At 53.1% G+C, this 115,343-nt stretch carries 97 protein-coding genes, 4 tRNA genes and 11 pseudogenes (1 of these 112 running past the window's edge); 44 read left to right on the forward strand and 68 right to left on the reverse strand.

Translation table 11 applies throughout. The features are described from left to right. From AU509_RS04305 to AU509_RS04330, 8 genes are all read left to right on the forward strand, one after another. Positions 1 to 306: hypothetical protein (locus AU509_RS04305; protein WP_139824015.1), on the forward strand; the 306-nt coding region annotated here is incomplete at its 5' end. An 83-nt stretch (positions 307 to 389) separates the two neighbouring features. Then, positions 390 to 575, forward strand: a complete 186-nt coding sequence (locus AU509_RS18480) for a hypothetical protein (protein WP_254901512.1) — start codon at positions 390 to 392, stop codon at positions 573 to 575. Positions 576 to 676: 101 nt separating this feature from the next. After that, positions 677 to 1,144 (forward strand): multiubiquitin domain-containing protein, encoded by a 468-nt coding sequence (locus tag AU509_RS18485; protein ID WP_254901513.1) that lies wholly within the window; start codon positions 677 to 679, stop codon positions 1,142 to 1,144. After that, positions 1,119 to 1,547 carry a DUF6791 domain-containing protein gene (locus AU509_RS18490; RefSeq protein ID WP_254901514.1) on the forward strand — a complete coding sequence of 143 codons (429 nt, stop codon included), beginning with the start codon at positions 1,119 to 1,121 and terminating at the stop codon, positions 1,545 to 1,547. The genes AU509_RS18485 and AU509_RS18490 overlap by 26 nt, the downstream gene beginning before the upstream one ends. Further along, positions 1,486 to 2,292, forward strand: coding sequence for a ThiF family adenylyltransferase (locus tag AU509_RS04315; protein ID WP_254901515.1), 807 nt, complete (start codon positions 1,486 to 1,488; stop codon positions 2,290 to 2,292). Before AU509_RS18490 ends, AU509_RS04315 begins: the two co-directional genes overlap by 62 nt. A gap of 77 nt (positions 2,293 to 2,369) precedes the next feature. Beyond that, positions 2,370 to 2,747 carry a DUF6527 family protein gene (locus tag AU509_RS18495; RefSeq protein ID WP_244201044.1) on the forward strand — a complete coding sequence of 126 codons (378 nt, stop codon included), beginning with the start codon at positions 2,370 to 2,372 and terminating at the stop codon, positions 2,745 to 2,747. Positions 2,748 to 3,535: 788 nt separating this feature from the next. Then, positions 3,536 to 4,318, forward strand: coding sequence for a hypothetical protein (locus tag AU509_RS18500; RefSeq protein ID WP_244200936.1), 783 nt, complete (start codon positions 3,536 to 3,538; stop codon positions 4,316 to 4,318). An 81-nt stretch (positions 4,319 to 4,399) separates the two neighbouring features. Then, positions 4,400 to 5,542 carry a hypothetical protein gene (locus AU509_RS04330; RefSeq protein ID WP_094117741.1) on the forward strand — a complete coding sequence of 381 codons (1,143 nt, stop codon included), beginning with the start codon at positions 4,400 to 4,402 and terminating at the stop codon, positions 5,540 to 5,542. Positions 5,543 to 5,887: 345 nt separating this feature from the next. On the opposite strand, the gene AU509_RS04335 is transcribed toward AU509_RS04330, so the two are convergent. From AU509_RS04335 to AU509_RS04345, 3 genes are all read right to left on the reverse strand, one after another. Next, positions 5,888 to 7,360 (reverse strand): hypothetical protein, encoded by a 1,473-nt coding sequence (locus AU509_RS04335; RefSeq protein WP_094117742.1) that lies wholly within the window; start codon positions 7,358 to 7,360, stop codon positions 5,888 to 5,890. Positions 7,361 to 7,994: 634 nt separating this feature from the next. Continuing rightward, positions 7,995 to 9,107 carry a hypothetical protein gene (locus AU509_RS04340; RefSeq protein ID WP_094117743.1) on the reverse strand — a complete coding sequence of 371 codons (1,113 nt, stop codon included), beginning with the start codon at positions 9,105 to 9,107 and terminating at the stop codon, positions 7,995 to 7,997. A 128-nt stretch (positions 9,108 to 9,235) separates the two neighbouring features. After that, a complete protein-coding gene (locus tag AU509_RS04345) occupies positions 9,236 to 9,436 on the reverse strand; it encodes a helix-turn-helix transcriptional regulator (protein ID WP_094117744.1) in 201 nt (66 codons plus the stop codon). 223 nt (positions 9,437 to 9,659) lie between these two features. Here AU509_RS04345 and AU509_RS04350 point away from each other — a divergent pair, with 223 nt between their 5' ends. After that, entirely contained in the window at positions 9,660 to 10,274 is a 615-nt protein-coding gene (locus AU509_RS04350; RefSeq protein WP_094117745.1) for a hypothetical protein, read from the forward strand. On the opposite strand, the gene AU509_RS04355 is transcribed toward AU509_RS04350, so the two are convergent. The 5 genes from AU509_RS04355 to AU509_RS04375 all read right to left on the reverse strand — a co-directional run bounded on the left by AU509_RS04355 (position 10,261) and on the right by AU509_RS04375 (position 13,440). Further along, complete coding sequence (locus tag AU509_RS04355; RefSeq protein ID WP_094117746.1) at positions 10,261 to 11,190, reverse strand: tyrosine-type recombinase/integrase; 930 nt, start codon at positions 11,188 to 11,190, stop codon at positions 10,261 to 10,263. The genes AU509_RS04350 and AU509_RS04355 overlap by 14 nt on opposite strands. 46 nt (positions 11,191 to 11,236) lie before the next feature. Beyond that, positions 11,237 to 11,689 carry a RadC family protein gene (gene radC / locus AU509_RS04360; protein WP_094117747.1) on the reverse strand — a complete coding sequence of 151 codons (453 nt, stop codon included), beginning with the start codon at positions 11,687 to 11,689 and terminating at the stop codon, positions 11,237 to 11,239. Between the two features lies 1 nt (position 11,690). Beyond that, positions 11,691 to 12,152, reverse strand: coding sequence for a hypothetical protein (locus tag AU509_RS04365; RefSeq protein ID WP_094117748.1), 462 nt, complete (start codon positions 12,150 to 12,152; stop codon positions 11,691 to 11,693). A gap of 119 nt (positions 12,153 to 12,271) precedes the next feature. Next, complete coding sequence (locus AU509_RS04370) at positions 12,272 to 12,664, reverse strand: DUF2787 family protein (protein WP_094117848.1); 393 nt, start codon at positions 12,662 to 12,664, stop codon at positions 12,272 to 12,274. 347 nt (positions 12,665 to 13,011) lie between these two features. Then, complete coding sequence (locus tag AU509_RS04375) at positions 13,012 to 13,440, reverse strand: hypothetical protein (RefSeq protein ID WP_254901516.1); 429 nt, start codon at positions 13,438 to 13,440, stop codon at positions 13,012 to 13,014. Between the two features lie 189 nt (positions 13,441 to 13,629). Between AU509_RS04375 and AU509_RS04380 the strand changes: the two genes are divergently transcribed. Genes AU509_RS04380 through AU509_RS04400 form a run of 6 tightly spaced genes read left to right on the forward strand, consistent with a single transcriptional unit; the run spans position 13,630 to position 15,596 of the window. Continuing rightward, positions 13,630 to 13,908, forward strand: a complete 279-nt coding sequence (locus AU509_RS04380; RefSeq protein ID WP_094117749.1) for a helix-turn-helix domain-containing protein — start codon at positions 13,630 to 13,632, stop codon at positions 13,906 to 13,908. 2 nt (positions 13,909 to 13,910) lie between these two features. Beyond that, positions 13,911 to 14,438, forward strand: a complete 528-nt coding sequence (locus AU509_RS04385; RefSeq protein WP_094117750.1) for a hypothetical protein — start codon at positions 13,911 to 13,913, stop codon at positions 14,436 to 14,438. A gap of 12 nt (positions 14,439 to 14,450) precedes the next feature. After that, positions 14,451 to 14,810, forward strand: coding sequence for an acyl-CoA dehydrogenase (locus tag AU509_RS04390; RefSeq protein ID WP_094117751.1), 360 nt, complete (start codon positions 14,451 to 14,453; stop codon positions 14,808 to 14,810). A gap of 25 nt (positions 14,811 to 14,835) precedes the next feature. Continuing rightward, positions 14,836 to 14,958, forward strand: a complete 123-nt coding sequence (locus AU509_RS18505; RefSeq protein ID WP_254901517.1) for a hypothetical protein — start codon at positions 14,836 to 14,838, stop codon at positions 14,956 to 14,958. A gap of 28 nt (positions 14,959 to 14,986) precedes the next feature. Further along, positions 14,987 to 15,199, forward strand: coding sequence for a hypothetical protein (locus AU509_RS04395; protein WP_139824016.1), 213 nt, complete (start codon positions 14,987 to 14,989; stop codon positions 15,197 to 15,199). A 4-nt stretch (positions 15,200 to 15,203) separates the two neighbouring features. Beyond that, entirely contained in the window at positions 15,204 to 15,596 is a 393-nt protein-coding gene (locus tag AU509_RS04400) for a hypothetical protein (RefSeq protein ID WP_094117753.1), read from the forward strand. A gap of 146 nt (positions 15,597 to 15,742) precedes the next feature. Here the strand turns inward: AU509_RS04400 and AU509_RS17920 are convergent, their stop codons facing one another. The 3 genes and pseudogenes from AU509_RS17920 to AU509_RS04410 form a co-directional block, all read right to left on the reverse strand. After that, positions 15,743 to 16,579: a hypothetical protein gene (locus AU509_RS17920; protein ID WP_139824017.1), complete on the reverse strand. Its 837-nt coding sequence runs from the start codon at positions 16,577 to 16,579 to the stop codon at positions 15,743 to 15,745. 10 nt (positions 16,580 to 16,589) lie between these two features. Next, on the reverse strand, positions 16,590 to 18,074 hold the full coding sequence (locus tag AU509_RS04405; RefSeq protein WP_094117754.1) for an AAA family ATPase: 1,485 nt from the start codon (positions 18,072 to 18,074) through the stop codon (positions 16,590 to 16,592). 68 nt (positions 18,075 to 18,142) lie between these two features. Next, positions 18,143 to 19,443, reverse strand: a pseudogene (locus tag AU509_RS04410) (tyrosine-type recombinase/integrase). Positions 19,444 to 19,660: 217 nt separating this feature from the next. On the opposite strand from AU509_RS04410, the pseudogene mutS reads away from it, so the two are divergent. Continuing rightward, positions 19,661 to 22,217: pseudogene (gene mutS / locus AU509_RS04415) on the forward strand (DNA mismatch repair protein MutS). Positions 22,218 to 22,704: 487 nt separating this feature from the next. On the opposite strand, the gene AU509_RS04420 reads toward mutS, so the two are convergent. Together AU509_RS04420 and AU509_RS04425 are read right to left on the reverse strand one after the other, a co-directional pair. Next, complete coding sequence (locus AU509_RS04420; RefSeq protein WP_176223449.1) at positions 22,705 to 23,097, reverse strand: copper resistance protein NlpE N-terminal domain-containing protein; 393 nt, start codon at positions 23,095 to 23,097, stop codon at positions 22,705 to 22,707. Positions 23,098 to 23,241: 144 nt separating this feature from the next. Continuing rightward, entirely contained in the window at positions 23,242 to 23,790 is a 549-nt protein-coding gene (locus AU509_RS04425) for a YaeQ family protein (RefSeq protein ID WP_085653099.1), read from the reverse strand. 211 nt (positions 23,791 to 24,001) lie between these two features. On the opposite strand from AU509_RS04425, the gene AU509_RS04430 reads away from it, so the two are divergent. Both AU509_RS04430 and rof read left to right on the forward strand, forming a co-directional pair. After that, entirely contained in the window at positions 24,002 to 24,202 is a 201-nt protein-coding gene (locus AU509_RS04430) for a YaeP family protein (protein ID WP_085653100.1), read from the forward strand. Then, positions 24,189 to 24,449, forward strand: a complete 261-nt coding sequence (gene rof / locus AU509_RS04435) for a Rho-binding antiterminator (protein WP_085653101.1) — start codon at positions 24,189 to 24,191, stop codon at positions 24,447 to 24,449. Before AU509_RS04430 ends, rof begins: the two co-directional genes overlap by 14 nt. A gap of 51 nt (positions 24,450 to 24,500) precedes the next feature. On the opposite strand, the gene tilS is transcribed toward rof, so the two are convergent. The 19 genes and pseudogenes from tilS to rpsB all read right to left on the reverse strand — a co-directional run bounded on the left by tilS (position 24,501) and on the right by rpsB (position 45,991). Then, positions 24,501 to 25,856, reverse strand: coding sequence for a tRNA lysidine(34) synthetase TilS (gene tilS, locus AU509_RS04440; protein WP_100053505.1), 1,356 nt, complete (start codon positions 25,854 to 25,856; stop codon positions 24,501 to 24,503). Next, complete coding sequence (locus tag AU509_RS04445; protein ID WP_094117757.1) at positions 25,846 to 26,235, reverse strand: VOC family protein; 390 nt, start codon at positions 26,233 to 26,235, stop codon at positions 25,846 to 25,848. Before AU509_RS04445 ends, tilS begins: the two co-directional genes overlap by 11 nt. Positions 26,236 to 26,338: 103 nt before the next feature. Beyond that, positions 26,339 to 27,298, reverse strand: coding sequence for an acetyl-CoA carboxylase carboxyl transferase subunit alpha (accA, locus tag AU509_RS04450; protein WP_085653104.1), 960 nt, complete (start codon positions 27,296 to 27,298; stop codon positions 26,339 to 26,341). 12 nt (positions 27,299 to 27,310) lie between these two features. Further along, complete coding sequence (gene dnaE, locus AU509_RS04455; RefSeq protein ID WP_085653105.1) at positions 27,311 to 30,793, reverse strand: DNA polymerase III subunit alpha; 3,483 nt, start codon at positions 30,791 to 30,793, stop codon at positions 27,311 to 27,313. A gap of 79 nt (positions 30,794 to 30,872) precedes the next feature. Next, positions 30,873 to 31,469: a ribonuclease HII gene (rnhB, locus tag AU509_RS04460; RefSeq protein ID WP_085653106.1), complete on the reverse strand. Its 597-nt coding sequence runs from the start codon at positions 31,467 to 31,469 to the stop codon at positions 30,873 to 30,875. Further along, positions 31,466 to 32,611, reverse strand: a complete 1,146-nt coding sequence (gene lpxB, locus AU509_RS04465) for a lipid-A-disaccharide synthase (RefSeq protein WP_094117758.1) — start codon at positions 32,609 to 32,611, stop codon at positions 31,466 to 31,468. The genes rnhB and lpxB overlap by 4 nt, the downstream gene beginning before the upstream one ends. Positions 32,612 to 32,616: 5 nt before the next feature. After that, positions 32,617 to 33,404, reverse strand: a pseudogene (lpxA, locus tag AU509_RS04470) (acyl-ACP--UDP-N-acetylglucosamine O-acyltransferase). A gap of 4 nt (positions 33,405 to 33,408) precedes the next feature. Beyond that, positions 33,409 to 33,864: a 3-hydroxyacyl-ACP dehydratase FabZ gene (fabZ, locus tag AU509_RS04475; protein WP_026738770.1), complete on the reverse strand. Its 456-nt coding sequence runs from the start codon at positions 33,862 to 33,864 to the stop codon at positions 33,409 to 33,411. Between the two features lie 148 nt (positions 33,865 to 34,012). Next, positions 34,013 to 35,035, reverse strand: a complete 1,023-nt coding sequence (gene lpxD / locus AU509_RS04480) for a UDP-3-O-(3-hydroxymyristoyl)glucosamine N-acyltransferase (protein WP_094117759.1) — start codon at positions 35,033 to 35,035, stop codon at positions 34,013 to 34,015. 4 nt (positions 35,036 to 35,039) lie between these two features. Further along, the gene (gene skp / locus AU509_RS04485) at positions 35,040 to 35,537 is read right to left on the reverse strand and encodes a molecular chaperone Skp (protein WP_094117760.1); all 498 of its coding nucleotides are present in this window, start codon (positions 35,535 to 35,537) and stop codon (positions 35,040 to 35,042) included. 142 nt (positions 35,538 to 35,679) lie between these two features. Then, on the reverse strand, positions 35,680 to 38,106 hold the full coding sequence (gene bamA / locus AU509_RS04490; protein WP_085653111.1) for an outer membrane protein assembly factor BamA: 2,427 nt from the start codon (positions 38,104 to 38,106) through the stop codon (positions 35,680 to 35,682). Positions 38,107 to 38,141: 35 nt separating this feature from the next. Then, positions 38,142 to 39,497 (reverse strand): sigma E protease regulator RseP, encoded by a 1,356-nt coding sequence (gene rseP, locus AU509_RS04495; RefSeq protein ID WP_094117761.1) that lies wholly within the window; start codon positions 39,495 to 39,497, stop codon positions 38,142 to 38,144. Positions 39,498 to 39,518: 21 nt separating this feature from the next. Further along, positions 39,519 to 40,376, reverse strand: a complete 858-nt coding sequence (gene cdsA, locus AU509_RS04500) for a phosphatidate cytidylyltransferase (protein WP_085653113.1) — start codon at positions 40,374 to 40,376, stop codon at positions 39,519 to 39,521. Between the two features lie 9 nt (positions 40,377 to 40,385). Beyond that, a complete protein-coding gene (ispU, locus tag AU509_RS04505) occupies positions 40,386 to 41,147 on the reverse strand; it encodes a (2E,6E)-farnesyl-diphosphate-specific ditrans,polycis-undecaprenyl-diphosphate synthase (protein ID WP_085653114.1) in 762 nt (253 codons plus the stop codon). 189 nt (positions 41,148 to 41,336) lie between these two features. Next, a complete protein-coding gene (gene ispC, locus AU509_RS04510) occupies positions 41,337 to 42,530 on the reverse strand; it encodes a 1-deoxy-D-xylulose-5-phosphate reductoisomerase (RefSeq protein ID WP_094117762.1) in 1,194 nt (397 codons plus the stop codon). Positions 42,531 to 42,729: 199 nt separating this feature from the next. Then, entirely contained in the window at positions 42,730 to 43,287 is a 558-nt protein-coding gene (frr, locus tag AU509_RS04515; protein ID WP_085653116.1) for a ribosome recycling factor, read from the reverse strand. Positions 43,288 to 43,422: 135 nt separating this feature from the next. Beyond that, on the reverse strand, positions 43,423 to 44,154 hold the full coding sequence (gene pyrH / locus AU509_RS04520; RefSeq protein ID WP_026738761.1) for a UMP kinase: 732 nt from the start codon (positions 44,152 to 44,154) through the stop codon (positions 43,423 to 43,425). A gap of 143 nt (positions 44,155 to 44,297) precedes the next feature. Further along, positions 44,298 to 45,098, reverse strand: coding sequence for a translation elongation factor Ts (gene tsf / locus AU509_RS04525; RefSeq protein ID WP_409359745.1), 801 nt, complete (start codon positions 45,096 to 45,098; stop codon positions 44,298 to 44,300). Positions 45,099 to 45,266: 168 nt separating this feature from the next. After that, positions 45,267 to 45,991, reverse strand: a pseudogene (gene rpsB / locus AU509_RS04530) (30S ribosomal protein S2). Positions 45,992 to 46,333: 342 nt separating this feature from the next. Between rpsB and map the strand changes: the two are divergent. From map to AU509_RS04550, 4 genes are all read left to right on the forward strand, one after another. Next, positions 46,334 to 47,128 (forward strand): type I methionyl aminopeptidase, encoded by a 795-nt coding sequence (map, locus tag AU509_RS04535; protein WP_085651471.1) that lies wholly within the window; start codon positions 46,334 to 46,336, stop codon positions 47,126 to 47,128. A 41-nt stretch (positions 47,129 to 47,169) separates the two neighbouring features. After that, positions 47,170 to 49,863, forward strand: a complete 2,694-nt coding sequence (gene glnD / locus AU509_RS04540) for a bifunctional uridylyltransferase/uridylyl-removing protein GlnD (protein ID WP_094117763.1) — start codon at positions 47,170 to 47,172, stop codon at positions 49,861 to 49,863. 39 nt (positions 49,864 to 49,902) lie between these two features. Next, positions 49,903 to 50,727 carry a 2,3,4,5-tetrahydropyridine-2,6-dicarboxylate N-succinyltransferase gene (gene dapD, locus AU509_RS04545; protein WP_026738756.1) on the forward strand — a complete coding sequence of 275 codons (825 nt, stop codon included), beginning with the start codon at positions 49,903 to 49,905 and terminating at the stop codon, positions 50,725 to 50,727. Between the two features lie 121 nt (positions 50,728 to 50,848). Next, a complete protein-coding gene (locus AU509_RS04550; RefSeq protein ID WP_094117764.1) occupies positions 50,849 to 51,238 on the forward strand; it encodes a DUF3461 family protein in 390 nt (129 codons plus the stop codon). A 104-nt stretch (positions 51,239 to 51,342) separates the two neighbouring features. Here AU509_RS04550 and AU509_RS04555 read toward each other — a convergent pair whose 3' ends face one another. The 4 genes and pseudogenes from AU509_RS04555 to syd all read right to left on the reverse strand — a co-directional run bounded on the left by AU509_RS04555 (position 51,343) and on the right by syd (position 54,146). Continuing rightward, the gene (locus tag AU509_RS04555) at positions 51,343 to 51,801 is read right to left on the reverse strand and encodes a flavodoxin (protein WP_085651473.1); all 459 of its coding nucleotides are present in this window, start codon (positions 51,799 to 51,801) and stop codon (positions 51,343 to 51,345) included. Positions 51,802 to 51,847: 46 nt separating this feature from the next. Continuing rightward, positions 51,848 to 52,603 carry a tRNA pseudouridine(65) synthase TruC gene (gene truC, locus AU509_RS04560; RefSeq protein WP_085651517.1) on the reverse strand — a complete coding sequence of 252 codons (756 nt, stop codon included), beginning with the start codon at positions 52,601 to 52,603 and terminating at the stop codon, positions 51,848 to 51,850. A gap of 4 nt (positions 52,604 to 52,607) precedes the next feature. Continuing rightward, positions 52,608 to 52,926, reverse strand: a pseudogene (locus tag AU509_RS04565) (YqcC family protein). Between the two features lie 665 nt (positions 52,927 to 53,591). Beyond that, on the reverse strand, positions 53,592 to 54,146 hold the full coding sequence (syd, locus tag AU509_RS04570) for a SecY-interacting protein (protein WP_085651475.1): 555 nt from the start codon (positions 54,144 to 54,146) through the stop codon (positions 53,592 to 53,594). Between the two features lie 227 nt (positions 54,147 to 54,373). Here syd and ppnN point away from each other — a divergent pair, with 227 nt between their 5' ends. Then, entirely contained in the window at positions 54,374 to 55,738 is a 1,365-nt protein-coding gene (ppnN, locus tag AU509_RS04575; RefSeq protein ID WP_085651476.1) for a nucleotide 5'-monophosphate nucleosidase PpnN, read from the forward strand. Positions 55,739 to 55,810: 72 nt separating this feature from the next. After that, complete coding sequence (gene xni / locus AU509_RS04580) at positions 55,811 to 56,575, forward strand: flap endonuclease Xni (RefSeq protein WP_085651477.1); 765 nt, start codon at positions 55,811 to 55,813, stop codon at positions 56,573 to 56,575. A 19-nt stretch (positions 56,576 to 56,594) separates the two neighbouring features. On the opposite strand, the gene rlmM is transcribed toward xni, so the two are convergent. The 4 genes from rlmM to AU509_RS04600 form a co-directional block, all read right to left on the reverse strand. After that, positions 56,595 to 57,695: a 23S rRNA (cytidine(2498)-2'-O)-methyltransferase RlmM gene (gene rlmM / locus AU509_RS04585; RefSeq protein WP_085651478.1), complete on the reverse strand. Its 1,101-nt coding sequence runs from the start codon at positions 57,693 to 57,695 to the stop codon at positions 56,595 to 56,597. Beyond that, the gene (locus tag AU509_RS04590) at positions 57,688 to 58,083 is read right to left on the reverse strand and encodes a DUF423 domain-containing protein (protein ID WP_085651518.1); all 396 of its coding nucleotides are present in this window, start codon (positions 58,081 to 58,083) and stop codon (positions 57,688 to 57,690) included. Before AU509_RS04590 ends, rlmM begins: the two co-directional genes overlap by 8 nt. Positions 58,084 to 58,135: 52 nt before the next feature. Continuing rightward, entirely contained in the window at positions 58,136 to 59,065 is a 930-nt protein-coding gene (locus AU509_RS04595; RefSeq protein WP_094117765.1) for a transcriptional regulator GcvA, read from the reverse strand. A gap of 350 nt (positions 59,066 to 59,415) precedes the next feature. Continuing rightward, positions 59,416 to 59,637, reverse strand: coding sequence for a YgdI/YgdR family lipoprotein (locus AU509_RS04600; protein WP_094100895.1), 222 nt, complete (start codon positions 59,635 to 59,637; stop codon positions 59,416 to 59,418). A 184-nt stretch (positions 59,638 to 59,821) separates the two neighbouring features. Between AU509_RS04600 and csdA the strand changes: the two genes are divergently transcribed. Further along, entirely contained in the window at positions 59,822 to 61,027 is a 1,206-nt protein-coding gene (gene csdA, locus AU509_RS04605; RefSeq protein WP_094117766.1) for a cysteine desulfurase CsdA, read from the forward strand. Positions 61,028 to 61,032: 5 nt separating this feature from the next. Further along, positions 61,033 to 61,476: a cysteine desulfurase sulfur acceptor subunit CsdE gene (gene csdE, locus AU509_RS04610; protein ID WP_094117767.1), complete on the forward strand. Its 444-nt coding sequence runs from the start codon at positions 61,033 to 61,035 to the stop codon at positions 61,474 to 61,476. On the opposite strand, the gene tcdA is transcribed toward csdE, so the two are convergent. Together tcdA and mltA are read right to left on the reverse strand one after the other, a co-directional pair. Beyond that, complete coding sequence (gene tcdA, locus AU509_RS04615) at positions 61,477 to 62,289, reverse strand: tRNA cyclic N6-threonylcarbamoyladenosine(37) synthase TcdA (RefSeq protein WP_094117768.1); 813 nt, start codon at positions 62,287 to 62,289, stop codon at positions 61,477 to 61,479. A gap of 170 nt (positions 62,290 to 62,459) precedes the next feature. After that, the gene (gene mltA, locus AU509_RS04620; protein ID WP_094117769.1) at positions 62,460 to 63,635 is read right to left on the reverse strand and encodes a murein transglycosylase A; all 1,176 of its coding nucleotides are present in this window, start codon (positions 63,633 to 63,635) and stop codon (positions 62,460 to 62,462) included. A gap of 226 nt (positions 63,636 to 63,861) precedes the next feature. On the opposite strand from mltA, the gene AU509_RS04625 reads away from it, so the two are divergent. From AU509_RS04625 to AU509_RS04635, 3 genes are all read left to right on the forward strand, one after another. Next, a tRNA-Met gene (locus AU509_RS04625) sits at positions 63,862 to 63,938 on the forward strand. A gap of 50 nt (positions 63,939 to 63,988) precedes the next feature. Beyond that, positions 63,989 to 64,065: transfer RNA gene (locus tag AU509_RS04630), tRNA-Met, on the forward strand. A 51-nt stretch (positions 64,066 to 64,116) separates the two neighbouring features. Then, a tRNA-Met gene (locus tag AU509_RS04635) sits at positions 64,117 to 64,193 on the forward strand. Between the two features lie 113 nt (positions 64,194 to 64,306). On the opposite strand, the gene amiC is transcribed toward AU509_RS04635, so the two are convergent. Further along, positions 64,307 to 65,545 (reverse strand): N-acetylmuramoyl-L-alanine amidase AmiC, encoded by a 1,239-nt coding sequence (amiC, locus tag AU509_RS04640; protein WP_085651485.1) that lies wholly within the window; start codon positions 65,543 to 65,545, stop codon positions 64,307 to 64,309. A gap of 232 nt (positions 65,546 to 65,777) precedes the next feature. Between amiC and argA the strand changes: the two are divergent. Continuing rightward, positions 65,778 to 67,102 (forward strand): annotated as a pseudogene (gene argA, locus AU509_RS04645) (amino-acid N-acetyltransferase). 74 nt (positions 67,103 to 67,176) lie between these two features. Here the strand turns inward: argA and recD are convergent. The 12 genes and pseudogenes from recD to rppH form a co-directional block, all read right to left on the reverse strand. Beyond that, positions 67,177 to 69,039, reverse strand: coding sequence for an exodeoxyribonuclease V subunit alpha (gene recD, locus AU509_RS04650; protein WP_094117849.1), 1,863 nt, complete (start codon positions 69,037 to 69,039; stop codon positions 67,177 to 67,179). Then, positions 69,032 to 72,595 (reverse strand): exodeoxyribonuclease V subunit beta, encoded by a 3,564-nt coding sequence (gene recB, locus AU509_RS04655; protein ID WP_094117770.1) that lies wholly within the window; start codon positions 72,593 to 72,595, stop codon positions 69,032 to 69,034. Before recB ends, recD begins: the two co-directional genes overlap by 8 nt. Then, positions 72,592 to 73,005, reverse strand: a complete 414-nt coding sequence (locus tag AU509_RS04660; RefSeq protein WP_094117771.1) for a hypothetical protein — start codon at positions 73,003 to 73,005, stop codon at positions 72,592 to 72,594. The genes recB and AU509_RS04660 overlap by 4 nt, the downstream gene beginning before the upstream one ends. 23 nt (positions 73,006 to 73,028) lie before the next feature. Further along, a pseudogene (recC, locus tag AU509_RS04665) lies at positions 73,029 to 76,443 on the reverse strand (exodeoxyribonuclease V subunit gamma). Positions 76,444 to 76,475: 32 nt separating this feature from the next. Beyond that, positions 76,476 to 76,874 carry a prepilin-type N-terminal cleavage/methylation domain-containing protein gene (locus AU509_RS04670; RefSeq protein ID WP_085651490.1) on the reverse strand — a complete coding sequence of 133 codons (399 nt, stop codon included), beginning with the start codon at positions 76,872 to 76,874 and terminating at the stop codon, positions 76,476 to 76,478. Further along, positions 76,861 to 77,313, reverse strand: coding sequence for a YgdB family protein (locus AU509_RS04675; protein WP_085651491.1), 453 nt, complete (start codon positions 77,311 to 77,313; stop codon positions 76,861 to 76,863). The genes AU509_RS04670 and AU509_RS04675 overlap by 14 nt, the downstream gene beginning before the upstream one ends. Continuing rightward, entirely contained in the window at positions 77,300 to 77,899 is a 600-nt protein-coding gene (locus AU509_RS04680; RefSeq protein WP_094117772.1) for a prepilin peptidase-dependent protein, read from the reverse strand. Before AU509_RS04680 ends, AU509_RS04675 begins: the two co-directional genes overlap by 14 nt. Beyond that, complete coding sequence (locus tag AU509_RS04685) at positions 77,893 to 78,384, reverse strand: prepilin peptidase-dependent protein (protein WP_244201029.1); 492 nt, start codon at positions 78,382 to 78,384, stop codon at positions 77,893 to 77,895. The genes AU509_RS04680 and AU509_RS04685 overlap by 7 nt, the downstream gene beginning before the upstream one ends. A gap of 272 nt (positions 78,385 to 78,656) precedes the next feature. Continuing rightward, the gene (thyA, locus tag AU509_RS04690; RefSeq protein ID WP_085651493.1) at positions 78,657 to 79,451 is read right to left on the reverse strand and encodes a thymidylate synthase; all 795 of its coding nucleotides are present in this window, start codon (positions 79,449 to 79,451) and stop codon (positions 78,657 to 78,659) included. Positions 79,452 to 79,482: 31 nt separating this feature from the next. Further along, positions 79,483 to 80,348: pseudogene (gene lgt, locus AU509_RS04695) on the reverse strand (prolipoprotein diacylglyceryl transferase). Between the two features lie 179 nt (positions 80,349 to 80,527). Further along, a complete protein-coding gene (ptsP, locus tag AU509_RS04700; protein ID WP_094117773.1) occupies positions 80,528 to 82,774 on the reverse strand; it encodes a phosphoenolpyruvate--protein phosphotransferase in 2,247 nt (748 codons plus the stop codon). Positions 82,775 to 82,785: 11 nt separating this feature from the next. Beyond that, positions 82,786 to 83,310 (reverse strand): RNA pyrophosphohydrolase, encoded by a 525-nt coding sequence (gene rppH, locus AU509_RS04705; RefSeq protein WP_085651496.1) that lies wholly within the window; start codon positions 83,308 to 83,310, stop codon positions 82,786 to 82,788. Positions 83,311 to 83,999: 689 nt separating this feature from the next. Here rppH and mutH point away from each other — a divergent pair. The 4 genes and pseudogenes from mutH (at position 84,000) to AU509_RS04725 (ending at position 87,155) form a co-directional block, all read left to right on the forward strand. After that, positions 84,000 to 84,686 (forward strand): DNA mismatch repair endonuclease MutH, encoded by a 687-nt coding sequence (gene mutH, locus AU509_RS04710; protein ID WP_085651497.1) that lies wholly within the window; start codon positions 84,000 to 84,002, stop codon positions 84,684 to 84,686. Positions 84,687 to 84,766: 80 nt separating this feature from the next. Next, the gene (locus AU509_RS04715; protein ID WP_094117774.1) at positions 84,767 to 85,483 is read left to right on the forward strand and encodes a TerC family protein; all 717 of its coding nucleotides are present in this window, start codon (positions 84,767 to 84,769) and stop codon (positions 85,481 to 85,483) included. 295 nt (positions 85,484 to 85,778) lie between these two features. After that, complete coding sequence (locus AU509_RS04720; protein WP_094117775.1) at positions 85,779 to 85,997, forward strand: YgdI/YgdR family lipoprotein; 219 nt, start codon at positions 85,779 to 85,781, stop codon at positions 85,995 to 85,997. A 118-nt stretch (positions 85,998 to 86,115) separates the two neighbouring features. Beyond that, positions 86,116 to 87,155: pseudogene (locus AU509_RS04725) on the forward strand (NADP(H)-dependent aldo-keto reductase). Positions 87,156 to 87,309: 154 nt separating this feature from the next. Here AU509_RS04725 and AU509_RS04735 read toward each other — a convergent pair. From AU509_RS04735 to AU509_RS18510, 11 genes and pseudogenes are all read right to left on the reverse strand, one after another. Next, positions 87,310 to 90,303, reverse strand: a pseudogene (locus AU509_RS04735) (autotransporter outer membrane beta-barrel domain-containing protein); the annotation flags it as partial. A gap of 530 nt (positions 90,304 to 90,833) precedes the next feature. After that, complete coding sequence (locus AU509_RS04740) at positions 90,834 to 91,556, reverse strand: YggN family protein (protein WP_100053506.1); 723 nt, start codon at positions 91,554 to 91,556, stop codon at positions 90,834 to 90,836. A 104-nt stretch (positions 91,557 to 91,660) separates the two neighbouring features. Continuing rightward, positions 91,661 to 92,005, reverse strand: coding sequence for a YggL family protein (locus AU509_RS04745; protein WP_085651502.1), 345 nt, complete (start codon positions 92,003 to 92,005; stop codon positions 91,661 to 91,663). Beyond that, the gene (trmB, locus tag AU509_RS04750) at positions 92,005 to 92,724 is read right to left on the reverse strand and encodes a tRNA (guanosine(46)-N7)-methyltransferase TrmB (protein WP_085651503.1); all 720 of its coding nucleotides are present in this window, start codon (positions 92,722 to 92,724) and stop codon (positions 92,005 to 92,007) included. Before trmB ends, AU509_RS04745 begins: the two co-directional genes overlap by 1 nt. Positions 92,725 to 92,883: 159 nt before the next feature. Then, positions 92,884 to 93,477, reverse strand: coding sequence for a hypothetical protein (locus tag AU509_RS04755; RefSeq protein ID WP_085651504.1), 594 nt, complete (start codon positions 93,475 to 93,477; stop codon positions 92,884 to 92,886). A gap of 87 nt (positions 93,478 to 93,564) precedes the next feature. Further along, on the reverse strand, positions 93,565 to 94,128 hold the full coding sequence (locus AU509_RS04760; protein WP_162896342.1) for a fimbrial protein: 564 nt from the start codon (positions 94,126 to 94,128) through the stop codon (positions 93,565 to 93,567). A gap of 10 nt (positions 94,129 to 94,138) precedes the next feature. Further along, a complete protein-coding gene (locus AU509_RS04765; protein WP_085651522.1) occupies positions 94,139 to 95,176 on the reverse strand; it encodes a type 1 fimbrial protein in 1,038 nt (345 codons plus the stop codon). 171 nt (positions 95,177 to 95,347) lie between these two features. Next, entirely contained in the window at positions 95,348 to 96,100 is a 753-nt protein-coding gene (locus AU509_RS04770) for a fimbrial biogenesis chaperone (protein WP_085651506.1), read from the reverse strand. Further along, a complete protein-coding gene (locus AU509_RS04775; RefSeq protein WP_244201026.1) occupies positions 96,101 to 98,566 on the reverse strand; it encodes a fimbria/pilus outer membrane usher protein in 2,466 nt (821 codons plus the stop codon). Positions 98,567 to 99,183: 617 nt separating this feature from the next. Then, entirely contained in the window at positions 99,184 to 99,723 is a 540-nt protein-coding gene (locus tag AU509_RS04780) for a fimbrial protein (protein ID WP_085651508.1), read from the reverse strand. Positions 99,724 to 99,736: 13 nt separating this feature from the next. Next, the gene (locus tag AU509_RS18510; protein ID WP_254901518.1) at positions 99,737 to 99,859 is read right to left on the reverse strand and encodes a hypothetical protein; all 123 of its coding nucleotides are present in this window, start codon (positions 99,857 to 99,859) and stop codon (positions 99,737 to 99,739) included. Positions 99,860 to 100,377: 518 nt separating this feature from the next. Here AU509_RS18510 and AU509_RS04785 point away from each other — a divergent pair. The 6 genes from AU509_RS04785 to ansP all read left to right on the forward strand — a co-directional run bounded on the left by AU509_RS04785 (position 100,378) and on the right by ansP (position 106,266). After that, positions 100,378 to 101,004 (forward strand): winged helix-turn-helix domain-containing protein, encoded by a 627-nt coding sequence (locus AU509_RS04785; RefSeq protein WP_094117780.1) that lies wholly within the window; start codon positions 100,378 to 100,380, stop codon positions 101,002 to 101,004. 75 nt (positions 101,005 to 101,079) lie between these two features. Next, positions 101,080 to 101,550 (forward strand): hypothetical protein, encoded by a 471-nt coding sequence (locus AU509_RS17925; RefSeq protein ID WP_139824020.1) that lies wholly within the window; start codon positions 101,080 to 101,082, stop codon positions 101,548 to 101,550. Positions 101,551 to 101,815: 265 nt separating this feature from the next. Then, positions 101,816 to 102,904, forward strand: a complete 1,089-nt coding sequence (gene mutY, locus AU509_RS04795; RefSeq protein ID WP_094117781.1) for an A/G-specific adenine glycosylase — start codon at positions 101,816 to 101,818, stop codon at positions 102,902 to 102,904. A 2-nt stretch (positions 102,905 to 102,906) separates the two neighbouring features. Next, positions 102,907 to 103,179: an oxidative damage protection protein gene (locus tag AU509_RS04800; RefSeq protein WP_085651512.1), complete on the forward strand. Its 273-nt coding sequence runs from the start codon at positions 102,907 to 102,909 to the stop codon at positions 103,177 to 103,179. Between the two features lie 54 nt (positions 103,180 to 103,233). After that, the gene (gene mltC / locus AU509_RS04805) at positions 103,234 to 104,307 is read left to right on the forward strand and encodes a membrane-bound lytic murein transglycosylase MltC (protein ID WP_094117852.1); all 1,074 of its coding nucleotides are present in this window, start codon (positions 103,234 to 103,236) and stop codon (positions 104,305 to 104,307) included. Between the two features lie 480 nt (positions 104,308 to 104,787). Next, the gene (gene ansP / locus AU509_RS04810) at positions 104,788 to 106,266 is read left to right on the forward strand and encodes an L-asparagine permease (RefSeq protein ID WP_094117782.1); all 1,479 of its coding nucleotides are present in this window, start codon (positions 104,788 to 104,790) and stop codon (positions 106,264 to 106,266) included. 49 nt (positions 106,267 to 106,315) lie between these two features. Here the strand turns inward: ansP and AU509_RS04815 are convergent. Then, a pseudogene (locus AU509_RS04815) lies at positions 106,316 to 108,468 on the reverse strand (ornithine decarboxylase). A gap of 608 nt (positions 108,469 to 109,076) precedes the next feature. Here AU509_RS04815 and AU509_RS04820 point away from each other — a divergent pair. Both AU509_RS04820 and AU509_RS04825 read left to right on the forward strand, forming a co-directional pair. Continuing rightward, positions 109,077 to 109,152: transfer RNA gene (locus AU509_RS04820), tRNA-Phe, on the forward strand. Positions 109,153 to 109,313: 161 nt separating this feature from the next. After that, entirely contained in the window at positions 109,314 to 110,576 is a 1,263-nt protein-coding gene (locus tag AU509_RS04825) for a tyrosine-type recombinase/integrase (RefSeq protein ID WP_094117783.1), read from the forward strand. A 248-nt stretch (positions 110,577 to 110,824) separates the two neighbouring features. Here AU509_RS04825 and AU509_RS04830 read toward each other — a convergent pair whose 3' ends face one another. After that, entirely contained in the window at positions 110,825 to 111,748 is a 924-nt protein-coding gene (locus tag AU509_RS04830; RefSeq protein ID WP_094117784.1) for an IS5 family transposase, read from the reverse strand. 617 nt (positions 111,749 to 112,365) lie between these two features. Between AU509_RS04830 and AU509_RS04835 the strand changes: the two genes are divergently transcribed. Further along, on the forward strand, positions 112,366 to 113,931 hold the full coding sequence (locus AU509_RS04835) for a class I adenylate-forming enzyme family protein (RefSeq protein ID WP_094117785.1): 1,566 nt from the start codon (positions 112,366 to 112,368) through the stop codon (positions 113,929 to 113,931). A 661-nt stretch (positions 113,932 to 114,592) separates the two neighbouring features. After that, positions 114,593 to 115,343, forward strand: partial view of a type I polyketide synthase gene (locus tag AU509_RS04840; RefSeq protein ID WP_254901519.1) — the beginning only. The gene runs 4,346 nt beyond the window's last position; the window shows 751 of its 5,097 coding nt (coding positions 1-751); it begins with the start codon at positions 114,593 to 114,595; the stop codon falls past the right edge of the window.

A 115,343-nucleotide genomic window follows, 5' to 3' on the forward strand; every position in this document is an offset into this window, starting at 1 on the left:
GTCAGAACCGGACATAAAAGAGATAAAGAAGAATCGGACCTTAGCGCTGCCGCTTTTGTACTTGCAGCAAGGAGAGCCTTTCCTGACGCGATAGTTGAGTTAGTTCATCTTTCTGATAAGACTGTAACGCCGGTTGAACTGACCACTAAGGTGCTGCATAACCGGCAGGAAAAGCTTCTTGATGCCCTGAACTCTATAGGTCAGGGGGTATTTCCCGCCGAATCATCATCCCGTGTTTGTCCTTCCTGCCCGGCATTTTTCGTCTGCGGATTGACACCGCCAGGCGAACTTCAAAAAAAATTCTAAAATAATTTACCGCTTTGGTAGCGCTGCATCGATTGAGTATTAGAGCCAGACACCGTCTGGCCAAACTCAAGGACATGCACAAGATGAACAGCCAAAATATTAACAATATCGACGATGTCGGAGAAGCGATTCGCGAAGGCCGCGAACTGCGTCCGGCAAATGCCTACCGCATCCTGTTTGCGCAGGAAAATCTGGATTTTCACGCAATTGAGATCAATGACCCAGTTCCACTGGGGCGTCAGATTCTGATTGCCGCAGGCTGCGTGTAAATGATGGTTACAGCCTCTTCGCTATTCTTCAAACGGGCGACTTTGAAGATCTGCGACTTGATGAACCTTTCGATTTACGCGGTCGTGGCGCTGAACGGTTCGTGGCCTTCCAGACCGATCGTGATTTCAAACTTACCGTAAACGACAGCCAGGTATCGTGGGGAAAACCTGCAATTTCGGGAGCAGCACTTTATGAGCTGGCAAAACCAGCCGATGGCGATGCTGTATTTATGGTTATCCGTGGCGGTGATGATCGCCAGATTGAACCGAATGAGGCGGTGGATCTTACGACTCCGGGCATTGAACACTTTGTAACGGCGCCAAAGCGTAAACCAAAGATTGATATCGTCGTTAACGGGCGTGAAGTTCAGGTCAGCGATAGTCATCAAACTTTCGAGCAATTTGTGGCTATCGCATATCCAGGCGAAGCCCCAACTGCAGAGATCGTTTATTCAATCACATATCGTGGAGCGGGCTCAAAACCACACAGTGGTGAGTTAGCTGCGGGTGCCTATATCAACGTGAAAAACGGGAGCGTGATCAATGTCGGTCGCACTATTCAATCTTAATAGCGATCTGAAGCGCTTGCGCGAAGAAGGTTATCACGTACAAATTGTGGGTGGCTTTCTGGTCATGCGTGACGTTCCGTACGTTAACGCGCAACGGGAAGTAAAAACCGGCACGCTCATATCGAGTCTTTGCCTGTCTGGAGACGCTACTCAAAAACCGGAACCACACACTATTCACTTTGATGGAGAATTTCCATGCACTTCCCAGGGGGGGCGCATCCAGGCTATTTTTCATCAGAGTGAAGCGGTAAATCTTGGGCATGGACTGTCTGCTCAGCACTTATTCTCCAGTAAGCCTGGGCCTGAAGGTTACAGTGACTACCATCAGAAGATGTCCACCTATGCGACGATCATCTCTGGCCACGCCGCAACCCTCAAACCTGGCGTTAGCACGTGTTTTTAAAACCCCTGATGAGGAGGAAGGGGGCGTCTTTAACTATCTTGAAACTGCATCTGATCGGGTCGGGATCGGGGCATTAACTGCACGGCTTGAAGGTCAGCACATTGCCATCATCGGTGTCGGTGGTACAGGTTCCTATATACTGGACCAGATAGCTAAAACACCAGTCAGTGAGATACGTCTCATCGATGGTGATGATTTACTTCAGCACAACGCTTTTCGCGCCCCCGGCGCCCCGTCGATTAACACTCTCAGGGAAGTGCCGAAGAAAGTGGATTACCTGGCGGGAATTTACGGTCAGATGCACCGTCGTATCGTGACGTATGCAGTACAGATAAGCCAGGATAGTCTTACTCTCTTGGACGGAATTACCTTTGCCTTCCTTTGTATGGACGCAGGAGAGCCAAAACTCTTAGCGATGCAGAAGCTGGAAGACATGGGCGTGTCATTCATAGACGTGGGAATGGGGCTCGAGCTGGTGGACGGATCGCTGGGTGGCATCCTGAGGGTGACGACCAGTACTCCAGAGAAACGAGATCATATTCGCACACGTGTGTCTTTTAAGGAGAGTGGCGCAGAAAACGTTTACGCTTCAAATATTCAAGTCGCCGAGTTAAACATGTTGAATGCGGCACTTGCCGTCATCAAATGGAAGAAACTACTCGGGTTTTATCGTGATCTTGAAAATGAACATAACTGTTCATATACGACTGACGGGAATATGTTACTGAATGGTGACTTACTATGATACGACATAACCAACTGACCCCGTGTTTCGTGAAAGGGATTCCGCGAGAAATTGAACCAAGTATCCTGTATGTTTCCATGGAGTATGGCACAGTGATTCACAATTGCTGTTGTGGTTGCGGGCATGAGGTTGTAACGCCTCTGACCCCAACTGACTGGAAGCTGACTTACGATGGCGAGACCGTGTCGCTGTGGCCATCAGTGGGAAACTGGAATTTACCCTGTCGATCTCACTATGTAATCCAGTGTAACCGCGTACTGAAAGCACCTCCTTGGGATAAAGCCAGAATCGATGCAGAGATGCGTCGAGATAAAGCGGCTAAGAAGCGTTATTACGCGCAGACTAATGCGACGGTAGCATCTGAAGAGCTGAAACAGGAGCCAACTGAGGAGCCGTCTGGGATGAGAACCGAGCCATTATCTCTTTGGAATAGGATAAGGAAGTGGCTGAGTTAGGGCAATGACTTTAACAGTGCTCAAAACTATCAGACCTGAAAAGCATGACTCTGGGCAGTTACATTCAACTTGTTCTACAGGCGAGTTCATCGGTCTGGCTATGGGCCGGTATGCTGGAATGTCATAAAAGCATACCGGTACAAACCGCAGATAATGTTTTTAACGTGATCTGCTCTCAACTGCTTAATACCCCAAGATATGAGTTATCCAGTCATTAGATTTGGGAACAAAAGCAGCTACGGCCATAATGACAAGCAATTTTAGCGCATTTAACAATGGCAGCTTAGTGCCAAGAGCAGACATTGATAACATTGAGATATGTTAATTTATGGGGAGCAGGTCAATTGACTGCAGCCTCCAGTTTTGGCGGATAGGTGGCCACTGTAGTTCTTACCAATCATTGAACTCTCCATGGACTGAGTGACCGCTGCCCTGCCAAGGTCGGAGATTCAGCAGAGCTGATCGCAATGGTAAGCAAGTTTCGTTGTGCCCATACTGCTAAAAGACCGCTACTCCAGGTTGCGTGCGAACAGGATTGTTCCGAGTCTTCAAAGCCGCGTTATAGCAGAACCAGCCAGGATAGATAACGTGGTTTGGAACTACTGTTGGGCTGGCTCATGCAAAAAACCTACTGGCTTGAGCACACAGATTTATGCAGCAGCGTCTATTGAGAATCGAACACTAAAGGCTCCGGCGCGATCGAGTTTTAGTGGATTGGTCAGTGCTTTCGCTCCTACGACGCGATAATATTTAGGGAAAATAATTCATATCAAACAGAGAGGTTGGGAGTGACCAAGAGGGATGACTTCAAAGCAGCCACGAAATTAGCGCTTGCCCGTCGGGCTGCACATTTTTGCTCCAATCCGCGTTGTCTCAAGCTCACGATCGGGCCGCACTCCGACCCAAACAAAGCTTTGACTTCGGGTCACGCTGCACATATTCATGCGGCCTCCGAACTGGGGCCACGCTACAAGACCTCGCAGACCGTCGCAGAACGAACATCCATAGATAACGGTCTGTGGCTTTGTCGGGAGTGCGGAGTCATTGTCGATGGTGACGACTGCGCTTACGACGCGGACTTGCTTCGCAAGTGGAAACGAGACCACGAGAATATGGTATCAGAGGTCCGCACCGAAGGATATTCACGCAGCCTTGCCTTGCTTCAATCTGGGCGCATGGAACCACAGATAGCGAAGGAAATCGTCTCTGCAATGACGGACCGTCGTTCGTTATGGGCCACATTCGATGCCGAATGTCCCGACCACGTACGACAGTCGCTTGATGAACTTCGTCGACGATTCACCACTATTCGGGGGAATCTCCTCGACGGAACAGCACTTGATGAAATACTGCTGTCGCTAACCAAGACGATTCTGATTTTCTTCGACGCGATGAAGTCAGTCGACCTTAGAACATTACGATGTAGTTCAGGTAATCCTGAGTGGCTCAATTTCAATGACGCACTGTCAGCACTTCGGAAATCCATAGGAATGCAGATTGCCAACCTTGCAAATGCCTACGGCATTGCCTTGTGCAAAGATCTTCAGAGTATTGCGCCGAACAGAATCTAGCCATCCTTTCACACAGGGGGCCCATGAAGGCCCAAATAATGCAAGCCCGGGGCTTGCCAGCCTTGTTTGAGGAAAATCTTAGTGAATCCAGAGCAGATCGAGTTCAACAAACTTTTGAGCCAAAACCAGAAAGAAGCCAGCATAAAAGCATGCTTGCGAGCCGGCGACGATAAACTTAAGTGTTCTGGGAAAATTATCCACGCCCACTCTATCCAACGGGGAAAAATACTCGAATCTATCGCAGATGTAAGCGGAGAAAACGAGGGGAAAATATACCACCTTGGCTTAGCGCCGGCAGAGGACATGCAATCTATGCAGCCGGAATTTAAGCTACAAGGAATCAAAAAATTCAGCACCTTCACCGGATTCTGCGGCGGCCACGACAAAGCCATATTCCAACCGATTGAAGATGTAGCGTTCAGTGCAACGAACAAGCAGCTGAACATCTACGCCTATCGGGCTGCAGCCAAGGAATTACACTCCATCCTTGAGTCAAAGGCTTTTTGCGAAGTTCTGCTGGGTGACAAGTTAAACGTTAATGACTTTCCAGCGCACTTCCAGATGACGCTACCGCAGATCAAGTCAGGCGAAATCAAGGTCCCTGACTTCATTCTCGAAGCCATGTTGCAAGGGGAGAAGAACCATCAAATTCGGGTACTGCACATGCAGTGCGAACACAGCATTTCTGAACTGCAGCAAATCTGCGAAGAGTTGACAGACACTATCGAACGCGAGGAGTCGTTGGGATTCGAGCACGTCTACCATGTCCTCGACGGTGCTTTCCTTGTAGCATGCTGCGCGTCGTTTATCCCATACTTCGACCATGATGGCAATCGGATCATATCCAAACAGGAGGAGCAGCGAATGGCTCGATCAAGCGCAGCGAGCAATGCTGAAATAAAGAACGTGATGCTCAACGTTTTTCCGGAAGGCGATAAAACCCATGTCATCTTCACCTTCTCTAAGGGTAACCAGAGTTTCAAGGCGTCGATAGAACGACTGCTCAAGCTAGAGGATGAAGCGCTGAAGATTGGCCTTTCAAACATCGCGCTCAACTACGTTGAGAACTCCGCCTACGGTCCGAAGTACATTAACGATAACTTCAGCCCTGAACAGATCAAACACATTGCGGAGGTGTTCGCGGTCTCCGTATTCGACAGAAGTAAGTTTCGAAGGAGCGGTATCAATCTATTTGTTGGAAGACCAACCGCTGCGACCAAGTAACTTACCCCTAGAGGTTTTTTTCTGCGCTTGGCATATCCGCCTAGGATTTATTGCACACCTTGCGCAAAGGGCTGGCCACATTGTCGCTATTGGCCAGTAGTTTTCCCTTGTGATCCGTCAACTCGGCCGTCGCCCCCCACAGTGTTAGGCAATCCTGACCTGCTCCCAGTTGATTATTACACGTCAATGTTAGTCCTACATCCCTGCGGTTATGGCAAATGCCAACTTCCGCTGTTCGCTCAAGGCTGACATGGATCACCTGCTGGCTATGCACATCCTGAAAGAACCAAATGTCCCGTCGAGTTTATTCAACCGGATATGCTTTAATTGACTAAGTGGCTTCACTTAATGCTTTTTCTCAATCAAAAGGTATGGATGGGACCAATCAGTTACTTCTTCGTATGAAACAAACCCATCGTGCTCCAGCGCACAAACGCCCTTATGGCTGGCTACGTAATCGTATACAGCCTTGCTTTCCAGCCCCTGTAACATGTGTGACAGCAGCTTTCGGCGCATCACATCTGACTTCCTGCGTTTACCCGCTGCCACATCTTTCCAGGTAATGTTGAATGGCTGCCCTACTGCATTCGTAACACATTTACCGTAACGATTGGTTTTGGCTGTACCTTCATAGTGATCCAGCAGCAAGCCTAAATCGTCCCTTAGAGGCTTCAGAAGGCGTTTCCAGCGTTTCAGTACTCGCTTCGCTTCTGTCTTACCTAGCTCACGATTCAACAAGCGTCGGGTACTGGATTTTAGCGATAATGAGACGAACCCGGCATTGAATACGCTGGAAAACCTGAATTGCTTCACCAGCTCCTCCGCAACACGCAATACCCGGCAGATATATTGAGTTTCCAGAACTTCCAGCGACTCGGCCGAAATGCCGAAATCCTGCAATTCATGTCGTAGTATCTCAAGCTGGCATCCCTTGATATCATAATTATGCCCTCGTGCCAGACACGCCCACTTCATGCCAGAAGGCAGACTTTGAAAGCCAGTGCCAATCTCAAAGGATCGCCCACCAATGTACGCAGTCTTATAAGATTGACTGTAAGAAACCGTCAACGGTGACTCTTTCACCAGATCCACGCCTGTTTCAGCCAGTCGCGACAGGAAGTTGAAAATGAAAATTTTGTTCTTCTTGGTAGGGTTCTCGTTATAGTAATCCAGCAGTGCATCCAGATTGATTTCCAGCGGTTCAAGGCTGTTCCAGACCCCCACTACCCGTTCCCTGAAGGCAACGTTTGGGATATCGCGTTTCGACTGTTTATGTTTGGCACGCTGCCCACGATCAATGGCAATCCCAATTAGTTCATCAAATGAGTAGCTTTTACGCTTGTTGAAAATGTCAGTCAGATAATGGTAACGATCCTGACGGCTAAGGTATGCCCCGCGGTCGTTGCCAAACAACTTACGCAGAAAACGTTGAGAAACAGCATATTCCCGGCAAGAGTTTTGAGCATTGGAATACCCGGTTAGTTTGATAATCCCCGCGCTTGCCAGCGCCTCCATTGCACGATCATTGGTCGGCCCACTTTTCTTAAATACGCCGGGAAGTTTCTCCCGTCCTAGCTCAAATGGTACTGGCACAGAATAAGACCATTTTTTATTCGCCTTAATTTTTGCCTTTCTCCTGTTCTTACGACTACAGGTAGCGACACAAATAATATGCTGAAGAAATACTGCTATGTTATGATAATAAGGACGACGCAAACTCTTCACACCATTATAAGGAATACTGAAAACAACTTCTTTGAAATAATCCAACGTTGAATCCGTGACAAGAATATTATTTTTCGTGATATATGGCTTCATAATTCACCTGTATATAGAGATCAGAGCCCCATGCTCTGACCCCATTTATTTACAACTGAATTACTCAAAAAACCTTACGTGAACCCAACAAGGTTCAGATGATTATTATTAGATGATAACATTGGAGGCTGGAGCCTCATGATAGCTGATGCTGGATAATGGCTATAGTATGTAATGACATATATACAATAATATAGAGATAGAGTGTATACAGTGCATAATAGACACAGCTATATACCTTGTAGAAGAAAATAGCGAATAAATATCAGCTCAGCCAGAATGGGATTAGCGGATACGTAAAACGCTACCGGTTATTAAGCGGTGCAACTCCATCCCGGTAATATTCAATAGCGGTTGTAGATACATGTTATTTTCTGAATTTTGATCTTTTGATACCTCGACTTTGCTCAAAATGCCGAACCTTGCAATTGTCAGAGTCAGGGAAAGCCATCGCCGGTTTACCCCTACCATTGTACGAGGCACGAATCTGACACAAAATGACACCGGTAGTTAGCCGGTCTGTCACACCAAAGTCTGGTAACGATAGGCGGTTTAAAACCTTCATTTTTCAGGTTTCTGATTTAACATGTCCGCAATTGCTATACCAACAAACGGCATCCCTGCCCTGCCAACATTATCCCTTCTTCAGACGCGATTGAAGCCACTTCTGCCGGTGCTCAAATTGCCAGTATTGCGGTTGCGCCAGAATTCCAAGCTTCTCCACCACTAGCGGTAACAGAGTCCATATACTCTCTGAATCAAACAACTCTATACGGTACTGCTTCATGAGTTTATCAACGCGCTTGTCAGCAGCATCTTTCGTTGGGCTGACGCGCTTACCATTCAGCATCTCAGATGGCTTGTAATCAGCTCGGGCAACTGGATAAGGAACATACTCACCGAGTAATCGGGCAAAGTCAGGTTCAAGTCCAGGATCTACCAACGCGTTGCGGTCATAAAATGCGAGTTTAGATACCAAGTTATCCACCTTTAGTAGATTGCTTAACATGAGCTTTTGCTTGCCAGGGGACAAACGTAGCTCAAGACGCAGGAAACGGCGGAACTGGTGCTCATTAAGCAAAAGGAAAGCTTGCTCAAACAGTTTATCAATACTTATATCTGGAGCATCGGCCTTTTCATATATGGATGCCACGATACGCCTAGAGCCAAGTCTCAGTCCTTCCTGCCCACCGTGTAAGTCATGAAACTCCCCTCTCCAGACAGAAGCTAACCCAATCAAATAGTCATGAAGCTTCATTCCCACTACATCCAGTGCGTAATGGACAGTTGTTATCCAAGCGTTGCGTAACCCTATATACAGATACTGGCCGATACGCCCTCTTTTCCCCAGCCACACAAACAAATCCGTTATCTGTTTCGGAGAGTAATGCTGAGGACTGAGTTCCATTCGCTGAAATCCACGTTGACTACTGGTTGGGTCAAAATGGATTACCAGCATTATAGGGTGTTTGCGCGTTTTACCTTTCAGGCGAATTTCTACCACACTGCGATAAAGTCCATCACACTCATCCTTGCCAGCAGGACGCACTTTTATCAGGTAGTCACCTCCCGAGACAAGGCCAAGCAACCGCTGTTTGAGTTCAAGATTTTTCTTCCAGCCATGCATGTCCGTGACCCAAGCTAGTTTATCTAACCCTCCGTATACAGACTGACCTGCACTATTCACGCCCAGAGGAACTTTGCCACGTAAAGATGTCACCCGTTCACGATTAAATTGTTGCATCATATTCTGCTCCGATAGCTCATAGCAGTAACAGTGATCCCCCCTTCATATGCAGGTATCATCACTGTAACTGGTTATATGGTTATATGGTTATATGGTTGGTATGTCAGGGGTTGTACGAGGCTTACAGATCACTGCGTATCGCTAATTCCGCGTAACAGAATCCAATTTTGAATTTCATTTGATCCCCAGCCCACAGCCCGACCGCTATCACCAGTCAGTTTCATAGATTTTGGAAAGTCTCCTTTAGCTATGAGTCGGTACAACGTCGCAGACGAGATCCCTACTAGGTGAAGAACTTCTTTTTTGCGGAGAATACGGTTGGTGTTCATGCTTTTGCTCCTTTGAGCTGTTTCAGGAGCGGGGTTATTTACAACCACCAAAAAACGCAAGGATTCACCTAACGCTGCCTTCGTTGAGCACGTTAAGGGCATCGTTCATGTTTATGTCATTCGGAAGTACCTTTTTCTGTTTCCGAAACGGCCACATAAATGAGTCATTTCCGCTGAGGCTCAATGATGACATTTTGTACAGATAACTTTCATGGAGGTGACTATGATTGGTAACCAAAGCAACAAGGCTGATGCTAAATGCCACCGGGAACGTAAAAGCAGTAACGAGGTCTTTGGATTTCTGGAGAAGAAGCTTTATCTGGGAGGGGATACCCGGCAAAAACTGGCACTGATTGTCAGGAAACTGACGGGAGCGGGTTTTAGCCCGTATAAATTCGATGCAGAGAAAGCGGCGGATGTGCTGAGTGCCTGCGTGAATCACATGTTTAATGACCTGCTCAATGAGGGAAAGCTAAACGGTTTCTATGGGCTGGAGGAACACCCCATGATGGTCCCGGCCAGGTCCCCTAAGGCACTGGAAATCTACACTGTATACCAGCTCGTTAAAGGTCGTTTTGACAAGCTACATACGGGGGAAGTAGATCGTGAGAAATATGCTTCGGTAGCAGAAAAACTTAATGAGTATGGAATATCGAAACCCCGGTTAAAACGACTCTCTGACGGTAAAGAATGGACGCGTGAAGATGTTGCGTGGATGCTTCAGCCTGAAAATATCAATGCACTGATTAATATCCAGAATCAAAAGTATGCGCGGTTGAGTGCCGAAGATAAAACTGCAATCGCTACCGGAGACGTCTCAACAGCTAAAAACACCTGATGTGTTTGCTGGCACTGATTTTCATCCCCTCACCACGACAGTCATAGCGCGTCGTCGTGGATATGTCGCTGTGGCCTGCCAGCTGGCGTACGGTGTTGATATCCACGCCCTGCTCTAGCAAATGGGTGATGAAGGTGCGCCGCATGTCATGTGGGGTGAAACGTGCAATACCTGACGTCTGCTGTAAATCAGCCAGGATACCCGTTAACCCGGTCGTAGTCAGCGGCCGGCTTGCGACCTTACCGTTGCGCTGAATTCGGCTGAACAACGCACTGTCAGCCTCGTCTGCGCCAACTTTCAGCCACGCGCGGATAGCACTATCCACCGCATCCGCCATGTGAATTTCACGGTATTTACGCCCCTTTCCCCGTCTGACCGTGAGAACACCATTGTCATAGTCCCGGCGCTCAAGTTTGACCAGTTCCCCGGCCCGCAGGCCTGTTCCGCAAAGTGTCAGCACAATGGCGGTATCACGACAGCGCCGTACCGGTTGCGGATGCTGTTTTGCGGCCTGAATCAGCGCCCGAATCTCCGACTTGTCTAACGCCCTTCCCTTACGCTGGATATCGCCGCTCACACGCTTAACAGACCGGATACGGGCCAGCGTTTCGGCATTCATGCAGTTCAGGTTAAAAGCTGTCTGCGCTACGCCCCGTAGCGCGGATAACGCCATGTTCACCGACGACACGGCGTAACCGTCATCCAGCAGTGCCGCCCGCACTTTAGCGACGGCGGCGAAGTTAAGTTGTTCCCACGGATAGTCTGCTGCATCCGCACCGCGTTTAAGTATGCTGGCGCTGCGGTTTAACAAGCTGGTGATACCTCTCCGCCCCGAGGGAGCCAGACCGCCAATATACGCATCAAACACGGTTGTTTGCACCATAGGCACAACCTGACGTAACGCTGTCCTGCTCATGCGCCTAACCCGCAATAACGTACATTAAACCAAGTAACTTTCAGCATCACACCAGCCCCCGTTCAGCCATTGATACCGTTTCAGTTCCTGCCACGATAAAGTGATCAAGTAATCGCACATCCAGCATTTCCAGCAACTCCTGAAGCTTTTTGGTCAACTGGATATCACAACGGCTGGGTTCAGGCTCGCCGCTGGGGTGGTTGTGGACAAGGATGGCTGCGGCGGCGTTATGTTTCAGCACACGCTTGATAACTTCACGGGGGTGAACGCTGACCGAGTTTAGCGTACCCCTGAACAGGATTTCGCGGTGCAGCAGCTGATTCTGATTATCGAGCAGGATGATGCCAAACTCTTCATGTTCAAGCGGTGCCAGCTCAACCATCACGTACCGTCGTACATCATCAGGAGAACAGAGCTGAACGCCACGCTGGTAATAACGGCTGATAATGTCACGCGCCTGGTCGAGGATACGGGTTTCACGTTGGGTAAACATGGTCATATCAGAACTCCCGTTCAATGAAGTAAATGGCGTCGGGAAACAACTGGCGGCGGGTTACGCCAGTACGCAGGGAGAAAGCTTTACGGGGCATAGTGGTTCGCCCGTTGCTGTCGAAGAAGCAGAGCGTTTCTTCATCTATTTTGACCAGAAGGGACCAGTGAAACTGGTCGCTGAGCATAATCAGGCGCGAGTGGTCAGTGACGTCAAGAAACCGCTGCATTTCCCTGAACAGTCGCCCGTCTGATAAACCCCGCTTCCCGGTAAAGGGTCTGGTGATTTGAACCGGGAACTGGCGGCTGTAATGTCCTTTCTGCAACACCTGAGCTATCAGCCAGTCTAAACGGTCTTCTTCAATCCCTTCAGTCAGCCATTCATGCAAAGGCCAGCGCTGCTGAAAAGTCTGAATAAGCCGATTCATTAACGGGCGTCGTTTCACCCTGCCGTCAAACAGCCAGCTAAGCATATTAACCACGCAATAAGCACCGCAAAGACAGTCCAGCTCACCTTGTTGAGACGCACGTATCCCTCTGTCAGTCGTCACAGATAATTCCCCATAAAGTATTGATAGTTAGTGCAGGAGGATTAGCTTTCCCACAGGACGGTAATGGTGTAGACGTTCATGGCCTGATACTGAATAAAGTTGGATTGCCAGAGTTCAAACAGCTCCCTTCCGGTGTTAACAGGCAGGTCACCCACATGTGCCAGAAAGACATATTGCTGACTCCAGCTAAAATCAATTTCCTTTTCCAGTTCGGGGTATACCGTCCCCATATAACTGAAGTCGGTAATGTAATCAAAATACCATTCATGATTGCGTGAAATAAGCCGTATTTCGACAGGATGATAACCCCCATGCTCAGCACTGTAAGTCAGATCTTTAAATAATAAACTAACAGCTGTTATTCTGGCTTTATGCGGCGGCGGACTTCCCGCCTCATTTAATATAATGTTTATTAATTCCTGAGCGACGGGCATAGCAAGCCCTTCCTGATGTATTTTATTCATTTCAATCACATACATCATTTGACTGGTAAATCATTAATTTCATTTAATAGATTATTAACTGAATCAAGCCTTAAAAAACATGGTCAGACTGGCATTCTTTAAATACAACCATCCCTCCAGTGAAGGATTACTATTAAAAGAACAATTAGTTAAATGATAACTTGAATGACTGGCTAGCTGCTAATAATAACACTTTCCAGTAATGGCATTATATCAAACCAATACATAACGAGCAAATAGTTTCACAGGGAAACTATTATTGCGTAAATTAGAAAAGAAGAAAGCAACTCAGGGAATAAGCGTTTCAGCGCGAACTATTACTTCGAAATAGTCTCCAGCAATTGTTTACGCTGCTCTTCCGAAAACGTCAGTAACTGGTGCGCCAGTGAAATCACTTCTGTTGGCAAAGCTGGCTGGGTTAACGCAAGATCATCAGCCACCTGTTCAAGCGCCTGCTTCAACAAGCGGTCACGGGAATGAGGCTTCATCGTTTTGAACAACTGAACCCAGAGATTAAGCTGTTCGTCAGTACCATAAGGAGAAACGACAGATTGAGTGGCTTGCTCTGCCCGCTCACTTTTCAGCGACATTCCCGCAGCGCGAATATGGTACTCAAAGCCCTTATGCCCTGTTCTCTTTCTCCTGATTTCCGGGTGCATAGCGGCAAGCTTTTCCAGACGCAGGCGGCAGCCTTTGCCGTCCCCGGCATCCCCGGTTTTCCTGCAAATGCCTGTGCTGGGAGCCACTGCTCACTGCCATCAATACTGCCACTTTGGTTCTTATCAGCAGGCAATACGTCCAAAATATTTTTCATTAACTTAATCCATAATATCAATACGTTAAAAAGGAAAACCAATAAAGACCACAAAGAGAACTTGATAAGTTCCTTTTATTCGCATTTAATATCCCTGTACTGATACAGAGGGGTTAACACTGTGAATAACCACGTAGCATCGCAAAAAAAGCGAACTAAAGGAAGGGCTAAGGACTGGCACAGGGCCGACATTGTGGCTGCACTACACAAACGTGGATTAAGTCTGGCGCAGTTATCCCGCGATCAGGGATTAGGCTCCCGTACACTGAACAATGCCTTCAGTCAGCACTATCCGAAGGCAGAACGGTTGATAGCAGCGGCATTGGGCATGGTGCCCGAGGAGATATGGCCCAGCCGTTATTTTGATAAACAACCTTCAATACATTCCGGCAAGGATTAGCCATGGCTACCACCATCACTTCGGTAACAAAAAGCTTTGAGTACTTCTTTCATTCCCTTTACCCCACTGAGTTTGTAAAAACACTACGCCTTAATGAGTGCAGTGAAAGGGAACTTCTACCATTGGTTCGCTGCTACCTTTTAGGCTGTTTCTCCGATGATGTTTCACCAGAAGTGCAAGGAAAGCTCCCAGGCTCTATTACGGGGAACGGCTATATCGACTTTGTGATTGATGATGTGGCTGTTGAGTTCGCCGTCCGTAAACCCACCGCAGCCAAATCAACGGTATCCGCCACGGTTAATAGCACTGAAATGAAGAAATTGATGAAGTATGACGGCAAAGCATTGCTGGTATTGTTCGACTTCTCTACCACTCCCTATTCGGAAGCCCAGATTGAGGCTTTTAGCGACTGGCCTTCTCTCGGCAAGGGCAATCATAAAAAGTCGGCGTTCAATGTTGCCTATTTTTATGTTGAAAAACGCAGGCCGCTGACATTCGGGAAAATCACTAAAAACATTCGTATTAATTGACAAGGAGTAACTATGAAAAGAGTCATTTTAGCCACCCTGATATTGAGCACATCAGCCCTGGCTACCACTACAGAGTACATTAAACCAGACGGTTCACTCTCACTGACAGCAGGCGGCAATGGTATTGAATTCAGCATTAATGCTGCAACCCAAAATACTTCCGGCATCTGCAATATGGAGGGTTCAGCGCAATCTATTACTGCTGGACAAAATCAGAAACATCGCTGGATTTATAACGATAAATCGAGCCAATGCGTGGCTGTTATCAGTGAACAGAGCAACGGAAAAATCAGGGTAATAACCAGGGGATGTGAAGGTTATTGCGGACTGGTAGCTACAGGCGCAATGGATGGGATTTACCGGAAGAAATAACGATAAAATAAGGAGAGCGTAAACGATGAATATAATGACTGGTGCTGCCATCGGTGCCATTGCTGTTTGCATCTGGCACGTCATGCAACTTACCCGTCGCGTCGAAAAGCTGGAACTATTAATAAAGCCAGATATCGATCCACCATAAGCCGCCAGTAAAGAAAATGAGCCTGATAGTGAGTGAAGAATCTCATAAAACACTCAGTCTAAAAATGGATGAAGAACTTTATGAAAAGACTCTAAAGTTCATTGCTCAGAAAGGGATAAAACACCTTGATATTAAAATAGTTCAATTCCACTTTCGTACAGGCTATTTTCTCGCGGCCAGAGTTGTTGAACGCATTCGCCTGGAACAAGGTGTTACCGGAAAAAACATTAATAAGGACTAACTCAATGAATATGCGATTAGCATTACTGTTCATATCTGCAAGCCTGCTGGTTGGTTGCGGAGACAAGACACCTGAATGTAACAGTGATGATGCCAAAAGTCTGGTTGTTAATATTGCTCACAAACAGATAAAGAAACAATTCGAGCAGCTCAGAAACTCTCAGATGGAAGGGATGGTGCCCGATAATACCGACAGCCTGATATTGAAAGTTATTAATGTCAGAACATTAGCTCATAACTCATCAATAGATACTTATCAGTGTGCTGCCAGTCTTCAAATGACCCTGACAGATGAGCAATCTAAATTACCTAACACAACAGAAATACCAATGACCTATAACATCCAGGAAATGGATGATGGTAAAGGGAGATTTTATATAAAAGTATTTGGCTTGTAGTCTACAAAGCAAACATGAAATATATTATTGAGATATAAAAATCACTACAACTCTCTTGTGATTAATACCACACCATCGCGCCATGTGACATCACCTACATAAGTGAAATATATGCTCTATATCTAAATAATACAGAGCATATATATTTACTCAACATCCCTCATAAAACCATTATTGCAAAAATCAACATTGCGAGATAACCCTAAATATAAGACCACCTTCCAATGATTTACTCCATATGAATCTTTAAAATCATTTGACTGAGACAATAACAAAGATGATACATCTTGATATGCTCCTCTTCTTCTGTAAGCACGTCTCAAGCTTGCTCTCATTCTACAAATTTCTGAAGCTGATTTTCTTTTAAATCTAACTTTAAGGTTAAGGTTTGAAAAATGTCGTCCAAAAATCCCTGAGAAATAAATATTTCCAGCATGACCAACTGATGAAAAATTAATTTTTATTTTATTACCAACGGCGATAGAAATACCAATGAAATTTTCACCCGGGAAAATATCATAGTATGGATGTATGAATATCCTTTGGTTATTACATAAAAATTTAGACTTCTTGTATATTGTATTGCAGACCGAGCATATCGGTATTAAGTTTTTTGATAACACTGAAAACTCAGGGTAAGTTTCTTTAGGCAGATAATGGTCTAAAGTACTAGGCTCACTAATTCCGCAATATGGGCACTCATCAAAATCCGGCAAGTCTGGATTAAACAATCTCGCAGAGATAGCTTTAAATGATTTAGTTTTCACATTATAGGCATGTAAAATGGAATTACTTTGGTCGGCAGATAGTCCTATTGGTCGCAAGTTTTCTAAACTAAGTTTATTGGATTCATAGTTATCATAAGAATTTTTTATTCTAGATAGAATATTGCGAATAGGATTGGCATATTTATCAGTTTTATCCTCAACTATAAGATCAAGATTATTTTTATCGTCTTCGATTGGTAGAGGTATATTTCTCATAACCCCTCCATTAATTTAAGTTTGTAAGAAATGATTTTGCAGTCATCCCTAGCTTTTTGCCAAAGATTATTTCAATATCTTTTAGTGTATATCCTTCCGAAGAAAACCTTGATAGGATTGAATAAAAATTAGACTCTTCAAAAGAAACATTAAAAACATCTTCAGTTAATGTGGATATTTCTTCGCCAAACGATTCTTTTTTCAGTTTCCCAACCTTAGGCTTAAGACAATTTCCTCTTAAAACTTGAACAAATTTTGATGGCGTTTCCTGTAAAATCACCGGGGAGTGGGTTGCTATGATAGAATATGAGTTGAAATTAGTTAAAATAGATCTAATTGAATGCATAAATGAAGCAATAAGAGATGGATGAAGATGAGTTTCTGGTTCATCAATAATCACCAAAGAATTGTCTTTTATATGTTCAAATATATTTGCTAATATTGATAGAACAATTTTTTGACCCGAACTAAGCCTATCAAACTTCTCTAGTAAAACATTTTGATCCAATTCAGAAAACGATTGATCGGAAACAATAGGCTTTATGCACTCATTCCATTGTTCAATTCTTTTTTCAGCGATAATTTTTTCATAAGCAACTTTGAACTCATTGGTAATCTCAGAGATATTTTTCAGCCTATACTCAGTTGAATTTTCTATTCTCTCTCTAAGACCACAGTATTTATAGCCAAATATATGTCCTTGCTCTTCAATCTCTTTTTGCTCAGCTTCATTTTTACCCGGAATTTCAAAATTATCGAAGGCAGAATAAGATACAACCACTACATTCCCAAAATCAGGTTTTGTTTTATTGAACCTCTTTTCCCTAGCTCTTATAAGCTCACTTTTATCATCAAAACCGTAGCCTGAAATTGTGCGTGCTATATCAGAAAGAAGTTGTGTTTTACCTGTGCCATTTCTGCCTATGATTACATTTATATTAGATGGTATAATACTTTTGCTCTGTTTCTGAAAAGAAAAATTCAGATTATAGGGAGTCGAAAAGCCTTTTAATGTGGTTGAAAAATCAAACACATGGCAATTTTCATCATTAGTTTCCACTTGCCTACTAAAAATTTTCTTAGCAAATTCTAATGCCTGTTCTGCGGGACTGAAGCGAACTGCGGAAGTTTTGAATTGTGATAGTTCATTAAATGCATCAAAAATAATTCTGTCATAAGCACAATCATTCAACGATTCAAGAATCAGTTTTTCATATTCAAGACCTAAGTCTCTAATATTAAGGTAATATTGTTTACTTTGCCCAAGCGAACAAAAATTATCAGGGAGTTTATCACATCCATTATCAAACAGTACACGTCCAATCTCTAAAGAACTATCTATAATTTTCAACTCACCAATTGGCACTAATTTATCGTTATAAAAGAATGACAACAAGAAAGTAGACTTATAGGAGTAATCATCCCAATCAGTGGCTTGCAATAATATATAACTCTCTAAATTTATTTTATTCTTTTCATTAAGAAATATTTTCATATAAAAACCTGTTCCTATTTAGGATATTTAAGTATATTAATCAATTGAGTTAAAAATACATTGATTAACTATTTATTTTCAACAACCGTTTTAGTCAAGCTATCCAAATAATCCGCCCACACCTGCAACCACTTCCGACACTCAGCATCATATTTATACAGATTATAAATCCCTTCCACACCACCGCGCGTATGTCCCAGTACAGCCTCGGCAACTTCATTCGGACACTGTAAACGTGATAATCCAGTGCGCACTGTACGACGCAGATCGTGAGGCGTCCAATGAGGTATATCAAGCATTTGACCGCTTTCACGTAAACGCCATGAGTTTTCAGTCAGGTACTTCTGCTGGATAGCTTTTTAGTCGCCTGCGAAGGAAACAGATATTTATCGGAGGTGAGGCGTAGAACTTTGAGAAAGTCGATCGCTTGATCGGATAACTGAACGTAGCGCTCTACCCCGGTCTTGGTTTCGCGCAGATGAATGGTGCCTTTTTCAAGATCAACATCATCCCAGGCCATGTTGCAGACTTCACCTGTTCGGCATCCTGTCCAGAGTGTCAGCCGCAGCACGTTTTTAATCGTTGGCGTATAAGCCGAACCCGGAAGCCACTTAAGAAACTTTCCAAGCTCGACCTCGCTCAGTACCCGTGTCCCACGACCATTTGTGAGCTTGATTCTGGTCTGTCGTAAGCTGGATTTTGCTAACAACGCCGGATTCGCAAAACTGTCATCAAAACGACCAAGACCAATAGCAAACTCATAAGCGAGTGAAAGTTCCCTCAGAACATTACCAGCCTGTACGGTTGCGCCTCGGGCTACAATACCATTAATTAAATTGATGACATCCTGCCGCGTAATCTCAGCAGCATTTCGTGTTCCTAAGCTTTTAACAGCGTCACCATAGAGAGTACGACGAACCTCGGCCTGCCCTTTCGGCTTTCTGGCACCGGGAATGATTTTTCCGTCCTTCGTTTTTCGATCCTCAATACGTTCGGTAAGATACAGTTCAACTAGTCCCTGTACGGTCAATTCAGGGATCTTAGCCTGTTCAGCTTCAATCGCACGGTGGAGCTTATCTTGCTTAAGCTCTGACGCAGGGCACCGTCCTTCCTGTCGGAGGAGCTTTAATTCGTGGAGTTTAAGACGTGCAGCGGCGAGAGAAGTCTGCGGGAAGTTACCAATTTTAACCTGAGCAAGCTTGCCAGTCAGAGGACTTGTGTAACGGTAGAAAAAAGACTTAACCCCAGTTGCACCACAGGAGACACGTAAGCCTCGATTTTCGCCTACATCAGCCTTATCTTTATCGCCTGGCTTCATCATTTCTACCGCTTTAAACGAAAGTGGCTTTCCCTCTTGTTTTCCTGCCATAAAGACTCCGTTATCATGCACCTTATGCAGTCATGAACATAAATGTAGGTTTCGCTGTATGTGCCCATATTTTACCAAGCTATAGGTTGGCAAGCTACACTTTAACCTACATTTAAATGTAGGATTTCATGATATCCGATGAGACAACGTGAAACCTAATGATAATCATAAAAAACACTAACTCATTAAAAATTAAGAGAATGGACATCACAAGCCGATGAGTACAATGAAAAATCTAGACTCGCACACCCCAATGATGCAGCAGTACCTGAGGCTGAAAGCAGAACATCCGGAAATCCTGCTGTTCTACCGCATGGGCGATTTTTACGAGCTGTTCTACGATGACGCCAAGCGGGCATCGCAGCTGCTGGATATTTCATTAACCAAACGCGGTGCCTCTGCGGGAGAGCTATCCCGATGGCGGGCGTTCCCCATCATGCGGTGGAAAACTATCTGGCCCGGCTGGTACAGCTGGGCGAGTCCGTCGCCATCTGCGAACAGATTGGCGATCCTGCGTTAAGTAAAGGGCCGGTAGAGCGCAAAGTCGTGCGCATCGTGACGCCGGGCACGATTAGCGACGAGGCGCTGCTTGAGGAGCGTCAGGACAATTTGCTGGCGGCTATCTGGCAAGACGGTCGCGGATTTGGCTATGCCACGCTGGACATCAGTTCAGGACGTTTCCGACTGGCGGAACCCGCCGATCCTGAAAGCATGGCCGCCGAAATCCAGCGCACTAATCCGGCCGAATTGCTCTATCCCGAGACGTTCGAGCTGATGTCGCTGATTGAGCATCGCAACGGTCTGCGCCGCCGCCCCCTGTGGGAGTTTGAACTGGATACAGCCCGCCAGCAGCTTAATCTACAGTTCGGTACGCGCGACCTGACGGGTTTTGGCGTCGAACAGGCCAAGCTCGGACTGCGGGCCGCCGGATGTTTGCTGCAATATGCCAAAGATACGCAGCGCACTTCCCTGCCCCACATTCGCGGCATCACGATGGAACGCCAGCAGGACGGCATCATCATGGATGCGGCGACGCGACGTAATCTGGAGCTGACGCAAAACCTGTCCGGGGGCCCGAAAATACGTTAGCGGCCGTACTGGACTGTACCGTGACGCCGATGGGCAGCCGAATGCTGAAACGCTGGGTGCACATGCCGAGTCGTCACATTCAGACGTTAACGCAGCGTCAGGAGGCCATCGGCGCACTGCAAGATCTGGCCCTCGAATTACAGCCTTTCCTGCGTCAGGTCGGCGATTTAGAGCGTATTCTGGCGCGGCTGGCGCTGCGCACGGCGCGTCCGCGCGATCTGGCGAGAATGCGCCATGCTTTCCATCAGCTGCCGGACATTCATGCCCTGCTGTCTTCTGTCAACGCCGATGCGGTTCAGCGGCTTGCCAGCCAGATAGGCCAGTTCGACGAGCTGCGCGATCTGCTGGAACGCGCGGTAGTGGAAGCACCGCCGGTTCTGGTGCGGGACGGCGGCGTTATCGCCACCGGCTACCATGAAGAGCTGGACGAATGGCGCAGCCTTGCCGCAGGCGCCACCGACTATCTGGACAAACTAGAAATCCGGGAACGCGAAAAGCTTGGCATTGATACGCTGAAAGTCGGTTTCAACGGCGTACACGGCTATTTCATTCAGGTGAGCCGCGGACAGAGTCATCTGGTGCCGATGCACTACGTGCGTCGCCAAACGCTGAAAAATGCCGAACGCTACATCATCCCAGAGCTGAAAGAGTACGAAGACAAGGTTCTCACCTCTAAAGGCAAGGCGCTGGCGCTGGAGAAGGCGCTTTATGATCAGTTGTTCGACCTGTTGCTTCCTCATCTGGCCGAGCTGCAACAAAGCGCCAGCGCGCTGGCGGAACTGGACGTCCTGACCAACCTGGCGGAGCGCGCGGATACACTGAACTATGTCTGCCCGACGCTAAGCGATCGTCACGGCATCAAGATCGCTGGCGGTCGTCACCCCGTCGTAGAGCAGGTGCTTAGCGAGCCATTTATCGCCAACCCGCTGTCGCTGTCCCCGCAGCGCCGCCTGCTGATCATCACCGGTCCGAATATGGGCGGGAAAAGTACCTATATGCGTCAGGCCGCGCTTATTGTACTGATGGCCCATATCGGCAGCTATGTTCCGGCAGATCAGGCCGTCATTGGCCCGGTCGATCGCATCTTCACCCGCGTCGGCGCGGCGGACGATTTGGCATCCGGTCGCTCCACCTTCATGGTGGAAATGACCGAGACCGCCAATATTCTGCATAACGCGACGGAACAAAGTCTGGTGCTGATGGACGAGATTGGCCGAGGCACGTCGACCTATGACGGCCTGTCGCTGGCGTGGTCATGCGCAGAAACGCTGGCAAACAAGATCAAGGCCATGACGCTGTTCGCCACCCACTACTTCGAGCTGACTAATCTGCCGGAGAAAATGGAAGGCGTCGTCAATGTCCATCTGGATGCTCTGGAGCACGGCGATACCATCGCCTTTATGCATAGCGTGCAGGATGGGGCCGCCAGCAAGAGCTACGGTCTGGCCGTAGCAGCGCTGGCCGGCGTGCCGAAAGAGGTGATCAAACGCGCCCGCCAAAAGCTGAAAGAGTTGGAAACGCTGTCCAATAATGCTTCAAGCAGCCACATCGACGGGGCCCAGTTAATGTTGCTGGCTCCCGAAGAGCCGTCTGCCGCGATGGAAGCGCTGGAGACGCTCGACCCCGATATGCTGACTCCGCGTCAGGCGCTTGACTGGCTTTATCAGCTGAAAAAGATGCTCTGAGTCGATAGCAAACTCTCATACGGTCGTCGCAAGGCGGCCGTGACTTGCCTCTCTTCGCCAACATCGCCCGTGACTCGTTATCTCCCCATTTCCATACCTGTCCCGTTAGAACAGAGATCGGCAAACCGCTTGGGTATTAATCATTCAGAGGCGCGTAAACCCGTAGGTGCGGGAGACCGAGAAATAGGGAAACCGTTGAGCGCGAAAAGAGAGGGAATCTCAGCGTAGAGCGAAGCCAACAACAGGCTTGAAGGTCAGAGAGTCAGAGAGTCAGAGAGTCAGAGAGTCAGAGAGTCAGAGAGTCAGAGAGTCAGAGAGTCAGAGAGTCAGAGAGTCAGAGAGTCAGAGAGTCAGAGAGTCAGAGAGTCAGAGAGTCATTATCCCACTCGCCGTGGCTTACCGCTATCTGCATGGGGACATACTTGCCTTAAGCCTGCAATGCCTCAACGGCTCAACGGCTCAACGGCTCAACGGCTCAACGCTGATTTTACGCGGGGTTTACGGCAAACAGGTGGTATTGCTGGGAAGAAAGCAGCGGACGTCCCCGCTCATCCAGTACCGTCAAATCGTTATTTTTAGCCAAAAAGTAACGTTTGCCGCCGTGAGTATTCGTGAGCACCAGTTTATCCGCGGTGCGCAGCCATTGACCTTTTTCCCATTGCCGCTGGAAATGCCCTTCGCCGTCAATGCTATGCGTATTTAAAACGAAGCTGCCGTCGGCGTCGAGATACAGCGCAATATTTCTGCTATCGGGCAACGTGCCACGGTAATGCTGCGCCATCGGCTGCAGTGACTCAGACTGAACGACTGTATACGAATGACAGCCGATGAGTCCCGACAGACCGAACATCAAAACACCACTGATGATCAGCTTATGCATCATAATCTCCCTACTTTTCTGCGCGTTATGCCCTACGTTCAAGGTCTGTGTCGCGTGAATTCCACGTGAAGTCGGCACTCTGCACTGCCACCCGCTCCGCGCAGAAATGAAGGGACGGATGGCCTGATTGAATAGCGATCATCCCTATTGCCGCGCGATTTGCCAGTCATCAAAAACGACTTCCAGATGATTCTGGTCGTCTGACAACCAGATGGTGCCTTCCTGCAATGTGGCCTGCAAAGACATGTTGCGGCGGACTAATGTGGTCAGTTGCATCAGCTGTTTATCATCCAGAAAACGTACCGTCAGATGGGAGAGCTGCGCCGCTTTATCCGCCATCGTCTGCCACCAGACTCGAGCCGCACGCTCGTTGTAGGCATACAGCACGACCTCACGCGACAAGCTGCACGCTTTCTTTAAGCGCTTCTCGTCCGGCAATCCCAGTTCGATCCATTGTTCAATCTGCTGATCGTCACTGTGTCGCCAGATTTCGGGCTCGTTGTCCGCACACAGACCTTTCGTAAAGCGCAGTGTCTCGTCGGCGTGGCAAATCCATGCCAGCAGCCGCAGCATCATCCGCTGATCGGTTTCGGACGGATGCTGCGCTATCGTCAGCGTCGCATCGTGGAAAAAATGGCGATCCATATCGGCAATATTCACTGCCGCTTTGTACACCGTTGCTTTTAACGCCATGTTTCACCTCTTGGTTTGGGCCGACAGTGTACTGGAGAACCGCCACGCCTCACACCCCGGGTTTTATATGACGCCTAAGGCATAATACTGATAACCCGTAAATGCCTATGCTATAGTCGGCTGGCAGGATAGCGTTCATTTTCTTCGTAGGCTGATACCTCCGGTGACGTCAATATGAAGGCTACCAGGCTGAGCTCTAAGGGAGGGTATAGTGCAACAATACGGTGAATTAGTACGTCGTCTCTATACAGAGATCGCCAGCGGTAACCTAGGTTATCTACCCGATGCACTGGGTTGTGTATTGAAAACCCTGGACCAAATTGCCCTAAATGGCGATTTGCCGTCCTCAGTCAGGGAACAGGCGGCCTATGCCGCCGCTAACTTATTGGTGAGCGATTATGTCAATGAGTAATGAATATCAACCCATCAATTGTGATGATTACGATAATCTTGAAGCCACCTGCCAACAGCACCTGACGTTGACGGTGGAATTACGTAACGGTGAAGTGGTGTCCGGGAAAGCCAGCGACATTATCTCTCGCAAGCACGTCGAATATCTGCTGCTTGATGATGCGGGCCACGTCAGGGAAGTTCGGCTTGACCATATCCTCAGCTTCAGTCATCCCGAAATAGGGAAAGTCGTGGTTAGCGAACCCTGACCGCACTTCATATCGCCAATTAAACGGACAACTGAGTTGTCCGTTTTCATATTAAGAACGCGTCAAGGACGACGAAGACGCAGGATGCCAGACAATACGCCAGGCGGCGTCTTCCGACTCAGGGCGCCCTTCACGCGTAACAAAGGTTCCTACCGCCGCGATAAGCTGTTCGCCGTAGAAGATCAGCGGCGTGCGTTCTCTCATCCAGGGTGCGACGCCTAACTCCTGCCACAGTTTTTTTAACTGACGCCCATGCCCGCGCCCGACGATGTGAAATGTTCCCTGCGCATGAAAGCGCACCGTCACCGCTTCGTCGGGATGAGGACGGCGCACCGCGACACCCTGGGGTCCTAATGCCAGCGCTCCCAGTTCAGAGGGAAGCGCCAAAGGCGCTGACGTCGGGTCCCAGGCCAACACCGTATCTCTGACTGACGGCCACTGCGGCAAAACATATAAACCATCGCGAAAACGCCGGATCTGCCACGGCCCCAGTACCAACTGCGGCTCAGCATCCCGGCGACTAAGCGCCACATCTTGCCACAACCGCTGCAGCTGTTCCCGCGAAGGCATTCGTACGCCTTCTGCCGCCAGCCAACGCCGTAACAACGCGGATCGCCGCAGCGGGCCGTAAGACTCAAGAGCCGTAATCGACAACCCGCCGTCGGCGCGGCGAAGCGATTGCAGCGACTCCGCCAGCAGTTCATCCAGTAACTGCTCCTGTTCCGCACAGAGCTCCGCGCTGCGGGAGACCGCGGCGGGGAAATGCGGCCAGCGCTGCGTCAAAACGGGTAACACATGGCGACGAAGGAAATTACGATCAAAGCGATCGTCGCTATTGCTGTCGTCTTCAACCCAGCTCAGGCCATGATGCGCCGCATACTCGGCAAGTTGAGTGCGGCTGCAGGCCAGCAGCGGCCGTAAATGCGTCTGTTCGCCGAGTCGTGTTACCGACGCCATCGCCGACAATCCTGCGGGGCCACTGCCCCGCTTGAGCGCCAGCAGGAAGGTTTCACTTTGGTCGTTTTGATGTTGTGCGGTCAGCAGCACCTCATCCCTATGCGAATGCTCACGGATAGCCTGATAACGCGCCTCACGCGCCGCGGCCTCAATACCGCCCTGCTGCGCATCAACCTGCACCGGCAGAACGCTGAAAGGTACATGCCAGTCTGAACACAGCCCCTCGCAGTGCTGCGCCCAGCGGTCGGCGAACGCGCTGAGGCCATGATGGACATACGCCGCCCGCAGCGAGAGCCCATATTGTTCTCTTAACCGCACGCACAAATGCAGCAGGACGGTGGAATCTAACCCGCCGCTGTAGGCGAGCAGGTAGCTGCCGCCTGACGTCACCTGACGTGCGACTGCATTTAACAGGACATCATCGCTGCGCGTCGCGACACTATCGTTCATACAACTCCAACGGCAAATCATCCGGATCGGCAAAGAAAGTGAACCGTCGCCCGGTCTCTTCATCAATGCGAATAGGCTCGCAGTTAACGCCCCGACGCGTCAGCTCACCGACCGCCTGATCGATATCATCCACGGCAAAAGCCAGATGCCTGAGTCCCTGCGCCTCGGGACGACTCACGCGCGAAAGCGCATCAGGGAAGGAGAACAGCTCGATAACGTAGTGGCCGTTCAACGCCAAGTCGCCCTTCCAGGAGTCTCTGGCGGCACGATAAATCTCATGCTGCAGAGTGAATCCCAGCAGGTCGCAGTAGAAACGCTTACTCCGTTCGTAGTCAGACGCAATGATAGCAATATGATGAATTCCCTGAAGTTTCAGCATAGCGACTCCCGACAAACGCGGTGTGAGGAAAGGATGGGGGTCATCATAACAAAAAAGTCCGCGGTCATTGCTGACCACGGACTTTTTAGGACGGAGAGAACGATCAGCAGTAGCCGTAGTTCATCAACCGCTGATAACGACGGTTCAACAGTTCCTGTTCGTTGAACGCATCCAGCTCGCGCAGGTCAGCCAGCAGCTGAGACTTAAGCGAAGCGGACATGGCGTCCACGTCGCGATGCGCAGAACCCAGCGGTTCAGGGATCATGGTGTCGATCAGGCCCAGCTCTTTCAGACGCGGAGCGATAATCCCCATCGCTTCTGCGGCCAACGGCGCCTTGTCCGCGCTTTTCCATAGGATTGAAGCGCAGCCCTCTGGGGAAATCACGGAGTAGGTGCTGAACTGCAGCATGTTGACCTTGTCGCCCACGCCGATTGCCAGCGCGCCACCGGAACCACCTTCACCGATCACGGTGCAGATGATGGGCACGCTCAGCTCTGACATTTCGCGCAGGTTACGGGCAATCGCTTCAGACTGACCACGTTCTTCCGCGCCCACGCCCGGATAAGCGCCCGGGGTGTCGATGAACGTGATGATCGGCATTTTAAACCGCTCGGCCATTTCCATCAGGCGCAGTGCTTTGCGGTAACCTTCCGGCGCCGGCATACCAAAGTTACGACGAATTTTTTCTTTGGTTTCACGGCCTTTCTGGTGGCCGATAACCATCACGGGACGGCCATCCAGACGCGCAATGCCCCCCACGATCGCTTTGTCGTCAGCGTAGGCGCGGTCGCCTGCGAGCTCATCGAAATCGGTGAAAACGCGTTTGATGTAGTCAAGCGTGTAAGGACGCTGGGGATGACGCGCCAGCTGAGCAACCTGCCATGCGCCCAGATCGGCGAAGATTTTACGCGTCAGTTCTACGCTTTTTTCACGCAGACGCTTAACCTCTTCGTCCAGATTTATATCCAATTTTTCGTCTTGACGGCTGACGGCGGTCAGAGAGTCAATTTTCGCCTCCAACTCTGCAATCGGCTGCTCAAAATCAAGAAAATTCAGACTCATAGTAATCCTATATTAGTCAAATTCCAGTTCTACCTGTTCATTACCCACTACGGTGCGCAGATCGTTCAGGAGCACGTCGGTCGGGGTCACGCGCCATGCCGCGCCGAAGCGTAGCCGAGCTCGCGCATCCTCCCGCTGGTAATAAAGATGCACCGGAATCGTCCCTGATCGATGGGGATCCAACGATTGACGGAGACGGTTTAACAACTGGTCATCAATTTGCCTGTCAGTCAGCGAGATAGCAAGTCCACGCGCATATTTTTCCCGCGCTTCGCTGATATCCAAAATCTCGCGAGCGGTCATTTTAAGCCCGCCGCTGAAATCATCAAAACTGACCTGTCCACTGACGATCAAAATACGGTCTTGCTCCAGCAAATGCTGGTATTTATCCAATGCATCGGTGAATAACATCACCTCCAGACGACCGGAGCGATCGTCCAGGGTACACAAACCGATGCGGTTGCCTCGTTTGGTCACCATCACGCGGGCGGAAAGCACGAGACCCACCGCAGTGGTGATTTTGCCCCGATCCGTTGGGTGCATATCTTTCAAACGCACGCCAGCGGCATAACGTTCGATTTCCTTCAGATATTGGTTGATGGGATGACCGGTCAGATACAGACCCAGCGTTTCCCGCTCACCATCCAGTACGACCTGTTCCGGCCAGGGAGGAACCGTGCTGTAGGACTGCTCGACCTGCTCATGCGTTTCCGCCAGCACGCCGAACATATCCACCTGACCGATTGCCTCCGCTTTGGCATGCTGCTCGGCCGATTTCATCGCATCCTGCAATGAGTTCATCAGCGCCGCGCGGTGCGGGCCAAGACGGTCGAACGCGCCGGACATGATCAGCTTTTCCAGCACGCGGCGGTTCAGCTTTTTGATGTCCGCGCGCGCGCAGAGGTCAAACAGATCGCGGAAATAACCGCCCTGATTACGGGCTTCGATGATGGCCTCAATCGGCCCCTCGCCCACGCCTTTGATCGCGCCGATGCCATACACAATTTCACCGGCGTCGTTGACGTGGAAGTGGTACAGACCGCTGTTGATATCCGGCGGCAGGATTTTGAGCCCCATACGCCAGCATTCATCCACCAGTCCGACGATCTTGTCGGTGTTGTCCATATCCGCCGTCATGACCGCAGCCATGAATTCCGCCGGATAATGCGCCTTCAGCCATAGCGTTTGGTAAGACACCAACGCATAGGCGGCGGAGTGCGACTTGTTAAAGCCATAACCGGCGAATTTCTCCACCAGGTCGAAGATTTTCATCGACAGTTCGCCGTCGATGCCCATCTTCTCTGAACCGGCTTTAAACACCGATCGCTGCTTGGCCATCTCTTCGGGCTTTTTCTTACCCATGGCACGACGCAGCATATCCGCGCCCCCAAGAGTATAGCCGGAGAGCACCTGGGCAATCTGCATCACCTGTTCCTGATACAGGATGATACCATAGGTCGGTTCAAGCACCGGTTTCAGCGACTCGTGCTGCCACTCGATATCCGGATACGAGATGGCTTCCCGGCCGTGCTTACGGTCGATAAAGTTATCCACCATCCCTGACTGCAACGGGCCCGGACGGAACAGGGCCACCAGCGCGATCATATCTTCGAAGCAGTCAGGCTTCAGACGTTTGATCAAATCCTTCATGCCGCGGGATTCCAACTGGAATACCGCAGTCGTTTCCGACCGCTGCAGCATGTCGAAACTTTTCTTGTCGCTGAGCGGGATAGCGGAGATATCGATCGGCTCCAGCCCCATCTTCTCCTGACGCGGATTGATCATTTCCAGCGCCCAGTTGATGATGGTCAGCGTACGCAAGCCGAGGAAATCGAACTTCACCAGCCCGGCATATTCCACATCGCTCTTATCGAACTGGGTGACCGGATGCTGCCCTTCAGGATCGCAATACAGCGGCGCGAAGTCAGTAATTTTGGTCGGCGAGATCACCACGCCCCCGGCGTGTTTACCGGCGTTACGGGTAACCCCTTCCAGTTTGCGCGCCATGTCGATCAGCGCTTTAACTTCTTCATCGGCCTCGTAGATTTCGCCCAGCTGCGGCTCTGCGGCGAACGCTTTTTCCAGTGTCATCCCGGGATCGGGCGGCACCAGCTTAGAGATGCGATCTACGAACCCGTAAGGGTGACCCAGCACGCGACCTACGTCTCGGATGACCGCTTTCGCCGCCATCGTACCGAATGTGATGATCTGCGATACCGCATCACGGCCGTACATCTCCGCCACGTGGTCGATCACCAGGTCGCGTTTTTCCATGCAGAAGTCGACGTCGAAGTCGGGCATGGACACACGTTCCGGGTTCAGGAATCGTTCGAACAGCAGGTCGAAGGCCAGTGGGTCAAGATCGGTGATTTTCAGCGCATAGGCGACGAGCGAACCGGCGCCGGAGCCTCGTCCCGGCCCAACGGGCACGTCGTTATCTTTCGACCACTGGATAAACTCCATCACGATCAGGAAGTAGCCGGGGAATCCCATCTGGTTGATGACTTGCAGCTCGATTTCGAGACGTTCGTCATAGGCCGGCCGCTGCTGATTGCGCTCTTCTTCATCCGGGAACAGGAACGCAAGACGTTCCTCAAGTCCCTCCCGGGAACGCATGACCAGATAATCTTCCGTCGACATATCGCCGGTGGGGAACTGCGGCAGGAAATACTCACCCAGTCGGATCGTGACGTTACAGCGCTTGGCGATTTCAACGCTGTTGGCCAGCGCTTCGGGAATGTCGGCAAACAGCTCGCACATTTCCTCTTCGGTGCGCATGTACTGTTGAGGACTGTAGTTGCGCGGACGTTTGGGATCGTCCAGCGTATAGCCATCGTGGATTGCGACGCGAATTTCGTGAGCATCGAACTCGTCGGCGTTGATGAAACGCACGTCGTTGGTGGCGACGACGGGCAGGCCGTGCTGGGTCGCCAGCGCCACCGCCGCATGCAGATAGCTTTCTTCATCCGCTCGGCCGGTACGGATCAGCTCCAGATAGTAACGCTGCGGGAAGTGCTCCTGATAAAAGGCCAGACATTGTTCCACCAACGCCAGATTACCGCGCAGCAGAAATTTACCGATGTCGCCCTGACGACCGCCGGACAGCAACAGCAAACCTTCCTGATGTTCCACCAGCCAGTCGCGATCTATCGTCGGACCTGCGGCACCATAGCCGCGCTGATAGGCGCGGGAGATCAACAGCGTCAGATTCTGGTAGCCGACGTTGTTCATCGCCAGAATAGTGAGGTGCGCCAGTTCGTCGGCCAACTCCTCGCTCTGCAGATAAAAATCTGCGCCGACGATCGGCTTGACGCCAGCGCCATGCGCGCCGCCGTAGAATTTCACCAGACCGCACAGGTTGGAATGGTCGGTGATCGCCAGCGCGGGCATGCCCATTGACGCCGCTTTTTTCACCAACGGTCCGACCTTAGCCAGCCCATCGATCATGGAATAGTCACTGTGAACACGCAGGTGAACAAAACGTGGTTCGGCCATCTCCAGATCCCAGTATTGATTAAATCGAATGTCGCCGGCGACTCATGCGTTCACCGGCATCACATAGCCTGCGCTGACGTTACGCCAGCCCCAACGCCCGCTTCACCGGAGCAAAGCTGCGGCGATGATGATGAGTTGCGCCGTGCATCGCCAGTTTTTCCAGATGGAAAGCGGTGGGGTAACCTTTATGCTTCGCAAAACCGTAATGCGGGAAGAGCAAATCCAGCGCTTCCATTTCCCGGTCACGCGTTACCTTCGCCAGAATCGACGCGGCGCTGATCTCCGGCACCCGGCTATCGCCTTTGACGACCGCTTGTGACGGCATCGGCAACACAGGACAGCGGTTGCCGTCGATCAACACATAGTTTGGGGTCACAGACAGACCGGCCACGGCGCGCTGCATCGCCAGCATGGTGGCGTGCAGGATATTCAGGCTATCGATTTCGTCCGGCTCTGCCCGGCCCAGGCTCCACGCCAGCGCTTTTTCTTTGATTTCATGATACAGCGCCTCGCGCCGTTTCGCGCTGAGCTTTTTGGAATCGGCCAGACCCACGATGGGTCGAGCCGGATCGAGAATGACGGCGGCAGTCACCACAGCGCCCACCAGCGGGCCTCGCCCAACTTCATCCACACCGGCAATGCAGGTTGCCTGCGGATAAACGAAAACATCATTCATGATTTTGCCAACTCCAGTACCGCCTGAGCCGCCTGCTCATCGGCATCACAACGGATCTGCTGATGCAGATGTAAAAAGGTTTCTTGTAGTTCGTGGACCTGAACGCTGTCCTGCAGCCAAGGCAACAGCGCCTCAGCCAATTTATCCGGCGTGCATTCGGTTTGCAGCAGCTCTTTTACCAGCTCACGTCCGGCCAGTAGATTGGGCAATGAGACCCACGGCGTTTTAACCAGCTTACTGGCCAGCCAGAAGGTAAACGGCTTCATCCGATACCCCACCACCATCGGACACTTCGCCAGCATGCACTCCAGCGCCGCCGTGCCCGAGGCCAATAGCGCCGCATCGCTGGCGATCATCGCCTCTCGCGCGAAACCATCTAACAGGCGAACAGGTAAATCGGGCGCGACCTCATTTTTAATCTCTTCGAACTGTTGCCGTCGCTTGGCATTCACCAGCGGGACGACAATTTCCAGGTCGGGACAAGCTTCGCGCAAGAGTCTGGCCGTCAGAAGGAAATCTTTGCTGAGCATTTCAACTTCTGCGCCACGGCTCCCCGGCAGTATCGCCAGACAGCGGACATCAGGAGCAATCCCCAACGTTGACCGGGCGGCCAGTTTGTCGGGATGCAACGGCATCGCATCGGCCATGGTATGTCCGATGAAACGGCAGGGAACGTCGAAACGATCGTAAAACGCCTTTTCAAAAGGCAAAAAGGCCAACACCAAATTCGTGGCTCGGCCGATTTTGAAAACGCGTTTTTGGCGCCATGCCCAGACGGACGGGCTGACGTAATGAATGGTCTTGATCCCACGCTGCTTCAAACGCCCTTCGAGCGTGATATTGAAATCGGGCGCATCGATACCGACGAAAACATCCGGCTGCAATTCGGTGAAACGCTGGGTCAGATCACGGCGAATTTTCAGCAGGCGCGGCAGGCGCTCCAGCACCTCCACGATGCCCATCACCGCCAGTTCTTCCATCTCGTACCAGACTTCACAGCCTTCAGCTTGCATGCGGGGACCGGCTACACCGACAAAGCGCGCATCCGGGACGTGGGTTTTAATGGCGCGAATTAAGCCAGCGCCAAGAATATCGCCGGAGGTTTCTCCGGCGACAAGGGCAATAGTCAGGGGACGGGTCATAAGCGTCAGCGGATAATGCCGCGCGTAGAGCGGGTGAAGAAGTCCAGATACGCCTGAACCGCAGGATGGTCCGCGGCCAGCGCTTCAATATCCGGCTTAACCTCATCCAGCGTCTTACCACTACGGTAGATCAGCTTGTAGGTGTTACGTATGGCATGCAACGTCGCTTTATCAAAACCACGGCGCTTCAGCCTTCGATATTAATCCCGAACGGCGTGGCGTGGTTCCCCTGAGCAATCACATACGGCGGCACGTCTTGAGCAACGCCGGAGCAACCGCCCACCATGACGTGCGCACCGATGACGCAGAACTGATGCACGGCGGTCATTCCACCGATGATGGCATAATCATCAACAGAAACATGGCCGCCCAGCGTCGCGTTATTCGCCAGGATGCAGTGATTCCCCACGATACAGTCGTGGGCGATATGCGTATTGATCATCAGCAGGTTATCGCTGCCGACTTTAGTCAACCCGTCGTCCTGCGCTGTGCCGCGGTGGATGGTCACGCTTTCGCGGATGCGGTTGCGATCGCCTATCTCAACGCGAGTCGGTTCACCAGCGTATTTCAGATCCTGGTTAACTTCGCCGATGGAAACGAACTGGTAGATTTCGTTATCGTTTCCGATACGGGTCACTCCGTTAACCACGACGTGCGATTTCAGCACCGTTCCCGCACCGATCTCAACCTGAGAACCGATCCAGCAGAAGGGGCCGATGTGTACGCCGGCACCGATGACGGCTCCGTCTTCAACAATCGAACTGGGATGAATAAAGGCGGTTTGATCAATCACGTTATCATGCCTCCCGACGACGAGCGCACATCATCTCTGCTTCACAAGCGATTTCACCATCGACTTTCGCAACGCCTCTGAAACGAGCGACGCCACGACGTTCTTTGATGAATTCCACTTCCAGTACCATCTGGTCGCCCGGCTCAACAGGACGTTTAAAGCGCGCATTGTCGATTGCAGCAAAGTAGTACAGTTCGCCCGGTTCCAGTTTACCCACGCTTTTGAATGCCAGAATGCCGGTAGCCTGTGCCATGGCTTCCAGAATCAGCACGCCAGGGAAAATCGGTTTACCTGGAAAATGTCCCTGGAAAAAGGGTTCATTAAAGGAAATGTTTTTCACTGCACGTAAAAATTTACCTTCTTCGAAATGCAGTACGCGGTCTACCAGCAAAAACGGATAGCGGTGCGGCAACAGTTCCAGAATCTCTTCAATGTGCAGAGTATGGGTGTCAGTATTCAAAATACTCTTCCTGTCTTAATAAAAACGTCATCAACAATGCAAACCGCGGCTCCCCAATAGAGGGAACCTCACACGGTCTGCCAATAACAAAGCAAAACAGCTTTGCCCGTCCCTGCAGCAAAGCTCGGTAGAACTGAAACCCACGGACTTAACTTTTATCGAGTTTTCGCTCTATGGTCTTCAATCGCTTGCTCATGTCATCAATATTCATGACCAAAGCCGCCGTTTTTCGCCATGCTTTATTCGGCTGCAGTGGTATGCCCGAGGAGTATACACCAGGCTCGGTGATAGGACGCATAACCATCCCCATTCCCGTCACCGTGACTTTGTCACAAATTTCCATGTGGCCATTTATCACGCTGGCGCCGCCGATCATGCAGTAACGTCCGATTTTCAGACTTCCCGCCATGATGACGCCGCCCGCGACCGCGGTATTGTCGCCAATCACCACGTTGTGTGCAATCTGGCATTGGTTATCGATGATGACGCCGTTGCCGATGATCGTGTCATCCAATGCGCCGCGGTCAATCGTCGTATTCGCGCCGATTTCCACGCGATCGCCAATAATGACCGTGCCTAGCTGAGGGATCTTCACCCAGTTGCCGCGATCGTTGGCATAACCGAAACCGTCCGAGCCGATGACCGCGCCTGACTGAATCAGGCACTGCTCACCCAGCACGACATTGTGATAGATCGTGACATTGGCCCACAAGCGGCTGCCCGCGCCAATGCGTGTATTTTTACCGATAAAACAGTTAGCGCCAATCACGGCGCCATCGCCCAGCTCAACGCCGGACTCAATCACGGCATTCGGCCCGATTGATACGCCTTTACCCACTCGCGCATCCGACGCAATCGTCGCGGCAGGCGAGATAGCTTCAGCCGGCGCCGGCGTCGTATCCATCACCTGCGCCATACGCGCATAGGTCAAATAAGGGTTTTTCACCACCAGAGCGGCGGTATGACAGAAAGGCAAATCGGCTTCGGTCACCACGACGGCCGAAGCCTGGGTGGTCGCAAGACGATCGCGATAACGGCTGTCAGACAAGAAAGTGATCTGACCTGACTGAGCAGAATGCATTGATGCGACAGCGGTGATGACGATATCGCCATCACCGTGCAACTGTGCATCCAACTGTTGTGCTAAAGCATCCAGTCGAATTGAGAACATCGAATTATTTAACCTGTTTCAGCACGTCGGCAGTAATGTCTTTCGCGTTGTCCGCGTAGGCGACAGCGTTGGCATCAATAACGATGTCATAACCCTGTTTGCTGGCAACACTTTTAACAGCATCCTGAATACGGCTCAGGATTTTGTTACGTTCTTCCATCTGGCGACGACGGTTGTCCTGATCAAATGCCTGCGCTTTAGTAGAGAACTGTTCGCGCTGTGCCATGACGTCTTTTTCCATCTTGCTGCGTTCGCTGGCTTTCATCGTCGAGCCATCACGCTGCAGTTTCTGCATTTTCTGCTGCAGATCGCGTTCCATATTCTGAAGCTCTGACGCACGGCCGCGGAATTCACTGTCCAGCTGCTTGGCGACGGTTTCGCGTTGCGGCAATTGCTGGAAGATGCTGGATACGTTTACCACTGCAATTTTATCAGCAGCTTGAACGCCTGCTGATGCAGCTAATGCCAGGCCAAGACCTGCGGCACACAACCACTTTTTCACTATAAACTCCTCACGCTAACCTATTTGTGTCTTAACACACTCGTATATGCACAACAGGCAGCGCTGTGACGCTCCATAGAGGCCGGCGTCCTCAACTCTGCCTGCCGTGCGGCTTGCCTGCATACGTTCTGCTGGCCTCAGATTACCAAGTTTTGCCTATATTGAACTGGAACTGCTCCGATTTATCCCCGTCGTATTTCTTGATCGGCTGGGCATAGGAGAAGACCAACGGCCCCAGCGGAGACATCCACTGCAGCGCAATACCACTCGATATACGGAAATTACCCGGTTTGCTGTAATCCGGTATGCCCGCGGCAAGCGTCTCCGGGGTGTTTTCCCAATGGGTATCCCACGCGGTACCGCCATCGACGAACAGTGACGTACGCACGGAGTTCGCGTATTTTTCGCTGATGAACGGCGTCGGCACGATCAGTTCGGCACTCAGCACCATGACGGCGTTACCGCCCACGGCATCATCGAGGTTGTCTTTATCGATCGGACATCCGGCATAGGACGACTCGCTGCCATTACATTTGTAGTAGGCGGCTTTCGGACCGATGGTATTAGACTGGAAGCCACGCACGGAACTTGAACCACCGGCGTAGAAGTTGTCGTAGAACGGCATCTCTTTACCGCCTAGCCCATCGCCGTAACCCAGACGAGAGCGGCCCATCAGCACCCAGTTACGATTTTCGCTCAGCGGCAGATAGCTGGTCGAATCCAGGGTGACTTTATAGTACTCGTTGTCCGAACCCGGAATCGTCACCTTGCCATTCAGCGTCACGCGGCTACCCGACGTCGGGAAATACCCGCGGTCGAGGTTGTTGTACGTCCAGCCCTGCGTCAGGAAGAAGTCATCAGCCGAGAAGTCCGCACTGTCGGAGCTGCCGGTGACGACACCCGGTTCAACGCCGGACTTATAGAGATAGCGCCACATCGCGACCTGCGGTTCCATATCGGACAGGTCGTTGTGCACGTAATCGAGGCCCAGACGCAACGAGTTGTTCTCGTTGATCGGGAAGCCCAGCGTCGTGCCCGCGCCATAGCTACGGTTGGTGTAGTCGGACAAATCGGCGTCATACGCCTTAAAGTCGTTATAGAAGATACGACCGCCCAGACTGACGCCGTCCACCGTAAAGTACGGGTCGGTCATCGACAGTTCGATATAGGTCTGGTAGTCGTTCTTCGTTCCGGTGATCCCGACAGAGTTCCCTGTACCCAGCCAGTTGTCCTGCTGGACCCCGGCCTGGAAACTCACGCCGCTTTCAGTACCGAAGCCAATACCAAAGTTCAGGCTACCGGTGTTGCGTTCTTTCACCTTGTAGACCACGTCGACCTGATCCGGCGTGCCGGGAACGCGCTGCGTTTCCGTATCCACGCTTTCAAAGTAACCGAGACGGTTCAGACGTTCTTTACCCTGGTCGACCAAGTCATTGCCGAGCCAGCCGCCTTCCATCTGGCGCATCTCACGACGCAGCACAGAGTCTTTGGACGTGTCGTTGCCTTCAAAGCGGATACGACGAACGGAGAAACGGTTGCCTGCATCCACGCTGATGTTCAGACGTACCGTCTTATCGGCATCGTTGATTTCCGGCTGCGTGATGACGCGCGGATAGGCGTAACCGTAACGACCCAGCAGTTTCTTGATGCTCTCTTCCATCCGGGTCACTTTCGTGCCGTTGTACAGCTCGCCCGGCTGGATTTTGGTCAACCCTTCGATTTCAGCGGAGTGACCGGCCAGATTGCCGCGGACATCTACGCCAGAAAGCTTGTACTGATCGCCTTCCGTCAGGTTGATGGTGATATAGATGCCTTTTTTATCCGGCGTCAGGCTGACCTGAGTCGAGTCGATGTTGAAACGCGCATAGCCGCGATCGAGGTAGAAGCTGCGCAGCGTTTCAAGATCGCCCGACAGTTTCTGCTTCTGATATTTACGATCGCCGACCACGTTCCACCATGGCACCTCGTCGCGCAGCTGGAAGCGTGAAATCAGCTCATCGCTGCTAAACGCTTTATTGCCCACGATGTTGATCTGTTGGATTTTGGCGGAGACGCCTTCGGTGAAGACCAGTTTGAGATCGACACGATTACGCGGCAGCGGTGTGACCACGGCTTTCACCGTCGCACTGTATTTACCGACGCTGTAGTAGAAGTCTTCCAACCCTTTTTCGATGTTCGAAATCATCGTGCGGTCAAGCGCTTCCCCCACGCGAACGCCGGACGCTTCCAGGTTCTCTTTCAGCATGTCTTCCTTCACCGACTTGTTGCCGGAGAAAGTGATGCTGGCGATGGTGGGACGTTCTTTCACCTGAACGAGTAGCGTGTCGCCATCTCGCAGTACTCGAACATCTTCGAAGTTTCCGGTCGCAAATAAAGCACGGATAATATTCCCGATATCTTCATCGCTGACGTTATCTCCGACACGGACCGGCATGCTGAGCAATGCCGCACCGACGGCAACCCGTTGCAGGCCCTCGAAATGAATGTCTTTCACTACGAATCCGTCTGCACCGTATACGGTGGCGCTACTGAACAGTAGCGACGCTATGAGCAACTTTTTAATCGCCATCGTTGTTATGCGTTTTTCCTAACTTAATCCACACCTTAAAGGCGGGAGAAATCATTGAAAAGTGCGAGTCCCATTAACATCATCAGCAGCACTGTGCCGATGCGATAACTAAAGTCCTGCACACGCTCGGAAACCGGCCCACCTTTCAGCTTTTCTATCGCCAGAAAGAGCAGGTGACCACCATCTAATACCGGCAGCGGGAACAGATTGATGATCCCCAGATTGACGCTTATCAGTGCCAAAAACATCAGGTAATAAATCAATCCATAATCAGCTGACATTCCTGCACCCTGAGCGATAGATATCGGCCCGCTCAGGTTATTCAGCTTAACGTCGCCAGCAATCAGTTTCCCTATCATGCCAACCGTCAACTTCATCAACTGCCACGTTTTGTCAGTGGCTTCGTAAACGGCGCTGAACGGCCCATACTGGCGAACGGTTTTATACTCTTCAGGCAGCGGCGTAACGCGCGGGACAACACCGGCAAACCCTTCAACCCTGTCTTTTCCTACCGCTTTGCTGTCGGGGGTCAGGGCGATTGACACCGTTTCCCCTTCCCGCTCTACCGACAACTCAACGCGCTCACCGGGGTGTTCGCGGACGGCAATAACAAACTGCTGCCAGCGCGACAACAGTTGACCATCGACTTTAACGATCCTGTCCCCAGCTTGCAAACCCGCTTTTTCAGCGGCTGAGTGAGGCTGTATTCCAGCCAACACCGCTTCAACCTGCGGCCCACGGGGTACGATGCCCAGAGAAACCGCCGGATCCTGCTTGTCTGGTTCAAAACTCCAACTGCGCAGATCCAGTTTTTTCTGTTCGATAAGCGACGACCCAAGCGGCGCGGTGCCTATCGTCATATCCACGTCGCCGATCTTGCTGATAAAAGCGAGGCGAACACTGTCCCAATCAGGCGTTTCGATACCGTCAATTGACTTTAGTTCCATCCCCGGCGAAATTTGCGCCTGGGCCGCAATCGAGTCGGGCAAAACTTCGCCAACCACCGGACGCACGCCAGGAACGCCGAGAATAAATACCAGCCAGTAGGCAAAAATGGCAAAGATGAAATTGGCGATGGGGCCAGCGCTGACGATGGCCGCGCGCTGCCAGACGGTCTTGTGGTCAAACGCCTGATGAGCCATCTCAGGCGGAACATCCGCCACGCGACCATCCAGCATTTTGACGTAACCGCCCAGCGGGATCAGTGCGATGACATATTCGGTGCCCTGGCGATCGCGACGTCGCCAAAGCGCCTTACCGAAGCCGATAGAAAAACGCTCCACTCGGACGCCGCAACGACGCGCGACCCAAAAGTGGCCGAATTCATGAACCGTTATCAGCACGCCCAAGGCGACGATAAATGCGGCCAGACTCCAGAGAATATTCATCATAAACAGGCTCTACCGGTATCCCTAAACAGCTTTGAACAGTAACAGCATCAGGCAGGAAAACACAGGCACCGCCGCCGTCAGACTATCAATGCGATCCATCACCCCGCCGTGTCCCGGAATAAGATGACTACTGTCTTTAACGCCCGCTTCTCGTTTGAACATGCTTTCAGTCAAATCGCCTAAAACAGAAGCCAGCACGGCGACAATCGAGCAGATCAGCAGGATATGCCCTGAGCTTGTCAGAGGAACAAAATGATTAAATACGACGGAGATCAGCGCGGAGCTCGCCAGCCCGCCGATCAAACCTTCCCACGTTTTTCCCGGGGAGATTTTCGGCGCCAGCTTATGTCGGCCAAAGAGCTTACCGAAAGCGTAGGCGCCGCTGTCTGCGCCCCACACCAGCAGCATAACGTACAGCAGCCACCACGCGCCGGTAAATGAGTTAGCTTCGTAACCCAGTTGGCGCAGCGTCACCATCCCCCAAAAGAACGGGATGATGGTCAACATACCGGCGACCAGCCGCAGTATGCGTGAATGCCGCCAAGCCAGAGCGGATGCCGGATAGGACAGCACCATCACTAGCGCCAGACACCACCAGGCGGCGGAGGACCACAGAGACGCAGCGACCTGCACCACATGTACCGAACGCTGGTAGGCGGGCATCGTCAACAACATAACGGCCAGCAATAGCCCAAAGAGCAGCGCCAGCCAGATACGTTGACTGTACGAAACGAATCCAGCCAGCTGTCCCCACTCCCAGGCGGCCAGCATGCAAACGGCCAACGTCACCAAAGAGAATCCCAGCAGCGGCAGGAAAAAGAGCGCGGCAATAACAGCAGGAATAAGAATTAAAGCAGTAATCAAGCGATACTTCAGCAAAAGGTCCCCCTAGGATGCAACGACATCGTTAGGCGTGGTTCCTCCGAAGCGACGCTCTCGTTGAGCAAAAGCATTCAGCGCACCTTCAAAGACTTCTTCATCAAAATCGGGCCAGAGGACATCGGTAAAATACAATTCAGCATAGGCTATTTGCCACAATAAAAAGTTGCTGATGCGATGTTCTCCGCCCGTTCTTATTACTAAATCAACCGGCGCCTGCTCGTTAAGGCAGGTGTACTGGCACAGGGTGGCTTCATCGATGGTATCGGGACGCAGCGCACCTTCCTGGACCTGCTCGGCGATTTGTCGGACTCCCTGAATGATATCCCAACGGCCGCCATAATTCGCAGCAATATTCAGGGTCAGACCGGTATTATTCGCAGTGAGCTCCTCCGAAAGACGAATACGCTCCTGCAAACGGGAACTAAAGCGACTCATGTCGCCAATAATGCGCAACCTCACATTATGTTTATGCAAGCTTTTGACTTCGCTATCTAGCGCCCGCATAAACAGCTGCATGAGTGCGGAGACTTCTTGCGCTGGTCGACTCCAGTTTTCGCTACTGAACGCATAAAGCGTCAGGGCATTCAACTGATGACGGGCGGCGAAGCTAACTGCCCGGCGAACGGATTTGACTCCCGCCTGATGGCCAAAAACGCGTAGTTTACCCCGCTGCTTCGCCCAACGTCCGTTACCATCCATGATGATGGCGACATGTCGAGGACTGCATGACTGCTGGCTTTGGCTGCCTTGTTGATTTTTGGAGGGCATAGCGTGTACTGATTTCCTCAAGCAAGAATATCGATAGGTTCTTTCAGTCATCGGACCTGGCAGCGCAAAAAAAGCCGTGAACTTGCACAGCTTATCGTTGCCATTGGCTTATCACGTAAACAGCCTACACCTAGCGGCGCAGACTATACCATTTCAAAACACGTGCCACAAACGCGCACCCTCGCCGAATCAGCGGTAGTGCTGCAGTTCTTGTCGTGTCTGTATCCTTGCCCAACGGTCGATAGCGAGCACATCATCCACACTGGCAGGTTCCGGCAGTACCAGCTGTTCCAGAACCCGTCGGTTGAGCTGTGCAATATCCGTAAAACGGATAGCCGATTGCAGAAAAGCCTCCACGGCGACCTCATTAGCGGCATTTAACGCCGTTGTCGCCGCCTGCCCGTGGTTACAGGCTTCTATCGCCAATGTCAGACAAGGGTACCGCTGATAATCCGGAGCCGAAAACGTCAACGCGCCCAGTTGGCAAAAATCCAGCTTCGGTGCCCCAGAGGCGACACGTGCCGGATAAGCCATCGCGTGCGCAATAGGCGTCCGCATATCCGGGGATCCCAGCTGCGCCAACACGCTGCCGTCCCGATAACGCACCATGGAATGGATGACCGACTGAGGGTGAATCACCACTTCCATCTGCTCATCCGATGCGTTGAACAGCCAGCGGGCTTCGATGTATTCCAGACCCTTGTTCATCATGGTCGCAGAATCCACGGAAATCTTGCGTCCCATCGACCAGTTGGGATGAGCGCAAGCCTGATCCGGCGTCATCGCCCTCAGGTCCGCCAGCGCGGTATCACGGAAAGGACCACCGGAACCGGTAAGGACAATCTGTTCAACGCCATAATCCATCAGGTCAGCGTAACCCAGCTGATGCTGAATTTGCTCAGGTAAACTCTGAAAAATAGCATTATGTTCGCTGTCGATAGGCAGTAGTTGGGCTCGGTTAGCCGCAACTTCACGCATAAACAGGTGTCCGCAGGTCACGAGTGACTCTTTATTCGCCAAGAGTACCTGCTTGCCCGCGCGAATCGCCGCCAACGTCGGCAACAATCCAGCCGCCCCCACGATGGCCGCCATAACCTGGTCGACGCCATCAAGGCTGGCTAACTCGCAAGCGCCCTGCTCTCCACACAGCACCTCGGTTTTACAACCCTGTTCTTTCAGCTGTCGGCGCAGTTCGCTTACGCTGTTTTCATCCGCCATCGCAACATATTCAGGGCGAAACTCCAGACACTGTTCCACCATTCGCGGCACGTTTCGTCCGGCGACCAGCGCTTTTACCGAAAAGTCGTTCGGATTCGCTTTGACCACAGCCAGCGTACTCATGCCGATCGAACCGGTTGAACCCAAAATTGTCAGCTTCTTCATAGGGGTGCTCTAGTACATACAGCGATTGATTGTCAGATGTGGCAGCAGGCGGGAATACGACTCTTTCATTGCTGTCGGCAATGCCGGTTGAACCGGTATAGATACCGCCAAACCTGAATCAGGAAGCATAAAAAATAAAGCGCCGCGAGAGGGAGGGATGACCCTTCACCTACTGGCGGCGCTGTCCTGACTAATGGATTTAGAAATCCATCAGTTCTTTTTCTTTGTCAGCCAGCGCAGTGTCGATTTTCTTGATAAAGCTGTCGGTCAGCTTCTGAATATCGTCCTGAGCGCGGCGTTCTTCGTCTTCGCTGATGGTTTTGTCTTTCAACTGTGCCTTCAGCTTGTCGTTCGCATCGCGACGCACGTTACGTACGGAGACGCGGCCCTGTTCGGCTTCGCCGCGAACCACTTTGATCAGATCTTTACGGCGCTCTTCTGTCAACGCAGGCAGCGGCACACGAATGACCGTGCCAGCGGACATCGGGTTCAGACCCAGATCGGACGCCATGATCGCTTTTTCAACGGCCGCGCTCAGAGAGCGATCGAAGACCGTCACAGCCAGCGTACGGGCATCTTCCGCAACCACGTTGGCGACCTGACGCAGCGGCGTCGCGCTACCGTAATATTCTACATGGATGCCGTCCAGCAGGCTGGGAGAAGCACGTCCAGTGCGGACTTTACTGATTTGGTTTTTGAAAACCTCTACGCATTTGTCCATGCGAGTATCAGCATCTTTTCTGATTTCATTAATCACGTTGTGAACCCTTGAAAACTGGTTGCCTGTCAGATCACGCCTTAGCATGATCCGGTGAATAATTTATGCCAGCCGTAGCGGGCAGAGATAGCGCTATCTAGTATCGCCGAAACAGGATATTACCCTACTTTGACGTTAGCCGTTATTACTGATCAACGTGCCTTCTTTTTCGCCCATCACCACACGACGCAGCGCGCCGGGTTTGTTCATGTTGAACACGCGGATCGGCAGATTGTGGTCTCGCGCCAGCGTAAATGCGGCAAGGTCCATGACTTTCAGCTCACGTTCCAGCACATCCTGGTAGTCCAGCGTTTCGTACAACGTCGCATTAGGATCTTTTACTGGATCGGCAGAGTAAACGCCATCGACTTTAGTCGCCTTCAATACCACGTCGGCTTCGATCTCGATGCCGCGCAGACACGCCGCAGAGTCAGTAGTGAAGAACGGGTTGCCGGTGCCGGCGGAGAAAATGACAACGCGGTTGTTGCGCAGCAGGCTGATGGCCTCGGCCCAACTGTAGTTATCACACACGCCGTTCAGCGGGATCGCCGACATCAGTCGAGCATTAACGTATGCACGGTGCAGGGCATCACGCATTGCCAGACCGTTCATTACCGTCGCCAGCATCCCCATATGGTCGCCCACAACACGGTTCATTCCCGCTTTGGCAAGCCCAGCGCCGCGAAACAGGTTACCGCCGCCGATAACCACACCGACCTGAATGCCCAGCTCAACCAGTTCTTTCACTTCCTGAGCCATGCGATCCAGAATGCTAGCATCAATACCGAAACCGTCCGCGCCTTGCAGGGCTTCGCCGCTGAGCTTGAGCAGGATACGTTGATATACGGGTTTTGCGTTGGTTGCCATGGTGTTTTGTCCTAACAGGCTGTCGTCGTATTGGGGATGGTTACACTGCTACACCCGGTTTCGCAGAATAGCGAGCTACCCGATGTAATGAACTCTTTTGGCTGGATAAAAAGGAACCGCCAACCGGCGGCTCCTCTTTTTTATTAAGACTGCTTGCTCATTGCTGCAACTTCAGCAGCAAAGTCAACTTCAGCTTTCTCAATACCTTCACCCACTTCATAACGAATAAAGCTGGTGACGTCTGCGTTGTGCTCTTTCAGCAGCTGGCCGACGGTTTTGCTCGGGTCCATCACGAAGTGCTGGCCGGACAGAGAGATTTCGCCGGTGAATTTACGCATACGGCCTTCGACCATTTTTTCTGCGATTTCACGCGGTTTGCCGGACTGCATGGCGATGTCCAGCTGGATCTGGTGCTCACGAGCGACAACGTCAGCCGGAACATCTTCAGCCTTCACGTACTCAGGCTTGCTGGCAGCGATGTGCATAGCGATGTGCTTGATCAGCTCTTCGTCAGCACCCGTTGCGGCAACCATAACGCCGATGCGAGCGCCGTGCAGGTAAGAACCCAGCGCGTCGCCGGACAGTACGGAGATGCGACGGATATTGATGTTTTCACCGATTTTAGCCACCAGCGCAGTACGCTGATCTTCAAATTTGGCTTTCAGTTCTTCAACGTCAGTAATGCGGTCGTTCAGAGCAGCGGTAGCCACTTCTTCACCGAACGCTTTGAAACCGGCATCTTTGGCAACAAAGTCGGTTTCACAGTTCAGTTCAGCGATGACGCCGTATTTGCCGTCTGCAGCAATCTTGGTCAGGATGATGCCTTCAGCAGCAACACGACCCGCTTTCTTGGCAGCTTTAGCCTGGCCAGACTTACGCATGTTGTCGATGGCCAGCTCAATGTCGCCATTCGCTTCAACCAGCGCTTTTTTACATTCCATCATGCCTGCGCCAGTACGTTCGCGCAGTTCTTTTACCAGGCAGCGGTAATTTCAGCCATTATCTTTTCCTCGTTATCTCATGGGGGAGATAAGTAAAAGGGGGCCTTTACAGGCCCCCTAACCAACATATATCAATACCTGGTTAATAAGGGCTCGACAGAGCCAGCCTTATTATTCAGCTTCGACGAAGCTCTCTTCAGCCTGCTCAACCAGGTCCTGAGAACGGCCTTCGCGCACTGCTGCGGCAACGGCATTCAGGTACAGGCTAACGGCGCGGATGGCGTCATCGTTACCAGGGATAATGTAGTCAACGCCATCGGGATCGGAGTTGGTATCAACGATAGAGAATACCGGGATACCCAGGTTGTTAGCTTCTTTGATCGCAATGTGTTCGTGATCGGCGTCGATCACAAACAGCGCGTCAGGCAGACCGCCCATGTCTTTGATACCGCCCAGGCTGTTTTCCAGCTTGTCCAGTTCACGAGTACGAACCAGGCTTCTTTCTTGGTCAGCTTATCGAAAGTGCCGTCCTGAGACTGCGTTTCCAGATCTTTCAAACGTTTGATGGACTGACGAACTGTTTTCCAGTTAGTCAGCATGCCGCCCAGCCAGCGATGGTTCACGAAGAACTGATCGCAGTTGGTAGCAGCTTCTTTTACCGCTTCGCTTGCTGCGCGTTTGGTACCAACGAACAGGATTTTGCCCTTGCGAGAAGAGATTTTGCTCAGCTCAGCCAGTGCGTCGTTGAACATCGGTACGGTTTTTTCAAGGTTGATGATGTGAACTTTGTTACGAGCACCGAAGATGAACGGCTTCATTTTCGGGTTCCAGTAACGGGTCTGGTGACCAAAGTGTACGCCAGCCTTGAGCATGTCGCGCATGGAAACAGTTGCCATGATTACCTCTATAAATTAAGTATGGGGTTATGCCTCCACGTGTCCCATTATGCCGACCCCGCAGCAAGCTACAGAGCACCCCGGCAAATGTGCCGACACGTGTGTGTTATTTACACATAGTGAGTATTTAGTCATCCGAAGGAGAGATCAGAGATTGATCGTCAGCCAGCCGGATCACCGGCGCGCTTTATACCATAAACAGCCCACTGACACCAACTTTACTTGCGCTTTTGCGCCCGCGCGCCAATGATGATTTGGCAGTCCCCGGCAGGGCTGATACCATAAGTCACTCTTTGCTGACCCTATTTTCGTTAGGAACATTCACACCTGCGGACACACTCAATGGCTATTTCTATTAAAACTCCGGAAGATATTGAAAAAATGCGCGTAGCTGGGCAACTGGCGGCTGAAGTGCTTGAAATTATCGAGCCTCACGTCGTACCGGGAGTCACTACGGGTGAACTGGATCGCATTTGTCACGATCACATCACCAACAAGCAGCATGCGATTTCAGCCTGTCTGGGTTACCACGGCTTTCCCAAGTCGGTGTGCATCTCCATCAATGAAGTCATCTGCCACGGCATTCCCTCCGACGAGAAACATCTCAAAGACGGTGACATCGTCAATATCGACGTGACGGTCATCAAAGATGGTTTCCACGGCGATACCTCCAAAATGTTCATCGTCGGCAAGCCTACGATTCTGGGCGAACGTCTGTGCCGCGTCACGCAGGACAGCCTGTATCTGGCGATAAAAATGGTAAAACCCGGCATCCGTCTACGTTCGCTCGGCAAAGCCATTCAGCAATTCGTTGAAGCTCAGGATTTCTCTGTCGTGCGCGAATACTGCGGACACGGTATCGGCACCGGCTTCCACGAAGAACCGCAGGTTCTGCACTATGACGCAGACGATGGCGGCGTTGTATTGAAGCCCGGCATGGCGTTCACCATCGAGCCGATGGTCAATGCGGGCGATTTCCGCATTCGCACCATGAAAGACGGTTGGACGGTGAAAACCAAAGATCGCAGCTTGTCCGCGCAGTACGAGCATACTATTGTGGTGACAGAGGACGGATGCGAAATAATGACGTTGCGTAAGGATGACACCATCCCGAAAATCATCACGCATCAGGAATAAACAGCTGCCGGCAATCGCCGGCTTTTTTATGGGCGCCGTACATGAACGAAATCGATCAGGACCTGCCGCATATCTCTCACGGGACGCCGACCACGGCCCACCCCGCCCCCCAATCTCCGCTGACCTTCAGCGACGATATGCTGGAACGCCAGACGCTGAAACAGCATCTTGAACAGTTCCAGATATGGCTAACGGATGAGTTCAAGGCCGGCGTCAGCGCGGAAACCCTGATCGACGCCCGCACACAGTTTATCGACCGCCTGCTGCAACGACTGTGGCATTTCTACCAATTAGACCGCGTGGAGCAGACCGCCTTAGTTGCCGTCGGCGGCTACGGGCGCGGAGAACTGCATCCGCTCTCCGATATCGACCTGCTGGTTCTGAGCCGGGATGGGTTTGACGAAATTCAGTCACAGGCCGTCAGCCAATTGATCACTCTGCTGTGGGATCTGCGGCTGGAAGTCGGGCACAGCGTACGCACGTTGGACGAGTGTCTGGAGGAAGGTCGGGCCGATATCTCTGTCGCGACCAACCTGATCGAATCTCGCATGATCTGCGGCGACGTCGCTCTGTTTCTGTCGTTGCAGAAACACATCTTCAGCGACAAGTTCTGGCCGTCCGCCTCTTTCTTCGCGGCCAAGGTCGCAGAACAACGCGAACGTCATCAGCGTTATCACGGCACCAGCTACAACCTGGAGCCGGATATCAAAAGCAGCCCCGGCGGCCTGCGTGATATCCATACGCTGCTTTGGGTCGCGCGCCGCCACTTCGGCGCGACGTCGCTGAATGAAATGGTCGGCTTTGGGTTCCTGACGGAAGCCGAGCGCAACGAACTCAACGAATGCCAAAGCTTTCTGTGGCGCATCCGCTTCGCCCTGCACTCGTTGCTGAGTCGCTACGACAACCGATTGTTGTTCGACCGCCAGCTGAACGTAGCGCAACTATTGCAATATCAGGGCGAGGGGAACGCGCCCGTCGAGCGCATGATGAAAGACTTCTTCCGGGTCACGCGACGGGTGTACGAGCTTAATCAGATGCTGCTTCAGCTGTTTGATGAAGCTATTCTGGCGCTCGATCCACATGAAAAGCCGCGGATGCTGGACGGCGAGTTCCAGCTGCGCGGCACGCTGATTGATTTGCAGGATGAAACGCTATTCGATAATAAACCCGAAGCCATCATGCGCATGTTCTATGCCATGGTGCGTCATCCCGAGATCACCGGCATCTATTCGACGACGCTGCGCCGACTGCGTTACGCCCGTCGTCACCTCGCCAGCCCCTTGTGCACCATCCCAGAGGCCCGCAGCCTGTTCATGAACATTCTGCGCCACCCGCGCGCGGTCAGTCAGGCGCTGTTGCCGATGCACCGACACAGCGTGCTGTGGGCCTATATGCCGCAGTGGAGCAACATCGTCGGCCAGATGCAGTTCGACTTGTTTCACGCCTACACCGTGGACGAGCATACGATCCGCGTCTTGCTTAAGCTGGAAAGCTTCGCCGATGAGTCAACGCTGAAAGAACATCCGCTGTGTGTAAAGCTTTACCCCCGATTACCGCAGCCCGAGCTGCTGTTGCTGGCCGCGTTGTTCCATGACATCGCCAAAGGACGCGGCGGCGATCACTCTGAGCTAGGCGCGAAAGACGCGCTGGAGTTCGCGGCATTGCACGGACTAAACCTGCGCGAGGCGCAGCTGGTTTCGTGGCTGGTGCGCTGCCATCTGATGATGTCGGTCACCGCCCAACGTCGCGATATTCAGGATCCGGCCGTCATTCAACAGTTCGCCGAGGAAGTGCAAAGCGAAACTCGCCTGCGCTACCTGATCAATCTCACGGTCGCCGACATCTGCGCCACCAACGAAACGTTGTGGAACAGCTGGAAACAGAGTCTGCTGCACGAGCTGTACTTCGCCACCGAGAAGCAACTGCGGCGCGGGATGCAACACTCGCCCGACCTTCGGAAGCGGGTACGGCACCATCGTCAGCAGGCGCTGGCGCTGCTGCGAATGGACAACATTGACGAAACCGCGCTGAATGAGATTTGGAGCCGCTGTCGCGCCGACTATTTCCTGCGCCATACGCCTAATCAGCTGGCCTGGCACGCCGTTCACCTAGTGAACCACGATCCTAGCAAACCGCTGGTGCTGATCGGGGATGACACCACGCGTGGCGGCACGGAGATCTTTATCTGGAGTCCGGACCGCCCCTATCTGTTCGCCACCGTCGCAGGCGAGCTGGATCGGCGTAATCTGAACGTTCATGATGCGCAGATCTTTACCAGCCGTGACGGAATGGCGATGGATACCTTCATCGTGCTGGAGCCTGAGGGCAACCCGGTGGCGCAGGATCGTCATAACATGATTCGCCTGGCGATTGAGCAGGCACTGACGCAGAAGGATTATCACTCTCCCCGCGTTCGTCGCACATCGTCCAAGCTCCGTCATTTCAGCGTCGAGACTGAAGTCAGTTTTCTGCCGACGATACACACCGATCGCCGCAGCTACATGGAACTGGTCGCGCTTGACCAACCGGGCCTGTTGGCTCAGGTCGGCGAGGTCTTCGCCGAACTGCATATATCACTGCATGGCGCGCGTATTTCCACCATCGGCGAACGCGTAGAAGATTTATTTATTCTGGCGGACAACGATCGCCGAGCATTGAGCCCCGAATTGCAGCTTAAATTGCAACAACGGTTGACAGAGGCCCTCAACCCAAACGATAAAGTAGGCTTGTGTTAATTAATTATTACCTTGGTAATCACGAGATAGAGAGTCAGGATGCAGCAATTACAAAACGTCATCGAAACAGCCTTCGAACGCCGCGCAGAAATCACTCCGGCTAATGCAGATACCGTCACGCGTGAAGCGGTTAACCAGGCCATTAGCCTGCTGGACAGCGGCGCGCTGCGTGTCGCAGAGAAAATCGACGGTCAGTGGGTCACTCATCAGTGGCTGAAGAAAGCCGTACTGCTTTCCTTCCGTATTAATGAAAACCGCATCATCGATGGCAACGAAACACGTTACTACGACAAAGTGCCGATGAAATTCGCCGACTACGACGAAGCACGCTTCCAGCGTGAAGGCTTTCGTGTCGCGCCCCCTGCCAGCGTTCGTCAGGGCGCCTTTATCGCTCGTAATACCGTCCTGATGCCTTCTTACGTCAACATCGGTGCCTATGTCGATGAAGGCACGATGGTGGATACCTGGGTTACCGTGGGCTCTTGCGCGCAGATCGGTAAAAACGTTCATCTGTCCGGCGGCGTCGGCATCGGCGGCGTTCTGGAACCTCTGCAAGCCAACCCGACCATCATTGAAGACAACTGCTTCATCGGCGCGCGTTCCGAAGTCGTGGAAGGCGTCATCGTCGAAGAAGGCTCCGTCATTTCGATGGGCGTATTCATCAGCCAGAGTACCCGCATTTATGACCGCGAAACCGGCGAAGTCCACTTCGGTCGCGTCCCGGCAGGCTCTGTCGTGGTTTCCGGCAACATGCCTTCCAAAGATGGCAGTCATAGCCTGTACTGCGCCGTGATCGTGAAGAAGGTCGATGCGAAAACTCGCGGTAAAGTGGGCATCAACGAGCTGTTGCGCACCATCGACTGATAAACAGACATTTGGCGGGTGAATGACCCGCCATTTTTATGTTCAGTCGGGACAAGGCGCATACGGACCCGCTGCATTGCATAAAAATGTAGCATGGCTTAGAACAGGAAGAGGTGATGCTATGTATGACAATCTGAAGAGCCTCGGGATCAGCAACCCGGAAGATATCGACCGCTATAGCCTGCGGCAGGAAGCCAGCAATGACATTCTGAAAATTTATTTTCGCAAAGACAAAGGCGAGTTCTTCGCCAAAAGCGTGAAATTCAAATATCCCCGTCAGCGTAAAACCATTGCGGCAGACAATACGGGACAAGGCTTCCGGGAAATAAACGAAATCAGTCCCAATCTTCGTTATGTCGTTGATGAGCTTGATCAGATCTGTCAGCGCGAACAGATCGAGGTCGACCTGAAACGCAAAATTCTGGCTGATTTGCGTCATCTGGAAAGCGTCGTCACCAACAAGATCAGCGAGATTGAGTCCGATTTGGAAAAGCTGACCAAAAACCGTTAAAGCATCTATCCACACATTGCGCTATGCAGTAAAAACGGGGCCGAAGCCCCGTTTTTTTATGCTGATGATGCACTCTGCTTATGCACAGCACCGAATAGGTCGCGTTAGGCGCGGCTTTCCAGCAGGTCAGCCCAGGTTTCAACCCACGCACAGGATACGACTTCAGGCTCCGGCTGTTCGGTGGCATCAATCTCTAATCGCTCGCCAATTCGCTCAGCCCCCAGCTCTTGCAGCAAAGCATCGAATTGACGCCCGCCGCCGCAGTAGACGTCATAGCTGCTGTCGCCCAATGCAATCAGGCCATACCCCATGCCAGGTAAAGGCCCGCAGGTGTCGCGCAGCGCCGTGTACAATGACACGATAGACTCAGGCAGTTCCCCCTGCCCTGTCGTGGAGGTCACAATTAGCACCTGCTGCTCACGATATGTCAGCCACTCTTCCAGCGAGGCACCCTCGAAGATTTTCACTTCGTGCCCGCGTTCCCTGAGAATATTTTCAGCCTCTTCTGCAACCAATAACGCGTTACCGTAAACGGTGCCAACAAAAATACCGATCTGCGCCATGACGCGACTCCCTCAATCAGACAGATTTAACCCCGCTATCCTGACCTCAGGCTGCGGGAAACTCAACCCTTTCAAAATCAGGGAGAATACCCTCCCAACCAAACTGCGACATCACACTCTGCCAGGTTTCATCCCAGCGCGCTCTAAGCTCCAGCGGCTCCCCCGTCACCGGGTGAACCAGCGACAGACAGCTGGCATGCAGCATCATTCGCGAACAGCCAAAGTGGGCGGCCATACCGCGATTCTGCTTTAAATCGCCATGCGTGCTGTCGCCGATAATGGGGTGGTGAATATGACTCATATGCCGCCGGAGCTGATGCTTACGTCCATTTTCCGGTTTCAGTTCCATTAACGTGTAGCGAGACGTCGGATAGCGGCCAATGGCGACAGGCATGTCCGCCTGAGCCAGCGCGCGATAATGGCTGACCGCAGGCTGTGGTCCCTTATCGGGATTGGCGAACTTGTCCGCAATTTTGTCCAGCTCTTCCGTCAATGCATAGTCAATGGTAGCAGAATCAAAAACATGTCCCCGCACTACGGCGTGATAGGTTTTTTGGAGATCATGCTGTTCAAATAGCGAGGACAGCTGGCGAGCGACATCGCTGGAAAGCGCTAGCAGTAAAACGCCGGAAGTCGGCCGATCAAGACGATGCACGGTATAGACGTGCTGGCCAATCTGGTCACGCACCGTTTGCATGACCACCACTTTCTCTTTGCGGTCAAGCCAGCTACGGTGTACCAACCAGCCGGGGGGCTTGTTGACGGCCACCAGATAATCATCCTGATAGAGAATGTCCAACATCGGTTTATTTTCCAAAGAAACCATCCAGCTCGCGCAGCGTGTTCAAAAGAGCCTGTAATCCTTCTTCCCGCCCTTCGAACGCCATTTCGAAATAGATGAATAGCAAAACGTTCAGGCAATGGCGCGCCGCTATCCAGCAAGGCATGCATACGAGGCAGCAGCACCCATTGCAGCCACTGTTGGGCTTCCATGGTATCCACGCAGAAAGGCTCGGCGCTGGAGAATGCCTCCGCCTCCGGCGGCTTGCTCTGCCACAGTTCACTTTCTTTCAGGGCGTGTTCGACAGCCAACAAGGCTTGCCTAAGCTGCATATCTTCACTCATACAGGGGTCTCAAACAGACTAACGGTAGGGCGGCAAAGGATAACATTGATGCCGCGCGGAGGCATCCTGCGAAATACCTTCGCGCCAAGATGTCGCCGGAACAAAAAAATGGGGGTACTGATTGCTCAGTACCCCCGATTCGTTTTATAGCAATCCAGCTACACAGTTGCTTCCCTGCTCATCCTTGAAAACTTTTCCTTTGTGGTCATCCCGACCTGCAATTCCTTCGCTGGCGATCCCTCTTTCTTCCCTGACTGCCGTTCCCTCACGATCGTCCTGATCTCGTTCCCTTTAGGCTCCTGCCCCACCAGCATGTCCAAGCCGGCTCCCATTCTCCATCATGGAGGTGTCCGTGCTTTCATCCTGAAAACATTTCATCCTGAAGCATTTCGGCTGGAACGGACGCGTAATCATTAAACAACGGTATTACGTCGTCCTGTTACCATGTTGCCTGGCGAATAATAAGATGTATTAATTAAAGCGAATCGGCAAGCCCCTAATTCAGAGCAACATACCTTCCATTCGGTCTTTTTTAATGCCATAAAATTCAAGACACTGAAAAGTAATGGTTATTTGCAGTTTTCGCTCTATATTAATATAAAATATAAGCGATAACCTACACCTATTGTGAGATATTTCTTACACGCTGAAAAGCGAAACACGCTTCAGTAATTTTGAATCAATGGCTGAAGCTTATATAAAAATTCAGATAATGTCGCGGCAAGCACACGTCTTTTCTGCGTTCCGAACTCTTCGAGGATGACTTCTCCACGCCTATTGCACAGCGAGATTAACGTCATTTCCGACGCCGTCGTCGCTAAAAAAAGCGTCGGCGGCAGCTTACGCCGTTTCTGCGTCACCAGATGACCGATCAGGTTTTCCTGCATGCGAATAAGGTCGTCCGCGCTCCATGCCTGTAACAAGGTACAATGAATATCGTCGAAGCATGCCTCCATATCTCCGGCATACTGGCTGGTGTAGAACGCGTGGGCGTCGGGGTGCAATTGGATGTCCATCGCACGTTCGACGCCATCCAGACGTTTGTGTTCTCCGCCTGACTGGGGCAACCACTGTACCTGTCCGTCATGAGTGGCGACGATACAGGGCGAGGGAATGCCATACAGCGCTTCAGAGGCCGGTGGATGCCCCTCATGATCCTGCCAACGACTCACATAGCGCTGGGTAAAATCGGTTAACGCCTGCAACACGTGTTGATCCATCATTCTTCATTACTCTACCGGTCGGGTTACACTACCCCGCATTGTAACCTGAGAGTGCGGCCGGTCGTCGAGCGCATCTCGGCCAAAATGCGTAACGCCACGCAGCGCCGACGCCACGGCGCCGTCGAAGATTGGCAAAATGATTAGCTCACGTTATGGTGAAGAGGCGAGTCAAAAACAGTCCGATTAAAGAACCGGCGTCATACCCTACGTATCAAGGAGCAAAATTGATTACACATATCAGCCCGCTCGGGTCTATGGATTTGCTGTCGCAGCTGGAAGTAGACAGGCTCAAAAGCAGCGCCAGTAGCGACCTTTACCGCTTATTTCGTAACTGCTCGCTGGCCGTATTGAACTCCGGCAGCCAGACGGACAACAGCAAAGAATTGCTCTCCCGTTTCGAGAATTTCGATATCAATGTGCTGCGACGTGAACGCGGCGTGAAGCTTGAACTGGTTAACCCGCCTGAAGAGGCGTTTGTGGATGGTCAGCTGATTCGTTCCTTGCAGGCCAACCTGTTCGCCGTCCTGCGCGATATTCTGTTCGTCAACGGGCAGATCACGCAAACGGGGCAGTATCAGAATCTCGATCTGGAGAATTCGACGCATATCACCAACATCGTCTTTTCCATTCTTCGCAATGCGCGTGCGCTGCACGTGGGCGAAGAACCCAACATGGTTGTTTGCTGGGGCGGTCACTCCATCAACGAAAAAGAGTATCAGTATGCTCGCCGTGTAGGCAGCCAGCTTGGGCTCCGCGAACTGAATATTTGCACCGGCTGCGGACCCGGCGCGATGGAAGCCCCCATGAAAGGCGCCGCCGTCGGCCATGCTCAGCAGCGCTACAAAGATGGCCGGTTCATCGGCATGACCGAGCCCTCCATTATCGCGGCCGAGCCGCCCAACCCACTGGTCAACGAACTGATCATCATGCCGGATATTGAAAAACGGCTGGAAGCTTTTGTCCGCATCGGCCATGGGATCATCATTTTCCCAGGTGGCGTCGGCACGGCGGAAGAGTTCCTGTATCTGTTGGGGATCATGATGGATCCGGCCAACAGCGAGCAGGTATTGCCGATCATTCTGACGGGACCGGAAGAAAGCGCGGATTATTTCCGGGTGCTGGACGAATTCATCGTCAGTACGCTAGGACGTCAAGCCCGCCGCTACTACAGCATCATCATCAACGATGCGGCTGAAGTCGCGCGCGAGATGAAGAAGTCGATGCCGCTGGTGAAAGAGCACCGCCGTCATACTGGCGACGCCTATAGCTTCAACTGGTCGCTACGTATTGCTCCGGATTTGCAGATACCTTTCGAGCCTACGCACGAAAACATGGCGAATCTGCATCTGCACCCCGACCAGCCGAACGAACAGCTTGCCGCGGCGCTGCGCAAAGCGTTTTCAGGTATCGTGGCGGGCAACGTCAAAGAAGGCGGCATTCAGGCCATCGAACAATTCGGCCCTTATAAGCTTGATGGCAACGCCGAGATCATGAAAAACATGGACCGCCTGCTACAGGGCTTCGTTGCGCAACAACGCATGAAGCTGCCGGGCAGCGCCTATATCCCCTGTTATGAAATTTTGACCTGACAAGACGTCTTCTCTGCCGTCGCCCTGCATCCACGGGGCGGGGGCAGAGTATTTTATTCGCGGAGACGAATCATGCCCTTGCACCTATTAATTGTGGATGCGCTGAACCTTATCAGGCGCATCCATGCCGTACAGGGCTCCCCCTGTTTACCTGCCTGCCAGCATGCGCTGAGCCTTCTGTTGCAAAACAGCCAACCGACCCATGCTGTCGCCGTGTTCGACGATGAACAGAGAGCATCAAGCTGGCGTCACCAGCTGTTGCCTGATTACAAAGCCGGACGTACCCCGATGCCGGACTCACTGCATCAGGAGTTGCCGCAAATCAAAGAGGCTTTTCGAGAACTGGGCGTTGAGAGTTGGCACTCCCCCGGAGACGAAGCAGACGATCTGGCCGCAACCCTAGCCTGCAAGGTTGCCGCGCAGGGCCATCAGGCCACCATCGTTTCAACGGACAAGGGATATTGCCAGCTGTTGGCGCCGACAATTCAGATTCGGGATTACTTTCAAAAACGCTGGTTGGATGTGCCTTTTATCCGCCAGGAATTTGGCGTTACCCCGCAGCAGCTCCCCGACTATTGGGGATTGGCGGGTATTAGCAGCAGCAAGATCCCCGGGGTCAGCGGTATTGGCGCAAAAACCGCAGCACAGCTCCTGCAACAGGCGGGATCATTGGAACAGCTTTATCAGCAGTTGGAACAACTGCCGGAGAAGTGGCGTAAAAAGCTGGAGCCGCAGCGGGAAGCAGCCTGGATTTGTCGACAGGTCGCCACGCTCAAAACCGATCTGACGTTGAACGGTAATTTGCAGCAGCTTCGGCTGCCGTCGACGGCGGGCTAGAAAACCCGCCGCCGCCGTCTTAACGCTCGTCGCGACGGCCGGGAATCGCACTCCAGATCCGTCGAGCGTGGATCGTGATTTCCTCACGATCGTGATAGAGCTGTTTGGCATGAGCTTCCGCATTGATGCCGCTTTCATGCAGGCGTTCCATCAGCAGCTCCAGATTCTGATTCACTTCCTCATAGCGTTTTTTCATCGGTAGCTTGAGGTTGAAAATCACTTCACGGCACCAGCCTTTCACCAGCCAGTCAGCCATCAGGTTGGTGACTTTGGCCGGCTTCTCCACCATATCGCACACCAGCCAGTACACATTGTTGCGCGGCGGCTCGAACCGGAACCCGTCCGCCTGATGGTGAATGACCTGACCCGTATCCATCAGGCTCTGCGCCATCAGCCCGTTATCCACCGCATGAACCATCATGCTGCGCTTGACCAACTGATAGGTCCAGCCACCGGGACAGGCGCCCAGATCCACCGCGTACATGCCGCTGCCCAGTCGCTCTTCCCATTCATCCGCCGGGATGAAGACGTGAAAAGCCTCTTCCAGTTTGAGCGTGGAACGACTCGGTGCATCCGCCGGAAACTTGAGACGCGGTATCCCCATATAGAACGGAGAGTGGTTGTTGCTGTAGGAATAACCGACGTAGCAACAGCCTGGTGCGATAAACAGCACGTGGATCACCGGCCGACCCGGTTTTTCTTGCGGTAGCAATATCTTACTTTCACGCAACGCCGCGCGCAGCGGCACGGTGAATTTACGGCAGAACTTCATCAGTTCTTTGCTTTCGTTGGTATCCGGCACCTCGACGCGCAGTTCACCCGCACGCTCCAACACGCCGGTCAGCATGCCGACGATCGGCGAGATGCGGTCTTCCTGCGGCAGATCGCGCAAAAGCTCGCCGCATACCATCATCTGGCGGGCAAAGATCAGGCTCTTGAACGGTAAATCCTTAATCAGGCGATCGGCATCTTCATACTGATAGCACTCAAAAATGACGTAGCCGCTGTTGTCCTTGACCCGCACGAAGCCGTAAACGTTATGCTGTGCCGCTTTATCGGTAATTTCCGCCGCACACTCTTTTTCAAAGCCGGGACGGCAGTACAAAATGACTTTATTCATGCGAGTCAGCCTTTCTTTTCTGGCGCAGAGCGCCTATCAACAACAATAACCAGCCACCCAGGAAGCAAACGCCGCCCACCGGCGTAACATAGGCCCATAGCCTCAACTGGGACAGCGCCAGACAGTACAAGCTACCGCTAAACAACACCGTACCCAACCCAAGGAGCGCCGCACTCCAGTAAAACCATACGTTGGCGCGTTGGTGCATGGCCACGCTCAAGGCCAGAATCGCGAGCGTATGCACGGCCTGATACTGTAGCCCGGTATGAAGCCAATCCAGTTCGGCTTCGCCGAGCGTACGGCTTAAGACATGCGCGCCGAACGCGCCTAGGGCGACATATATAAATCCACTGATGGCCGCGAAAATCAGCATGAAACGGCTATTCATCATCGTTATCCATTTTCTTTTGAGGTAAACAAGGTGCTCGAATCCCAAAGATTCAGCGCGAGCCGCTGTCATAGCGGAAGCGGAATTTCTCCTGTTCGCTCGCCGCACGCGCCAGTATCCACTGGCGAAAGGCGGCTATTTTACCCAGTTCTGCCTGACTGTCATGACATACCAGATAAAAAGCGTTTTTACTCACCAGCACATCATTGAACGGACACACCAATCTGCCCGCTTCGATTTCCGTCTGCGCCATCACATTATTCGCCAGCGCGATCCCCTGACCGTGGATCGCCGCCTGTAACACCATCGCGCTATGACTGAATATCGGCCCCTGCTGAACGTTGATCTGCTGAATGCCCAATTGCCGCGTATAAGTTAGCCAGTCGCGGCGGGAAGCATCATGCAATAAAGTATGGCGAACCAAATCCGCCGGCACATTCAGCGGGTGCTCTCCTGTCAGCAATTGAGGAGAACAAACCGGCAATAAATACTCCGCGTAAAGTTTCTCCACCCGCAGTCCCGGCCAGTTGCCTCGACCATAAAAAATCGCTACGTCGACATCGTCCGCCAGACGGTGATCTTCCTCTCGGGATACCGCCTGAATGCGGACATCGATCCCCGGATAGTCAGCATTGAAACTGGACAACCGAGGTACGAGCCAATGGATGGCGAAACTCGGCAGCATACTCACCGTCAACGCCCCTTTGGCGCTGCGTGCCTGCAGTTTGCGCGTGGCGTCGTTCAAGGAGAGAAAGATTTCTTTGATGTCTAAAAAATAGCTTTGCCCTTCTTCCGTCAGCAGCAGCGAACGATTGCGACGACGAAATAATTTAAGGCCGAGAAAATCTTCGAGTGATTTAATTTGATGGCTCACGGCAGCCTGAGTCACAAACAGCTCTTCCGCTGCTTTGGTAAAACTCAGGTGGCGGGCGGCGGCATCAAACACGCGCAACGCATTAAGAGGAGGTAGTCGTTTTGACATAGATCGGATTATTGGCTCAGGCCTGTCAGCGCGGGTCTGATGCATGATAACTCATTAGTTTTTTTAATCCGAGACATTATAAATTGTCCGTTGAGGATGCACCAGCAAATACCTATATTAGCGGCACTTCCTGAGTCGGAACGAAAAGTACGGAGGGGTAACCGAAGTGCTTTGGCTTGTGGATGTGATGTTGTGTTTACTATTTACCGTCTGAATCTCAGACAAGGTAGCTCTGCTACCTTTTCATTTCCTGTTTTTCCCCTGTCTATTCACAATATTGTGTAAGGCACCGCAAGATTGCGGTGCTTTTTTTTTCATTGGTGCAACTCGCTGGTGAGCGTCGAGACGGTTTATTTCACTTCCGTCATCTGTTTCACATCGGAACGGTTGATCTGCTGTTCGTGACCAAAAGCATCGGTGTAGCTGATCAGGCCGGTATCATTGTCCACTTTCGGTTTGCCGTCCGCGATGATGGTCCGTCCGTCATTGGTGTGCAGAACATAGTTGCTGGAGCAGGCCACCACAGAGAAGGCCATCACAATGGCCGCAATGATTGATATTTTATTTTTCATATTACACTCCGAGTAGTTTTATAAGTTTAATATCTTCTATTGAACGCCATTAAATTCCACAACTTGACACTATTAAGCGTAGCAACCCGCCTCGTTTTTGCCACTGAGAACGTGTAAGTATTGTCCGAAACTTGTTTACGCCTGAAAAATGGGACAGGATCCGCCCCCTGAATAGAGGACAGTCATGAAACCGTTTAACGCCCCCCACTTTCGCCAACAGTTCCCAGCGCTTCAGCAGCCCGGCGTCTATCTGGACAGCGCCGCGACCGCGCTCAAACCCCAGTCAATGATCGACGCCGTGAGCCGCTATTACGGTTTGCCAAGCGGCAACGTGCATCGCAGCCAGCATCGCGAGGCGCAACGACTGACCCAGTGTTTTGAGGACACGCGGCAGCAGGTCGCGACACTGATCGGCGCGCCCGATCCGCGCAGCGTGATCTGGACGCGAGGGGCGACGGAATCCATCAATCTGGTCGCACAGAGCTTTGCCCGTCCTTTGCTCTCTCCAGGCGATGAGATTGTCGTCAGCGAAGCCGAGCATCACGCCAACCTATTGCCTTGGCTGATGGTGGCCCGGCAAACCGGCGCGAGCGTCGTGAAACTGCCGCTGGGCGATGACCTACTGCCGGACGTTGAACGCCTGCCCTCTTTGCTGTCGTCCCGAACGCGCATTCTGGCGATCACTCAAATGTCCAACGTCACCGGTGGGCAACCGGACTTGCAGCGCGCCATTACGCTCGCGCATCAAGCAGGCGCTGTCGTTGTGGTCGATGGCGCGCAGGGGATCGTGCATACGTCCGTCGATGTCTCGGCATTAGATATCGATTTTTATGCGTTTTCTGCTCACAAGCTGTATGGCCCCACCGGCATCGGCGTCCTGTACGGCAAACCCGAGCTGTTAGCCGATATGCCGCCCTGGCAAGGCGGCGGTAAGATGATGCAGGAAGTCTCTTTTGACGGTTTTATTCCGCAAGGCAGCCCGCAGAAATTTGAAGCAGGAACACCGCATATCGCGGGTGTTATCGGTCTTTCCGCTACCCTCGAATGGCTTGAAACCTACGACCGTCACGCAGCGGAACAGCACAGCGTCGCACTGGCCGAACAGGCTGAGCACGCTTTGATGACGCTGCCCGGTTTTCGCCGTTGGCGCAGCGCCGGTAGCAGCCTGCTGTCCTTTACATTCAGCGACGTACACCACAGCGATCTTGTCGCCCTACTGGCGGAAGAAGGCATCGCGCTACGTGCCGGGCATCACTGCGCTCAACCGCTGATGACCGCCCTCGGCGTAAAAGGCACCCTGCGAGCCTCTTTCTCCCCTTATAATAATGAGCAGGACGTGGCGCAATTGCTCGCCGCGACGCGTAAAGCGCTCGACCTGCTGCTGGACTAAACCACATGACTTTGAATACGACTCACCACCCTTTTGGCTGCGACATCACCGAAGACGATCTGCGCCAACGTTTCAGCGCTTGCCGCAGTTGGGAAGATCGCTATCGCCAGATCATTTTGCTGGCCAAACAGCTTCCCCCATTACCTGAAGATAAAAAGCAGTCCGCCATTGCGTTATCTGGGTGTGAAAATCAGGTGTGGTTGGGGTACGAACGGACAGCGTCTGGAACGCTGCATTTCTACGGCGACAGCGATGGGCGCATCGTTCGTGGGTTGCTGGCGATACTGCTTACAGGGGTTGAAGGAAAAACCGCAGCGCAATTGCAACAGCAAGACCCGCTGGCGCTGCTGGAAACATTGGCGCTGAAAGCTCAGCTGAGCGCGTCACGCTCCGCCGGACTGGCGGCGCTGGCCGCCAGAATTAAGGACATTGCGCGTCAAGAGTCCTGATTACAGGCTATTTTGACGCTGGTCTTTCGCCATCATTTTCTTTAACGCATGTGAAACCGCCACAAATCCAAAGGTGGCGGTTACCATTGTCGCCGCGCCGAATCCGGACGCACAATCCATCCGTTTCACGCCATCTGCGGTCTGTTTGGACGCGCAAACGCTGCCGTCGAGCTGAGGATAAACCAGTGCCTCACTGGAAAATACGCAGTCGATACCCAGCTTACCTTTGCTGTTCTTCACGACATTAAAATCGTGCTTCAGACGCTCGCGCAGCTTGGCCGCTAGGGGATCCTGAATGGTTTTAGCCAGATCCACGACAGCGATACGCGTGGGATCGATCTGCCCGCCAGCACCGCCGGTCGTGACAACCGGGATCTTGTTGCGTCGGCAGTAAGCTAACAACGCAGCTTTCGCCCTCACGCTGTCGATGGCATCAATCACGTAGCTGAATTCCTGATTCAACAACTCTGCCATGTTGTCCGGACTGATGAAGTCATCCACGCAGGTCACCCGACACTCCGGATTGATCGCGAGAATTCGCTCCGCCATCACTTCCGTTTTAGGCTGACCGGTATGCTGACGCAGCGCATGAATCTGTCGATTGGTATTACTGACGCAGACATCGTCCATATCAATCAAGGTGATCGCGCCGATACCCGTACGCGCCAGCGCTTCCGCCGCCCAGGAGCCGACGCCACCGATGCCAATCACGCAAACGTGCGCCTCGGCGAACAGCGACAACGCCTGCTGCCCGTACAGCCGGGCCGTACCGCCGAAGCGCTGCAGATAGCTTTCAGATAACTGTGAACTCATGACTAACCACCTTTACGGGTAACGACTTGGAGAAAACAAACGGCGAGGATGATAACGCAGTGCGACGCATTTGCGGAGTGAGAGATAAAACGAAATGTCAGCTTTGTGGAGAATTCGCGGTCAGAGCGCAAAGATGACGAAGCGGGCGCAGAGCCCGCTTCGTGATGCCATTACTCAGAGAAGGTCACCACCGGCGGCTTTCCTAGTAATCCGCCGCTGGTTGTCTGCGCTGGCGTAGCGCTCAGCAACAGCTCGGAACTTTGCGGCTGCGTGTTACGCAACACCCAGACTCGCCCATAGTGGTTATAAAAACCGGCGGCATGACCCGCTTCAGGGCCGATCCCCTGATAGATGTCGAAGTGCTGTCCCTTGATCGCACCGCCGACATCCAATGCAATCATCAGGCGCATTTCATATTTGCCGTTGAACTTGCCCTGATTATCCAGCAGCGGAACTTCCGCCAGCAGCACGCTCCCTTCGGGGATCAACGATCGGTCGGAGGCGACCGACGCTTTGGCAACCAGAGGCACCGCGCTCGCGCCACGCACTAACGCTGCGTCCATCGGTTTGAAGAACACAAAGGAAGGATTCTGTTCCAGCAGTTGACGAACTTCCTGTTCCGAATGGGTATCCGCCCAATGACGGATCGCCTGCATCGACATATTTTCTTTCGCAACTTCACCTTCATCAATCAGGACTTTGCCAATGCTGCGGTAGGCATGACCGTTTTTGCCTGCGTAAGCAAAGAATGTCAGAGGCCGGCCGTCACCGAAGTCGACATACCCGCTTCCCTGCACTTCCATCATGAAGTTATCCATTAAAGAGTTGCTCCAACCCAAAATCGGAGCATTGCCGAGCGCGCCTGCGTAAATGCCCGCGCGATCCGGAAGACGACGGTTTTTCTTGCCCCGCGACGGCATGCCATAGATAGGATACTGGAACTCCCCCTGGCGGGTGTAACGAGCCTGTACCACCGGAGTGTAGTAGCCGGTGAACTGAACGTTGCCGAAGCCGTCGACCCCTTCCATTTGCCAGGAGCCTAAACCGAACTTGTTGAGTTCACGTGTATCGCCGCCTGACAGCATCCAGTTTTGAATGGCCTGGAACGTGGCGTTATTGTTGCTATAAAGCGAGGGAGAATCTGTCTGAATGTGCGTGACTTGACTGGCGAAGTCGCCAGCGTTGATCGGCTTGCCGTGCGTGTTAGGTTCGTTCACCATTTTTAGAGGCTGAGTGAGATGTCCGTCTTTATACTGCTGACCCTGATCGGTAGGTCGACTCTGACATCCCGCCAAAACGGCGATCACTAAGCCGACTAACACATAACTGCCCCGCCATCCTTTCATTCTTCCGCGCTCTCTTCATAAGTGGTGTCCAACGCGGAACGATAGCAAACGGGTCGGTAAAATGAAATGCGATCAATCCCCCAAACCGCGCCGTTCCACATAAACAATATCCTTACCTGTTTTGCGGTAATAGATGAAGAAACAAACAAAGACAAGTTAAATCATGGATTTTTGCCAAAAAGGGGTTGCATAGAAACGCTTGGAGAGTATAGTGCGCTTCCACGGACGCGGGGTGGAGCAGCCTGGTAGCTCGTCGGGCTCATAACCCGAAGGTCGTCGGTTCAAATCCGGCCCCCGCAACCAATTCACGTTTGAGACGTGAAAGCAGTAAGAAAGAAAAGCCATAATACGGACGCGGGGTGGAGCAGCCTGGTAGCTCGTCGGGCTCATAACCCGAAGGTCGTCGGTTCAAATCCGGCCCCCGCAACCAATTTATGCCTGAGAAGTGAAAAGCAGTAAGAAAGAAAAGTCAGAATACGGACGCGGGGTGGAGCAGTCTGGTAGCTCGTCGGGCTCATAACCCGAAGGTCGTCGGTTCAAATCCGGCCCCCGCAACCAATTAACATTAAGCACCTTAACGGGTGTTTTTTGCGTTTTAGGGCCACCTCATCTTCAGGTTTTTCAAATCGAAAGGGACGCACCGTAGCCCGTCCTCCCCTTCTCTTCGCTAACTATCTGGCCCGCTGAGCGAAATACGCTTTGATCCCTTCGAAAATAGATTGCGCCACCTGCTGCTGGAATCGTGCAGTACGCAATTTACGCTCTTCTTCCGGATTACTGATAAAGGCGGTTTCCACCAAAACAGAGGGAATATCCGGCGCTTTTAATACCGCGAATCCCGCCTGGTCGACGCTATTTTTATGCAGGTGGTTGATGCGCCCCATCCGACGCAGAATTTCTCCGCCGAACTTGAGGCTATCGCTAATTGTCAGCGTCTGCACCATATCCAGCATCGTGTGGTCGAGATAGCGATCGCCGCTCATGCTGACCCCACCGATGAGGTCGGATTCGTTCTGAGTCTGTGCCAGAAAACGCGCAGCAGAACTGGTCGCTCCCTTTTTCGACAGCGCAAAGACCGACGACCCTTTAGCCGCACGGTTGGTAAACGCATCCGCGTGAATGGAAACAAACAAATCGGACCGCTGCTTGCGGGCTTTCGCCACTCGCACCTGTAGCGGTATAAATACGTCTTCATTGCGTGTCATATACGCTTTCATGTTGGGTTCACGATCGATCAACGCTTTCAGGCGACGCGCAATTTGCAGCACGACGTCCTTTTCACGCGTCCGATTTTTGCCGATCGCGCCGGGATCTTCCCCGCCATGTCCCGGATCCAACATCACCACCAGCGGTCTTTCCCGACCGGGCTTTCCGGCAAGCGGCGCCTCCGTCGGCAGCGTACGTTCAAGATCGCCCTTGTTGTAATCCTCCAGCAACGCCAGCAGCGGATCTTCCGCATTGTCGTAGCGACCCTCGATCGGGTAAAGATCAAGCACCAGACGATTTTTGAATCCGGCGACCGGCGACAGCGCGAATGTTTTGGGGCTGACCTGCTGCTTCAGTTCCAGCACCAGCCGCACCGTCCGCTTGTCGAACTGTCCTGCCCGGGCGGTCTTGATATAAGGGTCGCCTTGATTGAAACGCTGGCCTACATTTTTTAGCACGCTGTTCAGCGAGACATTTTCGATGTCCACCACCAACCGCCGGGGATTATCCAGCATGAACTGCCGATACTTCAGAGGATGACTGGATTCCAGCGTGACGCGGGTATAGGCCGATGCAGGCCAGATACGCACGGCGATAATCTGCGATGTGGCGGCGATACCCACGCCGGTAACACTCAACAGCCAGGTCGCAGCCGCACCCTGTAATAGTCTTCGGCGGGTCAGGGGGTGATTCGAATCAGACATGCAGCTCCGGTTTACGTACGGGGTAACAACTAATGACGATAAAAAGGTTATGTTTTTCAGAAACGCCCGAAACTTTAGCGAATCTGCCCCATACTGTCATGGAAAAAGTTTCCCGCTTGAGCGTGAATACAGGGGTCGCGGCATGAAAAAATGCGGACGATGAAACGCTTGCCTTTTACGCCATTAAGAATAAAAATACAAAAATACCGAATAAAAATTCAGGGGGCTCGCAGTGAAGGAACGTAGTACAGAACTGGTCCAAGCTTCCGCCATTCAGTTCCTTATATCAACGCGCATCGCGGAAAAACGTTCGTCATCATGCTCGGCGGTGAAGCGATTGAGCATGAAAACTTCAGCAATATCGTCAGCGACATCGGTCTGCTTCACAGCCTGGGCATCAAGCTGGTAGTTGTCTACGGCGCCCGTCCGCAGATCGACGCCAATCTGGTCGCACACCATTGCGAGCCGACCTACCACAAACATACCCGTATCACCGACAGCACTACGCTGGAGCTGGTGAAGCAAGCCGCCGGCATGCTACAGCTGGACATCACCGCCCGCCTGTCGATGAGCCTGACCAATACGCCGCTGCAGGGCGCGCATATCAACGTCGTCAGCGGCAATTTCGTCATCGCCCAACCGCTTGGCGTGGATGACGGCGTGGACTACTGCCATAGCGGCCGTATTCGTCGTATCGACGAAGAGGCGCTTCATCGACAGCTGGCGAGCGGCGCTATCGTGCTGCTCGGCCCTGTAGCAGTTTCCGTGACCGGCGAAAGCTTCAATTTAACCTCAGAAGAGGTAGCGACGCAGCTGGCGATAAAACTGCGGGCGGAAAAGATGATCGGCTTCTGCGCCGAGCAAGGCGTCACCGACGAGAACGGTAATGTAATTCCGGAAATGCTGCCGGAAGAGGCACAGCACCTGATTCAGAGCCAAGAGGAAGTGGAAGACTTCAATTCCGAAGTGGTACGTTTCCTGCGCGGTGCCGTAAAAGCCTGCCGCAGCGGAGTACGCCGCAGCCACCTCATCAGCTATCAGGAAGAGGGCGCGCTATTGCAGGAGCTGTTTTCCCGCGATGGTATCGGGACGCAGGTCGTCATGGAGAGCGCCGAGCAGGTGCGCCGCGCGACCATCAACGATATCGGGGGGATTCTGGAACTGATTCATCCGCTGGAACAGCAAGGGATCCTGGTGCGTCGCTCCCGCGAACAGCTGGAAATGGAAATCGACAAATTCACCGTGGTCGTTCGAGACAACCTGACCATCGCCTGTGCGGCGCTTTATCCGTTCCCTGAAGAAAGCATTGCCGAGATGGCGTGCGTGGCGGTGCATCCGGAATACCGCAACTCTTCCCGAGGCGACCAGCTACTGCATCACATCGAGACTCAGGCCCGTCATCAGGGACTTAAACGCCTGTTCGTGCTGACGACGCACAGTATCCACTGGTTCCAGGAGCGCGGCTTCCAGCCCGCTGAAGTCGCGATGCTGCCAAGGCGTAAGCAGGAGCTGTATAACTATCAGCGCCGCTCGAAAATACTTGTCCTGGACCTCTAAAGCGCTCACGCCGGACCAGACCGGCGCGAAAGCTCTGTTCTTTCGCGCCGCCTCTTTCTTTCATCCTTTTCGATTTAACCCGACGACTCCACCATCAAAGATCGAATACGCGCCTCAAGTCCGCTATAGCGCTGCGTCGGCGTACTCACCGCCCGACACAATATTGCGCTATCGCTGAAAAGCGACAGACGCTGTCGAGCGCGAGTGATCGCGGTGTACACCAACTCACGCGTCAAGACGGGTAGAAAGTGATTCGGCAGCGCCAGCGACGTGTGTTCGAACTCGGAGCCTTGAGACTTATGCACCGTCATAGCATAGGCCGTTTCATGCGGCGGCAGACGGCTAGGCGCGACCGATTTGGTTCGACCATCCGGCAGTTGGAAATAGACCCGCAGCTCCCCTTGTTCGTTCGTCATACTAATGCCAATGTCGCCGTTGAATAGCCCCAGCACCGCGTCGTTTCGCTCAACCATTACCGGACGGCCGACATACCAGCGCCCGCCATTAAGCGTGGGCCGTTGAATCAGTCCCGCCACCTGCAATGCGCGTTCAATCCTCTGATTCAGTCCGGCGACGCCAAACGGCCCCTCTCGTAGCGCACACAGCTGTCGGTAACGTTGAAAAGCTCGCAGTACTTGCTCCGGAGCATCACCGCGATGAATACGCTGAAGATAATCCGTGTACCCGTCCACCGCCTGATCCAACAGGCGCTGATAGTCTGCGTTATCCGCCAGAGGCAGACAGACGATATCGTCATACCCGTGCTGCAAAATAGCCTGTAGCTGTGCTTCGTCGCCCCGGTTGACCGCCTTCGCGAACTGACCAATGCCCGAGTCCGCTGTGAAACGGTAACTCTTGCGCAGCAGACAAATGCTGTCAGCCACCGAGGCATTTTCCGCCGAGCCCGGTTCTAACGTGCAACCGGTAAGGCGATTCAGCTGCAGACCGCGCTTCTGGCTATAGCCCTGTTCGGCGAAGCGACAGATGTCGCCCAGCACCGCCCCGGCCTCGACCGAAGCCAGCTGGTCGCGGTCGCCCAACAGGATGATGCGGGCCTGCGGCGGCAGCGCGGCGATCAGATTCGCCATCATCGGAAGATCGACCATCGAGGCTTCGTCCACCACCAGGACATCCAAATGCAGCGGATTATCCTGATGGTAGCGCAGACGCTGGCTGTCCGGCACCGCCCCCAACAGGCGGTGCAGCGTGGTAGCTTCCTGCGGAAAAGCCATTCGCTGAGCGTCGCTGAGCGGCAGCTGGCTTAACACGCTGCCCAACGATTCGGTGAGACGCGCGGCGGCTTTTCCAGTGGGCGCCGCCAGCTGAATACGCGGCGACGGCCCATCCTGCAGTTCTATCAGCGCCGCCAGCAGTCTGGCGACCGTCGTCGTTTTACCGGTACCCGGCCCTCCTGAAATCACCGCAATTCGCCGGGTCAGTGCGACCGCCGCTGCGATCTTTTGCCAGTCGGCTTCGCCCTCCACCGCAGGAAACAGGCCATCCAACACCACGCGGATACGGGCTTCGTCATAGACAGGCTCGGCACGATTACCGGCGATAAACTGCGCGACTCGGCACTCTCCCTGCCAGCTGCGCTGCAGGTACAGATTGTCCTGCTGAAAAACCAGCGGGGCAGGATCTTCACCCTCGCCGACGGCGGGTTCGTTCAACAACCGCTGTCGCCATTCACCTTCATCCGGTTTCCCTAACCGCTGCCAGATTTCCTGAGCCAGCGCCCGATCCCGACCGTCAAACAAGGCGTTAGGATGAAGCTGTGACAGCGGCAGACAAACGTGCCCCGCGCCCACGTAGGCGCTGAGGCACGCCGCCGCCAGCAGGAGATACGGCTGGTCGTCGTCCGCCAGCATCCGGGCAAACTGCACGTCCAGCGGACGCAACCAACGCCGCTGACGCGCTTCTTCCAACAGTTCAATCATGCCCGACATGCGCGCCCTCCGTTACCTCTTCGCCGCAAAACAAACCATCCATATCGTCGACAAACGCCCGGGACGGACGCGAGAAATAGATCCCGTTGCCGGGATGCTCGGCGCTGACGCCGCGTAAAAACAGATAAAAAACGCCGCCGAAGTGCTGTTCGTAGTCGTAGTCTGGCAGCCGGTGTCGCAGATAACGATGCAACGCCAGCGTGTAGAGCTGATACTGCAAATCGTACCGATGTTCCGCCATCGCCCGCATCATGGCATCCTGCGTATAGGCGCTGGCGTCATGCCCCAGCCAGTTGGATTTGTAATCCAGCAGGTAGTAACGCCCCTCCCAGACAAACACCAGGTCGATAAATCCCTTCAGCATGCCTTTGACCTGCTGGAACGATAAGGCCGGGCAGAGCGCGGAGAGCGGGTCATGATGTCGTATCAGACTATCCAACGCGTCGGCGGTGAGCATCCGCTGGATCGGCAGATAGAACTGCATCTCGGCCTGTTTATGCCCGTTACCCAGCTCGGCGAGCCGAATCCCGTCATCGTTAAGCGGCAAGCTCAGAACGTTCTCCATCCAGGGTTTCAGCACCGATAACCACTCATCCTCAATGCCATAGTGCCGAAGCTGTTCCAGTAGCCACTCGTCATCGATCGGCTGGGTGAAATCCAGCGTCTCGAACAGGCTGTGCAGAAACGTGCCCGGCGCGGCGCCGCGCGGAAACGAATGCGGCGAACGCTCTTCCACGTCCTCTTCCGCCGTTTCGCCCATCGAGTCGATATCGAAACGAGGCAACAACCCCTGAATGGTCTCGGAGCCATGCTGCTGCAACCCTGAGTAGCTGGTCACCCGCCAGCCGTCGCGCAGCCGACGGGTGTTGCGGCGCGCCTCGAGCGACGGCGGCAACGCCAGCTCGGGCTGCCACGGCTGTTCATCCTGCGCTGCCGCTATGCTTAAGCCGATACCCTCGCCTACCATGCCTTCAAGCTCAGCGATTAACGCCTCAGCGCTCGCGGCCTCACCGCGCTGCAACAAATAGCCCAGCGCGCTACGATGCATATCGCTATCGCCCTCTTTCTTCCGGGTTCCCTGAAACAACGGCGCGACCCCGACCGCACAGTGATAAACGGCGCGGGTCAACGCCACGTACAGCAACCGTAAATCCTCCGCCAACCGCTCTTCTTCCGCCAGTTGCTGACTCTCTTCGCCGTTTTGCAGATCCAGCATGGCCCGAAAGTTTTTCCGGTCATGATAGATACCTTCCTGCTGAGGGCGAAAATTGCCGATGAAGGGCAACCAGACCAGTGGGTATTCCAACCCCTTGGATTTGTGAATGGTGACTATCTGTACCAAATGGCGGTCACTCTCCAGCCGGAGCTGCTGATTTTCCGCCTGCGGGTTAGGCTGGGCGATCTGCTGGGCCAACCAGCGCACCAGCGCGTGTTCACTGTCTAACGACGCCGAGGCCTCCTGCAACAGTTCGCCGATATGCAGAATATCCGTCAGGCGACGTTCGCCGTCGACGCTCGCCAGCACATCCTCCGCCAGTCGACGATGCGTCATCAGCGCACGCAGCATCGGTAGAACGCCGCGCTGCAGCCAGAGCTGCCGGTAGCGGGAAAACTCGTCAACCAGCGCATCCCAACTTGCTTCACTGCGGCTCAGCGCGTCCAGCGACGGCGCATCCATTCCCATGATGGTGGTCGCCATCGCCGCACGCAGCGCGCGCTCCTGTTCCGGCGCCAGCACCGCCTGCAGGATCCACAGCATTTCCCGTGCTTCCGCCGTGGTGAATACGCTGTCGCGGTTGGACAGGTAGACCGACGGAATATACAGACGGTTCAGCGCCTGGCGGATCAGCATCGCCTCACGGCGGCTGCGCACCAATACGGTGATATCCGCCGCCTGCACAGGGCTCTTTTGGCCTTTGCCCTTCATCAGCCATGCCTGCCCCAACTGGCCGGCGGTCAGCCAGTCGCGGATCTGCCCTGCGCACTGACGAGCCATCACCTGCTGATATTCTCCTACCCCGGTGCCTTCCTGACCGCTCAGCCAGAACTGCAGCGCCGGCGTTTTCACGCCGTTCATTTCAAAAGCATAAGACTGGTTGGGCGGCGCCGGGTTGACGGGCAGAAACGGTATTTGCTCGAAAATAAATGGGGCATCGACGCGCTGGAACAGCTGGTTCACCGCCGCCACCATGCCCAGCGCGGATCGCCAGTTGGTGTCTAGCGTATAGTGTGACGACACCTCCGCGCGCGCGCGCATGTAGGTGAAAATATCCGCCCCGCGAAAGGCATAAATCGCCTGCTTCGGGTCGCCAATCATTAACCAGCCACACTGTGGCTGGTCAGCATAGATCGTATGGAAAATGCGATATTGCTGGGTATCCGTGTCCTGAAATTCATCGATCATCGCCACCGGATAACGCGTGCGAATCGCCTCCGCCAACTGCGCGCCTTCCGGCTGCTGCAATGCCTCATCCAAACGCCCCAAGAGATCGTCGAAGCCCAGCTCCGCCCGGCGCTGTTTCTCTTCCCGCACCGTGCGCTTGATCTCTCTCAGCGCCAGCCAGATGACCAGATCCTTGAGCGTCAGTGACTCCTGCAACAGCTGATCCACCGAGCTGAACACCGGGTGCAACGGCGGTTCGCCTTTGGTCGTGCTATCGATCAGCGCCTGCTGGCTAAAGCGTTTCAGATCTTTCGGCAGCTGGTAACTCTGCGTTGGCTGTTCGGCCCACTCGCCAATTTTGTGTATCCAGTTGGGCAGATTGCGACTGCTGTAACTCCGCTTATTGACCCCCGACGCACTGATCAGCGCCTCGAGACCAGACGCTTCACGCCACGCGTGTTTGAAGCTATCAATCAGCGCCACAATACGCTGATGACGCTCCAGCAGCGTTTCTTCCTGCTGCGGTTTACGCAGCGTCGGCGTTTCACCGTGAAGATACGGCAGCAGCGTCTGCAACAAGGCTTCTGGCCCCCGCCACTGTTCACTCAACACCCTCACGACGTCCAGAGGCAGCGGATAGCAGTAGCGACGCCAGAAGTCGGCGCAGGCCTGACGGCGCAGCGGCTGCTCATCTTCCAGCAGTCGCTGTTCGAACAGGATGCCGGACTCGAAGGCGTGGGTCGTCAGCATCCGCTGGCAGAAGCCATGAATCGTGTAGATGGCGGCTTCATCCATCTGTCGCTCCGCTCGCAGCAGCACCTCGGCCGCCTCCTGATGCCAACCCTGCGGGATGTCGGCCAGCAGTTGCTGCATGAGCGCATCACCCTCCTCTCCGCCCAGACAGGCGAGATAGAGAGCATGGATATTTTTACGGATACGCTCGCGCAGTTCTTCCGTCGCCGCCTCCGTAAAGGTAACCACCAGAATCTCTTCGACGAGCAAGGGACGCGGATAGGCGTGTTCACCACCTAGCCCCAGCAGTAAACGGAGATAAAGCGCGGACAGAGTATAGGTTTTGCCCGTTCCCGCCGACGCTTCGATCAATCGCTCGCCAGACAGCGGCAACGTGAATAAATCAAGAGAATGAGGAGTCACTGTCGTCATGGTTTTTTTGCCTGCTGAGGTGACACGATGTGGAGTAAGGCGCAAATGTTGAAATGACGACCCCGTTTAGCCGCCTTCTCATCCATCAGCCTTTTAACGCAGACACTCTGTCGCAAAATATTCAGCCTCAGCATAGGATTGAAAAAGTTCGGCTCCCGCGTCGAAATCAGCGCTCGCAGCAATAAACTGCGTTTGAGCAAGGCACGCCGCTCCCGCTCTAACGAGCCCAACGCGCGCATTTTTTTTCCTGACGCCTGTCGCGACGGTATTGATGTGCTGATGCACCGTTGCCGATACAGTTCGATATTCGTCGTGGACATTGCCTGCCATTGGGTCGGCACCGCCGTAATGTCTTGTTGCGCTACGGCAACGCGTTTCTGCAGCGCTTTTTTTGCGGATCTCAGAGACACGACCTCGCTCCACCGGTTGCCGTTCAAAACTGGTTGAACCGTACAGCGGGGAGTAGCCAGGTTTCCGCTGCGACCGTCACCTGTGCAATCCGTTCAAGGTCCATCTCCCGTACGATTCGCTGCAGATAATAATCTTCCCCTTCGCCGGACAGGTTGAACGTTCCCTGCCACGCTTCCAGCAGCTTTTGCTGCGCTTTATTGAGGGTGGTTTCATCGGACAACAGGCTGTCGCTGTCACGATCGTAGATGACCTTCAGCCAGGCGCCGCCGGAGCGATTAAGCAACAACAATGGTTGATTCATCCCTTGCTGATAGCCGCTAATCATTAATGCCATAAACTCCCGCGCCTGCGCTTCGCTCAGCGCAGGAAAACGCCAGCCGCTGTCTTCCCGCCCGTAGATCCGACTATCGCCTTCCCCGCCGTTCAGACAGTAGCCAGATGCTCCAACCACAGCATCATGCCATCCACCAGCGAAATTTTCCCGGGACGCCAGCGCAGCAAACCGTCGTGCTGAATTTGCGTCAGCCAGCCCGTGACGCGTACGCCATCGAGCGTAATATCTAGTTCCTGGCTATCCAACATGTCCAACTGCCGCTCTTCGCGCACGCGAGCCGCCAGATCGCGCATTTCATCCAGCTGCGTCTGCCAATACAGCTCGCCGAAGGCGCCATAAGGCAGCTCCCCAGCCGCGCGCATGCGCCGATAGAGTAAATCCGCATCCCCGTCGTTGATCAGGCATTCAGCAGCAGGGTATTCATCTGATAGCGATCGAGGTGATCGACTAAAAATGGCTCCTCTTCTCGCAGCTCCTGATCGTCGAGCACAAAATTCACACCGAGACGCAGTTGGAAAAATGCGCGTACAGGATGCCGGTAGAAGCGTTTTAGTTCGTCCAGCGTCACTTCGTCGTACTGCTGCTCCGGCAACGGCAGGTCGAACGGGGGTTGGCTTGCGCCTTCACGCCCCGCCGCCGCCAGCCACTCGGCGGCAAAACTCTGCGGCGTGCCGTCGGCGATGAAATTATCCGCATCAAACGGCATGCGCGGATGCTCGCAACAGAGCACCGCCAAAAGACGTTCGGCGCTGACGTCGCCGTCCAGATCTTCATCGCCCGGCACACAGTAACTTTGGGCGATGTAGTCCAGCAGCTCACTGACCAGCACGGAGGGAAAACGCGGGCTGTTATCCTGAATGGAGTGGCCGATATAGCTGATATAAAGTCGATTCTGCGCCGACAGCAACGCCTCCAGAAACAGGTAGCGGTCATCTTCCCGTCGGCTGCGATCGCCGCGGCGGCGATGCCGGGACATCAGGTCGAAACCCAGCGGCGGCAGCGTACGCGGATAAACGCCATCGTTCATGCCCAGCAGGCAGACTGCTTTAAAAGGGATAGAACGCATCGGCATCAGCGTGCAAAAATTCACGGCGCCAGCCAGGAAACGCTGACTGAGCCTGTCCCGGTCGAGCCGACCGGCCAGCTCGCTGCGTAACAGCGTGACGGGCACGGACTGCGGATAGCGCGCCAGCATGCCAGTGTTGATAATCTGCTGCCAGTGCTCCTCGATCAGCGTCAATGCCGCTTCGGCGTCACCGTCCGGCAAAAAGAAATCGTCCACCAGTTGACGACACAGCGGCTGCCACTCTTCCAACGTCCGCGGCTGCTGCAAACGCTGCCGCCACTGGCTTAACTGCATCAGCAAATCCGCCAGCTGTCCGGCCAGCTCGGCGATCAGCCCGCTGGATTCATCATAAGGAAGCACGCCGCGCCAGTCGCCCGCGTGGCTGTCCATCGCATACCCCAGCAGCATACGTGTGATGCCGAAACGCCAGGTGTGCTGACCGGTCGGCGGCAGCATCAGCTCTCTGACGTTGTCGTCGTCCAACCCCCAGCGAATGCCGGACTCCGTCACCCAAAGCCGCAGGCGTCTTAGCCCCTCTTCGTGAATGCCGAATCGACTCGCCAGCGCAGGAACTTCTAAGAGCGCCAATACCTGTTCCGCCATAAATCGGCTGGTCGGCAGTTCCAACAATGACAGCACCGCTTGCAAAGCAGGATGCGCATGACGCGCGCGCTGATCGGAGATGGAAAACGGCAGATAGCGATCTTCCGGCGCGTTACCAAAGACGGCCTGAATAAACGGCGAATAGCTGTCAATGTCCGCCACCATCACGATGATGTCGCGCGGCATCAGGTCGGGATCATCGGCCATCATCGCCAGGAGCTGGTCATGCAGCACTTCCACCTCACGCTGCGGACTATGGCAGGCATGCACGGAGACGGAACGATCCCCCGGTGTCAGAGGACGTTTGTGGCGTCTCTGTTCTACGCTATCGTCTTCCGTCAGGGCGATGTCGCTGTTCTTGCCAGTCACGACGATACGGCTGTCTTCCAGCTCCAGAATATCCCGCTGTAGCCCGCTAAGCAGATGCTGCTCCTCGATATCGACATATGCAGAGACGCCGTTCGTCTCATCGAGCTGCTCCAGTAAATGTAAATTGTCGCGCCCCAGCTTGCCCCAGGAGGCCAGCAGCGGATTACCCACATTTTGTTCGCCATCCTCTTTAAACAAGGACTCGGCACGCGCCGGATCGCGGAACAAGGGGCGGCTTTCTGCCGTCATATGCCGATGCTGATACAAGCGCCACTGGCGTCCTTTCAGGCGGGCCAGTGACGCCTCATCTTGTATGTCGCCCCAATAATAGCGACAGGGATTGGTAAACAGCAGGTGTACGTCGATATGTTTGCCCAACGCATTCAAGGCCTGTAGATAAACCGGCGGCAGTGCGGAAATGCCACAGATAAAGACCCGATCCGGTAGGCCGGGAGGACGGCGTTCCGCCTGTTCAAGCACCTGAACAAACCGCTGATACAGGATGGTGTGGTGCCATTCTAGTTGTCCCAGAGATTGCGTGTATTCCACCAGCCGCCGCCAGAGCGGCGCCTGCCACTGCTGAGCATCCCCGGCCTCATCCACCCACAGTTCCTGCTGCCAGCGCATAATCCAGTCAGGACGATAAATCAGATATTGATCGAACAGATCGGCCGTGCGACCGGCCAGTTGATGCAGCTTGCGATCATCGTTGTCCTCTTCCAGATAGTGGGCCAATAGAGCGAAAGCCGGATCGTCCAGCTGCTGAGGCAGCAGATGCATCAGTTTCCAGCTCATGGCTTCTTTGCTAAAGGCGCTTTCTTTGGGAATTTCGGGGATCAGCCGCCGACACATGTCCCACAAAAAGACGCCCGGCAGCGGAAATTGGATATTAGCGGCGATATGAAATTTCTCGGCCAGTTCAATTTGGAGCCACTGCGCCATACCCGGACTTTGTACTAACACCATTTCCGGCTGGAAAGGGTCGGTAAGCGGCTGTTGCTGCATTAGCACCGCCGTCAGCTCCTTCAATATATCCAGCTGATTGGAATGGTAAACCGTGAACATGGTGACTCCTGACCGTGCGCTGCCGTTTATGTTTATGATGTATTCGAAGTGGGCTCTTCAGTGTCCGTCGGCGGATAGCAGAGCCAACGCGTGAGCGAGGCGGAATAGTGCCGCGGCGTCACTACGGCCGCCGTGACCCGCTGGCACTGCGGGCCGTACGGTTGCACGTTGAGAGAGCTGGTCCAACCTTCCGGCAACGACGCGGTGACGGTTTGGACGGGCACGCCTGCGTCCTGTGCCTCTAGCTGTTCATTTACCCACCGCCAGGCCTGACGCTGCTGCCATTGGTACTGTAGCGACCGTTGAAGTATTAAATGATATTGCAATAATCCGGTCAGAGAAACCGCGAACAGCAATGCGGCAATCAGCGTTTCAAGCAGGCTAAACCCGCTCTGATTTCCGTCGAACGACAGTTTCTTAATGAACGACACAGTAACGCGCCTCCGGTTCTGGGCAGAAGTCGAGCCATCCCTGCGACATCGCCTGCAGCAGCACGGCACCGTCGATGGTCTGCGCCGCGACGCGCTGATATAACCGCAGCGGCGGCGTATTCACTTCAAACTGCCCCTCGCCCCGCAACACGCCCTGATTGCCGGAAGAAGATATATGCAAACAAACCCGCAGGCGGTCCATCGAGAGCGTGCGACACTGCCACATATCCCCATTTTCCTGCCAGCGTTGACTCATTCCCCATTCAAGAGAAGATAGCCCCTGATTGAAGGCTTTCCAGTAATGCTGTTCGTCCTTGCCCTGTTCCATCCAGGTTTCCAACTGCTTTTGCATACCGACCAGCAACAGCACCCCAAGGGAGATAAGCACCATGACGATCATCAAGGCGTTGCCCGACTGGTGACATTTAGACGGCATCATGATTACGCCTCGCGACCCACCGCTGCACCTGCTGTTTGATCTGCGGCCTGTCAGTCCAGTAGCCTGACAGCCCCAGCAGGTATAACGTTCCTCGACTGCCCTGTTGTGAAGAAACCTGAAATCCGGTGATGGTCACTTCATTGGGGTCGAAGAATTTCTCCCAGCGTTTCCCCCGGCAATGGGCATAGCCGGTTTGGACCTCAAGCGCCCCCTCGCGCAGACGATAGCTGAAAAATTCGCCCTCCTGCCGTTCGCCGGGGTCCCAGTGACCGCTACGGTTCACGTCGTAGGCAACCGTCAGGCAACTTTGAGTCGAATTCGCGCCGTCGGGGCTCAACGTAATCGCCTCGCCCCGGCAACTTCCCGCGCAAAATCCCGCGCGAAGGATATCTTTTTCGATAACGGATAGGGCCTGGCTGAGCGTTTGCTCAAGACGAAAGGCGTTGAGTCCCTGCTGACTCTGCTTATTCAGCACAGAAAACAGCTGTACGACCGCAAGAATAATGATGCTGACAATGCCAAGCGCCAGCATGACTTCCGGCAGAGAAAAACCGCCGATACGACATTTTCTATCCGGCATCAGCATATTGGAGTACCCAACAGCGGCTGACCTTCACTGCACAGCCTCAATCGCCCACGCACGGAAAGGACCAACCGGATACGCCCCGCCGCACTTCCCAACGTCAGGTGGCCCGATTGCGCCGTATGGCGCAGACCAAAGAAGGAAAACTGCTGCGCCGTAGCGTCGACCAGCTTAATATCGCGCGATGTCGGAATAAAAAAATGCGCGCTGTCCGCCGGACAGTCGCCGCCTGATGTCGCCGGCCCTACGCACCAACGTTCCCCGACACGAAGTACCTGCGCCGTATGCGTCTCGTTACGCCAGTTGGCTTGAGTTTGTATACGCGCCACGACGCTCATCAACTGCCGTGCATTTTGCTCCAGCAGCATCGACTGACGATATCCTAACCAGCTATGTAGTCCTGCGCCGACCAGGAGAGATATCACCGCTATTACCATCACTAACTCCAGCAGGGTGAACCCCTGTTGCCATCCATTGCATTTTTTCATGCCGCTCAGTGTAGCGACAATCCCTATTTCCGACAGCAAAATGGTATCGGCTTTGCGCAGCGCCGCGTAGATTTTTTGAAGCGAAAACAGATTATTACTATTTAAATGCGAAGCGGTTCGCAAAAACCATCTTGAGCACAAAAAAAAACCTGTCGGCGAATCGCCCACAGGATATTTTCATGACTGGCCCAACGACGCCTGTATTCACTCCGGCGATATCGGGCGATGCCGCCGGAGTCAGGACCAGAGGCGCGAACGCCTCACATTAACGGTTAGATCGCGACAGGCGCTTTGATCGGCGGATGCGGATCGTAACCTTCGATTTCGAAGTCTTCGAAACGGTAGTCAAACAGAGAGGCGGGGCGACGTTTGATGATCAGTTTCGGCAACGGACGCGGTTCACGCGTTAGCTGCAGATGTGTCTGTTCCATATGGTTGCTGTAAAGGTGCGTGTCGCCCCCTGTCCAGACGAAGTCACCAACTTCCAGATCGCACTGTTGCGCTACCATGTGCACCAGCAGCGCATAGCTGGCGATGTTAAACGGCAGCCCCAGGAATACATCGCATGAACGCTGGTAAAGCTGGCAAGAGAGCTTGCCGTCGGCGACATAAAACTGGAAAAACGCATGGCAAGGCGCCAGCGCCATCTGATCGAGCTCGCCCACATTCCAGGCGGAGACGATGATGCGACGGGAGTCCGGATCCTGTTTCAACTGGGTCATCACTTTCTCCAGCTGATCGATCTGACGGCCATCCGCCGCGCCCCATGAGCGCCACTGTTTGCCGTACACCGGCCCCAGGTCGCCATTATCATCGGCCCATTCATCCCAAATGGAGACTTTGTTTTCGTGCAGATAACCGACGTTGGTATCGCCGTTCAGGAACCACAGCAGTTCATGGATAATGGAGCGCAAATGGCAGCGTTTAGTTGTCACCAGCGGGAATCCCTGCTGCAAGTTGAAACGCATCTGATGACCGAAAATCGATAGCGTACCCGTGCCCGTGCGGTCGTCTTTTGGCGTCCCCTCATCAAGCACTTTTTTCATCAGTTCCAGATACTGTTTCATACTACCTCATTTAAATATTGAATCGTTGCCATCACTGCCGGGCAGGCTGACGGCGATAAGCCAAATCATCATCAGAAGACCTGCCAGCACCATCGGAATCGACAGGATTTGTCCCATGCTCATGATGCCGCTGAAAAGCCCTAACTGCGCGTCCGGCTGACGGAAAAACTCGACGATGATACGGAACAGGCCGTAGCCGATCAGGAACAGGCCGGACACACTGCCCATAGGACGTGGTTTGCGGATAAAGAGATTCAGGATGATAAACAGGACAACCCCTTCCAGCAGCAGTTCGTACAACTGCGACGGGTGACGCGGCAACACGCCATACTGATTCAGAATTTCCTGCCACTCCGGGTGCGTCGCCGCTAGCACGACGTCTTCGCCGCGCGAGCCGGGAAACAGCATGGCCCACGGCGTGTCAGTCGTCACGCGGCCCCACAGTTCACCGTTGATGAAGTTGCCCAGACGGCCCGCGCCAAGGCCGAACGGTATCAGCGGCGCAATGAAGTCGGAGACCTGGAAGAAGTTACGCTGGGTGCGGTAGGCAAAGCACAGCATGACGACAATCACACCGATCAGACCGCCGTGGAACGACATGCCGCCATCCCAGACTTTGAACAGGTAAAGCGGATTTTCCAGGAAGCTGGAAAAAGCATAGAACAGCACATACCCGAGTCGCCCGCCGATGAATACGCCGAGGAAGCCCAGATAAAGCAGGTTTTCGACTTCGTCTTTTTTCCAGCCGCTGCCCGGTTTGTTCGCCCGACGAACCGCCAGCCACATGGCAAAGACAAAACCAACCAGGTACATCAGACCATACCAGTGCAGCGATACGGGGCCGATGGAAAAAATTACCGGATCAAATTGAGGAAATTCCAGATAGCTCGTCGTCATCAATCACCACATTCTCGTTGTTTTGTCCCTGATTACGGGCTCAGCTAAAGGCAGGAAAACCGATGGAACGCCTGCCGCATTTCGCGGTTGCGCATAATAGCATAACGTATTAGGCCCCATGCCGGTGTTGCAGCAAAAGATCTGTAAAACATCGCTTCATCAATTGCGGTGACATCGCGTCAGCGGCCGCCGCGGATCAGGCCGCCCAAACCTCGTTCTTCAATAAACAGCGATGCCCACTGTCGCGCCTCGGTGGCGGTCTGCGCCGTCAGCGCTTTGTCCGCAAGCCGCCCGGCATCTTCCTGATCGATGTGACGCAGCAGATACTTGATACGCGCCACGCTGCGTCCGTTCATGCTCAGCGAGCGATACCCCATACCTATCAGCAGCAAAGCGCCCATCGGCTCGCCCGCCATTTCCCCGCAGACCGACACCGGCAGACGCTGCAGCCGGCACTGCGTGACGATCAGATTCAACGCCTGCAGCATCGAAGGATGAAGGCTGTCGTACAGCGCGCCGACATGGGGATTGTTGCGATCCACCGCCAGCAGATATTGCGTGAGGTCGTTTGTCCCCACTGAAACAAAATCAATGCGCGAACTGAGATGAGGCAGCAGGAACAGCATCGAAGGCACTTCGATCATGATCCCAATACGCGGCCGGGGCTGCGGGCAGTTCAGCATTTCCGCCACTTCGCCCGCCGCGCGGTCGATCAACCGACGCGCTTCGTCGATCTCGTCCAGACTGTTGATCATCGGCAACAAGATATGCAGATTGCCCAGCTCTGCGTTGGCGCGCAGCATGGCACGCACCTGTATCAGAAAGATTTCCGGCTGATCGAGCGTGACACGAATGCCTCGCCACCCCAGGGAGGGATTTTCCTCGCTGATCGGCATATAGGGCAACGGTTTGTCGGCGCCGATATCCAGCGTGCGCAGCATGACCGGATTGTCAGGATAAAGACGCAGCATGCTTTCATACTGCGCGACCTGCTCGTCCTCAGAAGGAAATCCACTTTGCACCATGAAGGGAATTTCCGTGCGGTACAGACCGACGCCGTCGACCTGATCGATGAAGCGTTTTTCATGCTCCGCGCTGAGACCGGCATTAAGCATCACGCGCACGCGCTCGCCGCTTTTCAGCATGGCCGGGCGGTTGCCGTCATCTTCCGTCAGCCGGTTGAGCTCCAGCTCTTCATCCAGTACGCGCTGATACTCCTGCACCAGCACCGGCTCGGGATCGACCAGCAGCTCACCGCGATAGCCGTCAAGGATCAGCAGCCGCTGATGCAATAACGCAGGCTGAATATCTGCGTCCATTAGGGTGGGGATCCCCATGGCCCGGACCAGGATCGCGGCATGCGAGTTGGCAGCGCCTTCGTGAACGACTATCCCGGCTAGCCTGTCTTGCGGCAACTCGGCCAGCAGCGTCGCCGTCAGCTCATCCGCCACCAGAATAAAACGTTCCGGCCATTGCGCCGTGCCCTGAATGCTATCGTCCAGATGAAACAGCAGCCGCTGTCCGAGCGCGCGCAGGTCGCTGGCGCGCTCACGCAGATAGGTATCTTGCAGCGTGGCGAACTGGGCCGAAAAACGCTCGATGACGACCTTGACCGCCCACTCCGCCGAACTGCCGGTATCCACTTCCTGACTTAGCTCTCGCTTTAACCGGGCGTCGTTAAGCAAATGAGAATAGAGATCGAATATGGCGGCGCTTTCTTTCTGCGCGCTGGCGCTGAAGCGTTTGCTGTAGCGGCGGAACTCCGCTGCGGCGTTTTCCATCGCCTGCAGCAGGCGCGAACGTTCACGATCGCTATCCAGACTGGACGCGGGAAAGACCTGCTCCAGGGAGGGCTGACTGCGATCCTGCCAGCCAGAGGCTATCGCCACCCCCGGCGCGGCGGCCAGCGCTTTGATCCGCGTTTGCCGGTATTGTCCAAACAGCGCTTTGATCTGGGACTGGGACAGAATGGCCGCCATCTGCGTGGCCAGCGTCACCATGAAAGATTCGTCGTTCTTGTCGAACTGTCTCAGTTCCCTTTGCTGCACGACCAGAACGCCCAGCAGCTGACGCCGGTGAATAATCGGCACGCCAAGGAAAGAACGGAATTGTTGTTCCCGAACCGCAGGAATGAATTGGAAGCTGGGGTGACTTTGGGCGTCGGCCAGATTGATGAGTTCAGCGCGCTCGCCGACCAATCCGACGACCCCTTGCCCGAAAGCGAGAGTGATGGGACGTCCCCGAGGTTTTTTTAACCCTCGGGTCGCCATCAGGTAATAGCAGTGACGATCGTGGTCGGCCAGGTAAATAGAACAGACTTCGGTGTCCATCGCCAGACAGATTTCGTTGACCAGAATATCCAGCGCATCCGATAACTGCGCCGTCGCGGCGACTTTCTCAATGACTTCTCGCAGGCGCGTGAGCATGGTGGGCTGAATTATCCTCTCTTCCGTCGGGGACTGGATGGCGACCGGGCCGAATTCTCCTGTAATTGAATAACCGAGGAGATAAACTCCTTCATGACCCGCCGATAGACGTCGCGTTTAAAGGAAACGACCTGTCGCACCGGATACCAAAAGCTAACCCAGCGCCAGCCGTCGAATTCCGGCGTGCCGCTGCTTTGCATGTTGATCTCTGACTCATTGCACATTAACTGCAACAGAAACCATTTTTGCTTTTGGCCGATACAGACGGGTTTTGTGTCCCAACGCACCAAACGTTTTGGCAATTTATAGCGTAACCAGCTGCGAGTTAAAGCCAGAATACGCACATCCTTTTTACGCAGTCCGACTTCCTCATATAGCTCACGGTACATGGCTTGTTCCGCCGTTTCACCAGGGTTGATCCCCCCCTGTGGAAACTGCCAGGAGTGCTGGCCGTAGCGGCGAGCCCACAGCACCTGCCCCTGCCGATTACAAATTACAATACCCACATTCGGGCGGTAGCCATCATCATCGATCACCGGACTACCTCGATAAACTGAAATGCTAAGATAACCTGATTGTTTCACACTCCCGCCAGGCGGTAAACTCCTGCTTATCATCGTCTTCTTTATAATAAGACGCCGATAACCCACAGATAGAATCAAAGTTATAAACATTACCCGGCTAATATCACCGGTTTATTCACTTTTTCTGTGGACATCTTTGTGAAGAACATCATGAAGAAAGTGCGCAAACCGGTTTTCAAGGTTTCGTACGCCCATCTATAACCGTAAAAATAATGCTTTAAATTAATAGAGTTAAGTGACTTTTCTACCGTTTTTCCCCCATCGAAAACATTGCGCAGAATTCGGCCTTTTCCAAAGTGGCGAAAGATCGCACTACTGAGAGCTTATCCACAATCCCCCTCCTGATTTATGCCAAAAAACCAGCTAAACCAGCAAAAAAACCCCTCGTCAAGGCTGTAAATGGAAACAGTGCTCCAGAATTATCCCGGTTATCCCAAAAATCTGTGGATAACATGGTGTAAAATCCTGTTCATTCCCGGTGGCTTATCGTGAACAAGTCATTTCGCCCGTTAACGAGCGCGACGCCACACAGAAAAAACCACAGGGTAATCATGCTATTATTAATTTCATCTCGTGAATGGGATGACTGAAAACTATCCCCCAACGGGAGCTGTGCTTTTTTTATACAACCCGGGAGACTTATGAACACCCCTTCTCTCCATCGCGATCCGCCTTCTGACGAGCTGACGTTGTTACAGCGCGCCCAGTCCCTCGCCGGATATAATCTGGCTGAGCTGGCCGCGATCGCTGAACTGCCGTTGCCGGAAAATCTGAAGCGGGATAAAGGGTGGACCGGCATTTTGCTCGAGCGTTTTCTGGGCGCCAGCGCGGGCAGCAAACCGGAACAAGATTTTCCCGGTCTCGGCGTCGAGCTGAAAACGATCCCTATCGACGAACAGGGACGGCCGCTGGAGACCACCTTTGTTTGCGTCGCGCCGTTAACGGGCAACAGCGGCGTCACCTGGGAGCGCTGCCATGTTCGCCATAAACTGACCCGGGTTCTGTGGATGCCGGTGGAAGGCGGCAGGCAAATCCCCTTGGGCGAGCGGCGCATCGGCGCACCGCTGCTGTGGAGCCCCAGTCCGGAAGAAGAGGAGCAGCTGCGTCAGGATTGGGAAGAACTGATGGATTTGATCGTACTCGGCAAGGTGGAGAGCATCACGGCCCGTCACGGCGAAGTACTGCAGCTGCGGCCCAAAGCCGCGAACAGCCGCGCCCTGACCGAAGCGGTGGGTGAACACGGACAGCCGATCATGACGCTGCCGCGTGGTTTTTATCTTAAAAAAACCTTTACCGGCCCTCTGCTCGCTCGCCACTTTCTGCTTTAATGACCACTCTTTCCTTGCCTGCCGCTACAAATAGCAGAGTATAATTATCGTTTACGTTTCATTTAAGGTGCATTGATACAATGTTTGATTGGATTGCGGATCCCAATGCCTGGCTGGCGCTGGGCACACTTACCATCCTGGAAATCGTTCTCGGCATCGACAACATTATTTTCCTGTCTCTGGTTGTCGCCAAACTGCCCAAACACCATCAGAACAAAGCCCGCCGTATCGGTTTGCTGGGCGCGATGTTGATGCGCCTGGGGCTGCTCGCCTCCATCGCGTGGGTGATAAAACTGACCAACCCGCTGTTCTACGTTATGGATCAGGCCATTTCCGTCCGCGACCTCATCTTGTTCTTCGGGGGTCTGTTCCTTATCTGGAAATCCGGCAAAGAGATCCATGAAACCATTGATGGAAGCTCGGCAGAACATGATTCCAAGGTGCACTCCTTCTTCGGCGCCATTGTGCAAATCATGCTGCTCGATATCATTTTCAGTCTTGACTCGGTTATCACCGCCGTCGGCCTGTCCGATCACCTGTTTATCATGATGGCCGCCGTCGTCATCGCCGTCGGCGTAATGATGCTGTCCGCCCGCCCTATCGGCGAGTTTGTCGAACGTCATCCGTCAGTCAAAATGCTGGCGCTGGCCTTCCTGATCCTGGTGGGCTTCACCTTGATTCTTGAGAGCGTGGATATTCATGTACCGAAGGGCTACATCTACTTCGCCATGTTCTTCTCCATGATGGTGGAAACCCTCAACCTGCTACGCGGTAAGAAAGCGGCACTGCAAAAGTAATGCCCGCCTCGCCAGAGGTTTTTCACGCGAAAGAACGATAAAACATAATGCCTCCGGCTCGCTGCGGAGGCATTTTTCAAGGCAAACCGATGAAGGGATAACCTTTGCCGCGCTGTACGTAAAAAGTCCCCTGCGAGATCGTTGGTCTGACGCCGTCCATGCCGCCCATCGCCGACTAATTTTTTTACATTTTGCCCACCGCTTCTTTCCATGAATCTGAATATAACCTGTGACTTCCTTTGCTAAACTTGCCTTGAATTTTCAGAATTATTGCGGCCAACCTCAGGTAACCCCTATGCACTCAGTTATGAAAACGCTTGTGGCGCTCAGCGTCATCACTCTGCTCGCCGGCTGCTCCAGCCATTATGTCGTCGCGACCAAAGAGGGTCAGGTCCTGCTGACCGAAGGCAAACCTCAGGTGGATGAAAGCACCGGCCTGATGATCTTTACGGATGAAGACGGGCACAAGCATGCGATCGACAACAATGACATTTCGCAGGTCGTCGAACGCTGAGGCGGAATGACGATGATGCGCCAAGAGGCTTTCCCCCTTGACGAGGCTTGGTTTATAGTCAATTGAAGGTGCTTTCAAACGCACCGGTTCCTCTTCAAATAAAAAGGAAGCTGGCACAATGCAATATCATCGTATCCCTCATACTGCTCTAGAAGTCAGCGAGCTGGGACTGGGCACCATGACCTTTGGTGAACAAAACAGTGAAGCCGACGCTCACGCCCAGCTGGATCACGCCATTGCAGCCGGGGTTAACCTGATTGATACCGCCGAACTTTATCCGGTTCCTCCGCGCCCGGAAACGCAGGGGCTGACCGAAAGCTACATCGGCTCGTGGTTGAAACAGCGCGGCGGTCGCGAAAAACTGATCATTGCCTCGAAAGTCAGCGGCCCGGTACGCGGCAGCGATCACAACATTCGTCCTCAGCAGGCGCTGGATCGCAAGAATATCCGTGAAGCCTCAACGACAGCCTGACTCGGCTGAACACCGACTATATCGACCTGTACCAGCTGCACTGGCCGCAGCGCCAAAGCAATTTCTTCGGCAAACTGAACTACCGCTATACCGACGATAAACCGGTGGTCACGCTGCTGGAAACGCTGGAAGCGCTTAACGAGCAGGTCCGGGCAGGGAAAATTCGCTACATCGGCGTCTCCAACGAAACGCCGTGGGGCGTGATGCGCTACCTGCAACTGGCGGAAAAACACGACTTGCCGCGCATCGTCTCTATCCAAAACCCGTACAGCCTGCTCAACCGCAGTTTTGAAGTCGGTCTGGCCGAAATCAGCCAGCATGAAGGGGTAGAGCTGCTGGCTTACTCCGCGCTGGCGTTCGGTACGCTGACCGGTAAATACCTCAACGGCGCTAAGCCAGCGGGCGCGCGGAACACCTTGTTCAGCCGTTTCACCCGCTACAACGGACCTTATATCGAGCAGGCTATCGCAGAATATGTCGCGCTGGCGCAGCGACATGGGCTTGACCCGGCGCAAATGGCGTTGGCGTTTGTCCGACAACAGCCGTTCGTCGCCACCACGTTGCTGGGCGCCACCTCTCTCGAACAGCTACGTACCAATCTGGAGAGTCTGACGGTCACGCTGGATGAAGAGGTGTTGAACGAGTTGGAAGCCATCCACCAGCGCTTCACCTTTCCAGCGCCATAACTTTTTTTGCATCGTAACAGGGCCACCTCGGCCCTGTTATTGACCCGAACACCCGCTTAAAACGCCACGCTGACCTGCATACGTACGCCATCATCGCGGACTTTGCTGCCATGCATCCCCTGATACCCCAAAGACAAACGGGCATGCTGACTCAGTTCCGCCGCTAACCCGGCTTGAATCAATACGGCATTTTTCGGCGTCGCCATCCCGTCAACGTTAAAATCGTCGCCCCCACGCGTGAAATGCAGCCGCGCCGCGCGCTCCCGTTCGCTCAGTCGATGCTGATACCCGATATCACCGTATAGCGACAGCGGCAGCAGCGCGGTGAAATGCATATCGCCGCGCAGTCCCAGCGTTGAAAACGCGGAAGCGGTATTTTGCGTAGTCCACCCCAACGCCGCCTCGCTGCCGGACTCCCGAGCGCCCGGCGTTTGTAGCCAGACGTAAGCCGCGTTGGCATAGGCTCTACCCCCACGTCCTGCGTGACGGAAAAACGCCGACTGCTCTCGATAAAGCCCTGCGCCAGATGGGCTTGATAATTGGCGCGAGCCTTGCCCTCCAGACCGGGTACGCGGAGCGTGCGCTGACTCGACAAATCCAGATAGCTGTAGTTAAGACCGGTGCGCCAATCCATTCCCGCCAGCTCGCCATTCAGATAGAGCGCCGCGTGATAGGCGGTGACATCGGCGCGAGACGCTCTATCGCTCACGCTGATTCGACTCTTTTCGCTGCCGACGGCGATCCCCAAAGCGCTCGACTCACCCCACTGAGCATCACCGCCCAGCAGGAAGCCGTAACCCTGATGGTCCACCGCCGCCTCATCCTGTTGACCGGATAATTTCCCGTCGTTGGACCAGGTCGTCAGCCAAAGTGGATCTTCGTGACGGGAGCGCATCGCGCCGTTGAGCGCATCGCGCACATTCTGACTCCGCTGGATCATGGCTGAGCGTGAAGCCGCATAGAACTCGCCGCTGAGGTTGTCGAAAGCATCGCGCGCCGCATCGGCCGATCTGACATTCGCTATGGCGCTATACGCCACCCCGCCCTTCAGGCTGTCGAGCGCATTCGCCGCCGCCTGCTGATTAGCCGTTGCCGCAACCTCGCTGAACTGTAAGCTGTTGCGTACCGTTTCAAGCCACGCGCCGTGGTCGCCATAACCTAAAACGTCAGTCAGAAACAAGGGCGTTTCCCCGTTGCCGCCAAGCTCCAACGCATCAAATCGACCGGATACCGTGCCGCTGGCATCAAGCAGCCGATAGCGAGTGCCGAGCGTGCTGCGACGAAAACTGATAACTCGCACAGTACCTGCCAGAGTGGCGTTTTTCTCGACGACAAGCTGATCCGACTGCCCTTGCGCATCAATCTCGAATTCGTAGATCGATCCCGGCGTGAAACGAACGTTGCCGACGGTGAGCGTACCGACGGAAGTCCCGGGGGCCAACGTGCCGCCCGAGTCAATAATGACAGAGCCGCCGATGTGACCGTGCCCGCCCAGCACCGCGCTCGACATGACCCAGACATCCCCCGCCAGACTGCCGCTGCCGCCAGCGCTTTTCGCCACGACCAGCCTTCCGCCCTCCACAACGGTCGGGCCGCGATAGGTGTCAACGCCCGTCAGGTACAGCGTGCCATCCCCCTGTTTACGTAAACCGACGTCCAAGTCGAACAGCGCACTGCTGGCATGAGAGTTACGCACCTGAGCGATGTCATTGCTCCAGGTGCTGTCAATCCCCTGCGTATCAACGCTGTACAGCGCGTAACGTCCGCCAAATGTGTCAGAACTCAGGTCGCCGTCGGTCAGCCTCTTACCGTCCAGTTTTCCCGGTCCCTGCACCGCTTTATAAGCGTTGACGATCCCCTGACCGAACAGCGCCTGGTAATCCTCCTGCGACATCAGCGTCATATTGCTGTCGGAAGACGCGTTCAGAATGGCGGCCCGCACCGCTTCATCGCTCATGCTGTAGAACGGATTGTTGCCCTTGAGGGAGCTCACCAGCGCGGTCATTTCCGCGTCGCTGAATGTGATGCCGCTCGCCGCCGCATAGACTTTGATTTCCACGCCCGTCATGTTGAGGGCGCTGTCGACGTTATTGCGCGCCAACACCACGGCCCGTGGCAGCTGCGCGCCGCTGAGCGGCGTTGCGGTCGACAGCAGCACATCGGCTATCTGTTTGCCTGACAAATAGGGGAAAGCTTCGCTGACCAACGCGCCCACAGCCGCCACATAGGGGGAGGAAAACGAGGTTCCGCTGAGCGAGGAGTAATAGGTCTGATCGTAAGTCGTGTAAATATCGACGCCCGGCGCCAGCAGACTGTATTCCGTGGCCCCCTGCGCCAGATTACTGAACGACGCGATAAACGCAGGGCTGGTCGTCGGCTGCCTCGAGTCGAAAGACATGACGCTGAGCCAGTTGTTGGCAATCTTGTTCTCATACCCCGTCATATCCAGCACGGTAGGCAACGCCGACAGCAGGGTCGGCGTCAGATGCCCCTCATTACCGGCAGAGAAAACCAGCAGCTGTCCCTGCTCCGCGTTTCGCGTCGTCAGTTCGCTGAATCCCGGTATCCAGGTGTCGTACAGTTCGCTTTGAACGTCCGCATCGTAGGAAAACAGTTCATCAGGATAAATATTGAAGCCCCAGCTGTTGTTGACGATTTTTGCTTCGGGGTACAGCGCCATGGTCGCCAGCGCGTTCGCGACACTTGATGTCGTTAAGTCGACGCCCAGAGACAAAATATTGGCGTTATAGGCGAGACCGTGTATGCCGACGTCATTTTTGGCCGCCCCTACCACGCCCGCGACTTCGTAGCCGTGTCGGTTGTACTGATTCGGCGTGGATATCCACTGCGTGCCCTCTGCCACGCGCCCTTGGAACTCGGGGCCGCTCAAGTCGGATTGACTGTCGATGATGCCCACCGTCGCGCCTGCGCCGCTATACCCCAGCGAGTAGGCTTCCGCCGCAAACATCGCATCTAACGCGCGGCCATTGTATTGGTACTCACGAGTGCGAAAGTCGTCGGCGCTCGCCGCACTGGCGGAAAACGCGGGCTGCATTAATGACGTGATGATCAGACAGGCCAGCGGCGTCAGCCTGCGGCGATGTTTATCCGTACCGCCCGCACGATGCGGGTTACGAGTTCCCTTCATAGACAGCTCCCTGTGAAACGTTGACGTTATGGTGACGCCGCGTATTAACGCCGAGCGCGCAGTTCACATGGCATTCCCCCCTGACTTTCCCACCTTGAGTGGGGCAAGCAGCCAGCGGGTTGCCGTAAAAAACAGAAATGACGTTGTACGAAATGCGGGTCACGCACGACTTCCTTCTCGGTGAAGAAAGTGGCGCAGGAACCGGGGTGAGCCAGAGGAATGAGTCAGGTTACGCGAGGCAATGATGCGATGTGCCCGCGACAAACGAAAACGCCTTTCACACTACCGCTGCATCCATGCAATCTCGTCGCTGCTGTGGCCATTATAGGTGAGGTGCGGGCATCCAATAACGAGAACAAGATACTTTCTTTACGTAATCCTTACAGTATTGGATAAGACATATAACGCGTTTTACACGGCGGAAAAGGCAAAGAGCTCAAGAGAGTCAGACGATAAAGCCCGAGAGGCAAGCCGAGGGTGAGTGAACGAAAAAAAGAAACGGGGCGCGCAGCCCCGTCGTCTTGTGCCCGTTAAGGCAGGGTCTTGAGTAGCGTTTTACGCTGTTCTTCCAGACCGGTCACTCGCTGACAGACGTCGCGTCCGAAGCGCTGAAAATCCATTTCCTGATTGTTCCACTCCGTTTGAATCGCCTGCTGCAAGCCGCCCAGATTGCCCATTACGGCCTGCAACGGATTACCGCCGCCGCCGTTCGCCATCTGTTTGACGCCCATCTCATTCAGGCTGTCCTGCAACACGCCGCCCAGCGTCTGCTGCACAATCTGGCGACCATCCTGCTCAACCTGCTTAATGGCCTGATGGTGGAAAGCCAACCCGTCAGGACGGTGCTCAATGATGCGGTTCATCTGCTGTTTGAGCTGGGTGTTGAGCGTCGTCAGACGACCACGGACGTTGCTGTCGCTGCCGAGCTGCTGAACGATAACCTTATCCAGCGACTGACGCGCCTTTTCCAGATGTTGTTGCGCGCCCGCATCTATCCACGGCAATTGCTCACGCAACTCTGCCTGATATTCTCTGGCCTGCCGCCGCTGTTCCGACGTCAGGGTCAGTTCGCGGTTATCTTTGACCACGTTTCCTTCCGGCGAGAATTGTAGGTTACCGCTGGCGCCCACCACCTTCACGCTTTGCGGAGTGATGATAATGTCATCCTGCGGCTGGACCGGGCATTGGTACTCCGCCTGCGCCTGCCAGGTAAAAAGAATCAGTGCACCAAAGACGAGATTACGCAACAACATAGTGACTCCTGAAAAAAAGGGCGCCCAACAGGCGCCTCAACGATAGCAGTAAAGGCGCAGGAACGAAGGTGAAAACCGTCGGCCTGCCGCCACGCGCTTCCGCTTTAGCCAAGGTTCGGCGGCAGATCCCACCAGATGTCGAACAGGTCGCTGACGGTCACGTCGCTCAACTGCTGTGACTCCAGCCACTCTTTGACCAGCTGACGGTGTTCGTCCGTGCAATTGCCCAGTTTCTGCTGGCAAACCAGTCCCTGCCACTGCAGGTAGCCGCTGCCTTCAAACGCTAGGCCGCGAGGTTCGATAACATCGTCAACAAAGCGATCCAGCAGCCCGTCGATAGCGTCTACCGATGTCCCTTCCGCGAAACGGAAGCTAACGGAGAAACCCAGTTCTTTGAATTCTTCAATGTGTAACTTTTTACGTAAACGTCGGCTGCGATTAATCGCCATTACTCTTTCCTCTCAAACATGAGATCCCAAACACCATGACCTAAACGCTGGCCACGGGCTTCAAATTTCGTTAACGGGCGTGACGCCGGACGCGGTACATAGTCCTGGCTGTCAGACAGGTTGCGATAACCGTCAAGCGCCCCCATCACTTCGAGCATGTGCTCCGCATAAGGTTCCCAGTCGGTCGCCATATGGAACACACCGCCGATGTTCAGTTTACTGCGCACCAGCTCGGCAAACGGCGGCTGAACGATGCGCCGCTTGTTGTGCCGGGCCTTGTGCCACGGATCCGGGAAGAACAGCTGTACCATGGACAGCGATCCAGCGGGGATCATGTTATCCAGGACATCCACCGCATCGTGGCACATGACCCGCAGGTTATCGATCCCGGCTTCCTGAGCGGACGCCAGACAGGCGCCTACGCCAGGCAGATGCACTTCGATGCCCAGGAAATTTTGTTCCGGGTTCTGTTCCGCCATGGTGACCAGCGAAGCGCCCATGCCGAAACCGATTTCCAGCACCACCGGCGCATCGCGTCCGAACAACGCGGTAAAGTCCAGCGCGTGGTCCTGATACTCCACGCCCATGACCGGCCATAAGTTGTCCAGCGCCTGTTGTTGCCCTTTGGTCAATCGCCCCTGGCGACGAACGAAACTGCGAATACGCCGCAAAGGACGACCATTTTCATCAAATTCCGGAGAGATGACGTTATTGCTCATAGTGCTTACACGTTGTCAGGGGTTATGAAACAAGCGCGCAGTATAATGGATACCTATGAAAAATTCTTTCCTATCTGCCGACGGTGCATTTCGGCCTTGCGGGGAGAGCGAGGCGACGGGCGCTGACCGGCCCGCGCCGCTTCGGTGTGCGCTTAACGCTTAGAGTAATGGGTAGATATCGCGATGTTTGCAGCAATTCAGTTTGATCAGCGACTTTTGCCGCTGGGCATAAAGGGTCTTGACGCTTTTATTCGTTTCTTGCGCTTCATATCTGGCGCCGCGACCGGAAAGCAGACTGATAAATCCCCACATTTGTCCCCGAGCTAGCCGCGACTTAATTCGTTCCCGCTCACAGCCCTTCGCCAGATGAACGCGCTCATTGAGAAAGACGCCAAGCTGATGCATTGAGCAACCGTCTAGCGGGAACAGCACCGAGTCGATATTGTGGTAGCACATCGACAATAGCTTTAGGAGGTTGCCTCTACCGATGATCAGTAGCCGATCTTTATTCATATACAGGGTATTGCTGATATCGGAAGCAAAACGCAAGAAACGAACCAGATCGCCCACATCCTGTAAAAGGAAAATCAGGCGATCGACGTGTGGCCAGTCTGGTATCTCGGTAATGGCCTCGTCTCCCGCTTTCAGCAGTAAGTAATCCAGTCGGTAGTCCTGCGGTCGTCTATATGCGCTCAACGCGTGCTGGACTGCGGGATAGTACAAATAGCATGACGTTACCAAGAATAATTTCATCTGACTCATCCCCTTTTCCCAAGTATGTGCAGACTCATCGCCGGACACGCAATCAGCCCGGACGACTGTGGATAAATAACGGTGCGCTTATTGATAACTCAGCGTGAAATGTGCGGTTGCGCTGTAGCTGCCGGCGGCTAATGATTCAACGCTGACCGTTTCCAGACGGGCGCGAAAATCCAGACGGTTATCGCCGTCAAACAAAGGGATCTGGCCCGTTTTGCCATTGAGCGGAAGCAGTTGGTCGGCCCGATAAATGCCGATGGCAACGCCCTTGGCGACCGAGCCGGAGTCGATCGCCAGCCGCCCCGCCAGCGCGGTGTTCTCCTTTCCGGAAAAACTCACCACCACATCCTTCAGGGTTTCCGTGCTGCACTGGGTCAGCGCGATCGTAAAATCACGCCACTCGCCAGCCTGGTTGGTCTGTAAGGTCCGCGTCGATTCTTCGCCCATGTCTACATCGATATTTTCTGAGTCTGAGCTCAACACACACGGCGAATCCACGACCCGCACATGGAACCCCACGTCATAGACATAGTCCTGAGCATTCCCGCTACCGGAAGTGGCGGCGCTCGCGGGCAGCGACATCAGGTGTGCCCACAGCACGCCATGCACGGCCCGACGAATCGCGGTTCGGCGTCTTGTCGTCATCGTCCCCGCCTTAGTCATAGTTGAAACGTAAGACGATGAATTTCTCGACATCGCCGGGGACTGCCGCATCTGACGCGTATAGTCTGGCGGTGTATTGCTTTTCCACCGTGCCGCTGGCTGATGTCAGCCCATTGATGAAGCCAATGAACTGGTTGTAGACGATGTTGTTGCCGGTCGAGCCGTCTTCGATTTTCAGCATCGAGCCATTTCCCATATCCATCCCGTCAGCGCTGGCCAGAACGTTGTTTCTGGAAGCCGCGTCGAAGTTGACGGTGAGGTCGAAGCCTTTGCCACAATCCTCGCCGCCGTCGGTCGAGGCGCTGATTTGGAAATCCTGCTGCGCCACGACGCCTGCGGAAGCGCTGCTCCACGCCTGCACCGTGCCGAAATCGATATAGCTGTTGGGCGACACAATGACGTTGGCCGAACACTGAATCACCTCAATATTTCTCAGCCCGGACAGCCGGAAAACATAGTTACTATCAGGCTTATTGTTGATGCCCAGTTCGCCATCGACCTGAAATACGCTGAGAGAATCCGTGCCCGAGCCGTTGTTGCTGATATTGCCGATTTTTTCCAGATACAGCTGCACCGAGGTGGGCATCATGGTCGGATTTTTTGGCGGAGCGGAACCTGACGGTCCCGGCGCGATAAATTTTCCTGTCGACACCCGCGAGCCGCTCCCCCCGCCGCCCGAGACGATCCCCAGATCCTGACCGTTGTAGATGATCCCAATGCCGATCCCGGCGCCCACCACTTCTCCGCCCGGGTTGGGGTAGAAGTAGGCGTATTCGCCATTGGGCTTCACATTTTTGTAAGCCCAGCAGGCCAGATTGCGGCTGTAGGTTTTCGACGTCCACAGCCGACTGCCCACCGGCAGCGTGGAAGGGATTTTCAGCGCGCCGATATCCTCGCTGTCGGAAACCGGCCCGTTTACCGTATCTTTGCGGCATTCCAACGCGGAGGCGTCAACGGCCAGCATGGCCAACACGCCGCCGCAGAACCACGGCAGGCAACGCCGTGCGCCTGAGGTCACTACTCTGGACATACTCTCCCCTTTTTCGATGTGGTCGCCGACGTCTCCGTGTCTGCGGGTTTCAGCAACGAGATGCGCCGTAGCGCGACATCCCGGCGGTTTGGTCCGCGACACGGTGCTAAGGTCATGTGCTCCGCGTCCGTAGCGCCCCGCATCATGCGGTCGTCATCTTCATTTCCTGTTTCAGCGAGCGGGCTTGTCGACCACGGCACAGGTCGCCTGCTGACAGGCAAAACGCAGCTCCGGATGACCGCCGAAATCATTGACGTAGTACAGCGAGAACGCCTGCACCGACGGGTCTTTAACGTCGACGTTGACGGAGGACTTCGGCGCAATCATAAAAGCCCGATCCTTCAGCAGAGAGGAGGACCCCTTCTCTCCTGAACGGAGCTGAATATTGCTGACGGTGATGTAATACGGCGTGGGATTCTCCACCACGAACTGCTGACCGGACTTGCGGATTTTAAGTCGGCGTTGCCAAACGTCGTCTTTCACCGGTTTGATGCTTTTTGGTCGATAAAACACTTTGATCTCTGACTGCACGGCAATCTGCAGAACGTTCGCCTTCTCCGGTTTGGGCGGGATTTCCCGCACATTCAGATAAAACAGAGACTCCCGATCCTGCGGCAGTTGATCGATCCCCGACGTTTTCACCAGACGGATCAGGGTGCGCCCGCCCGCCTCGATCCGCTGCAGCGGCGGCAGCACCATCAGCGGGGCCGAAATTTTGCGGTGTTCGCTATCGGTCAGCCAACTTTGCGCCAAAAAAGGGAGGGATCCGTTCTCGTTCGTCAGCGTGACGGTGGTGGTTTGCTCCGCCCCGTCGTAGACCACCCGCGTTCGGTCAAGGTTGATCGCCGCCTGCAAGGTCGGCGAAAACGTCACGATGCACGCCAGCAATACGGCAGGCATCCTGAAATGACGATGTTGGTTCATTTACTCTTCTCCAGTTGTTGCATTGGTTGGGGGCAATGGCAGGCAAGGCAGCAGCAGGGACGCCAGGCCGGTTAAGGTTCGAGGCAAGGTCATCCGGCACTGCGCTTCGCCGTCCCAGCGCGCCGTCAATGTTTCATTTGGCGCGACGCCGGTGAGATAGACCTGTCCTTCCTCTGTCACCATGGCCACCTCCCGTCCGCTGGCGTTCGTCACCGTCGCCGCAAACGGGGGATAACGTCCGTCTGGCAGCCTCAATGTGCCAAGCACCTTATTGCCGCTGACGATCTCGAATTTGCGGTACCCGATGGCGCCCTCGGTGAGCGTGCCCTGCACAATAGTTGTCAACGCCTCGACGTCGTCTGGCAGATGCTGAACGTCGACGCGCGTCGAGACATCGAAGTAGCTGCTGGTCCCGGCAATCACCGCCAGTCCATCAGCGTTGGTCACCACACTGCCGTTGGAGAACGGCACGCCCGGCACGCCATTGGCGTCCACCATCACACGCGTTCCGCCGTTAACCCCCTTCTGATGGGCGGCGACGCCATGACGCGTCGCCGTGATCCCCCCGCGCAGGGAGCCGTTAACGTAGGTGTAACCGTCTTGCTGCCAGGACAGCCCCATGCTGGCGTTGGTTGCCGACGCGGCGTAGTTGTAGGTCCCGCTGACGTAGCCTTTGCTGGCGGCGTCGTAGCGCGTGCTCAAATTCCAGCTTCGGTTTTGATCCTGCTGATTGCTGTAGGTCAGCGTTTGGGTCATCTTCCCGCCATAGCTGCCTAAGCCGTATCCGACGCGTTCCCGGTCGCGCAGCGGGATGGAGAGATTGAGATAGATGCTATCGTCGGTATTCGCGTTGTAGAGCGAGCGCCACGCAGAGACTCCGGCGGAGACCCCTTTAAGCGGCCCCAAATCGAGATAGGTGTTCAGGGAGATGCCGTAACGGTGCTGCTGCCGCTCATTCCAGAAGGTTTGCTGGGTGTAACTCAGATACGTAGACAGGCCGTTCAACCACTGCCTTTCGCTATCGAAATTTTTCGATAAGGTAATGACGTAACGCTCTTTTTCGTTGTGATAGTCGCTTCCGTTGTTATTCAACGCATAGAGATACTGAGACATCCCCATGAAGGTCTTTTCAGAGAAACGGTATCCGGCGAAGTTCACCTGTCCGTCGATGGAGTCGAAGCGCTTCGACCAGTTCACAGAAAAGGAGCGCCCATTCTGCAACGGGATATTCGGCAAACTGGCGCGAGACTGGGTGATATCCGCCGACACCGCCCCCAGCAGGTACAGGTTTCGCCCCAATCCCACAGACCCGGACTGATAGCCGTTGGACAACGTGGTACCGCCATATAACGACCAGGCATTGCTCATCCCCCAGGAAAACTCGCTGGAGGAAAACGTCAAATTTTCCTGGTGGCGCTGACTGTCCGACGGGCGGCCGGCCGACAGCTTGTATTGGATTTGCCCCGGCCGAGTCAGATAAGGGAGGCTGGCGGCTTCGGTTTTGAACGTCGTCACGGAGCCGTCTTCTTCCGTGATTCGCACGTCCAGCGTTCCGGTCACGCCACTGTTCAGATCCTGAAGAGAGAACGGCCCCGCGGGTACGGTGATTTCATGAATCACGCGCCCGTTTTGCATCACGGTGACCGTCGCATTGGAGCGGGCCACGCCGCGAATCTCCGGCGCATAGCCACGCAGCGAGGGCGGTAGCATGTTTTCATTGCTGATCAGACTGGCGCCGATAAACCGAAAGCTATCGAAGAGGTTGGTGTTGAGATACATCTCGCCCAGCCTGACATCGGCCGACATAAACGGCAGCGGTCGAAAGGCATAGAACTGATCCCAGGAGAACTCTTTACGATGATTGTCTCGCGCGGCATTCATGTAATACCGGTAGTCGGCACGATAGCGCCATGCCCCGAGATTAAACCCCGCCGTGCCGTAGCTGCTGAGATAACGGGCGGAGCTGCCATTACCGGTGCCTCGACGCACGTTGCCCACCAGGTTGTAGTCCAGCATGACGCCGTTGATACCGGGGTCCCACTGCTCCGGCGGCGTCCAATTTTTGTTGCTGTATTTCATCCACGCCTGAGGGATGGAGATATTCAGTTCTCCCATCCCAATCTGGTTGGAAACATTCACTCCGTTGAGGGTAGAGACATCCGCGCACTGGCCGTTATTCCACCACGTAATGTTCTCCGCGGCCTCCGGCTTTAGCGCCAGTTTGCCGACTGTCTCCGCATCCAGACACAGGCGTGATTGACGACCGTCCGGGCCCGACGCAAGGTAGCTGACTCTTCGCTGGTCAATCATTTTGCTATTGACCTTAATCGTCAGCATATAGTCGCCGGGAATGACGTAGTCCGAATCAGCGAAGCGGCTTAGATCAATCTCATTACGTTCATCAATATCCAATACGCTGGCATTGAATTCCGTCGCTTTTGCATTATTGGAGAAAAAACAAACCATGAACAGACCGTATCGACAGGTGCTATTCAGTTTATTTATAACTCTCTTTTCCTGCGTATTCGTCATCAATAGTTACCAGTGTATTGTTAACATTGTTCAGGAAAGAAAAAGGGGTAAATAAGAGATCATTACACTCCCCACGTCACCGCATCTCTGAATTTCATTTCTGACGACGACATAAAAAACAGATGCAAACACCGCCAAATAAAAGAGTCACGCCGACCATCAAGGATTCACTTAATATCATCCAAGAAACAGATCGCGATTCCATATTGCAATAGGTTCATAAATACACATCACGGCCATAGAGCACTCCCTCGTAAATTCACAGGAATTATTTTTAGCCAGACAATCACCACGTATTATTTATTTCCACCTATTACTCTACGACAAGGGGAAATATCCTATAGCGCGCCCCTCTTTAATATCCACGGCGCACAATGGACTAATACTCCTTGCAGCCGACTTTATTTTGTTATTAGCGCGCCATATTTTAATATGGACATAATTCAATAAGGATAATCCCGTACACATGCCTTTATTCTGCTGACAATACATGCTTTTCCTAATGTTTACTTTATGTATATTAAAAGGGAATCCTTTCCCATAGTTTCATTTTACTGGTAGGAAATCACGAAGTTGGCCGTACTTTCAAAATTACCGGTCGTCACATCCGTCACAGACGGTAATTTCTGCACAAAGGAAGTGAACGATAACGTATTATCGCCATTGACCAGGTTATAATTGCTCACCGCGGCAGTAGTGCCGTCAAACGATACTTTTTCACCAGAGTATTGAATCGCAATACCAGCGCCGCTAGCACCGCCATTCAGCGCCAGCAGTTTATTATCTGTGCCGGCAGCAGTTCCTCCTGAGAATACAACATTTGCTGTTGTCGAAGTTTCGATGGAACAATCTCTTAAAGTAATATCGAAAGGTTTAATCACCGACGTTCCACCGTTATTCAGCACGGTTTTGCTGATTTCACCGAACTCAATCGTCTGAGCCAAATCATCCTGAGAGACAGAGCACGGCGTATCAATAATTTTCCCTTTGAAGGTCACATTTCCATTGTGGCTATCCGCTGCCTGCACATTGACGACAGTGAGAGAGGTAACAGCAATCATCGTAGCCAAAGCAATTTTGGATAATTTCATTTTCATTCCCGATTTAATTCAATAGATGAAAACGTGCTTGTTGGCGGCAGCCAAAAAGTACGCCCTGACCGGTCAATGCATTGATGTCAGGATCTTTCATCGAGTGGTTCAGCGACAGCGCATTCATCATCACCATCTCGCCTTTTCCCACGCCAATCCAGCATGTAAAGATCCCATGAAACCGTCATGCGTTGAACGAGCGGCGATCTAACCACAGCCCAAAACACAAGACAATTATATTGATTTGTATATATTTATTTAGATTTTATTCTTGTGATTTAACAATTAATAGGTTTTTATTCTGATAAAGCATTGTGTTTACGTTTTTTACGGTGTGAATAATTTTGGCGATAGCGCCTCAGGGAATAAATAGATCGTCTGATTAGAAAAAGTGGGGTCAAATCCACATAGATTTACATTTATATATATTCATCCCACACTAGTATAGGAAGTTACTTATTTATTTTTATCTTTTTAATGTGCTATAAACCCAGCCCTAAGGAAGCGCAGACATTTACTGCCATGGGTTATAGACATTGCCGTAGATAAAAATACGCTTTGACAATAAACAGGTAAATTTTTAGACTGATTTTTTGTTTTTCACCTCACCATATCGACTTTTTTATAATTCATGTCTCCATAGAGCATCTATAAATGGTTTATTTAATTAATAAGTCGGTTGTCTATACAGAAAAAGACAACTCTTTAGCATGGGTAAATCGCTCAGAAGAGGCCATATCTCTGAGTCTACCTGTGGCAAAGCTTCTAAAAATGCTGCTTATTAATCCAGGAGTGACATTAAGTAAAGAGTACCTGCTTACGGAGGTTCTGGAGAAAAACGCTCTGGCACCTTCCATGAACAACTTAAACAACTATATTTCTTTATTGAGAAAATCTCTGCGTGAATATGATCTGGCCGAGCTACTGATGACAGTACCTAAAGTCGGCATTATGTTTAATACGCTAGATATTGAGGTGACATGTGACGACTCACAGCAAAGCGCCGTTGTGGAAGTTTCGCCTCAACACACTGACGTTCAGCGAATAAAATACAGAAAGCCACTTTTCTTTGTGGTAGGCGGGACTGCTCTGGTCTTACTTTTATTTTTTAGGTTTATCTTATCGACAGACTTCCCATACAGAGAAATTTTTAGAGACGCTAAGATAGTAAACTGCCAGTTTTTTTATCTGGATGATGACACGATCAGCGAAGGTTTTCCGGAAAGTATCATTATCTCTGTAAAAATAATGTCGACCTTTACTATTTTTCCAGAAAAATAATCATACCTAAAATTGCGACCAGAGAAGAAATTATTGTTATTTCCTGTAAAAAAAAAGGGAAAAGGTGCTCAACGCATGTCTTCATCAACAATTAGAACTCCTTTGACTATCACAGTGGTGACTATATTGCTCTTGGTAGTCACTCTGTCATCGTTATATTACTATTACCACGTTTACAAAAAACCATTAATGTGTCGGGGAGAAATAAGTTCCACCATTAAAAATGGGCAGGATTCGATTGTTAAAAGCTATATCATCAATTTCTATTTAGGGGCCAGAGGAAAAGGTTCGATGGCCTTACACGGCATCTATATTGATGTAGACAAATCTGCGGATGTTTTAGAACGTACACTCACGTTCGATTACAGCTGGAATGGCAATTATCTCATTATGAAAAACACCAACATGTTTAAGAATTTGGCCGATACCGCGCCCGACAATGCCACGCCTTATAGTAAGAATGAGGTCATCCGCTTCGAAATGCTGACGGATAAAGTCTATCTGGTCAGCGCCTTTCGCCCCACGTTCGCCTGCAACGTGCGTTAATGGCCCAAGCCCGTGGTCGCGCCCCTGCGGCCACGGCTTACTCCCTACCAACCCCGTACGCTCATATCGAAAAATCAGGCGCAGCGCTTTAGTGCATTGGAAAGTACTTGGTCGACCACGCCAGCAGCGGATTTGTCACAACATAAACACCACGGCGCACGAGATGCGCAGAAGCAACACGTTCAGGAAACTTCGGGTTTACAGCACATTCACACTGTGCTGGAATCGCTTTCAATTTTCACCTGCCAGATAGCGATCCTTCCTTATGATACAAGCGCAACAGTTCGCGCAACAGGTGCTGGCGTGGTACGAACGTTTCGGACGTAAAACGCTGCCCTGGCAACTAGATAAAACGGCCTATCAGGTCTGGCTGTCCGAAGTCATGCTGCAACAGACGCAGGTCGCCACTGTTATCCCCTACTTTCAGCGTTTTATCGCCCGCTTCCCCGACGTACGCGCTCTGGCCGCCGCGCCGCTGGATGAGGTTCTGCACCTCTGGACCGGGCTTGGCTACTATGCCCGGGCACGAAACCTGCACAAAGCAGCACAGGTCATCACGGAACAGCACGGCGGCGTATTCCCCACCACATTCGACGATATCGTCGCGCTGCCGGGCATTGGCCGTTCCACCGCAGGCGCGATCCTGTCTCTGGCTCAGGGCCAGCACTACCCGATTCTGGATGGCAACGTGAAGCGCGTGCTCGCACGCTGCTGCGCCGTCTCCGGCTGGCCGGGTAAAAAAGAGGTGGAGAATCGCCTGTGGAATATCAGCGAAACCGTTACGCCAGCAGAAGGCGTGGGCGCGTTTAATCAGGCTATGATGGATTTGGGCGCGATGATCTGTACTCGCAGCCGCCCCAAATGTGAACTTTGTCCGCTCAACACCCAGTGTATCGCCTACGCTAACCACAACTGGGCGGATTATCCGGGCAAGAAACCCAAACAGACGATTCCGGAGAAAAGCGCCTGGTTTGTGATGGTCCGGCAGCAACAGCGCGTCTGGCTGGAGCAGCGTCCGGCCGTAGGACTGTGGGGCGGATTATTCTGTTTTCCCCAGTTCGCTACTCAAGAGGAAGCACATGCCTGGCTGCAACAGCGGGGGATGTCGCAAAGCGGACTGCAGCAAGGTATCGCGTTCCGACATACCTTCAGCCACTTTCATCTGGATATCGTCCCTCTGTTGCTGGATATGTCCAGCCAGAGTGCCTGCATGGATGAAGGCGCCGGTCTCTGGTATAACTTAGCCCAGCCGCCATCTGTGGGGCTCGCGGCCCCGGTAGAACGCCTGCTGCAACAGTTGGCTCAGTCGCAATCCGTCTTCGTCGACGTCTGCGCGCCCAATAACGAGGAATAAGCATGAGCAGAACGATTTTTTGTACTTTTTTACAACGTGAGGCCGAAGGTCAGGATTTTCAGCTGTATCCAGGCGAGCTGGGAAAACGCATTTATAACGAAATCTCCAAGGAAGCCTGGGGCCAGTGGCAAACCAAGCAGACGATGCTGATCAACGAGAAAAAGCTCAGCATGATGAATGTGGAAGACCGTAAGCTGCTGGAAGAAGAAATGAGAAAGTTCCTCTTTGAAGGCAAGGATGTGCACATCGACGGCTACACGCCGGAAGATCAGTAATCGTACAGGGGCCAGACGGCCTGATCACTCACGCTCCCGACACGGCCTGATATGATGAAGAAACTGCTAGCTTTGCTGTGCATCGCTCCGCTGCTGATCTCTTGTTCCAGCAACAAAGGCAGCGAGGATGCCGAAGCCTATATCAAAGACACCAACGCCTTTGATATTTTGATGGGGCAATTCGCCAATAACATCGAAAACATCTGGGGCATCAACGAAGTGTTGATCGCCGGCCCCAAGGACTACGTTAAGTATTCCGACCAATACCTGACTCGTAGCCACGTCAACTTCGATGCCGGTACGATCACAATCGAAACCATCAACCCGACCAACTACGAAACCAGCCTCCGTCAGGCTATCGTCACGACGCTGTTGATGGGCGATGATGCCAGTAACACCGACCTGTATTCCGACGCCAACGATATTCAGATTAGCCGTGAGCCGTTGCTGTATGGCCAGGTGTTGGACAACACCAGCGAGCCTATCCGTTGGGAAGGTCGCGCCAGCAGCTTTGCGGATTATCTGATCCAGAACAAGCTGCAACGCCGTACCTCAGGCGTACACATGATCTGGACCGTCACCATTCAGCTGGTGCCTAACCATCTGGACAAGCGTGCCCACAAATATCTCCCGCTGGTCCGTAAAGCCGCAGATCGCTATGGCATCGAGCCTTCCTTGATCCTGGCGATCATGCAGACCGAGTCGAGCTTCAACCCCTACGCCGTGAGCCATTCCGACGCATTGGGTCTGATGCAGGTCGTTCAGCACAGCGCAGGACGCGATGTCTTCAAGATGAAAGGGAAATGGGGACAGCCGAGCCGCAGCTATCTGTTCGATCCGGAAAACAATATCGACACCGGGGCGGCTTATCTGGCGATACTGAAGAATGTGTATCTGGCGGGTATCCAGAACCCGACGTCACAACGTTATGCCGTTATCACCGCCTATAACGGCGGCGCTGGCAGCGTGCTGCGTGTGTTCTCCAGCGACAAAGACGCCGCGGTGAGCGCCATTAACGGCATGTCTCCCAACGATGTCTACCAGACGCTGACGACGCGGCACCCTTCTCAGGAGTCTCGCCGCTATCTGTACAAGGTGAACTCGGCGCAGAGAAACTATCGTCGCTGATAACGCGATACGAGCCTCCGGCCCCGCCGGAGGCTTCTCTGCGGCAGGTTGCCTTCCCATGCGGTTTCTGAGGAGTCAAATCGCGGCACACCGCTTTCGTCACGGTTAATGGTGCTACAGATATACCCGGCTCCCTGACGAATTTACCGTCAGAACCAGCAGGAAATCGGCTTATAAGCAAATGCTATGCTCTCACTATGGAATAGCTAAAATCACTACAAAAAACCCAAAAACATCCTATATTTCACTAATTTTTTATAATCAGTCATGATTATTATCTCTATTTAATGTGTTAGTAACGCAGACAGTTTTTGCCTAGGATGCCAAGAAAAGGTAGCATCGCAGACGTTTTTCAATTCCTGCCCCAGCATACCGCTAGGGACTGGCGGCGCATGCTAAGGCCGAACTTTAACGGTTAACTTATTAAATACTATGTCATTTCTTTCTTATGAATGATAAGACAAGGGATCTGGACGGGTAATGAATCAGCATAAAAGCAAAGACTCTGAACGCCATGCGGCCAAGCGACGCTGGCTCGATTCACATGAAGTGGGATACCACAAAACCATGGGTAACCGACAGGTACAGATGATCGCCATCGGCGGCTCTATCGGTACCGGCCTGTTTTTAGGCGCGGGCGCTCGTTTACAGATGGCTGGCCCTTCTTTGGCTCTCGTTTATCTGGCTTGCGGTATTTTTTCCTTTTTCATTCTGCGCGCGCTGGGCGAACTGGTGCTGCACCGTCCTACCAGCGGCAGCTTCGTCTCCTATGCGCGTGAGTTTCTCGGAGAGAAAGCCTCATACGTCGCGGGTTGGATGTATTTTCTGAACTGGGCAATGACAGGTATCGTCGATATCACCGCCGTAGCGCTCTACATGCATTACTGGGGAACATTTGCCGACGTGCCGCAGTGGGTCTTCGCCCTCAGCGCGCTGGGGCTCATCACCACCATGAACATGATTGGGGTGAAATGGTTTGCGGAAGCCGAGTTCTGGTTCGCGCTCGTCAAAGTCATCGCGATTTCGCTGTTCCTGATCGTGGGGACCATTTATCTCGGCACCGGGCTTGAACTCGACGGCAATCGCACCGGCTTCCATCTCATTACCGATAATGGCGGGCTTTTCCCGCACGGTATGCTGCCAGCGCTGGTGCTGATACAGGGCGTGATATTCGCCTTTGCTGGGGTCGAGCTGATTGGTACTGCCGCCGGTGAGTGTAAAGATCCCGAGAAAATGCTGCCTAAAGCGATCAACAGCGTGATCTGGCGCGTGGGTCTGTTCTACGTCGGCTCGGTGATTCTGCTGGTATGTCTGCTGCCGTGGAATGCTTATCAGGCAGGGCAAAGCCCGTTCGTGACCTTCTTCAGCAAGCTGGGCGTTCCCTACATCGGCACCATCATGAATATCGTGGTGCTGTCAGCGGCGCTGTCCAGCCTCAACTCCGGGCTGTACTCCACCGGACGTATTCTGCGTTCGCTGTCGCTGGGAGGCTCTGCGCCGAAATTCATGTCCAAAATGAGCGCGCAGTCCGTACCTTACGCCGGTATTTTGGTCACCGTCGGCATCCACGCCATCGGCGTGTTCCTGAACTACATCGTGCCATCGCAGGTGTTTGAGATCGTCTTGAATATCGCTTCGCTCGGTATCATCAGCTCCTGGGGCTTTATCATCGTCTGTCAGATGAAGCTGCGTCAGGCGATTAAAGCAGGGAAAGCCAAACCAATCAGCTTCAGAATGCCCGGCGCGCCGGTCACCTCTTGGCTGACGCTCGGATTCCTGCTGTCTGTACTGGTACTGATGGCGTTCGATTACCCCAACGGCACCTACACCATCTCTACGCTGCCGCTGCTTGCCATCATGCTGACGATGGGCTGGTACAGCCTGCGCCGTCAAAAGCAGGATGCGAATCTGGTCAAACAGGAGCATGAGCAGACGCAGGAAACTTCAAGCGAACAGTAACGCTTCCTGACTGCCTATCACCGGGCTTTCGCCCCGGTTCATCCGGTTCCTAGTTCGACACCACATAGGCGTATAACCGTTTACGCCCATCTTCTTCCGTCTCCGCATAGACGCCCTGCAACTCCGGCGCAAAGCCCGGCATCAGATTCAGACCGGCCTCCAGCGCCAGGAAATAACGCAGTACCGCCCCACCCCACACTTCTCCCGGTACCACACATAGCACGCCCGGCGGATACGGCAGCGCGCCCTCAGCCGCGATACGCCCTTCAGCCTCATCCAGCGCAATCAGCTCGATCTCGCCACGAATGAAACAACTGTGCGCCTCCTGCGGCAACATCACCGCCGCCGGGAACTGCGCCTGACGGAACATCGCTTTCTGCAGACGTTTCACGTCATGACACGCGTAGAAATCATGCATTTCCTGACACAGCCGACGCAGCGTATACCCTTCATAACGCTGACGATGCTTATGATACAGGCTCGGCAGAACGTCGCTCAGCGGGGCGTCATGCTCGATCAACTGTTCAAAACGCACCAGCGCCTGTACCAGATGCTGCATCTTGAGGCTATCTTCCGCCGGGGTCAGCAGGAACAGAATCGTATTCAGATCGCATTTTTCCGGGATGATGCCGTGCTCACGCAGATAGTTGGCCAGAATCGTGGCCGGTATACCAAACGGCGTGTACTCACCGGTTTCCGCGTCAATACCCGGCGTAGTCAGCAGCAGTTTACAGGGGTCGACAAAATACTGATCCTGCGCGTATCCCTCGAAGGCATGCCAGCGTTCTCCCGGCTCAAAGTGGAAGAAGCGGACATCCTGCGCCATCGCCTCTGTATCGTGATCCTGCCAGGGAATGCCGCCTACCGAGGTTGGGACAAAAGGCGCAATCATGGAACAGACGTCAAGCAGCTGTTTGCGGGTTTCAATCCCCAGCTTCACGCACTCCTGCCACAGACGGCGGCCGCTTGCGCTTCATGCATCTTGGCGTTGACATCCAGCGCGGCGAAAAGTGGATAGAACGGGCTCGTCGAAGCATGCAGCATAAAGGCATTGTTGAGACGCTTATGGTTGCAAAAGCGTTTCTGGCCCTTGATGTGCGTGTCTTTTTTGTGGATCTGGGACGTCTGAGAGAATCCGGCCTGTTGCTTATGCACCGACTGCGTAACGAAGATCCCCGGATCGTTCTCATTGAGTTCGAGCAACAGCGGCGAGCACTGTTCCATCATCGGGATAAACTGTTCGTAGCCAACCCAGGCGGAGTCAAACAGGATGTAGTCGCATAGATGACCGATGCTGTCCACCACCTGACGCGCGTTATAGATGGTGCCGTCATAGGTGCCGAGCTGGATCACCGCCAGACGAAATGGCCGCGGTAGCTCCGCGCGCGCAGGGTCTACCGCCCTGACCTGTTCACGCAGATAAGTCTCGTCAAAACAGTGTGCGTCGATGCCGCCTATCAAGCCGAACGGGTTTCGCGCGGTTTCGAGATACACCGGCGTTGCGCCCGCCTGAATCAGCGCGCCATGATGGTTGGACTTGTGATTATTACGATCGAACAGCACCAGATCGCCCCGCGTCAGCAGCGCATTGGTAACGACTTTGTTCGCCGCCGAGGTACCGTTCAGTACAAAGTAGGTTTTGTCCGCATTGAAGACTTTGGCTGCGAATTTCTGGGCCTTTTTCGCGGCGCCTTCGTGGATCAGCAAGTCGCCCAGCTTCACATCGGCGTTACAGATATCCGAACGAAACAGGGTTTCACCATAAAACTCATAGAACTGACGCCCGGCAGGATGCTTACGGAAAAACTGCCCGCCTTGATGCCCCGGACACGCAAAGGTGGTGGTTCCCATCTCGATATACTGTGTCAGCGTGTCAAAAAACGGCGGCAACAGCGCATCTTCGTAAGCACGAGCCGCCTGCTCCAACTGCGCTATATGCTCGCCCGCGTCGTCCAGGATCAACCACTCACTGCCCGGAGGCAGCATTTCGAGACTACCCTCTTCCGGCCTACGCAGCACAAAGGCCGGAATAGAGAAGCCCGTGAGATGTAACACAGACAAAATGCCGCTGTGAGCTTCTTCTGCTGAGACAACTACCGCAGCGATATCCGTAAAATCGGTTTGACTCAGGGCCACTACCGGTCGTTCAGTGCTTAAACGGGCGGCAACCGCTGAATTAGCCGCAATTTTTAACTGTTTCATGTAACAAACCCAAACGATCAAGGATGAGTATACGTGCCTGAAAGACACTGCGCAGGGATGACGCGCCCAGCCGTTGCCGGTCGTATTCCGCCAGCCAATACCTTCAAGTGTATGACTCATGTGGAAAACTGCCGGAACAAAGGGAAAACGGAGAGCCGCTCCATCCGATAGACATCAGTAAAATCAGAGCGATAACTCTATTTTTAATCATGCCTAACAGTGAGCGTCGACACGCCTCACCGCATAATGAAGGGAGATAATCTGGGGAAAGAAAGCGCTACAGCAGTGTGATCGGAGTCCCGGGACGTCATCAAAGTCATGGCGCTAAGCGTCCGCACCAAAAGCAATGAGTCCGACATATCAACGACCCTCGATAATCACAAATGAAAGGAAAGTTAAAAAACCGGACGATAATCGCACTATTTTTTACCAAATTCAAGAAAGCCCCGGCGGCATAAGTCATGCAAATCCAAGGGTGCCTTCCACGTGTGGCCAGCAGGGCTTCTATACAAGGATATGACGGTATTGTTTGAAAATAGAGCAAGCAGCCGCCGCGAGGCAGAAACCCGTTGACGGCTCCGGTGATATACGGTTTAATGCGCCCCGTTGCCCGGATAGCTCAGTCGGTAGAGCAGGGGATTGAAAATCCCCGTGTCCTTGGTTCGATTCCGAGTCCGGGCACCACCTTTCCTTTTTTATGCCTCCTTATAAATCCCCATGTGTATGTAATTCAATAAGTTGGCGTAAAAATCTTTCCCGATGCATTTTGATTTATCCCTTCGTATCCGGAAAATTTGGGGTCAGATTGCGGGTCGTTCAGTTCGATGAACGAAGGAGACCCTCACATGGCCCTGAATGACAGTAAAATCCGCGCAGCAAAACCTCTCACAAAATCTTATAAGCTCACTGACTCGCAAGGTCTGTACCTGACGGTATCCACCAGCGGCGCTAAGTTATGGTATTTCCGCTATCGCCTCGGCGGTAAAGAAAACCGTCTGGCTTTTGGCCCCTACCCGCAAACTATGCTGGCGGAAGCCCGTGAAAAGCGCGATGCGGCACGTAAGCTGCTGGCGTCCGGCCGCTGCCCTGCCCTGATGCGCAAAACGGATAACGCCGCCGTTGATGAATCCCGTACCTTTCAGTATGTCGCAATGACGTGGCACACCAGCAGCCTTAAGCTCTGGTCGGACGCTCACGCCGATAAGATCCTCACCTGCCTGAAATGCTACGTTTTCCCCGCGATCGGTGCGATGGATATCGCGCAGGTTGAAACCCGCCATCTGGCGCAGTTGGTTAAGGCGATTGACGACAAAGGGGTGCATGACGTTGCCGGACGGGTGCGCCAGCATCTGACCAAAATCATGCGCCACGCCGTACAGCAGGGCGTGATTAAATATAATCCGGCTTACGATCTGGATGGCGTCGTGACCCCGGTCGTGACCCAACATCACCCCGCCCTGCCGCTGAAACGTCTGCCGGAACTGCTAGAGAAGATAGAGAGCTACAAAGGCCGGATGCTCACCCGTCTGGCGCTGGAACTCAATCTGCATGTTTTCCTGCGCTCCAGTGAGCTGCGTTTTGCCCGCTGGGATGAATTCAACCTGAAAGCACATATCTGGAGCGTACCCGCCCAGCGCGAAGCAGTAAACGGCGTGAGGTTCTCAGAGCGTGGCGCGAAGATGAAGGATGAACATCTGGTGCCGCTGTCGCGGCAGGCGGTCGCCCTACTGCAACAGATTCACGCGATTTCCGGCGAATCGGTCTTCGTCTTTCCGGGCGCGCATACCCTGAACAAGCCGATGAGTGAAAACACCATCAACAAGGCGCTGCGCGTGATTGGCTACGACACCAAAACCGAAATCTGCGGCCACGGTTTCAGAACCATGGCCTGTAGCGCCCTGAATGAATCCGGACGCTGGTCAAAGGACGCCATCGAGCGGCAGATGAGCCACAAAGAGCGCAACGGCGTGCGGGCGGCTTACGTACATAAAGCGGAGCATCTGGAAGCCAGAATCGAAATGATGCAGTGGTGGTCGGATTATCTGGACGTCAACCGCGAGAATTACGTCGCGCCGTATATTTATGCGCGGAGTTATGCGGCTGGCTAACGCGCTGCGCTTGTTGGCTCCTGACGGACTTTCTATGTGATAGAAAATCCGTCAGGAGCGTTGTCATAAAACCATTCGAGTATCTTTTAGCACCTGAGCATTCTGCCAAAGCCTTCTTATGAATCGAAGCCGAGTTACCCAATTTCCTAGCAGAAAAGATCATGATATTATGAAAAAAATTTTATATATCACGAGGCTTTGTTGAATAAATCGGATTTTGATAAAAGCGCCTCCCGTCACTGACCTCCTCAGGCAATCCGCACACTTTCTGGCATCCCTGCATGCGTCATTTTGTTTAAGGCTCGGATCATGGCCATAGCCTCACCAACCTGCGCATCGTAGTCTCGCAGCGTCAGGTGCCCACCGAACAGTTGTTTAACCCGGTACATCGCCGTTTCGGCCACCGACCGACGGTTATAAGCCGTGTTCCATTTCCAGTAAGCATTGCTCCCGGTAAGCCTCTGCCTCGCCACCGCCTGATTTCTGTCCGCATACTCCGCCGGCCAGTAACCTGCCCGGGTTCGTGGCGGGATAAGCGCCTTGATTTTTTTTCGCCGCAGCTCGTCATGGCAAAGTTTTGTGTCATAAGCACCATCGGCAGAAGCGACCTTAACTTTCCGATGGGTCTGACGAATAAGTCCCGGGAATGCCTCTGCGTCAGTCACATTATTCAGAGACAGGTCAGCGCAGATAACCTCATGAGTACCGGCGTCCACAGCAAGGTGCAGTTTCCGCCAGACGCGGCGCTTTCCCTGACCGTGTTTTTTCACCTTCCACTCCCCTTCGCCGAAGACTTTTAATCCGGTGGAGTCGATAACCAGGTGGGCAATTTCGCCGCGCGTGGGGGTTTTAAACGGGATGTTGACGGACCTAGCCCGCCAGCTGACGCAGGAATAATCCGGGCACCTGAGCGGGAGCTTCATCAGGGTAAAAATGGAGTCAATAAATCCCTGCGCGGCGCGCAGCGTGAGGCGAAAAACGCGTTTGAGCATGAGTACGGTAGAAATAGCGAGCTCAGAATAACGTTGAGGACGACCACGTGAAGACGTGTTGGGCTCGTCATACCAGGTCTGAATGGCCGACTCATCAAGCCAGAATGTCAGTGAGCCCCGATTGATGAGCGTCTTGTTGTAGGTAGCCCAGTTGGTGATTTTGAACTTTTGTTTTGCCACGTGATATCGCTGCAGGATCAGGAGTGTGGTGATCTGATCCTGATTACGGCCAAAAGTTCGATTTATTCAACAAAGCCCCTTTCTATTCGTAAAATCGGAATCGTTCATACTTCAAGTAGCTATTATCATCAATATGAGTAACTTTAAACATATCTATCGGTATTTTTGATACACCATCATGCTTTTTTAAAAGTATTCTCTCGTAAAGATAAACATTGACGGTGATTATGATTCTTTTACTTACCGTCAATTAAATAACTGATAAAGCCAACAAGACAGAAGCACCTAGACCCCAAAGAATAACTTCCCATCACATTTGAAACCTAAATGAAGTAGTGTGTTATTAATCAATTAGATAGGATAACTTAACTTCCTGACGAATAAAGCAAACATTGAATTAATTAACATTAAGCACCATCAAGCCCTGAATCACAGCTTAATAGAAAAAACCTTAAAAGAATACAGAAACAATTATAGCGAAAAGGAATGATAAAGATGATTATTTTCCTTTTTATCCTTCAAGATTTTTCGTTTATAAAAGAATGGATGTTTTTTCTATCACTGATTTAAAAACTTGTTCACTCATCATTTTTTAGGGTAACCATAGGAAGTGTATTATGGACGTCTTTACATCTTTTAGAAAACTTGCCACTTTACACCCCACCGAAACAGTAGTGATACAAAATAATAAAAATATAATTTTTACCGAGCTGTTGGATTTGAGTGAAAAGGTAGCGGCGGGCTTAAAGCAGGACGGCATTAAAAAAGGCGATCGTATTTCTATCCATGTCGGTAACAAAATTGAGTTACTTGCCACTTATTATGCTTGCTTGAAAATTGGCGCCATTTTCGTTCCTATAAACTTAAAAATATCGGCTAACGAAGCAAAGAAATTGATACAACATAGTTCTTCTCGCCTCTATATTGGCGATGCCATTCGATTTCATGAAATGGATAAAGAGATTGAGTCATGCCCTACCATTGAAAAGAAATGGATTATTGACCTCAGTCACAGCGATGAAAATCATCATACTCGCTCTTGGGATAACGTCATTTCAAATGTCGTCCCCGATGATGCTGACGACCGACATACTGACGAAATCGCATCCCTATTTTATACTTCGGGTACGACAGGACAACCCAAAGGAATCGTCTATTCACAACAGACATTGGTCGATGCACTTAATTTAACCCAAGCGACAATAAATCCCACTTTAAAAAAAACAAACAACAAAAAAAATGTCATTGTTAGTTTGGTAGACCTAGCTAGTCCGTGGAGCATACTGATTACGCTAGCGGCGATTCAAAAAGGCTATACGGTATTATTGCTTCCGGAATCCAACATCAATGAGTTGGTCGAACTATTAAAAAAGAAAAATATCGCATGGATAGCCGGAACACCGTCAAACTTTCAGGCAGTGATCAACGTAGCGGAAAAACAGAATGCCCCACTGAACCTTAGCGACACTGTTTGCGTCGTGGGTGGCGACGTATGTGGGACCGAACTCAGCCAACGCTTTCTTTCATGTTTTGGTTCTCGATTACAAAGCTCGTATGGACAAACGGAACTCGGTGGGCCGGTGATGTATCATCACGACCTTTGTGCATTCAATGAGCCCTCTATTGGCTGGGCCCTCCCCTCCGTTAAATTTCGAATCGAAAGCACCTCATCAGAGGGGAAGGGAGAACTTTTTATTCTTACCCCTGCAAAAGCAGTCGGTATTTGGAATGGGCATGATATTGACTGGTTCCCATCCGAACGATGGCTGGCAACAGGAGATATTGTTCAACAAGCACCAGATGGTCATTTGATTTTTATTGGCAGGAGAAAGGAACAAATCAAAATTGAGGGATATCCTGTTTATCCAGTAGAAATTGAGCAAACACTTATTCAACATCAGGATATCTTCGCCGCCGTCGCCTTTAGTGTTCCCGATACTTTTTCAGGTGAACGTATTATTGCATTGGTTCAAACAGCATCAGATAACACTCCTAGCGCCGAAAATTTATCAGAATTTTTATCTCATCACATTGCCAACTATAAACAGCCTTCTGAATATCTTTTCGTTCAAGACATCGCGCTAGCGACTATGGGAAAAATCAGCAGGCGGAAGTTATCGAATCAATACGAACAACTCAAAAATCAGGCAATAAAGTACATAACCGTATCAACTCAAGCTTAAGTGAACGGCGAAACTCATATTTTGCGTCGAAGTGAGATTGAGCTTAACGCTCATCCATTGTTATCAGAGCGGCACCGATACGCCTATGCCAGGGAAAGAGTCCCTTAGATAGGCGTCTTGAATGAAGACAGGAGTCAGCAAGTTGATAGAGGATTTACAGAAAATAGACGATGGCTGACTCCCCGCCCTCTCATGGACTTAACGCGCCACAGTCATAAATTGGGGCTATCCGGTTAAAGTGAAAATTGCCAGACCTCAGCAATATCGACAATGTTGGTAGAACCGATGCTCATCAGGAGCCCGGCACATCGGTGCACTGAAATGCACCCGGTGATGCATCAGCGCAAGACGCCTGACCATCATTTCGTGTTAACGCCTGAAAACCGTACTGGCCTCCGTTTTATCCCACTGCGCAGTCTGAATATTGCAACGCGGCTGAACGCTGCACGACGAGCGTGATGCTTTATCGCAGGACGCAAGAGTGAAAGAAAGCCCATGAGATTCTCGACAACTTATTGCTGCCACGCCTTATTTCTCATTTAGGCGATGCTGGCTGAAACGCCTTAGCACTCATGAACAAGGAACGGAAACATCTTCAGTCCACCCCAATAGGGTCTAAGTCTGAATTGTCTAACGCCATGTCAACCAAGGAAGAAATGTCATGATGTACCGATCTGACAACAGCATTACGAAAAATACTGCCCCAACAGCAAACGGTGAAGACGCTACAGAGCCACGTCTTGTTGAAGCGTTACGCCAAAGTCTATTGCTCAACAAACAGTTGAAACAGCAAAATCAGTATTTAACCCAGGTTGCGCATGAGCCGATCGCCATTATTGCTATGGGCTGCCGTCTTCCCGGCGGCATCCACTCGCCTGAACAGCTATGGCAACAATTATCCGATGGCAAGGAAACCATTGGCCCTTTCCCCACCGATCGGGGATGGGATATTGATGCGCTGTTTGCGCAGACGCCCAACCTCAAGGACATTGCGAAGAACTGGAAGGGGGGATTTCTGACTGACGCGGGCGGTTTTGACGCAAGTTTCTTTAAGATATCTGACCGTGAGGCTCTGGCGATGGATCCTCAGCAGCGAGTATTACTCGAAATCAGTTGGGAAATTCTGGAACGCGCTGGCATCGTTCCCGCCACACTGAAAAACAGCCAGACCGGCGTTTTCATCGGCACAACACATAATGGCTATGTCAGTGATATTGAACGACGCAACCCAGCCGCCGACGGCTATCGTTTACAGGGCAGCCTGAGCAGCATCAGTTCAGGTCGTATTGCTTACGTACTGGGATTAAACGGTCCGGCGATCACATTGGATACGGCCTGTTCCGCCTCTCTTACAGCCATTCATCAAGCCATTAATTCCCTAAGAAACAGGGAGTGTTCACTTGCCATCGCCG

This window comes from Lonsdalea britannica, from assembly GCF_002111595.1.
Classification (GTDB): domain Bacteria; phylum Pseudomonadota; class Gammaproteobacteria; order Enterobacterales; family Enterobacteriaceae; genus Lonsdalea; species Lonsdalea britannica.

Bases quoted from the DNA above. Each gene is read 5' to 3' on its own strand.
- ispU (WP_085653114.1), bottom strand. From the start codon at position 41,147: ATGCCCTCCAAAAATCAACAAGGCAGCCAAAGCCAGCAGTCATGCAGT.
- mltC (WP_094117852.1), top strand. From the start codon at position 103,234: ATGAAGAAACTGCTAGCTTTGCTGTGCATCGCTCCGCTGCTGATCTCT.
- ptsP (WP_094117773.1), bottom strand. From the start codon at position 82,774: ATGCTCACGCGCCTGCGAGAAGTCATTGAGAAAGTCGCCGCGACGGCG.
- AU509_RS04675 (WP_085651491.1), bottom strand. From the start codon at position 77,313: ATGATGCCGTCTAAATGTCACCAGTCGGGCAACGCCTTGATGATCGTC.
- AU509_RS04370 (WP_094117848.1), bottom strand. From the start codon at position 12,664: ATGCCCGTCGCTCAGGAATTAATAAACATTATATTAAATGAGGCGGGA.
- csdA (WP_094117766.1), top strand. From the start codon at position 59,822: ATGAAACCGTTTAACGCCCCCCACTTTCGCCAACAGTTCCCAGCGCTT.
- mutY (WP_094117781.1), top strand. From the start codon at position 101,816: ATGATACAAGCGCAACAGTTCGCGCAACAGGTGCTGGCGTGGTACGAA.
- AU509_RS04800 (WP_085651512.1), top strand. From the start codon at position 102,907: ATGAGCAGAACGATTTTTTGTACTTTTTTACAACGTGAGGCCGAAGGT.
- AU509_RS17920 (WP_139824017.1), bottom strand. From the start codon at position 16,579: ATGAGAAATATACCTCTACCAATCGAAGACGATAAAAATAATCTTGAT.
- AU509_RS17925 (WP_139824020.1), top strand. From the start codon at position 101,080: ATGTCTTCATCAACAATTAGAACTCCTTTGACTATCACAGTGGTGACT.
- AU509_RS04600 (WP_094100895.1), bottom strand. From the start codon at position 59,637: ATGAAAAATAAAATATCAATCATTGCGGCCATTGTGATGGCCTTCTCT.
- trmB (WP_085651503.1), bottom strand. From the start codon at position 92,724: ATGAGCAATAACGTCATCTCTCCGGAATTTGATGAAAATGGTCGTCCT.
- AU509_RS04405 (WP_094117754.1), bottom strand. From the start codon at position 18,074: ATGAAAATATTTCTTAATGAAAAGAATAAAATAAATTTAGAGAGTTAT.
- AU509_RS04355 (WP_094117746.1), bottom strand. From the start codon at position 11,190: ATGAGCAGGACAGCGTTACGTCAGGTTGTGCCTATGGTGCAAACAACC.
- AU509_RS04770 (WP_085651506.1), bottom strand. From the start codon at position 96,100: ATGAACCAACATCGTCATTTCAGGATGCCTGCCGTATTGCTGGCGTGC.
- AU509_RS18490 (WP_254901514.1), top strand. From the start codon at position 1,119: ATGTCGGTCGCACTATTCAATCTTAATAGCGATCTGAAGCGCTTGCGC.
- radC (WP_094117747.1), bottom strand. From the start codon at position 11,689: ATGACCATGTTTACCCAACGTGAAACCCGTATCCTCGACCAGGCGCGT.
- tcdA (WP_094117768.1), bottom strand. From the start codon at position 62,289: ATGAGTTCACAGTTATCTGAAAGCTATCTGCAGCGCTTCGGCGGTACG.
- AU509_RS04715 (WP_094117774.1), top strand. From the start codon at position 84,767: ATGTTTGATTGGATTGCGGATCCCAATGCCTGGCTGGCGCTGGGCACA.
- rnhB (WP_085653106.1), bottom strand. From the start codon at position 31,469: ATGAATGATGTTTTCGTTTATCCGCAGGCAACCTGCATTGCCGGTGTG.
- AU509_RS04740 (WP_100053506.1), bottom strand. From the start codon at position 91,556: ATGTTGTTGCGTAATCTCGTCTTTGGTGCACTGATTCTTTTTACCTGG.
- tsf (WP_409359745.1), bottom strand. From the start codon at position 45,098: ATGATGGAATGTAAAAAAGCGCTGGTTGAAGCGAATGGCGACATTGAG.
- rseP (WP_094117761.1), bottom strand. From the start codon at position 39,497: ATGATGAATATTCTCTGGAGTCTGGCCGCATTTATCGTCGCCTTGGGC.
- AU509_RS18510 (WP_254901518.1), bottom strand. From the start codon at position 99,859: ATGGTGATGATGAATGCGCTGTCGCTGAACCACTCGATGAAAGATCCT.
- AU509_RS04385 (WP_094117750.1), top strand. From the start codon at position 13,911: ATGGCTACCACCATCACTTCGGTAACAAAAAGCTTTGAGTACTTCTTT.
- thyA (WP_085651493.1), bottom strand. From the start codon at position 79,451: ATGAAACAGTATCTGGAACTGATGAAAAAAGTGCTTGATGAGGGGACG.
- AU509_RS04680 (WP_094117772.1), bottom strand. From the start codon at position 77,899: ATGCTGATGCCGGATAGAAAATGTCGTATCGGCGGTTTTTCTCTGCCG.
- recD (WP_094117849.1), bottom strand. From the start codon at position 69,039: ATGATTGAACTGTTGGAAGAAGCGCGTCAGCGGCGTTGGTTGCGTCCG.
- recB (WP_094117770.1), bottom strand. From the start codon at position 72,595: ATGACGACAGTGACTCCTCATTCTCTTGATTTATTCACGTTGCCGCTG.
- ispC (WP_094117762.1), bottom strand. From the start codon at position 42,530: ATGAAGAAGCTGACAATTTTGGGTTCAACCGGTTCGATCGGCATGAGT.
- AU509_RS04400 (WP_094117753.1), top strand. From the start codon at position 15,204: ATGAATATGCGATTAGCATTACTGTTCATATCTGCAAGCCTGCTGGTT.
- AU509_RS04425 (WP_085653099.1), bottom strand. From the start codon at position 23,790: ATGGCGTTAAAAGCAACGGTGTACAAAGCGGCAGTGAATATTGCCGAT.
- AU509_RS04445 (WP_094117757.1), bottom strand. From the start codon at position 26,235: ATGCTGAAACTTCAGGGAATTCATCATATTGCTATCATTGCGTCTGAC.
- dnaE (WP_085653105.1), bottom strand. From the start codon at position 30,793: ATGGCCGAACCACGTTTTGTTCACCTGCGTGTTCACAGTGACTATTCC.
- accA (WP_085653104.1), bottom strand. From the start codon at position 27,298: ATGAGTCTGAATTTTCTTGATTTTGAGCAGCCGATTGCAGAGTTGGAG.
- AU509_RS04785 (WP_094117780.1), top strand. From the start codon at position 100,378: ATGGTTTATTTAATTAATAAGTCGGTTGTCTATACAGAAAAAGACAAC.
- lpxD (WP_094117759.1), bottom strand. From the start codon at position 35,035: ATGTTCTCAATTCGACTGGATGCTTTAGCACAACAGTTGGATGCACAG.
- AU509_RS04550 (WP_094117764.1), top strand. From the start codon at position 50,849: ATGTATGACAATCTGAAGAGCCTCGGGATCAGCAACCCGGAAGATATC.
- tilS (WP_100053505.1), bottom strand. From the start codon at position 25,856: ATGAACGATAGTGTCGCGACGCGCAGCGATGATGTCCTGTTAAATGCA.
- AU509_RS04335 (WP_094117742.1), bottom strand. From the start codon at position 7,360: ATGAAGCCATATATCACGAAAAATAATATTCTTGTCACGGATTCAACG.
- dapD (WP_026738756.1), top strand. From the start codon at position 49,903: ATGCAGCAATTACAAAACGTCATCGAAACAGCCTTCGAACGCCGCGCA.
- ansP (WP_094117782.1), top strand. From the start codon at position 104,788: ATGAATCAGCATAAAAGCAAAGACTCTGAACGCCATGCGGCCAAGCGA.
- lpxB (WP_094117758.1), bottom strand. From the start codon at position 32,611: ATGACCCGTCCCCTGACTATTGCCCTTGTCGCCGGAGAAACCTCCGGC.
- rof (WP_085653101.1), top strand. From the start codon at position 24,189: ATGTCAATGAGTAATGAATATCAACCCATCAATTGTGATGATTACGAT.
- csdE (WP_094117767.1), top strand. From the start codon at position 61,033: ATGACTTTGAATACGACTCACCACCCTTTTGGCTGCGACATCACCGAA.
- map (WP_085651471.1), top strand. From the start codon at position 46,334: ATGGCTATTTCTATTAAAACTCCGGAAGATATTGAAAAAATGCGCGTA.
- AU509_RS04340 (WP_094117743.1), bottom strand. From the start codon at position 9,107: ATGATGCAACAATTTAATCGTGAACGGGTGACATCTTTACGTGGCAAA.
- AU509_RS04775 (WP_244201026.1), bottom strand. From the start codon at position 98,566: ATGGTTTGTTTTTTCTCCAATAATGCAAAAGCGACGGAATTCAATGCC.
- AU509_RS04835 (WP_094117785.1), top strand. From the start codon at position 112,366: ATGGACGTCTTTACATCTTTTAGAAAACTTGCCACTTTACACCCCACC.
- amiC (WP_085651485.1), bottom strand. From the start codon at position 65,545: ATGTCTGATTCGAATCACCCCCTGACCCGCCGAAGACTATTACAGGGT.
- AU509_RS04555 (WP_085651473.1), bottom strand. From the start codon at position 51,801: ATGGCGCAGATCGGTATTTTTGTTGGCACCGTTTACGGTAACGCGTTA.
- truC (WP_085651517.1), bottom strand. From the start codon at position 52,603: ATGTTGGACATTCTCTATCAGGATGATTATCTGGTGGCCGTCAACAAG.
- AU509_RS04350 (WP_094117745.1), top strand. From the start codon at position 9,660: ATGATTGGTAACCAAAGCAACAAGGCTGATGCTAAATGCCACCGGGAA.
- AU509_RS04720 (WP_094117775.1), top strand. From the start codon at position 85,779: ATGCACTCAGTTATGAAAACGCTTGTGGCGCTCAGCGTCATCACTCTG.
- AU509_RS18505 (WP_254901517.1), top strand. From the start codon at position 14,836: ATGAATATAATGACTGGTGCTGCCATCGGTGCCATTGCTGTTTGCATC.
- AU509_RS04315 (WP_254901515.1), top strand. From the start codon at position 1,486: ATGCGACGATCATCTCTGGCCACGCCGCAACCCTCAAACCTGGCGTTA.
- syd (WP_085651475.1), bottom strand. From the start codon at position 54,146: ATGGATCAACACGTGTTGCAGGCGTTAACCGATTTTACCCAGCGCTAT.
- AU509_RS04685 (WP_244201029.1), bottom strand. From the start codon at position 78,384: ATGAAAAAATGCAATGGATGGCAACAGGGGTTCACCCTGCTGGAGTTA.
- AU509_RS04745 (WP_085651502.1), bottom strand. From the start codon at position 92,005: ATGGCGATTAATCGCAGCCGACGTTTACGTAAAAAGTTACACATTGAA.
- rlmM (WP_085651478.1), bottom strand. From the start codon at position 57,695: ATGAATAAAGTCATTTTGTACTGCCGTCCCGGCTTTGAAAAAGAGTGT.
- AU509_RS04825 (WP_094117783.1), top strand. From the start codon at position 109,314: ATGGCCCTGAATGACAGTAAAATCCGCGCAGCAAAACCTCTCACAAAA.
- AU509_RS18495 (WP_244201044.1), top strand. From the start codon at position 2,370: ATGGAGTATGGCACAGTGATTCACAATTGCTGTTGTGGTTGCGGGCAT.
- AU509_RS04765 (WP_085651522.1), bottom strand. From the start codon at position 95,176: ATGTCCAGAGTAGTGACCTCAGGCGCACGGCGTTGCCTGCCGTGGTTC.
- xni (WP_085651477.1), top strand. From the start codon at position 55,811: ATGCCCTTGCACCTATTAATTGTGGATGCGCTGAACCTTATCAGGCGC.
- AU509_RS04755 (WP_085651504.1), bottom strand. From the start codon at position 93,477: ATGAAATTATTCTTGGTAACGTCATGCTATTTGTACTATCCCGCAGTC.
- AU509_RS04590 (WP_085651518.1), bottom strand. From the start codon at position 58,083: ATGAATAGCCGTTTCATGCTGATTTTCGCGGCCATCAGTGGATTTATA.
- AU509_RS04390 (WP_094117751.1), top strand. From the start codon at position 14,451: ATGAAAAGAGTCATTTTAGCCACCCTGATATTGAGCACATCAGCCCTG.
- AU509_RS04760 (WP_162896342.1), bottom strand. From the start codon at position 94,128: ATGACGACAAGACGCCGAACCGCGATTCGTCGGGCCGTGCATGGCGTG.
- AU509_RS04345 (WP_094117744.1), bottom strand. From the start codon at position 9,436: ATGAACACCAACCGTATTCTCCGCAAAAAAGAAGTTCTTCACCTAGTA.
- AU509_RS04780 (WP_085651508.1), bottom strand. From the start codon at position 99,723: ATGAAATTATCCAAAATTGCTTTGGCTACGATGATTGCTGTTACCTCT.
- glnD (WP_094117763.1), top strand. From the start codon at position 47,170: ATGAACGAAATCGATCAGGACCTGCCGCATATCTCTCACGGGACGCCG.
- AU509_RS04420 (WP_176223449.1), bottom strand. From the start codon at position 23,097: ATGCATAAGCTGATCATCAGTGGTGTTTTGATGTTCGGTCTGTCGGGA.
- mutH (WP_085651497.1), top strand. From the start codon at position 84,000: ATGAACACCCCTTCTCTCCATCGCGATCCGCCTTCTGACGAGCTGACG.
- AU509_RS04365 (WP_094117748.1), bottom strand. From the start codon at position 12,152: ATGCTTAGCTGGCTGTTTGACGGCAGGGTGAAACGACGCCCGTTAATG.
- pyrH (WP_026738761.1), bottom strand. From the start codon at position 44,154: ATGGCAACCAACGCAAAACCCGTATATCAACGTATCCTGCTCAAGCTC.
- AU509_RS04595 (WP_094117765.1), bottom strand. From the start codon at position 59,065: ATGTCAAAACGACTACCTCCTCTTAATGCGTTGCGCGTGTTTGATGCC.
- bamA (WP_085653111.1), bottom strand. From the start codon at position 38,106: ATGGCGATTAAAAAGTTGCTCATAGCGTCGCTACTGTTCAGTAGCGCC.
- AU509_RS18480 (WP_254901512.1), top strand. From the start codon at position 390: ATGAACAGCCAAAATATTAACAATATCGACGATGTCGGAGAAGCGATT.
- mltA (WP_094117769.1), bottom strand. From the start codon at position 63,635: ATGAAAGGATGGCGGGGCAGTTATGTGTTAGTCGGCTTAGTGATCGCC.